Origin of the sequence: Desulfosarcina variabilis str. Montpellier (assembly GCF_048565275.1) — a bacterium.
In the GTDB taxonomy this organism is placed as follows: domain Bacteria; phylum Desulfobacterota; class Desulfobacteria; order Desulfobacterales; family Desulfosarcinaceae; genus Desulfosarcina; species Desulfosarcina variabilis.
The window spans coordinates 1,498,791-1,614,133 of the sequence record NZ_CP159846.1; the positions used below are offsets into that span (position 1 = coordinate 1,498,791).

At 51.7% G+C, this 115,343-nt stretch carries 100 protein-coding genes and 2 pseudogenes (1 of these 102 only partly in view); 57 read left to right on the top strand and 45 right to left on the bottom strand.

Going from position 1 to position 115,343, the window contains the following annotated elements; all coding sequences use genetic code 11:
* The 4 genes in view from Dvar_RS06610 to Dvar_RS06625 are tightly spaced (at most 32 nt apart) and all read right to left on the bottom strand, a layout consistent with a single transcriptional unit that may run on beyond the window.
* On the bottom strand, positions 1–450 hold the 5' portion of the coding sequence (locus tag Dvar_RS06610; protein WP_419660915.1) for a pyridoxamine 5'-phosphate oxidase family protein. 150 nt of this gene lie to the left of the window's left edge; only the first 450 of its 600 coding nucleotides appear in the window; the start codon lies at positions 448–450; its stop codon lies beyond the left edge, outside the window.
* A complete protein-coding gene (locus Dvar_RS06615; protein ID WP_419660916.1) occupies positions 447–2,189 on the bottom strand; it encodes an adenine deaminase C-terminal domain-containing protein in 1,743 nt (580 codons plus the stop codon). The genes Dvar_RS06610 and Dvar_RS06615 overlap by 4 nt, the downstream gene beginning before the upstream one ends.
* A gap of 32 nt (positions 2,190–2,221) precedes the next feature.
* The gene (locus tag Dvar_RS06620) at positions 2,222–3,064 is read right to left on the bottom strand and encodes a creatininase family protein (RefSeq protein ID WP_419660917.1); all 843 of its coding nucleotides are present in this window, start codon (positions 3,062–3,064) and stop codon (positions 2,222–2,224) included.
* Positions 3,061–3,843, bottom strand: coding sequence for a YkgJ family cysteine cluster protein (locus tag Dvar_RS06625; protein ID WP_419660918.1), 783 nt, complete (start codon positions 3,841–3,843; stop codon positions 3,061–3,063). The genes Dvar_RS06620 and Dvar_RS06625 overlap by 4 nt, the downstream gene beginning before the upstream one ends.
* A gap of 248 nt (positions 3,844–4,091) precedes the next feature.
* Between Dvar_RS06625 and Dvar_RS06630 the strand changes: the two genes are divergently transcribed.
* On the top strand, positions 4,092–4,460 hold the full coding sequence (locus Dvar_RS06630) for a DUF362 domain-containing protein (RefSeq protein ID WP_419660919.1): 369 nt from the start codon (positions 4,092–4,094) through the stop codon (positions 4,458–4,460).
* A gap of 262 nt (positions 4,461–4,722) precedes the next feature.
* On the opposite strand, the gene Dvar_RS06635 is transcribed toward Dvar_RS06630, so the two are convergent.
* Positions 4,723–4,983 (bottom strand): NAD(P)-dependent oxidoreductase, encoded by a 261-nt coding sequence (locus Dvar_RS06635; RefSeq protein WP_419660920.1) that lies wholly within the window; start codon positions 4,981–4,983, stop codon positions 4,723–4,725.
* A gap of 30 nt (positions 4,984–5,013) precedes the next feature.
* Positions 5,014–5,166 (bottom strand): NAD(P)H-binding protein, encoded by a 153-nt coding sequence (locus Dvar_RS06640; protein ID WP_419664075.1) that lies wholly within the window; start codon positions 5,164–5,166, stop codon positions 5,014–5,016.
* Between Dvar_RS06640 and Dvar_RS06645 the strand changes: the two genes are divergently transcribed.
* Positions 5,130–5,567: a cupin domain-containing protein gene (locus Dvar_RS06645; RefSeq protein ID WP_419664076.1), complete on the top strand. Its 438-nt coding sequence runs from the start codon at positions 5,130–5,132 to the stop codon at positions 5,565–5,567. The two genes, Dvar_RS06640 and Dvar_RS06645, sit on opposite strands and share 37 nt — an antisense overlap.
* Before the next feature lie 197 nt (positions 5,568–5,764).
* Here Dvar_RS06645 and Dvar_RS06650 read toward each other — a convergent pair whose 3' ends face one another.
* Together Dvar_RS06650 and Dvar_RS06655 are read right to left on the bottom strand one after the other, a co-directional pair.
* The gene (locus tag Dvar_RS06650) at positions 5,765–7,057 is read right to left on the bottom strand and encodes a thiamine pyrophosphate-dependent enzyme (RefSeq protein ID WP_419660921.1); all 1,293 of its coding nucleotides are present in this window, start codon (positions 7,055–7,057) and stop codon (positions 5,765–5,767) included.
* Positions 7,058–8,170, bottom strand: coding sequence for a pyruvate flavodoxin/ferredoxin oxidoreductase (locus Dvar_RS06655; RefSeq protein ID WP_419660922.1), 1,113 nt, complete (start codon positions 8,168–8,170; stop codon positions 7,058–7,060).
* A gap of 360 nt (positions 8,171–8,530) precedes the next feature.
* Between Dvar_RS06655 and Dvar_RS06660 the strand changes: the two genes are divergently transcribed.
* Positions 8,531–9,094, top strand: a complete 564-nt coding sequence (locus Dvar_RS06660) for a NapC/NirT family cytochrome c (protein ID WP_419660923.1) — start codon at positions 8,531–8,533, stop codon at positions 9,092–9,094.
* A gap of 66 nt (positions 9,095–9,160) precedes the next feature.
* Complete coding sequence (locus Dvar_RS06665; RefSeq protein ID WP_419660924.1) at positions 9,161–10,561, top strand: multiheme c-type cytochrome; 1,401 nt, start codon at positions 9,161–9,163, stop codon at positions 10,559–10,561.
* Between the two features lie 136 nt (positions 10,562–10,697).
* Here the strand turns inward: Dvar_RS06665 and Dvar_RS06670 are convergent, their stop codons facing one another.
* From Dvar_RS06670 to Dvar_RS06695, 6 genes are all read right to left on the bottom strand, one after another.
* Positions 10,698–12,137 carry a sigma-54-dependent transcriptional regulator gene (locus Dvar_RS06670; protein ID WP_419660925.1) on the bottom strand — a complete coding sequence of 480 codons (1,440 nt, stop codon included), beginning with the start codon at positions 12,135–12,137 and terminating at the stop codon, positions 10,698–10,700.
* A complete protein-coding gene (locus Dvar_RS06675; RefSeq protein WP_419660926.1) occupies positions 12,115–13,986 on the bottom strand; it encodes a cache domain-containing protein in 1,872 nt (623 codons plus the stop codon). The genes Dvar_RS06670 and Dvar_RS06675 overlap by 23 nt, the downstream gene beginning before the upstream one ends.
* A gap of 182 nt (positions 13,987–14,168) precedes the next feature.
* Entirely contained in the window at positions 14,169–16,757 is a 2,589-nt protein-coding gene (locus Dvar_RS06680; protein ID WP_419660927.1) for a PEP/pyruvate-binding domain-containing protein, read from the bottom strand.
* Positions 16,758–16,851: 94 nt separating this feature from the next.
* A complete protein-coding gene (gene gdhA, locus Dvar_RS06685) occupies positions 16,852–18,162 on the bottom strand; it encodes an NADP-specific glutamate dehydrogenase (protein ID WP_419664077.1) in 1,311 nt (436 codons plus the stop codon).
* 35 nt (positions 18,163–18,197) lie between these two features.
* Positions 18,198–18,770, bottom strand: a complete 573-nt coding sequence (locus Dvar_RS06690) for a hypothetical protein (protein ID WP_419660928.1) — start codon at positions 18,768–18,770, stop codon at positions 18,198–18,200.
* Positions 18,771–19,435: 665 nt separating this feature from the next.
* Positions 19,436–19,612, bottom strand: a complete 177-nt coding sequence (locus Dvar_RS06695; protein WP_419660929.1) for a hypothetical protein — start codon at positions 19,610–19,612, stop codon at positions 19,436–19,438.
* A 24-nt stretch (positions 19,613–19,636) separates the two neighbouring features.
* Between Dvar_RS06695 and Dvar_RS06700 the strand changes: the two genes are divergently transcribed.
* From Dvar_RS06700 to Dvar_RS06735, 8 genes are all read left to right on the top strand, one after another.
* Positions 19,637–21,082, top strand: a complete 1,446-nt coding sequence (locus Dvar_RS06700; RefSeq protein WP_419660930.1) for a sigma-54 interaction domain-containing protein — start codon at positions 19,637–19,639, stop codon at positions 21,080–21,082.
* A 257-nt stretch (positions 21,083–21,339) separates the two neighbouring features.
* The gene (locus tag Dvar_RS06705) at positions 21,340–21,555 is read left to right on the top strand and encodes a hypothetical protein (protein ID WP_419660931.1); all 216 of its coding nucleotides are present in this window, start codon (positions 21,340–21,342) and stop codon (positions 21,553–21,555) included.
* An 85-nt stretch (positions 21,556–21,640) separates the two neighbouring features.
* Positions 21,641–22,075 (top strand): hypothetical protein, encoded by a 435-nt coding sequence (locus tag Dvar_RS06710; RefSeq protein WP_419660932.1) that lies wholly within the window; start codon positions 21,641–21,643, stop codon positions 22,073–22,075.
* Positions 22,076–22,431: 356 nt separating this feature from the next.
* Complete coding sequence (locus Dvar_RS06715; protein ID WP_419660933.1) at positions 22,432–23,601, top strand: NAD(P) transhydrogenase subunit alpha; 1,170 nt, start codon at positions 22,432–22,434, stop codon at positions 23,599–23,601.
* A 115-nt stretch (positions 23,602–23,716) separates the two neighbouring features.
* Positions 23,717–23,989 carry an NAD(P) transhydrogenase subunit alpha gene (locus tag Dvar_RS06720; protein WP_419664078.1) on the top strand — a complete coding sequence of 91 codons (273 nt, stop codon included), beginning with the start codon at positions 23,717–23,719 and terminating at the stop codon, positions 23,987–23,989.
* A 22-nt stretch (positions 23,990–24,011) separates the two neighbouring features.
* Positions 24,012–25,412 (top strand): NAD(P)(+) transhydrogenase (Re/Si-specific) subunit beta, encoded by a 1,401-nt coding sequence (locus tag Dvar_RS06725; RefSeq protein WP_419660934.1) that lies wholly within the window; start codon positions 24,012–24,014, stop codon positions 25,410–25,412.
* A gap of 28 nt (positions 25,413–25,440) precedes the next feature.
* Positions 25,441–25,818 (top strand): hypothetical protein, encoded by a 378-nt coding sequence (locus Dvar_RS06730; protein WP_419660935.1) that lies wholly within the window; start codon positions 25,441–25,443, stop codon positions 25,816–25,818.
* Between the two features lie 322 nt (positions 25,819–26,140).
* Positions 26,141–26,380, top strand: coding sequence for a hypothetical protein (locus tag Dvar_RS06735; protein ID WP_419660936.1), 240 nt, complete (start codon positions 26,141–26,143; stop codon positions 26,378–26,380).
* 227 nt (positions 26,381–26,607) lie between these two features.
* Here Dvar_RS06735 and Dvar_RS06740 read toward each other — a convergent pair whose 3' ends face one another.
* Positions 26,608–27,246 carry a response regulator gene (locus Dvar_RS06740; protein WP_419660937.1) on the bottom strand — a complete coding sequence of 213 codons (639 nt, stop codon included), beginning with the start codon at positions 27,244–27,246 and terminating at the stop codon, positions 26,608–26,610.
* Positions 27,239–31,900, bottom strand: coding sequence for a PAS domain S-box protein (locus Dvar_RS06745; protein WP_419660938.1), 4,662 nt, complete (start codon positions 31,898–31,900; stop codon positions 27,239–27,241). The genes Dvar_RS06740 and Dvar_RS06745 overlap by 8 nt, the downstream gene beginning before the upstream one ends.
* A gap of 667 nt (positions 31,901–32,567) precedes the next feature.
* Between Dvar_RS06745 and Dvar_RS06750 the strand changes: the two genes are divergently transcribed.
* The 19 genes from Dvar_RS06750 to Dvar_RS06840 all read left to right on the top strand — a co-directional run bounded on the left by Dvar_RS06750 (position 32,568) and on the right by Dvar_RS06840 (position 57,888).
* Positions 32,568–34,532, top strand: a complete 1,965-nt coding sequence (locus tag Dvar_RS06750; RefSeq protein ID WP_419660939.1) for a sigma-54-dependent Fis family transcriptional regulator — start codon at positions 32,568–32,570, stop codon at positions 34,530–34,532.
* A gap of 432 nt (positions 34,533–34,964) precedes the next feature.
* Positions 34,965–37,622 carry a molybdopterin-dependent oxidoreductase gene (locus Dvar_RS06755; protein ID WP_419660940.1) on the top strand — a complete coding sequence of 886 codons (2,658 nt, stop codon included), beginning with the start codon at positions 34,965–34,967 and terminating at the stop codon, positions 37,620–37,622.
* A gap of 5 nt (positions 37,623–37,627) precedes the next feature.
* Positions 37,628–37,993, top strand: a complete 366-nt coding sequence (locus tag Dvar_RS06760; RefSeq protein ID WP_419660941.1) for a TusE/DsrC/DsvC family sulfur relay protein — start codon at positions 37,628–37,630, stop codon at positions 37,991–37,993.
* 3 nt (positions 37,994–37,996) lie between these two features.
* A complete protein-coding gene (locus Dvar_RS06765; RefSeq protein ID WP_419660942.1) occupies positions 37,997–39,148 on the top strand; it encodes an aminotransferase class V-fold PLP-dependent enzyme in 1,152 nt (383 codons plus the stop codon).
* Positions 39,149–39,359: 211 nt separating this feature from the next.
* Entirely contained in the window at positions 39,360–39,812 is a 453-nt protein-coding gene (locus tag Dvar_RS06770; protein ID WP_419664079.1) for a sigma 54-interacting transcriptional regulator, read from the top strand.
* Between the two features lie 341 nt (positions 39,813–40,153).
* Complete coding sequence (locus tag Dvar_RS06775) at positions 40,154–41,440, top strand: MFS transporter (RefSeq protein WP_419660943.1); 1,287 nt, start codon at positions 40,154–40,156, stop codon at positions 41,438–41,440.
* Between the two features lie 56 nt (positions 41,441–41,496).
* A complete protein-coding gene (locus tag Dvar_RS06780; RefSeq protein WP_419660944.1) occupies positions 41,497–42,639 on the top strand; it encodes an alcohol dehydrogenase catalytic domain-containing protein in 1,143 nt (380 codons plus the stop codon).
* 196 nt (positions 42,640–42,835) lie between these two features.
* Positions 42,836–42,976, top strand: coding sequence for a variant-type mycofactocin precursor (mftA, locus tag Dvar_RS06785; RefSeq protein WP_419660945.1), 141 nt, complete (start codon positions 42,836–42,838; stop codon positions 42,974–42,976).
* Positions 42,977–43,196: 220 nt separating this feature from the next.
* Entirely contained in the window at positions 43,197–43,460 is a 264-nt protein-coding gene (gene mftB, locus Dvar_RS06790) for a mycofactocin biosynthesis chaperone MftB (RefSeq protein WP_419660946.1), read from the top strand.
* Positions 43,450–44,490 carry a mycofactocin radical SAM maturase gene (mftC, locus tag Dvar_RS06795; RefSeq protein WP_419660947.1) on the top strand — a complete coding sequence of 347 codons (1,041 nt, stop codon included), beginning with the start codon at positions 43,450–43,452 and terminating at the stop codon, positions 44,488–44,490. Before mftB ends, mftC begins: the two co-directional genes overlap by 11 nt.
* A 12-nt stretch (positions 44,491–44,502) precedes the next feature.
* On the top strand, positions 44,503–46,446 hold the full coding sequence (locus Dvar_RS06800) for an FAD-dependent oxidoreductase (RefSeq protein ID WP_419660948.1): 1,944 nt from the start codon (positions 44,503–44,505) through the stop codon (positions 46,444–46,446).
* Complete coding sequence (locus tag Dvar_RS06805; RefSeq protein WP_419660949.1) at positions 46,443–48,416, top strand: mycofactocin system FadH/OYE family oxidoreductase 2; 1,974 nt, start codon at positions 46,443–46,445, stop codon at positions 48,414–48,416. Before Dvar_RS06800 ends, Dvar_RS06805 begins: the two co-directional genes overlap by 4 nt.
* Before the next feature lie 159 nt (positions 48,417–48,575).
* Positions 48,576–49,580 (top strand): electron transfer flavoprotein subunit alpha/FixB family protein, encoded by a 1,005-nt coding sequence (locus Dvar_RS06810; RefSeq protein ID WP_419660950.1) that lies wholly within the window; start codon positions 48,576–48,578, stop codon positions 49,578–49,580.
* A gap of 10 nt (positions 49,581–49,590) precedes the next feature.
* Positions 49,591–50,358: a hypothetical protein gene (locus tag Dvar_RS06815; RefSeq protein WP_419660951.1), complete on the top strand. Its 768-nt coding sequence runs from the start codon at positions 49,591–49,593 to the stop codon at positions 50,356–50,358.
* A gap of 10 nt (positions 50,359–50,368) precedes the next feature.
* The gene (locus Dvar_RS06820; RefSeq protein ID WP_419660952.1) at positions 50,369–52,270 is read left to right on the top strand and encodes a (Fe-S)-binding protein; all 1,902 of its coding nucleotides are present in this window, start codon (positions 50,369–50,371) and stop codon (positions 52,268–52,270) included.
* Positions 52,271–52,439: 169 nt separating this feature from the next.
* Positions 52,440–53,309, top strand: a complete 870-nt coding sequence (locus Dvar_RS06825; protein WP_419660953.1) for an electron transfer flavoprotein subunit beta/FixA family protein — start codon at positions 52,440–52,442, stop codon at positions 53,307–53,309.
* Positions 53,310–53,331: 22 nt separating this feature from the next.
* Complete coding sequence (mftF, locus tag Dvar_RS06830; RefSeq protein WP_419660954.1) at positions 53,332–54,789, top strand: mycofactocin biosynthesis glycosyltransferase MftF; 1,458 nt, start codon at positions 53,332–53,334, stop codon at positions 54,787–54,789.
* A gap of 290 nt (positions 54,790–55,079) precedes the next feature.
* Complete coding sequence (locus tag Dvar_RS06835) at positions 55,080–56,561, top strand: aldehyde dehydrogenase family protein (protein WP_419660955.1); 1,482 nt, start codon at positions 55,080–55,082, stop codon at positions 56,559–56,561.
* A gap of 109 nt (positions 56,562–56,670) precedes the next feature.
* Entirely contained in the window at positions 56,671–57,888 is a 1,218-nt protein-coding gene (locus Dvar_RS06840; protein ID WP_419660956.1) for an iron-containing alcohol dehydrogenase, read from the top strand.
* A gap of 91 nt (positions 57,889–57,979) precedes the next feature.
* Here the strand turns inward: Dvar_RS06840 and Dvar_RS06845 are convergent, their stop codons facing one another.
* The 5 genes from Dvar_RS06845 to Dvar_RS06865 all read right to left on the bottom strand — a co-directional run bounded on the left by Dvar_RS06845 (position 57,980) and on the right by Dvar_RS06865 (position 62,867).
* On the bottom strand, positions 57,980–58,651 hold the full coding sequence (locus Dvar_RS06845; RefSeq protein ID WP_419660957.1) for a class I SAM-dependent methyltransferase: 672 nt from the start codon (positions 58,649–58,651) through the stop codon (positions 57,980–57,982).
* Between the two features lie 126 nt (positions 58,652–58,777).
* Complete coding sequence (locus Dvar_RS06850) at positions 58,778–59,935, bottom strand: SPASM domain-containing protein (RefSeq protein WP_419660958.1); 1,158 nt, start codon at positions 59,933–59,935, stop codon at positions 58,778–58,780.
* A gap of 44 nt (positions 59,936–59,979) precedes the next feature.
* On the bottom strand, positions 59,980–61,113 hold the full coding sequence (locus Dvar_RS06855; RefSeq protein WP_419660959.1) for a radical SAM protein: 1,134 nt from the start codon (positions 61,111–61,113) through the stop codon (positions 59,980–59,982).
* 184 nt (positions 61,114–61,297) lie between these two features.
* Positions 61,298–62,128 (bottom strand): hypothetical protein, encoded by an 831-nt coding sequence (locus tag Dvar_RS06860; RefSeq protein ID WP_419660960.1) that lies wholly within the window; start codon positions 62,126–62,128, stop codon positions 61,298–61,300.
* Between the two features lie 94 nt (positions 62,129–62,222).
* The gene (locus Dvar_RS06865; protein WP_419660961.1) at positions 62,223–62,867 is read right to left on the bottom strand and encodes a methyltransferase family protein; all 645 of its coding nucleotides are present in this window, start codon (positions 62,865–62,867) and stop codon (positions 62,223–62,225) included.
* Between the two features lie 554 nt (positions 62,868–63,421).
* Between Dvar_RS06865 and Dvar_RS06870 the strand changes: the two genes are divergently transcribed.
* The 7 genes from Dvar_RS06870 to Dvar_RS06900 all read left to right on the top strand — a co-directional run bounded on the left by Dvar_RS06870 (position 63,422) and on the right by Dvar_RS06900 (position 72,605).
* Complete coding sequence (locus Dvar_RS06870) at positions 63,422–64,225, top strand: methyltetrahydrofolate cobalamin methyltransferase (RefSeq protein WP_419660962.1); 804 nt, start codon at positions 63,422–63,424, stop codon at positions 64,223–64,225.
* 37 nt (positions 64,226–64,262) lie between these two features.
* A complete protein-coding gene (locus Dvar_RS06875) occupies positions 64,263–64,898 on the top strand; it encodes a corrinoid protein (RefSeq protein WP_419660963.1) in 636 nt (211 codons plus the stop codon).
* Positions 64,899–64,919: 21 nt separating this feature from the next.
* Positions 64,920–65,897, top strand: a complete 978-nt coding sequence (locus tag Dvar_RS06880; protein WP_419660964.1) for a uroporphyrinogen decarboxylase family protein — start codon at positions 64,920–64,922, stop codon at positions 65,895–65,897.
* A gap of 239 nt (positions 65,898–66,136) precedes the next feature.
* Complete coding sequence (locus tag Dvar_RS06885; protein WP_419660965.1) at positions 66,137–67,165, top strand: TRAP transporter substrate-binding protein; 1,029 nt, start codon at positions 66,137–66,139, stop codon at positions 67,163–67,165.
* A gap of 294 nt (positions 67,166–67,459) precedes the next feature.
* Positions 67,460–67,960 (top strand): TRAP transporter small permease, encoded by a 501-nt coding sequence (locus Dvar_RS06890; protein ID WP_419660966.1) that lies wholly within the window; start codon positions 67,460–67,462, stop codon positions 67,958–67,960.
* Positions 67,960–69,258: a TRAP transporter large permease gene (locus tag Dvar_RS06895; protein ID WP_419660967.1), complete on the top strand. Its 1,299-nt coding sequence runs from the start codon at positions 67,960–67,962 to the stop codon at positions 69,256–69,258. Before Dvar_RS06890 ends, Dvar_RS06895 begins: the two co-directional genes overlap by 1 nt.
* Before the next feature lie 200 nt (positions 69,259–69,458).
* Positions 69,459–72,605, top strand: coding sequence for a sigma 54-interacting transcriptional regulator (locus tag Dvar_RS06900; RefSeq protein ID WP_419660968.1), 3,147 nt, complete (start codon positions 69,459–69,461; stop codon positions 72,603–72,605).
* 18 nt (positions 72,606–72,623) lie between these two features.
* Here Dvar_RS06900 and Dvar_RS06905 read toward each other — a convergent pair whose 3' ends face one another.
* On the bottom strand, positions 72,624–74,708 hold the full coding sequence (locus Dvar_RS06905) for a molybdopterin-containing oxidoreductase family protein (protein WP_419660969.1): 2,085 nt from the start codon (positions 74,706–74,708) through the stop codon (positions 72,624–72,626).
* A 135-nt stretch (positions 74,709–74,843) separates the two neighbouring features.
* On the opposite strand from Dvar_RS06905, the gene Dvar_RS06910 reads away from it, so the two are divergent.
* The gene (locus Dvar_RS06910) at positions 74,844–75,245 is read left to right on the top strand and encodes a hypothetical protein (protein WP_419660970.1); all 402 of its coding nucleotides are present in this window, start codon (positions 74,844–74,846) and stop codon (positions 75,243–75,245) included.
* A gap of 15 nt (positions 75,246–75,260) precedes the next feature.
* Here the strand turns inward: Dvar_RS06910 and Dvar_RS06915 are convergent, their stop codons facing one another.
* The 3 genes from Dvar_RS06915 to Dvar_RS06925 are packed head-to-tail and all read right to left on the bottom strand — an operon-like array spanning position 75,261 to position 77,257.
* Positions 75,261–76,004, bottom strand: coding sequence for an arsenic resistance protein (locus Dvar_RS06915; RefSeq protein ID WP_419660971.1), 744 nt, complete (start codon positions 76,002–76,004; stop codon positions 75,261–75,263).
* 51 nt (positions 76,005–76,055) lie between these two features.
* Entirely contained in the window at positions 76,056–76,478 is a 423-nt protein-coding gene (locus Dvar_RS06920; protein WP_419660972.1) for an arsenate reductase ArsC, read from the bottom strand.
* Entirely contained in the window at positions 76,475–77,257 is a 783-nt protein-coding gene (locus Dvar_RS06925; protein WP_419660973.1) for a metalloregulator ArsR/SmtB family transcription factor, read from the bottom strand. Before Dvar_RS06925 ends, Dvar_RS06920 begins: the two co-directional genes overlap by 4 nt.
* Before the next feature lie 170 nt (positions 77,258–77,427).
* Here Dvar_RS06925 and Dvar_RS06930 point away from each other — a divergent pair, with 170 nt between their 5' ends.
* Positions 77,428–77,880, top strand: a complete 453-nt coding sequence (locus Dvar_RS06930; RefSeq protein ID WP_419660974.1) for an arsenate reductase ArsC — start codon at positions 77,428–77,430, stop codon at positions 77,878–77,880.
* Positions 77,881–77,916: 36 nt separating this feature from the next.
* On the opposite strand, the gene Dvar_RS06935 is transcribed toward Dvar_RS06930, so the two are convergent.
* From Dvar_RS06935 to Dvar_RS06955, 5 genes are all read right to left on the bottom strand, one after another.
* Complete coding sequence (locus Dvar_RS06935; RefSeq protein WP_419660975.1) at positions 77,917–78,420, bottom strand: hypothetical protein; 504 nt, start codon at positions 78,418–78,420, stop codon at positions 77,917–77,919.
* Positions 78,420–79,154, bottom strand: a complete 735-nt coding sequence (locus Dvar_RS06940; RefSeq protein WP_419660976.1) for a DUF4198 domain-containing protein — start codon at positions 79,152–79,154, stop codon at positions 78,420–78,422. Before Dvar_RS06940 ends, Dvar_RS06935 begins: the two co-directional genes overlap by 1 nt.
* Before the next feature lie 32 nt (positions 79,155–79,186).
* Positions 79,187–80,002 (bottom strand): SAM-dependent methyltransferase, encoded by an 816-nt coding sequence (locus Dvar_RS06945; RefSeq protein ID WP_419660977.1) that lies wholly within the window; start codon positions 80,000–80,002, stop codon positions 79,187–79,189.
* A gap of 84 nt (positions 80,003–80,086) precedes the next feature.
* Complete coding sequence (locus Dvar_RS06950) at positions 80,087–80,404, bottom strand: TonB-dependent receptor domain-containing protein (protein WP_419664080.1); 318 nt, start codon at positions 80,402–80,404, stop codon at positions 80,087–80,089.
* Positions 80,374–81,204 (bottom strand): TonB-dependent receptor, encoded by an 831-nt coding sequence (locus tag Dvar_RS06955; protein WP_419660978.1) that lies wholly within the window; start codon positions 81,202–81,204, stop codon positions 80,374–80,376. The genes Dvar_RS06950 and Dvar_RS06955 overlap by 31 nt, the downstream gene beginning before the upstream one ends.
* Positions 81,205–81,316: 112 nt before the next feature.
* On the opposite strand from Dvar_RS06955, the gene istA reads away from it, so the two are divergent.
* Both istA and istB read left to right on the top strand, forming a co-directional pair.
* Positions 81,317–82,870 (top strand): IS21 family transposase, encoded by a 1,554-nt coding sequence (istA, locus tag Dvar_RS06960; protein ID WP_419660979.1) that lies wholly within the window; start codon positions 81,317–81,319, stop codon positions 82,868–82,870.
* Between the two features lie 2 nt (positions 82,871–82,872).
* Complete coding sequence (gene istB, locus Dvar_RS06965; protein ID WP_419659188.1) at positions 82,873–83,631, top strand: IS21-like element helper ATPase IstB; 759 nt, start codon at positions 82,873–82,875, stop codon at positions 83,629–83,631.
* 58 nt (positions 83,632–83,689) lie between these two features.
* On the opposite strand, the gene Dvar_RS06970 is transcribed toward istB, so the two are convergent.
* Positions 83,690–83,923 carry a hypothetical protein gene (locus Dvar_RS06970; protein ID WP_419660980.1) on the bottom strand — a complete coding sequence of 78 codons (234 nt, stop codon included), beginning with the start codon at positions 83,921–83,923 and terminating at the stop codon, positions 83,690–83,692.
* Positions 83,924–84,477: 554 nt separating this feature from the next.
* On the opposite strand from Dvar_RS06970, the gene Dvar_RS06975 reads away from it, so the two are divergent.
* Together Dvar_RS06975 and Dvar_RS06980 are read left to right on the top strand one after the other, a co-directional pair.
* Entirely contained in the window at positions 84,478–85,005 is a 528-nt protein-coding gene (locus Dvar_RS06975; RefSeq protein ID WP_419660981.1) for a rhodanese-like domain-containing protein, read from the top strand.
* Between the two features lie 23 nt (positions 85,006–85,028).
* The gene (locus Dvar_RS06980; protein WP_419660982.1) at positions 85,029–85,223 is read left to right on the top strand and encodes a hypothetical protein; all 195 of its coding nucleotides are present in this window, start codon (positions 85,029–85,031) and stop codon (positions 85,221–85,223) included.
* A 610-nt stretch (positions 85,224–85,833) separates the two neighbouring features.
* On the opposite strand, the gene Dvar_RS06985 is transcribed toward Dvar_RS06980, so the two are convergent.
* A complete protein-coding gene (locus tag Dvar_RS06985; protein WP_419660983.1) occupies positions 85,834–87,450 on the bottom strand; it encodes a hypothetical protein in 1,617 nt (538 codons plus the stop codon).
* 180 nt (positions 87,451–87,630) lie between these two features.
* On the opposite strand from Dvar_RS06985, the gene Dvar_RS06990 reads away from it, so the two are divergent.
* The 3 genes from Dvar_RS06990 to Dvar_RS07000 all read left to right on the top strand — a co-directional run bounded on the left by Dvar_RS06990 (position 87,631) and on the right by Dvar_RS07000 (position 91,373).
* On the top strand, positions 87,631–87,882 hold the full coding sequence (locus Dvar_RS06990; RefSeq protein ID WP_419660984.1) for a hypothetical protein: 252 nt from the start codon (positions 87,631–87,633) through the stop codon (positions 87,880–87,882).
* A gap of 17 nt (positions 87,883–87,899) precedes the next feature.
* Positions 87,900–90,335 carry an arylsulfatase gene (locus tag Dvar_RS06995; RefSeq protein ID WP_419660985.1) on the top strand — a complete coding sequence of 812 codons (2,436 nt, stop codon included), beginning with the start codon at positions 87,900–87,902 and terminating at the stop codon, positions 90,333–90,335.
* A gap of 228 nt (positions 90,336–90,563) precedes the next feature.
* Positions 90,564–91,373, top strand: a complete 810-nt coding sequence (locus Dvar_RS07000; protein ID WP_419660986.1) for a hypothetical protein — start codon at positions 90,564–90,566, stop codon at positions 91,371–91,373.
* 666 nt (positions 91,374–92,039) lie between these two features.
* Here Dvar_RS07000 and Dvar_RS07005 read toward each other — a convergent pair.
* Positions 92,040–92,804, bottom strand: a complete 765-nt coding sequence (locus Dvar_RS07005) for a transposase (protein ID WP_419664081.1) — start codon at positions 92,802–92,804, stop codon at positions 92,040–92,042.
* 522 nt (positions 92,805–93,326) lie between these two features.
* On the opposite strand from Dvar_RS07005, the gene Dvar_RS07010 reads away from it, so the two are divergent.
* Together Dvar_RS07010 and Dvar_RS07015 are read left to right on the top strand one after the other, a co-directional pair.
* A complete protein-coding gene (locus tag Dvar_RS07010; protein WP_419660987.1) occupies positions 93,327–93,461 on the top strand; it encodes a hypothetical protein in 135 nt (44 codons plus the stop codon).
* Positions 93,462–93,473: 12 nt separating this feature from the next.
* Entirely contained in the window at positions 93,474–94,673 is a 1,200-nt protein-coding gene (locus Dvar_RS07015; protein ID WP_419660988.1) for an FAD-dependent oxidoreductase, read from the top strand.
* 627 nt (positions 94,674–95,300) lie between these two features.
* Here Dvar_RS07015 and Dvar_RS07020 read toward each other — a convergent pair.
* The 7 genes from Dvar_RS07020 to Dvar_RS07050 all read right to left on the bottom strand — a co-directional run bounded on the left by Dvar_RS07020 (position 95,301) and on the right by Dvar_RS07050 (position 100,851).
* Complete coding sequence (locus Dvar_RS07020) at positions 95,301–96,590, bottom strand: pentapeptide repeat-containing protein (protein ID WP_419660989.1); 1,290 nt, start codon at positions 96,588–96,590, stop codon at positions 95,301–95,303.
* A gap of 20 nt (positions 96,591–96,610) precedes the next feature.
* Entirely contained in the window at positions 96,611–97,186 is a 576-nt protein-coding gene (locus Dvar_RS07025; protein ID WP_419660990.1) for a hypothetical protein, read from the bottom strand.
* The gene (locus Dvar_RS07030; protein ID WP_419660991.1) at positions 97,183–97,647 is read right to left on the bottom strand and encodes a hypothetical protein; all 465 of its coding nucleotides are present in this window, start codon (positions 97,645–97,647) and stop codon (positions 97,183–97,185) included. The genes Dvar_RS07025 and Dvar_RS07030 overlap by 4 nt, the downstream gene beginning before the upstream one ends.
* A 543-nt stretch (positions 97,648–98,190) precedes the next feature.
* Entirely contained in the window at positions 98,191–98,604 is a 414-nt protein-coding gene (locus Dvar_RS07035) for a thioredoxin family protein (RefSeq protein WP_419660992.1), read from the bottom strand.
* 17 nt (positions 98,605–98,621) lie between these two features.
* Positions 98,622–99,332 carry a cytochrome c biogenesis CcdA family protein gene (locus tag Dvar_RS07040; RefSeq protein ID WP_419660993.1) on the bottom strand — a complete coding sequence of 237 codons (711 nt, stop codon included), beginning with the start codon at positions 99,330–99,332 and terminating at the stop codon, positions 98,622–98,624.
* A gap of 53 nt (positions 99,333–99,385) precedes the next feature.
* On the bottom strand, positions 99,386–100,450 hold the full coding sequence (locus Dvar_RS07045; RefSeq protein ID WP_419660994.1) for a permease: 1,065 nt from the start codon (positions 100,448–100,450) through the stop codon (positions 99,386–99,388).
* Positions 100,451–100,695: 245 nt separating this feature from the next.
* Positions 100,696–100,851, bottom strand: coding sequence for an ArsR/SmtB family transcription factor (locus tag Dvar_RS07050; protein ID WP_419660995.1), 156 nt, complete (start codon positions 100,849–100,851; stop codon positions 100,696–100,698).
* Between the two features lie 125 nt (positions 100,852–100,976).
* On the opposite strand from Dvar_RS07050, the gene Dvar_RS07055 reads away from it, so the two are divergent.
* The gene (locus tag Dvar_RS07055) at positions 100,977–101,447 is read left to right on the top strand and encodes a rhodanese-like domain-containing protein (RefSeq protein WP_419660996.1); all 471 of its coding nucleotides are present in this window, start codon (positions 100,977–100,979) and stop codon (positions 101,445–101,447) included.
* Positions 101,448–101,537: 90 nt separating this feature from the next.
* Here the strand turns inward: Dvar_RS07055 and Dvar_RS07060 are convergent, their stop codons facing one another.
* Positions 101,538–102,452, bottom strand: coding sequence for a substrate-binding domain-containing protein (locus Dvar_RS07060; RefSeq protein ID WP_419660997.1), 915 nt, complete (start codon positions 102,450–102,452; stop codon positions 101,538–101,540).
* Positions 102,453–102,642: 190 nt separating this feature from the next.
* Here Dvar_RS07060 and Dvar_RS07065 point away from each other — a divergent pair, with 190 nt between their 5' ends.
* The 4 genes from Dvar_RS07065 to Dvar_RS07080 all read left to right on the top strand — a co-directional run bounded on the left by Dvar_RS07065 (position 102,643) and on the right by Dvar_RS07080 (position 106,617).
* Complete coding sequence (locus Dvar_RS07065; protein ID WP_419660998.1) at positions 102,643–103,602, top strand: sulfite exporter TauE/SafE family protein; 960 nt, start codon at positions 102,643–102,645, stop codon at positions 103,600–103,602.
* Between the two features lie 144 nt (positions 103,603–103,746).
* On the top strand, positions 103,747–104,790 hold the full coding sequence (locus tag Dvar_RS07070; protein ID WP_419660999.1) for an ABC transporter substrate-binding protein: 1,044 nt from the start codon (positions 103,747–103,749) through the stop codon (positions 104,788–104,790).
* Positions 104,791–104,969: 179 nt separating this feature from the next.
* Entirely contained in the window at positions 104,970–105,581 is a 612-nt protein-coding gene (locus Dvar_RS07075; RefSeq protein ID WP_419661000.1) for an ABC transporter permease, read from the top strand.
* Entirely contained in the window at positions 105,568–106,617 is a 1,050-nt protein-coding gene (locus tag Dvar_RS07080; RefSeq protein ID WP_419661001.1) for an ABC transporter ATP-binding protein, read from the top strand. Before Dvar_RS07075 ends, Dvar_RS07080 begins: the two co-directional genes overlap by 14 nt.
* Positions 106,618–106,727: 110 nt before the next feature.
* Here Dvar_RS07080 and Dvar_RS07085 read toward each other — a convergent pair whose 3' ends face one another.
* Complete coding sequence (locus Dvar_RS07085) at positions 106,728–107,675, bottom strand: substrate-binding domain-containing protein (RefSeq protein WP_419661002.1); 948 nt, start codon at positions 107,673–107,675, stop codon at positions 106,728–106,730.
* Positions 107,676–108,203: 528 nt separating this feature from the next.
* Here Dvar_RS07085 and fdhF point away from each other — a divergent pair.
* The 3 genes and pseudogenes from fdhF to Dvar_RS07100 all read left to right on the top strand — a co-directional run.
* The gene (gene fdhF / locus Dvar_RS07090; RefSeq protein WP_419661003.1) at positions 108,204–110,987 is read left to right on the top strand and encodes a formate dehydrogenase subunit alpha; all 2,784 of its coding nucleotides are present in this window, start codon (positions 108,204–108,206) and stop codon (positions 110,985–110,987) included.
* A gap of 69 nt (positions 110,988–111,056) precedes the next feature.
* Positions 111,057–111,821 (top strand): annotated as a pseudogene (locus Dvar_RS07095) (hydrogenase iron-sulfur subunit); the annotation flags it as partial.
* 87 nt (positions 111,822–111,908) lie between these two features.
* Positions 111,909–112,334 (top strand): annotated as a pseudogene (locus tag Dvar_RS07100) (NAD(P)H-dependent oxidoreductase subunit E); the annotation flags it as partial.
* A 167-nt stretch (positions 112,335–112,501) separates the two neighbouring features.
* Here Dvar_RS07100 and Dvar_RS07105 read toward each other — a convergent pair.
* Genes Dvar_RS07105 through Dvar_RS07115 form a run of 3 tightly spaced genes read right to left on the bottom strand, consistent with a single transcriptional unit; the run spans position 112,502 to position 115,190 of the window.
* Entirely contained in the window at positions 112,502–112,969 is a 468-nt protein-coding gene (locus Dvar_RS07105; RefSeq protein WP_419661004.1) for a Crp/Fnr family transcriptional regulator, read from the bottom strand.
* Between the two features lie 22 nt (positions 112,970–112,991).
* On the bottom strand, positions 112,992–113,351 hold the full coding sequence (locus tag Dvar_RS07110; protein WP_419661005.1) for a cyclic nucleotide-binding domain-containing protein: 360 nt from the start codon (positions 113,349–113,351) through the stop codon (positions 112,992–112,994).
* A 39-nt stretch (positions 113,352–113,390) separates the two neighbouring features.
* The gene (locus Dvar_RS07115; protein ID WP_419661006.1) at positions 113,391–115,190 is read right to left on the bottom strand and encodes an Ig-like domain-containing protein; all 1,800 of its coding nucleotides are present in this window, start codon (positions 115,188–115,190) and stop codon (positions 113,391–113,393) included.
* Positions 115,191–115,343 lie beyond the last annotated feature (153 nt).

Sequence of the window (115,343 nt, forward strand, 5' to 3'; positions counted from 1 at the left end):
CAGCTTGGGCAGGTCTTTGAGCAAACGCTGCGATATGCCTGAGGACGGCCGGGACAGCGGGGTGCCCGGCGCTTTTTCGGTGCAAAAGCTGAGCCGGGTGAATCCTCTGACCTTCGACCACCAGTGATCGGCGATGGCATCGGTTGCATGCACCGATGCCGTCCCATGAATTCTCACCTGGATCATCTTGCGGGGATGATAAAAAAGCCAGCCGGCACATCCGGTTTGTTCAATCTCACTGATTTTTGTGGAGCGGTCATCTGTGTAGCAGACCAATATACGCTCACTTTGATCGACATGACGCAAAATCACGGTGCGCAGGCCGCACCCATTGGATTTTCCGGTGGCCAGCACCGCTTGGTGAAACGGGTCGGTGGAACGGGTGACGCCCTTTTTGAGCATTGTCCAGGTTGATACAATTACATGGTCCAGTGTATCTTTACTGCTCATGATTGTAGCGCTTTTGTTTTCCCGTCTTTCAAATTCACCAATCCTTCTTCGCAAATTCGAAAATAAGGGATGGCCGCACCGGTCAAGGTGACGATGGTCAGCAGCGGGTCAGGGAAGGACACGCCGATATCTTTGGCCCCTTGTTTAATGATGTCGATCTTTTCATCTAATTGTTCAATGGACAGATCGGTCATCAATCCGAAGATGGGCAGGGGCAGTTCTGCCATGACCTCGCCATCCCGACAGACAACCGCACCACCGTTTAGATCACGGATGCGGTTGACACACAAGGCCATATCATTTTCATCTGCTCCCACAACGATGATGCAGGTCGTGTCCCAGGCCGCGCTGGAGGCAATGGCACCGGCGTGCATGCCGAACCCTTTGATCAGGCCGGTAAAGGTCTTCCCGGGAAATTTTGTCCGGTCCATGGCTGCCACCTTGATCAGGTCATTGTCGGTATCCAGTTTGATTTGTCTGTCTGAAACCGGAAGGTTCATTGTGACTTCGCGGGTCACCAGATCGGTGACCATTTCAATGACCCGTACACTGGCGGTTTGGCCTGTTCCGGTATAGGCAATGGAAAAATCCGATGCAAGGGCGGGTTTGTCGAGGTGGATGCTGTTCAGACTGGCCGAGGCAAAGACGTGGCGGCGGGGTGAGACATCCAGCTGCCCGTCCTGGGCAATAACGCGGCCATTGCTGACCACACAGCGGGCATCGATAGTCGTGGGATCGGGAATCAAAACCATGTCCGCCAATTTGCCCGGGGCGATGCCCCCGATGCGATCGTCCAGGCCGAAATGCTCGGCCACGTTCAAGGTGGCCATCTGGATGGCCACCACCGGATCAAAACCGCAGTCAATGGCTTTCTGAACCAGATACTCCATGTATCCCATTTCCATCAGATCCTTTGGTGTGATGCCGTCCGTCGTGAGAATCAGCCGCCGCGTATCGATGTTCATATCCTTGATTGCCGCGATCTGGGCCAGGTCGCGGCGGATGCTGCCCTCGCGGATCATCACGTAGATGCCCAGTCGCAAGCGCTCCAGCACTTCTTCGGCCTTGATCGGCTCATGGCAGGAGGAGATTTCGCAGCCGGCATAGGCCTGGAGCTTGCTGCCCCGGGCCCCGGCCGAATGCCCTTCAAGCACCTTGCCATGGGCCAGGGTTTTCTCGAAAATCGGCAGGTATATGTCCGGGTTCTGGATTACCGACTGCCAGTAAGACTCACCCAGGCCGATGATGTCGTCCTGACCGAGCAATGTCTCAAGATCGTCCGTGTCAATGCCGTTGGCTGCCTGGCTGACGGAGACCATGGGCGGGGCCGTGCCGAAGAACTTGATCGGCTGATTTTTGAACGATGCCATGAAGTCCAGCACCCCGGCCACCCCGGCCACCGGATAGACCTCGAGGGTTTCGGTAATGATGGTGGTGGTGCCTCCACGGGCCGCGTATTTTAGAAACGCATCGGCGGTAAACAGCCAGGCCAGGTGGGTGTGTCCGTCGATCAATCCGGGAATGAGCGTCGCGCCCTGGGCATCGATGACCTGGGTCGTCTCGCCAATGGCATGACCGACATCCTGGCCCATGCAGGCGATGTGCGCGTTGCAGGTGCACACCGATTGATTATCGAGAATTTCTCCGGTGTAGACATTGACCAGCCGGGCATTGACGATGGCCAGATCGGCAGGGGCGCGGCCCAGGGCCACATCGATGCGTCTTTTCTTCTCGTTCATGGCAGTCTCCTCAATTTATTTCATCTCCGATGCTAATCCAGATTGACAAATTTATCCAAAAACGCCCACATTTTTGGACTAATCGGTGGCAAGGACTCGCCACGAATCAGCTTCAGCGCCAGCTCGACGGCCTGGCGGGTGCACGCCTCGATGTGCAGGCGTCCGAAATCCGGATCGGATTGTGCGGGACTGCCGATGTAGCCCATCTCGGCGCCCATCTGTTTGAAGGTCGTATGGCCGGCCTGCATGCCTTTGCGGACGTCGATGCGCACCGGCTCGAGCGGGGCGGCATCGGGTTTGAACAGCACCGGCCGGCGATAGCGAATATAGGCGGCTTCCTTGGCGTCGGCGTGAATTTCAAAACGCATGTCCAGCCCCATGGCTCGGCCGTGGGTGGCGACCTCGTTTTCCAGCCCGGCATAAACCGACCGGCTCATGGTTTCGGCAATGTGCACCGTATGCTCGGCCTTGACTTCCTCGATCGCCCATAAAATTGCTTTCATGTGGATCGGGTCCAGATGGTGGTTGCAGAAAAGCAGATATTTGAATCCTTGTCCCACCCAGGCCAGGCAGATGTCGACCACCACATTTTTCAACGTAGAGCCCCGCAGTGAAATGGTGCCGGGAAAATCCGCAGTGATATTCGCGCAGCCCAAAGGCGTGGCTGGGCAAAGCACAATGGCATGCTCGGATGCCTTGTGTGCAAGCTGCATGGCCGCCTGCTCGGCGATATCGGCTGCGGCCATGACGTCGGTGCCGATGGGCAGGTGCGGGCCGTGCTCTTCCAAGGGGCTGATGGGAATCAGGATTAAGGTGCGTTCACGGTCGAGCTGGTCCAGTTCCATCCAGGTCATCTCGTCCAGCTTGTGTATCAATGGGTTTCCTCCGTTTCTTTCAACGCCCCTTCGCCGAACAAAAACCGTTCGATCCAGGCCAGTCCCAGCATGAGCAATTCCCGATCGTTGCTTTTTGCCGCTTCCAACTGCTCTGGCGCCACATCATAACGGGACAGGAAACTGCTTTCGAAAACGAAGCGACGGAAGGTATCCATGTTGTAGCTGGCCATGAAAGCCATCTTCATGGGCGGGCTGTCGATACCCTGCGGACCGAACGGGTTGGTCTGAAATCGTGCCGCGATGCGCGCCCACAGGCTGTTGGGTGCATGGTAATCGGTCATCTTTTGGTCAGCCATCCAGTCTTGTGCCGACCAGGTGCGATCCTCCTGGTGACCTTTACAATGGCTGTGGCGCATGACATAGTGCTGCACGCGTACACTGCCGTCTTCATCCCCGATCATGGCCGGCTCCAGGGGATAGGCCCGGCAGGAATAGGGCCGGTCCGCATAGATCGTACACCCTTTTTCCGTCAGGAAGGTGCAAGGCTTGCCCGGCTGGTCGCTCATTTTCAGCATCACGTTGGGAAAGGTGGGCATGTCGCGGATGGCCGTGGTGGTATGCGTGACCAAAAATTCTTCGGATGTCATGCCCAGGTGCGCTTTCATGCGCACAATGTCGTAAGGATAAAGATACATATCGGCATCATGGCAGCAGCGGGTAAAACAGCTTACCTTGCTGTGACAGGCGAATTGAAAAGTGCCGTTGCCCAGCAGGAAGCGGTTGCCGGTATTGCTGATGGGGGATTGAGGGGTTGTCATAGCGCTTTTCCAACGGTATAGGGTTTATACAATGTTTATCCCAAAATAGGTAAATTGATCATTTACCAATGGACTCCACTAATCGTCAACGGCTGGTTGTGTACTATACATTTTCATTTCACGCCATTTTTTTGTATCACCCGTAATAAATTCATAGATTACAGTAGGAATCAGTGCAGCGGTAAATGGGAACTCAACAAAGCTGAAGCGTTATTGATTACAGCTAGGAAGAAAGGAGATAAAGCAAAATGCCATGGATAGATAAAGAATTGTGTACGGGATGTCAAACATGCATAGATCAATGTTCGGTTGGGGCAATTTCCATGGAAGAAAACATTGCCATCATCAATGATGACGAGTGCATAAGATGTGCGGTGTGTCACGATGTCTGCCAGGAAAATGCGGTTCGTCATGACGGAGAACGAATCCCTGAAGAAGTGCAAGCAAATATTGATTGGGCCGAAAAATTGCTGACGCATGAATATTATGCAAATGATAAGAAAAAACAAAGACAGCTTATCGACCGTTTGCAACGTTTTTTTACTAAAGATAAAAAGGTGGCTGAAAAAACCATTGAGCAACTTGTGATTCTACAAAATGGAAAATACGCAGACTGAGGCAAGACAGGGAATTGAAGATCCGTCAGCACTTACTTACCCTCGTTCCCACCCTCTGCGTGGGAATGAGGGGTAAGTGGGCGAAGTTAGAACCAAGCCCGAAGATGGATTTGAGATTCAATTTCGCCTGAATCCCAAAAAAAGCGTGAAGCTGAGAATCCTTGGCCAAAAGAGACTTATTGCTGGTCCCTTCTATCACCCCAAGCAGGGCGCAAGATGAGCCACTCAACCCCAGGGTTGCAACCTGGGAGTAAACCCAAGCTCAATATGATAGGCCCGGCGTCTTGTGAAGATATGTATCATCCGTCAACTGCTTTAGCATATAATCAGCAACATCGGCACGGGAGATTTTGAGTTTTTTCGTATTGTCGGTACCAAGAAATCCGTAACAATATTGGCCGTTTCGCTTCCCCTCTGTAAAGGCTCCTGAGCGGACGATTGTCCAGTCCAGATGGCTTTGCTTGATGTGGCTCTCCTGCCTTACATGGTCGGCATACACTTTACGTAAGAGACCGTTAAACATAATATACTTCCAAAAAAAGCTTAAATTATCCTAACTATCACCTACCCCAAGGGTCGATAGACAAATAAAACGTCGGACACCTGTCTTTTCCATCGCACGGACAATATTTTTCGTTCCCTCAGAGCGAATCCTGCTTTTAAGAAGGCCTGCACCAAGTACCTCACGGGGAGGGGCATCGACTATTCAGTGAGCCCGGTGTGCCTGCGGCAAAACTCTTTGATCTCCCCCGGGAGCAGATTAGTGAGCGGTATGAACTTTTGCGGTATGGTCAGGGAGGAGCAACTACGAGCCTAATATGTGGTACTGTGCGGTTTGACCACCCAGCCGCCCACCAGCTTGTCCGGCTTTTGCCGAAGTTAATCTGCATTGAGGCGTGGCAGTCGCCTCAGATGGAATGGATTCAAAACACCTTACGTTTGATGGCTACCGAAGCCAGGGCAATGCGGCCCGGCGGTGAGACGATCATCACCCGCCTGGCTGACATTTTGGTGATCCAAGCCATTCGCTCTTGGTTGGCAGAAGACCCCTTGGCTCAGACGGGCTGGCTCGGTGCTCTGCAAGATAAGCAGGTTGGTTACGCTTAAGCGCTTTATTGGTATTTCACCAGGAGCGGCCCGGCAAAATGGTCGCATGGTGATATCTATCGGGAATCCGGAACGGCCCAAACCAACCATCTGAAATCAAATTGAAAAGGTTATAAGCGTAGGTCTATTTGGGGGCACTATCTATACTATTGTATCTGCCCGATGGATGAAATCGATCGGGTGATTCTTCCGCGTTTTCAGGCCGTCACTTTTTCAACCAATGATAGGGCTGATTCAAACACGGTTTTATTGAAACGCAATTCCAGTGCGGCCTTGAGCATTTCTAAAGAGATGATCCGCTCGTCTTTGGCCACGAGCGCCAGGCTGGCCAGGGCCCAGTCCTGGGATTTGATTTTTTGGGCCTTGAAGTCGATCTCCTTTACCGTGGCACCGGTTTCGGGCAGCTCGACCCCGGTCGCCTTGAGGATCAGCGTATCCTTGCCCAGTTTGGCCAGCAGTTTCTTGCGCCGGCCAACGCCCTCGTTGGCCAGGGCCACCACCACCGACGGCCGGTCGATGCCGGTGTAGTCCACCGGATCAGCGGACAGCACCATCTCGCTGACGCTATGGCCCCGCAATACGGTGATGGGATAGTCATTTTTTAGGGTGGCATGCATGCCGCCGGTCATGCCGGCCAGGCAGAAGATTTCTCCGGACGTGACGATGCGCTGGCCCGCGCTGCCTAATATGAGAACTTCCTGGCGGCCGCTGACCGGTGGTGTAAAACGGGTCTCGACCCTGGCCGGGCCGGCAGGTGTGGCCATCTGGCCGGTGATTTCGCGGTAGCCGCGGCTGTACTCCGGACGCTGGTTGGCCTCGACCGGCCCCAGGAAGGGGGGCAGCCCTTCCAGGCCGGCGGCGATCATCTTGGGCGTCAGCTTGTTGCGCTTGGTATAGCGCCCCGGACACAGGCCCCACATGTCGATCACGGAAAAACCCTCGAAAGCGATGGCATCTGCCATATTGTCCACCAGATCCGAGGCATAGGAAGAGGTGCGGGTCACATAGGGGGCGCCGGCCGCGGCCGCCACCTGACAGATGTCCACGGGTTTTTCCAGGCGGTTGAGAAAGCCGGACCCCACTACCGCCTCCTGAGGCGTGGTCGACGAGCACTGCCCGCCGGTCATGCCGTAGTTGAAGTTGTTGAGCACCAGAAGGGTCAGGTCGATGTTGCGGCGGCAGGTGGATAGCACATGGGCACCGCCGATGCCCAGTCCGCCGTCACCCATGGTCACGACCACGGTCAGATCGGGCCGGGCCATTTTCAGGCCCGTGGCATAGGTCAGGGCCCGGCCGTGCAGGCCATGAAAGGCGTGGGTGTTGAAAAACGTATCGAAAAGCCCCGAGCATCCGATGTCGCTGACGATCACCACCTGGTTGCCGGCAAGGCCCAGTTTGTCCAGGGCCTTGTCCAGGGCGCCGACGACGCGTTCATGGCTGCAGCCCGGACAGAACACTAGGGGGCGGCTGGCATTGATCAGACTGTTCATTTAGATCACCTCTCTGATCTGTTCCGGTTTTATTAGATTGCCGTTCATCTGGCCGAAAAAGTCGATGGTCTTGCCGGGCAGCAGGCGGTGGATTTCTCGCACGTACTGGCCGGTGTTCATCTCCACGACCACAACGCGTTTGCAGGGCGCGGCCGTCTCCTTGATCAGCCGTTCGGGCACCGGCCACAGGGTTTTGGGCGTCAACAGAGAAATCGGCTTGCCCGCGGCCCGGCACCTGGCCACGGCCACCCGTGCGGCCCGGGCCGTCACGCCGTAGGCCACCAGAAGGGTGTCGGCCGCCGGATCGATATCCTGGTCGAAAAAGGTGAATTCGTCCACATGGGCAGTCAGCTTCTTCTCTAGGCGCGTCTGGAAAGCGTTGATCTCATCGGGATCCACGGTGATGTAGCCGTTGACGCCGTGAGTGGAACTGGTCTGGCGCACCAGGGTCTGATCTCCGATGGGCAGAAAATCCGGGGCCGTATCATCGCTGTGGGTGGCAAAGGGCAGAAACGGTTTGGATCGGTCGGCCGCCTTGCGGGTGACGATCTCAGGCAGCTTGACAGCTTCCAGGTCCACGCTCTCACGGGTCATGGCGATCTCCTTGTTTGAGGCCACGAAAACCGGGCAGCGAAACGTTTCGGCCAGGTTGAAGGCATGGGCGGTCAGCCGGTAGCAGTCGGCCGTGTCCACCGGCGCCAGCACGATCACCGGCAGGCCCGAGCTGGATCCCCAGCGCATGAATTGTACATCGCCGTCAGCGCCCTTGGTGGCCGATCCTGTGGACGGGCCCAGGCGCTGGACGTTGACGATCACCAGTGGAATCTCGCTGCCGATGGCAAAGGAGATCTGCTCACTGTACAGGCTGATCCCCGGTCCCGAGGTAGCGGTGAGCACCTTGTGGCCCGCCATGGACGCGCCCAGGCAATAGCCGATGGACGCGATCTCGTCTTCGCCCTGCAGGCAGACGCCGCCTGCCGGGGGCAGGTACTTGAGCATGGCGTTGTAGATGGTGGTGGCCGGTGTGATCGGATAACCGGCGAAAAACCGGCATCCTGCGGCCATGGCGCCCAGCGCAACCGCTTCGTTGCCTTCTATGAAACAAAGACTCATGATGTTTCCTTTTCGTTCATGGGATTACTGCACAGTTGACACGCTTCTTCTGGCTTACAAAATGTGTCGAGCGCCGTCAACAGCGCAGACGCCAATGACGGTGCGTCCCCTATGATTCCCAGATCGGCAAAACATTGACATTTTAAAGCCTTTTCCAGTAGAATAGATCAATTGTGACAAGCGCACCACTATTGATTACCTGAATCTATATTTACCTATTATATGCGTGTGTGATTCAACAGGATTTGGACCCACTCGAAAAGCTGAACCGACTTTTACCCCTGCACGTTGAACTGATTTGCAGTCGAAATGCAATCCTTCGCATTAATAACATAACCAAAAGTAATTGATGGGGGCATCATGAGAAAGACCGTGATTGCAGCCGTCCTTGTCGGTATCGGAATTGTCATCGCCTTTCCGCTTTTCAGCATGACCTATTACACCATGGTGAGAACCTCAACTCCTGATTTTTGTGCGTCCTGCCATGAAATCAAGCCGGCAGTGGTGGCCTGGCGATCTTCAACCCATGTGAACAATCCTCAAGGGTTTGTGGCCGATTGCATGGATTGTCACCTGCCCGCACCTCACAAAACATTCGACTTCTTTTTTGCCAAGACCTTCCACGGCGCCAAGGATGTGCTCAAACATTTCACCATCGACGAATACGATCGCCAGAAAAACCGCGAAGCGGCCTACGCCTCCTTTGATAATGCCCAGTGCCAGAAATGCCATCGCAACCTGCTCGCCATGCCGGACAAACGCGGCGCTATGCTGGCCCATAAAACAGTCCTTTACCCGCGTCCGGGGTATGAAAAAAAATGTGTAGACTGTCACTATGACCTGGTTCACAACGATCAGGTGACCGTCATGTACAAGCAGTACCGGGAGGTGCCGTATCAGGCCAAGGGGCTGAGAAAGCTATGAATGCCAATCTGAAAGACCTATTTGCATAATCGTTCATCAGATCTTTCAATCGAAAGGAGGATCACCATGAGGCGACGCAAGTTGTCTGTTTTGGCAGGCACCATGATAGTCCTGTTGGTGCTGGCCGGTACATCATTACCCGCCCTGGCACAGCCCAATTACGCCAAGGCCAAGGAGTTTCGCATCGAGCGCAGCATGGCGCCCGAGGCCGTGGCCTGCATCGAGTGCCACAAGCAGACCAATCCCGGCCTGTTCGGCGACTGGGCCAACAGCCGCCATGCCAACGCCAACATCTCCTGTCTGGACTGCCACCTGGCCCAGCCCGGTGATCAGGACGTGGCCAAAGATCACGAAAAGTACTACGGCCGCAGCGACCTTCCCTATGGGGAGCAGAAATACAAGGTGCCCATCGCCACCGTGGTCACCCCCAAGGACTGCTCCCGCTGCCACCCGGACGAGGTGACCCAGTACAGCAAGAGCAAGCATGCCAACACAATCGAGATCATTTGGAAGCTCGACCCCTGGCTGAACAAGGGCATGAACTCGGACAACGAACGCAAAACCGGCTGTTACCACTGCCACGGTACCGTGCTGGCCATCGATGACAAAGGCAAGCTGGACCCTACCACCTGGCCCAATGTGGGCGTGGGGCGGCTGAACATGGACGGCAGTAAGGGCTCCTGTACCAGCTGTCACAGCCGGCACCGATTTGCGGTGTCCGAGGCACGCCGGCCCGAGGCCTGCGATTCCTGCCACCTGGGCCCGGATCATCCCCAGATCGAGATCTACGAAGAGTCCAAACACGGCACCATCTACAACGCCTTCGGGGATGAATTCAATTTCAAGGCCGCCGCCGGAACGTGGTCGCCGGGCACCGACTACCGGGCGCCCACCTGCGCCGCCTGCCACATGAGCGGCAGCGGCAAGGTCATGGGCACCCACGATGTTACCGAACGCATTTCCTGGGAAACCCAGGCACCGCTGACCGTTCGCCCGGCCGACTTCAAACCCTTTCCCGCCGACAACGACTGGCAGGTGGAACGCGACAAAATGAAAAACGTCTGCCGCGCCTGCCATGGGGATTCGTGGATCGATGACTTCTACCAGGGATTCGACAAGGCCGTGGAAGAATACAACAATGTCTACTTCAAGCCGGCCAAGGCCATGCTGGACGACCTGTACGCCAAGAACCTGCTGGACAAGACCAAGTTCTTCGATGAGCACCTGGAGCTTCAGTTCTACGAGCTGTGGCACCACGAGGGACGCCGGGCGCGTATGGGCGTCATGATGATGGCCCCGGACTACGCCTGGTGGCACGGCTTTTATGAATGCAAGGCCCGCTTCAACGAATTCATGGAAGAGGCGGACCACCTGATCGCCACGGGCAAAAAGGCCTATGTCTATCCCAAGTATCCCAACGCGACCGGGGATACACAAAAACCAGAAAAGATATTCGGTAAAAAATAAAAAAAAGAAAAACAAGAAAAAACAAACTGCGGGTCATCGGCCTTTACTGTTAGCCTAAGGAAACGCCGATGACCCGTAGTTGTTCAAAGCAGGCCGACTCTATTTGGGGGTATACGCTATGCCTCTTCCGACATTATCACTGGCGAAGATATTTTTTTATTCTGTGACGCAAGGTATTGCGGCTGATGCCGAGCAACCTGGCGGCCTTGACCTGGTTGTTGTCGCATTCCTCCAGGGCACTGACAATAATTGTCTCTTCCACGATTTCGATGATGTTGGCGTGAATCCCCCCCTCTTTGGAAAGCTTCAGGATCTCCGGCAGAACTGACTGCATGGTGTCTTTAAGATGTTTGACTAAACGCTCACGATCGGTGGCTTCGATTAGATCGGGCTCGTGGTTGTCCAGTAAATCGATATGCTCCTGGGTAATCACATCACCAGCGCAGAGAATCACGGCCCGCCGGACACAATTTTCAAGCTCGCGCACATTTCCCGGCCAGGCATAGGACCGAAACCGCTGCATGACATCCTCAGCCACATGGCGAATGGGTTTGGCATATTCCCTGCTGAATCGTGCCACGAAGCAGTCCACCAGTTCCGGGATGTCCTCGATCCGTTTCCTCAGGGGCGGCAGTTGGATCGTGATTACCTTCAGGCGCCAGTATAGATCCTCGCGGAACCGGCCGTTTTGCACTTCCAGGGCAAGATCCTTGTTGGTGGCGGCGATTATACGGGCATCGGCCTTGAGCGTCTCCTTCCCGCCGACCCGCTCGAATTCTCCCTCTTGCAGTACCCGCAGCAGTTTGGCCTGCAGGGCCATGGACATATCGCCGATTTCATCCAGAAAACAGGTGCCGCCATGGCAGCGCTCGATCTTGCCGAGTTTGGTCTGCTGCGCCCCGGTAAAGGCCCCGGGTTCGTAACCAAACAACTCGCTCTCGAACAATTGTTCGGGAATGGCGGCACAGTTGATGGCCATGAATGGGGCCTCGTTGCGTCGGCTATGGTGATAGATGGCCCGAGCGACCAGTTCCTTGCCCGTGCCGCTTTCCCCGCCGATCAAAACGGAAACATCCTTTTCGGCGATCTGGCCGATGATTTTATAGACCGCCTGCATGGTTTTGCTGCGACCGACAATTTTCAGTGACCCCTCGGGTGATCTGGCCCCATGCGGGGTCACCGGGTCAGGCAGATACACGACCTCTTTCATCTGACGATTGAGCACCAGTGCCTCGGCCGCGATACGGCTCAACGCTTCCCGCTGAAACGGTTTGTTCAAGTAATCATAGGCACCCCGTTTCATGGCTTCGATGGCGGTATCGGTATTGCCATAGGCGGTCATGATCACCACCGGTGTTTTCACCTGGGCGGTTTTGATCGCCTTCAATGTGTCCAGACCATTGATTCCCGGCATTTTATAGTCCAGCAGAATCAGGTCGAAGGATTCATCGGCAATGATTTCAAGGGCGGCCTCACCGGTAAGGCAGGTGGTTACCGCATACCCTTTTCGTTTGAAAAAGCGATTGAGGAAGTGATTCAGGCCGTCGTCGTCGTCAATGAGTAGTATTTTTTCCATAGGTTTCCGGCTCTGGGGATGGAATTGGCAAAAACAGTGAAAAAACGGTGCCGCCTGCCTGCCGGCGACGAACCTGGATTTCCCCGCCGTGGCGGTTGATGGTGTTGAGAACCATGGGCAGCCCCAGTCCCGTACCCGCCGCTTTGGTGGTGAAGAACGGATCGAAGATCAGATCGCTGTGTTCAGCGGCAATGCCCTGGCCCGTATCGGTAATATCGATGCGGATGCACGGGCCGATGGGGATGTCGGTATCCCCTTCGCCCCGTGTTGCCGATACCGTGATCTGGCCATGCACCGGCATCGCCTCCAGGGAATTGATCAGAAGATTGATCAGGGCTTCTTCGATCAGCTTCTTGTCGGCGTTGATGCGGGGCAGATCGTTTTGGATGTCCATGGCGATGGTGCACTCCTGCTTGTTGGCCAGCGGTTTGATGATCGATACCACATCGGTGACCAGGCGGTCGACATTCAACAGCGAAAAAAACAGATCCTTGGGTTTGGTAAATTCGAGCAGACGGTTGATTGCCGCCTCGATGCGCGCAATCTGCCCCATGGCAACGGTGAAATCTTCGGTGTATTCCGGAGAAATTTCGATTTCGTCCTCGACCGATTCCAAAAAAAGCTTGAGAGAGGTGAGTGGGGTGCGGATTTCGTGGGCCACGGCAGCGCCTAATCGCCCGAGCGCGGCAAATTTTTCCGAACGCTCGGCGATCAGCTGGAACTGTTTGAGGGTATGGTCGGTTTTTTTTAATTCGGCTTCCTTGAGATTGAATTGATGTTCCAAACGATGTTGGCGCTCCTGGATTTTGAGGGCCATATCCGCAAACGCCCGGCACAGGATGCCGATTTCGTCCTGGCGGCTTGCACGGTCCTCATGCGTAAAAGGGATTACGGCACCCGGCGTTGCCAGGGCTTGGGCCGAACGGCTGAGCAGGCGGATGGGGCGCACCACGTGATAGGAAATGACCCAGGTCAGCACCAGGGCACTGCTGGCGGCCAGCAGCAGGGTCAGGTAAACCAGGTTTTTGAGCTTCTGTACACTCTGAAAGGCTTCCTCGCGGTCCTGTTCCACCACGATGGTCCAGTCGGTGCCCCCCACTTTGCGTGAGGTTCCCAGCACTTCGATGTTGCGGTAGTCCAGATAGGTTTCGGTGCGGTCACGACTGCCGAAGATATTTTTAAAACTGGCGGATTGGGAAATGTTTTCGGACAGGATGCGATGCGGCTCCTTGTGGACCAGGAACCGGCCATCCTTGTCCACCAGATAGCATTCACCGGTGTTGCCCAGGGCGACACGCAAGATGGTGTTGATGATGCTGTTGGTGCTTACCGTCCCCACCACGGTTCCGATCCGTCGCGCTTCATCGCGAACTGGGGCGGCGATATGAAAAATGGACTCCTGCGCCTGGGCCAGGTAGGTGATTTTCGACAGGAAGAGTGCGTCCTGCGCGTCCAGATGCATCCGGCTGAAATCGACCGTTGAATGGATTCCGGACGTGCTCACGACCACCGCGTTGTCAGCCGAAACGACCGTCATGTGCTTGTACACCCCATAGTGTTTGCGGATGATGTCCAGGTAAGGGGCGATAACCGACGGGTCCATGGTTCTGAGAATCGAGGTGCCGGCAATCACCCGCAGGTCCTGTTTGCGTTCCTCCAGCCAGCGCTCCAGGATCGCGGACTTGTCGGCCGCCACACTTTCCAGCTGGCGCAGGACCAGGCTCTTGATCAGCGTTTCGGTGGATTCGATGGAAAAGGCGCCGATAACGATCAGCGGGCCGATGGCCAGGGTGAGAAACAGCAGCACCAATTTGGCTTTCAGCGTGAAGATGGTTTTGATGAATCTCAAGTCCCCGGGCCTCCTGTGGATGCGGACCGATGCCCTGGATTAAGGTCGCCGGATATCAGGTTAACGTTGACAGGCCAGGACCTTATCATGCTTGATGCAAAAATGAAAAGTGTCAGGGACTCAAGATTGATTTCAAGCCGATGCGGTTTCGGAAACCTGGGGATGTCCGGTTCGATCATCCGTCAAACCCGATAGCAAATCATCTGCTGCGTTTGGATATCGGATTGCAGGATCAGTTCGCCATCATCCAGGTGAATGACTTTGACCACAGGATCGAATCGCACTGCTTCGGGATCGATTCGGGACAGGGCATTGGGCTGTTGGGCAATCCATTCGGGATGGAACGTGACATCGCTTCGCTCAGGATAAACAGCCGCGTAAAAAATATTGGCCTCGGTCAGGTCATGAAAAAAGTGGGTGCCGAAGGAAAGGTCCGGAATCAGGCTGCCAGCCCGGTAGCTGATCTCGACCAGGGCGGTGATGTGATTGATTTCGGAAAACGTCACCGGAACGCCCATGGCGGGCGTCTGGGTCCCCCATCGGCCCGGCCCCATGAGCATGGTGGCCCGTGTCCGCCGGTCGGCCACCTTGCGGTTGAGTTTTCCGATCAACCGGGCCACGCTGTATTTATCGGATAGGGAAAGGTTTGCATACGGGGACGGATCGACCCAGATGATCGTGCCGACGGGCAGCGATACATTGCCTCCCATGAAATTTCCCTCGGTTTGGATGAAAATGTTTGCCGGGGGAATTTTTTCGGGGATGGCGACCTTCGTTTGCCCGCCAATGGTCTGGAAGGGACGGCACTGCAAGAGGTTGATCTGAATGTCCTGTGCCGCGTTGGTGTTGACGGTGAATTCCACCTCCACCGGTGTGGCGTAGGCCTGTTCCAGGCGCTTGAGCATACCGGCCATGATCCGGATAAAGGGGGTATGGGTGAAAAAGTGATCAAAGGTCAAGATCCACTGATCCTGGTCCGGCGGCACCCCTTCGCCGGCATAGTGCCGCGATTCGGTATCCCGGACGCCGATGGATTCCAGGTGGATGTCCAGTTGCTTGGCCACGAGATCGCGCAGGGCGGTGGTTTGCAGCTCGTTTTCCTCCAGGTTGAGATAATCCACATAGTGCTGGGAGTATTTTTTCAAGTCCCATAGGCCGCCCAGTGGTTTGACCGATGGCTCGTCCATGGCCACAATGCGCGGATAATCATTCTCGACCCGGTTGACCGCCCTTGTCCCCAGGCCCATGACGAGGCGCAGCATGCCTGCGGCAGGGTCCATGTTTTTCTTCCATACATAGGGGTTGTGTGAAAGACCAACACCGGCCAGCTCGGGAAAGAAGCAGTTTTTGTGGTAAGCTCCCGAAACGCGCTGGACAAGGATCGCCATTTGCTCGTCCATCTGATCGAGGCCGCGCTGCAACCGGTAGGCCAGGGCATCTTCGTTCAGCGTGCTGGCGAAAATTCGTTTAAGCGCCTCTTCAAAGTTCTCATAGCGCTTGTCGGGTGAGGCCTGGTTGACGCAGAAAAAGCTATCGTACTTGCCGGCGAAAGCACTGCCGAAAGCGTCTTCCAGGAGGCTGCTGGAGCGTACGATGATCGGAGACTGGCCAAAGTACTCGAGCATGAGCTGGAACCGCTCGCGGATGCTTTCGGGGAAGCGGCCTTCCAGAATGTTGGCCTTCAGCTCGGCCGCCTTGGTAAAAAAACCCTCCCGGGTTTTGTGAGCCATGAAAAGCTTCCACCAGCCGTTTTGAACGATATAGGAATAGAAAACATCCGAGCCGATATAAAACGAGTCATGGTGCTCGAGTATTTCCGCCCAGTCCAATGCCTGATCCTGCATCAGGATCTTGCGTGACAGGAGCATCCCCAACGCCTTACCGCCGATGAAGCCGGTACCGATCAGCCGCTCCTTGATCTGCAACAAATCCTCGAGAGACATGAAGCGCCGGATTATTTCCAGCACACGCTTATTGCGGCTCAGCACCAGGCGGCTGAGTTGTTCGACTTTGTCCTTCTTCTCGGCGGACGTGGCACCGGATTCCAACAGTTTTTGGGCCTGAATGAAAATACGGTCCCAATAATCCATGATGCGCTGGGCATTAACGGCTTTTTCCCTTAACAGATTGGAAAAGAGCTGGGTCGCTTCTACGCTGTTGATTACCGGCACGAGTTGGTCGCGCGCCTTGATGTGCGGGAAAAACATGGTGGGCGAATACCGGTCCTGGATTTTAATGGGGTGGACGCACAATTTGCGTTGATGGCTGTAAATATCGATGAGCACCTGGGTGGTTTCGCGGATGCGGGCGATGGCCTTGAACGAGTGACAGTTGCGCAAAATCGCGAAATAGGCGATGGTCCTCAATTCATATAGATAGGGGCAGGTTACGAAAAAAAAATTGACGATCATCAGATCGGTGGCCCATTCGTAGAGCAGGTCGGACAGGGAGTCGAAGACATAGAAGATATCCTTGCCTTCGCGGGTGATGATGCTGTGCACTTCAGAGGAAAAGGATTCGAAACCCGCCGCCACGTTAAGGGTGTAAATGCAAAGGTTGGGACGCGGTTCCAAAAGCGGTCCATGACGCCCGAAGCGCATGTAAACCACCCGTTCGTGGTTGGCGATGGCATGGTTGACAAAATTGGAGACCATCTTGCGATAAGAATCGATATTATCCACCTGCCATACCACATTGTCTCCTCGGCGCAGGTGATCGATGATGCAGTCCAGGCTGTTCCAGCCCGTGCTGACATGGGAGTAGTATGCCATGAGGTCAGGGTTCCTTCGTCAGGTGCAACGCCATGGTTCTCACATGATGGGCGACCCTCGAAATGGATCGCCCATCATTCGCTTTTGATGAAAATCAGACTAACCCATAGGCCATCATGGCCTTGGCTACCTTCATGAACCCGGCGGTATTGGCACCGACCACATAATCGCCTTTCCGGCCATAGGCCTCGGCAGCATCGAGGCAGGACTTATGAATGCTTTTCATGATGATCTGAAGGCGCTGGTCCACCTCTTCGCGGGTCCAGGACATCTTGAGGCTGTTCTGGCTCATCTCCAGACCGGACGTGGCCACGCCGCCGGCATTGGCCGCTTTTCCCGGCCCGTAAAGGATGTTGCTTTCCTGAAAGATTTTAATTGCCTCGGGTGTGGAGGGCATGTTGGCCCCCTCGGCCACGCAACGACAACCATTTTCCACCAGGGCAATGGCATTTTCACGGCTGATTTCATTCTGGGTCGCGCAGGGCAGGGCGATATCCACCTTGATTCCCTGCTTACGGATGACGTCCCATACATTCTCACCTTCGAAACAGGGCGTGTCATATTTTTCGGCGTACTCCTTGATGCGGCCGCGGCGGTTGTTTTTCAGGTCCATGAGAAAACAGCACTTCTCGCTGGAGATGCCCTGCTCGTCCACGACGGTCGCGCTGGAATCACATACCGTAACGGCCCGCGCCCCGAGTTGAGTCACTTTTTCCACGGCATACTGGGCCACATTGCCGGCCCCGCTGATGGCCACGACCTTGTCCTTGAAATCCAGCCCCCGGGTGGCCAGCATTTCGGCGGCGAAATAGGCAGTGCCGTACCCGGTGGCTTCGGGGCGAATCAGGCTGCCGCCATATTCGAGTCCCTTGCCGGTCAACACACCGGTATGCTCGTTGCGGATTTTTTTATAGTATCCATACAGATATCCGATTTCCCGGGCACCCACACCGATATCTCCGGCCGGTACGTCGGTCTCGGCGCCGATATGGCGGAACAACTCGCGCATGAAAGCCTGGCAGAAGCGCATGATTTCGTCATCGGACTTTCCCTTGGGATCGAAATCGGACCCGCCTTTGCCGCCCCCCATGGGCAGGGTCGTCAGGGCGTTTTTGAAGACCTGCTCGAAACCGAGAAACTTGATGATACTCAAATTCACGGACGGATGAAAACGCAATCCGCCCTTAAAGGGGCCAATGGCATTGTTGAACTGCACGCGATACCCCCGGTTGACATGCACCTGTCCATTGTCCTCCTTCCATGGCACCCGGAACATGACGGCCCGCTCGGGTTCGACAATTCTATCATAGATTCCCGCCTTGACAAACTCGGGATGACGTTGCGCCGTCGGTTCCAGGGTTTCCAGTACCTCTGTGACAGCCTGCTGAAACTCCTTCTGTTCCATATCCAATTGATTGATCCGTGCGATGGTATCCTGAATTACCGACACAGCCGCTCCTCCTTTTCATAGGTTGGTGATTGATATTCCCAAATAGAATAGTTCCCACTGTTATCAAGGGTGTATATTTTCGTGGGGGTTGTTTTGGCCGGCAGTGCCGGTTGTCGCATACGGTAGTAAAAAAAATCTTTCTCACCGACACCATCCGTACCCTGAAATTCTCGTTCCAATTCAGCCAAGCTGTCGAATCCACTGCCATATAAATCCAATTTGGAAAAATAGGGCTGGGGACTGTGCATATCGGTAACGACTGCAAAATGGGTGGGAAAGTCTGGGTCGCCGATAACCAGCAGATAATTGTCCGTAGACTTAAAAATACTGTAGTGCGGTGGGAAGTCTTGCCGCGCAATGGGCTCGAATTCCTCTTTTAAAATGGTTCCGGCTTCCACAAAATCCATGTCTCTTACCGACAACACGTCCGGGCCTGACAAATAGCCCAGCACATAAAGCGCAATGCTGAAGTTGCTGACCTGCTCATAAATGGGATTTTCCCGGTCGCAAATTTTGCTGACTTCATCGATACGCTCTGCAATGAAACGCCGCTTACGATCCATCGGTACCCCCTTGTTTTGGATTGGTGGGAAAGGCGATCCAGCGCCTTTTTTCTCACGAGCCGTTGGTAATTGATCCGGATCGAGAAATCGATTCATAAGCAAAAGCGATGCCGACTTTTGGACTTTTGCTATAAAATCAATTTGACATTTTGTTTCAGACGGTTACGCATGGCCTGACTTCAACTCAACAACCGTCGACGGTGCTTGCAATGGTGAAATATCAACAATAAAGAGATGACCGGAAAATACCTACACGAAGGCGGAGAGACCCTGATGCCGCGGTTGGAGGGGACCCGGGGTGGGCTGTTCAAAAGTTGATCACGGATGGTGAAATTGCAGCAGACGATCATCGGACCTGCCTGCGGCTCAACCAAAATAAGGCTTTCATTTGGGGTGTGGATTGGCATATAAAATAAAAATCGGTCCAAGGGCGATTGCCCTTATGGGAGCGCCTAATTTTTAAAATAACAGTTTCAGCGATGACAGTCCGTCACCCCAGACAAAAAACAGGCAGCACTCCAAAGCGAAGCAAAGCGGTCGCTGCAAAAGATGCATGCCGGTCGATAGTGATGTCCAGCGCACCGAATGCTTTAGCCGAACGAATCAAAGAGTTGAATTGCCTTTATGGTATTTCAAACCTTCTCGAAAACCAGGATGTGTCCTTATCATGGATCTTGCAACGTGCCGTCGAACTCATCCCGGCTGCTTGGCAGTTTCCGGAATACGCTTGTGCGTGCATCCGCATTGATCGCCAAGAATACATATCGAAAAATTTCAAAAAAACGCGCTTGCACCAGCGTGCGCCAATTATCCTGAACGGCAATGATGTCGGTGACGTTCATGTTTATTATGTTAAAAAACCACCCTTGGGCGACGGAAAAACGTTTCTTGAGGAAGAAGATCGCCTGTTGCGGGCCATCGGAGAACGACTAAGCAAGGTCCTTTGGCTAAAACGCTCCGAAGAGGCACTGAAGGAAAGCGAATCACGCTATCGCGCACTGACCGAACAGGTCGCTGAAGGCGTCGCCTTGGTTCAGGACCATCGCTTCCAGTATGTCAACCCAGCCTTTTGCAAGCTGTTTGACATTGCCTTGGCGGAAGAAATGATTGGTCAAGCGGTGCATCACCCGTCCATCGGAGATGCCGATGACATTGCAATGCTCTACGGATCCATCGGCAAGGTCGATATCGATGCAAAAATTGAGGATGTTCGCCAGATCAACCGGTCAGACAAACGACTGTGGATCCAAGTTTGTCATAGTCCCATCACTTTCCGGAGCAAGCCGGCACTATTGTCGACCTTCAAAGACATCACTGAAATAAAAGAGCAACAATTGGCTGCTCAACGCATGGCAGAGAAGTTGGATGGCGAGAACCGGGTATTGCGGTCCTCATTGAAGGAGCGGTTCCGGTTGGGGGATATACTTGGACGGTCTGCGGCCATGCAGGCGGTATACGAACTGATTTTAAAGGCTGCGGCCACGGATGCCAATGTCGCCATTTTTGGTGAATCCGGGTCTGGAAAAGAGCTGGTGGCCCGTGCCATTCATGATTACAGTGACCGTCAATCCGGGAAATTTGTTGCCGTGAATTGTGGGGCTATCCAGGAATCCCTCTTTGAACGAGAGTTTTTCGGCCATCTCAAGGGGGCTTTTTCCAGCGCTCACGCCGATGCACCCGGATATCTTGACCTGGCCGATGGGGGGACTTTGTTTCTTGATGAAGTCAGCGAATTGACAGTCAATATGCAAGCCACACTCTTGCGGGCCATTGAGGGTGGAGGATATCGTGCTGTCGGTGGGACACAGTCACACAAGGCCGATTTTCGGATCATATCGGCTTCCCAGACCGCACTGGATGACAATGTCAGAAAGGGACTGATGCGCAATGATTTTTACTACCGCATCCAGGTCATCCAAATTCAATTGCCCCCGCTGCGCAAACGCAAACAGGATCTGCCCTTGTTGGTGGAACACTTTCTACGCCAGATGAAAACACCCGCCGGGCTGACAAGAATCCCCGGCCATATCATGGATTTGCTGATTACCCATGACTGGCCGGGCAATGTTCGCGAACTTCGCAACGTCCTGCAACGGTATGTCACCCTTGGCCATCTTGATTTCCTGTCTCCCGATCAAACCGCCGAGTCATTGCCCGCAGATGATGAATTGAATTTGCGTAAAGCAACCCTTGAATTAGAACGTCGGCTCATTTCCAAAGCGCTGGCTCAGGCAGGCGGCAATCGGACCAAGGCTGCCACGTTGCTGGGTATATCGCGCAGAGCGCTCTTTCGGAAAACATCCCAAACTTAATTGAGCCAAAATCGCCCGATACGGGCGATAACGCTCGTTTGCAATATTTAAATATTTATCAAGCTGTTGTGCCAATTCTGTCTAAAATAAGCGGGCGCTTCGTTCCCATCGACAAAACTTGCTTTTCCACCCCACAAATTAAAATACCATTCAAATACAATGGGTTGATTGAATTTTAGCCTGTTGGCACCGCTGTTGCTCTACCATGCAGGCAGTAAAAGCGAAACTTCATAATACATCTGCAAGGAGTACAAGGGATGGAACTGGTCAGAAACAAGGCTTCCGGAAAAATCTTCGTGGTTTTAGATGATGGTGGGGAAAACGAATTCTTATTAGTCACTCCTGAAGGAAAGGTGAGAACTCTCGAAAAACACCTTTTTTCTGCGATTAAGGTTGATGCAAAGACGCCACTTCCAGACCGACGAGTCTCAGCAGCACAGAAGAAAGTTTATACGAGCTACTTCTATGACTGACAACGAGTATCAGCTTTGTCAATCAGGGACAACGCGGCCAATCGATGATCAACTTAACCTATTGATGTAAGGGAGGAGTTTTAAAATGCAACATGATCCATTTGGAAATCTTGTGGATTGGGGTGAGGCTCTGGATCGCTTCGAAGAGCTGGTAGACAGCGGTCGGTTGGCTGAATGTCAACCCGGTCTGATCCGTGTACTACGGTTTAAAGGCAATTGGCGGCTTCGTGAAGAAGTGCTCAAACACGCCGGTGAGATTCAAACACCAACGATAGCGCTGATATCCGAAGTCCTGTCTATCCTGGCTGACGACAATGTCTATTACGATGCCCGGGTCATGGCTGGTGATGCACTCATTGACCTGCTGAAAAATGTCCATGCCGAGAAAACGGATGAAATGGTGTGGGGAGTCAAAAAAGTCGTCGAGAAATTGATGCACACCATACACCCTCCTTTTTTCGACGACGCGTTGAGCCGTGTTCATGAGAAGATCCTCGCTCCCTATGCGCTTGAAAATTGAAACCTTGAAAGAAAAAATCCGGCCCGGAGGCGAATATGAAAAATACATTATCCAATGAAAGCATCAGTACAGAAGAGATCAGGGGACTGTGCATGAATTGCGGTGCCAGGCATCATTGCCGGTTCCCGGACTTTGGCAATAATGTGGTTCACTGTGAAGAATATTATTATTGCTGTCCAAACGAGCATGTAACCTATCGAGAATGTCTTTCATTCGGACAGACACCAAGCCTTGGGATAGACAATTGGATTTAAAGAATATCCGCCGATGGAACAGATAGCGCCATGATGGATCAGGGCAACATCTGATGAATTGTCCTGAAAAAAAATTCAAGCCAAAGGAGCATGAGGTGCCCTATGTTGATTGGAATCCCAAGGGAAATTTTACCCGAAGAGAAAAGAGTCGCCGCCACTCCGGATACAGTGCGCAAATATATCCAGCTGGGTTTTGATGTCGCCGTAGAGACATCCGCTGGAAATGGCATATCCGTGGGGGATGATGAATACGCGATGGCAGGGGCCAGGATCGTCTCCGATCCCGAACTGTTGTTCGCTGAATCCGACATCATCCTCAAAGTCAAACAACCGGTTTTCAACGAACGGATTGACAGGCATGAAGTCAACATGTTGCGTGATGAAAGTATGTTGATCACCTTCCTTCACCCAGCCGCACCAGAGAACCACGATATCGTCAAACGGCTTCGGGATAAAAATGTCACGGCTCTCACCATGGACGGCATCCCGCGCATTCCCCGTGCCCAGCCAATGGATGCCCTGAGTTCGATGAGCACGGTCACCGGTTATAAGTCGGTCATCATGGCGGCCAATCAATTGCAGACCTTCATCCCCATGATCGGAACGGCAATCGGTACGATCAAGCCAGCTCGATTCTTAATTGTTGGTACGGGTGTGGTGGGGCTTCAAGCCATCGCCACGGCCAAACGACTCGGCGGTATTGTTATGGCGATCGATATTCGTAAGGAAGCATGCGTTGAAGCGGAAAGTCTTGGCGCCAAAATCGTTGAGTTCGATATCCCCCAGGAATTGGCGGTTGGGCAGGGGGGATATGCCAGAGCCCTGGAAAACGAATGGCTTGAAATTGAGCAACGGGTCATTGCACCGCATTTTGAGGACGCCGATGTCGTTATCCTGAGCGCGCTGGTACCAGGGGAGATCGCGCCCATTCTGGTTACTGAAAAAATGGTGTCGGACATGAAACCCGGGTCCATAATCATGGACGTGTCCATTGATCAGGGAGGCAATTGTGAAATCACGGAAGCAGGAAAATTCAGCCAACGCATGGGGGTGCATATTTGCGGTATCCAGAATATTCCAGGGAGAATGGCGGTCCATGCAAGCTGGCTGTATGCCACCAATATATATCATTATGTCGAATGTTTATTTAAAAACGGGTTGGATGCGCCCAATCTGAGTGATGAAATCATTCAACGATCTATGGTTACCCACAAGTCAGCCATCCATCATGAAGGTACACTGAAAGCCATGAGTGAAAGTCTGCTGAACTGAGTGGTACCGTGCGCACACCCAAAGTGGTTCGCGCATTAATGAGAGCATTCAATACATGCTTTGATTTGGTCGGTTATACAAGATTAAAGGCAAACCCATGTCCAATTTGATTCTGATGGTAGGTGTGTTTTCAGCATCTTTTTTGATCGGGTATGTTCTCATATCGAGGGTCCCGTCACTTCTACATACACCGTTGATGTCGATGACCAATGCAGTTTCCGCAGTTACCATTTTGGGGGCGCTCTTGTTGTTCTCGGTACCAACCACACCACTGGAAACATGCTTTGGCGCAATCGCTATTCTTTGCGCCAGTTTCAATGTAATCGGCGGCTTTGCCATCACGGATAGAATGCTGAAATTGTTTAAAGCGAAAAGTAGGAATGAATAAAACCCCTTACGGTTAAGTTGTGATGATACCCGTTTTAGATTTTATAGTGATCCTCATCCTTTTCGCAGGGATATGGCTGTTTCGCAAACCTCACCAGGCAAAACTTGGCAACCTGGTGGCGGCGTTTGCATTGTTGGCGGCATTTGTGCTGGTGTTATTTCGGGATCGAATCATGGATACCGGCACCGTCTCCATATCGCTCCTGTGTGGAGCCATCGTTGGATATATCCTTGCCAAAAAAATTGACATGATCCAGATTCCCGCCATGGTGGCGCTCCAGAACGGTACTGGTGGCCTGGCCGCCTTGCTGGTATCGGTCGTAGAACTGATGCGCAGTGGCGTAACGGTTGACCCGATCAAGGGTACATCGGGTGTCATCGGCCTGGTCATCGGGGCGTTGACGTTCAGCGGCAGCATGGTCGCCAGCGCCAGACTGGCCAATAAGATCAGGCAGGCGCCACGCAGTCTGCCCGCAAATCATTTTCTTTCGGCAATAACGATCGGCGCCATGCTGGTTGTCGTTGTTGCATTGTTTTTGGTACCGGAACAGGCGGCCTGGTATCTGTATCTGGTCTTAATTACACTGGCGCTTATCATCGGCGTACTTATCTCGATACGCGTTGGCGGGGCTGATATGCCGGTGATGATTTCCTTCCTCAATTCCATGACCGGATTGGCAGCCGCCCTATGCGGAATGGTTTCAGGAAACCGGTTGTTGATTGTTTTCGGCGCCACGGTAGCGGCATCCGGTACGATCCTTACGTATCTGATGTGCAAAGCCATGAACCGGTATCTATTGAGCGTTTTATTTCCAGTGCCGGCAAAGGCAGACAACACGCTGGAGACCCATCCATCAACCGCATCCGCTTCTTTGTTCGCTTCAGCATCTGAAAATTCGCCGGCAAGCTCAATCAATCCATTTGATCGTGCCGTTCATCTGCTGGAAAATGCCCAAACAATCATCTTTGTGCCGGGCTATGGAATGGCCCTGGCCAAAGCGCAGACGGAAGTCGCAAAGTTAGCAGAACAGCTAATCGTCAAGGGCAAGAATGTCCGATATGCCATTCATCCGGTTGCCGGCAGAATGCCGGGACACATGAACGTCCTGTTGGCCGAAGCCGGTGTCGATTATGACATGCTGGTCGAAATGGACGAGATCAATTCCGAATTCAAAGATACGGATCTGGTTTTGGTTGTCGGGGCTTGTGATGTCGTCAATCCGGCCGCAATCGATGTCGAGGGCACTCCCATATCAGGGATGCCGGTTTTAATGGTGCACCAGTCAAAGCATGTAGTGTGCTGCAATTTTGATGAAAAGCCCGGCTATTCAGGAGTAAACAACCCCTTGTATGAGAGAAACAATACCCTGCTTCTTCCAGGAGACGCCAAATCAACGGTACACCAACTAGTCAGCGCTTTGTAAAAAATGAACAACTTTAAGGGATTCGGACATGGGAAAAGAAAAGACCAATTTAATCAAACGATTGGATATCAAAGAAGTTCACGCGTTGAATGAACGAACAAAGGAGCTGCAATGCGTGTATCGGGTATTCAAATTGTTCAGGGATGCAGACATCCCGCATGAAAGAATCCTTCAACAAGCCTTAGAGAATGAAAAAGCGAAACTTTTCCGCGATGTTCAACGCAAATACGAGAAAATCCTCAGCGGATTCATTCCAATTTGTGCGTCATGTAAGAAAATCAAGGATGAGCAAGGCATTTGGCACCCGCTTGAGATTTATGTGCAGAGTCGAACCGAAGCGACCTTCAGCCATGGGATCTGCCCGGATTGTGTTAAAAAACTATATCCACATTTTCAGAGAAAATGACAACCAGGACGCTTTCTATAAAAATTTAAGATGGATGGAATATAAATATGGCCAGAGACTTTCGTGTCAGGTCAAAGGAGATTGGCGAAAACAGGGCCTTAGCGAACACATAGCACCTTTCGATTTTGAAGACGGTGATCCGACTTTGCAAATCCAAACGGCTTCGGATTGACCTAAATCAATTCCTTGTCTATCATTGTTTGATAGGATGGCATATGATCAACACCAATCAATCGAGGTCGTGATGAATCGACCCCGAACATTCCGGGCCTTTTGTTGCCGGTATTCACAACTTGTATCAGCTTTCTAATAGGAGGCAACCATGAAAGAAAAAACGCAAAAAGACAAAACGGGCCTCTCAAAAACAAAATCTTCAATGAGCCTTCAAAATGAAGTCATCTGTGAGGACGAGGCATGCATCGGCAAGGATGCGGCTGCAGAAAACGCTTCTAACACCGATACGATGAAAACAAAGCATAAATCCAAAAAATCTCCAGGAACGAGTATGGCAATTGGTGGGAAGGTGATTTGTAATGATGATGCCTGCATTGGCGAGGACTGATTCGTCACGCCGCTATCCCGGGAATCTTTGCCGCAGGAGATAGTTGCGGGCCCCCATGGCAGGTGACCAAAGCGGTTGTCGCCGGCCTGAATGCCGCTGATTATGCCAAAAAGCGATAACTAGTTGTGTCATCAACTTCACTGACAAGGGCTGACACTCTTCATCCGGCGATTAAATCGGTGATACACCGTCATTCCGGCTTTCGCCGGAATGAAGAACAGTTGATGTCAAAACTTGCCTTTTTTCTTGCCTCTTTCGTACCAATCCTGCCCATGATAAAGCGACTCCATGCAATCCGGACATAAGCCATGGGTGACATTCGCATCGGTATGCTTTTTAAGATACGTTTCCAGCTGATTCCAGTACCCTTCATCATCCCTGACTTTTTGGCATTTGGCGCAAACCGGTAGCAGCCCGCTCAAGGTCTTCACCTGGGCAAGCGCATCTTTGAGCTCGATGATCAGCTGTTCCTTTTCCTGTTCTCTTTTACGCAGGCTAATATGGGTATTGATCCGTGCCAGCACTTCGACCCGTTGGAAGGGTTTGGTTATATAATCAACGCCGCCAACACCAAATCCGGCCAGCTTATCCTCTACGTCGTCAAGGGCCGTCATGAATATCAACGGGATAGCGGCCCAGTGTTCGTTATCCTTTATTCGTTTGCACGTTTCAAATCCATTCATACCGGGCATCATGACATCCAGCAGGATCAGGTCGGGTTCGATATTGTTAAGGGTAGATAACGCTCGCTCGCCGCTGTCAGCAATATAGATGTGGAACTGCTGTTCTCTGAGAAGATCGAGCAGGACCTTCAAGTTCCCGGGTTGATCATCGACAAGCAAAATGGACGTCTCGGTTTTAGTCATCTGCGTCCTCTCTTGAAGAAATAAGCGTTTCAATCTCTGAAAATTTAAAATCGTTTGCCAATCTGCTAAGTGTTTGGCTGAAATCCTGGTACTTGCCGTTTTCCAGCCCACCAATGGCCTCGGCCTGTTCAAGAATGCCTTCGATGTCACCTTTGGCCAGTGATGCTGAAAGTTTTTCCAGCGCATTGGAATGGGGGATGTCTATCTTGGAAAACGTGGGCGGTTCCTGTTCGTCTGTTTCCTGATAGATCAGCGTAATCGGTAGCAACTCAGCGATTGATTCGAGCAGGTCTGAGGTTACAAACGGTTTTAGAATAAAGGCTTTGAATCCACGCTGGATGCAGCGCTTTTTAAGCATGTCGGACTCAGCGGTCGAAGCGGTCACCGCCACGACCGGAATATCTTTTAAATCATCATGATGCTTAAGCTGGTTCATGGCGGAAAATCCGTCTATGTTTGGCATTCTCAGATCCATGAGGATCAAATCAGGATGGGTTTTCAGGCAGATTTGCGTTACCATACTTCCATCTTCGGCCTCTTGGGTTGCAAAACCCAGTGGCCTCAATGTGTCGCGCAATACTGCCCGATTGGACATTTTGTCGTCAACAATGAGGATTTTGACCGGTTGATTCGTTTGCCCGGTATGTTCATATCCGATGATTTTCCTGCCACTTGAAGGGGCTGTGGGGATTCCCGTCTCAACAACTTGTGCTTCAATCGAGAAGGAAAACCGGCTGCCGACACCCGCTCCATTGGCTGGTGAGGCGTTGACCGGGCTTGACACAGCAAGCTCTCCCCCCATCAGATGGACCAACTGCCTGGATATCGCCAGACCAAGCCCTGATCCCTCTTTGTACTGAAGGCGTTCGCCCACTTGCTTGAATGGATCGAAAACCTCATCCTGCTGCTCTTTTGGTATGCCAACCCCACTGTCTTCCACGGCGATTTTCAGCCGGCATCGGTTTTCTTGACCGCTTTTTGCCTCGACATGCAGCCGGCAGTAGCCTTTGGCGGTAAACTTGATGGCATTGGATAACAGGTTGAAAATCACCTGTCGCAGACGCAGCTCATCGGCAACAATCACAAAAGACAGGGTTTGATCGGTTTCGAATGTAACGCTAAGCCCCTTTTCCCGGGCCCGGTACTTGAAAAAATCGATGATGTTATCAAAAAACGGCCGCAGCTGAATTTTAGTGGGCACCAATTGCAGCATTCCCGCCTCGATTTTTGACATGTCAAGCACATCATTGATGATCATCAAAAGATGCTCACCCGCCTGATGAATCGTCTGGAGACCGCTTTGCTGTTTTTCGCCAAAACTTTTGTCCGCTGTTAAAATCTGGGTGTAGCCAAGGATGGCGTTCAGCGGCGTGCGCAGTTCATGGCTTATGTTGGAGAGAAAAATGGATTTCGCCCTGTTGGCGGATTCGGCTGTCTGTTTTGCCGACTGTAATGCTTCGTTGACCTGTATTAGTTCTTTATTGACCTTTGTGAGGGCCTCGTTCGCCTGGTATGTCTCGGTCATGTCGTGGCCTACGCCGGCAACCGCATAGACCGTTCCATCGTCGTCGAACATCGGGTAACGGATAATGTGGAAAAACCGCTTTGTCCCGTCCGGCCAATCGATCCACATTTTTTGGGAAACGGTTTCTCCCGCAAGGCATCGTTTGATTTGCGGTTTCATCCGCGAATAGTTATCGGAAACAGCGATTTGTGCCATGGATTGGCCAACAATCTCTTCCCGCTTTCTGCCCAGAATTCTGGCCAGCGCATCGTTGACCTGAAGAAAAATTCCATCCCGGTCTACCAGGTAGAGCAGGGTGTCTACTGTTGAAGCAATTTTTTCATAGTACCGAAGGCTTCTTTCAGCATTTTTTCTTTCGGTGATATCAACAAAAGTGGCGAGGAAATACTCCTCAAAGGTGCTGCCACTAATGAGCACGCTGCGGACATCACCGTTTTTGCAGGTGACCTGATATTCTTGGGCTTGTATGTTTGTTTGGTTTTTCATTGCCTGTTGCAAGGCGGCTTCCCAGGTATCGATCACCGATTTTCGATATTCCGGGTCGGGATACGCATTTTCCCGCCACTCGTCCAGGGTCGGGATATCGGCCCTGTCATAACCAAACGTCTCAATGAATTTGCTGTTGAGCGCCAAAATCACGCCATCGCGTCTTACATGGCAAAGGGGAATGGCCGCCACCTGAAAAAGTTGGCGGAATTTGGCCTCACTCTGCCGCAGCGCTTTCTCAATTTCCTTGCGCTCGCTGATGTCGCGACTGGATCCATACAGCAAGAGGCGACCATCCAGGACGATGCTTTTGGCGTTGATTTCGGCTTCAAAAACCGATCCGTCCTTGCGACGATGCTTGGTTTCAAAGGTGCTGGATGTTTTAAAAACGTCTTTGATTGTTGATGTTAGCTCATCACGGGGTATCTGTGCTTCCCAGTCGGCAACGTTTAGCCGGGCCGTTTCTTCAACGGTATATCCAAGCATGCGTGCAAAGGAGTCGCTGAACTCGACGATATTTCCCTGCTCATCCATAACGTGAATCCCATCGCTGGCCATGGCCAGAAGGGTTTTCAAACGCTGGGACATAATCTTGAGCTGGGTAATGTCGTAGAGAGTGACAAGCCTTGTTTTTTCAGCGAATCCACTGAGCAGGGTCGACGTTGCCAGCATGATGCGGGTGGAGCTGTCCTTGCCGCAGATGCGTACTTCCATGGGGGCAAACGGCGACAACTCTTTTTCGGATTGGATAACCCGTTGCCACCACTTTTGGATGACTTCCTCCCGATAGGCAGGATCTGGATATCCTTTGTGCCAAAAGTCATCTATGGTGGGGATGTCTTCCAATGTATACCCGAGCGTATCGACAAACGCCGGATTGGTGTAAAGAATCTTGCCATGATCGTTACTGATCGATAAAGGCATTGGCGAGGAATCAATGATTTCTCGGAAACGCCCTTCACTAACTTTGAGCGCCTCTTCCATCTCCTTTCGATCGGTGATGTCCTGCAAGGCGGCCAGGATGATCGGCGGGGTCTCATCAGAAAGCCGGGAGCAGGTCATCAGGGCATATTTTACGCTGCCGTCTTTATGGCGTACTCTGGCATCGATCGATACAAGATTGCTGGTTGCCAGGCCGGTATCCAGTTCATGTCCAATGCGTCGCCATTCCTCGTCATCAATATAAAAGCGGCGTGTTTCCTGACCGATTATTTCTGCGGTTTCGTATCCCAGCAATTGGGTCATACATGGATTGGCTTCAAGAACAATCCGGTCCTTGACGAGAAGGATGCCCACGGGTACCGTGTTGTAGATGGCCAACAAGTGCTGTGTGGTCTTCCGATGGTCTTTCTCAAGACGCTTGCGATCGGTAATGTCTTCGAACACGGTGACAAAGCTTTTGGGGCGGTGTGAATAAACCGACAGTTTGAAAATGATACCCATGGGGTCGAATTCAATTTCTTTTTCGAATCGTTCATTTCCCAAGGCCACCGCGGAGAATTCTCCGATATTGGGGGCGTCGGGAACACCGAACAGGTCGGTCGCCATTTGGCCGGGGGCGCTACCGGGCGCCAAGCCCAGAATCTTGTAGAAAGCGGGGTTTGCATTGGTAAAAACATAGTTCACCGGTTTTTGCTGCTCATCGAAAACAAGATCATGGACGGCGATGCCAAAGGAGGCATTTTCGAACAGAAGCCTGAACTGCTGCTCGCTGGCCGTGAGCTCGGCCGTGCGTTCCTGTACGCGTTTTTTAAGCGTTTTGTTGAATCGGAAGAGGGTGATGTGACGCATGACAAACATCCCCACGGCAAAAACCCCCAGTATCAGTCCTAAGGCATTGAATAGTCGCCCCACCGTCCAGTAGGCCTCTGGCGCTCCATACCAACGGACGTAAATGCGGCTATACGCTTCAGTGGCCACAAATCGCTTTACCGCTGCGTCCAGCCGGCCCAGCAAATCATCGCGCCCCTTTTGAACGGCAATCCCTCTGACGATTTCCTTCAATGGCTTGCCGACGACTTTCAGCTTGTTTTCAATGCCGGACTTGCGGGCCAGTTGATCGATAACGGGTTGGGGAAATACCAGGGCGTCCGCCTGGGCCGAAAGCAAAAACATGATCGCTTCAGACGGGTTATGGGCGATGACCAGCTGGATGTCAGGCCTGCCTTTTAAAAGGGCGTAGCCCACATTGACCTCAACGACCACGACCTTATGCCCGGGAAGGTCTTGCGCACCATTGATGCCGGATTCCGCCTGGCGGATAAAGATGGAAACCGGGAAGGTCTCCACCGGGGATGTGAAGTCCGCGAATGCTTGCCTGCGCTCGGTGATGCCCATATTGGGGACGATGTCCACCGCGCCTGAACGTAAGGCCTGCTGGGCGTCCGGCCAATTTTGAAAAACCACATAGTCAGGATCAAGATTGGCAAGGCGGGCCACCTGATTCATGACATCAACGGCAAAGCCGGTGGGCTTGCCATTGTCATCCAACGCATACTGAGGCGGGAAATTGGCAAGGACGGCGATTTTGACGCTGAGTCTGGGATCGTTCTCAGCCGGGGTGGCATGGGCGGAGCAAATCACGCACAAACTCGAAAAAAAAAGCCATAGCAAAATGAAGCCGGAGAGCCTTTTGCGTGCCATGATAGATCAACACCTCACGACAATAACGGTTGCTTTTTGAACATCGCGAATCACCTTTTTTTGGGGGCTGCGATAGCAATGGACGGTCAGCTCGCCAACCGGGTCTCGAATATTTCGAAAAAAGATAAGGATCGGAAATTTTATAAATTGATCAAAATTGCTTGTTCTTGCGCCCGTCTTCGGCGTTGCACCAACGGCCACATACTTCGAGTATGCAACCGTTGATGCGCCTTGAAGGCGAACACAAGCCCGGCGCAATTATGGTCAATTGATTTCATCTCCGATCCTAACTTGGCAATTTTGCGAGTTCCGGTGTCCATATCCGTGATGTGATTCATGCTCATCATTGTCGCTCTATTGACCCGGTTTTGGCTTGAATTGATAGAATTTATGTTTGCATAGATACTTGAATATTTCAAGCTGGGGATCGGTTCAACAGCAATGGCAATTTTGGAGGTGTTTAGCGTGAATTTCACCGATCGATAGTAAAAATGGTTGCAAGGTGACCTGAAATTTTCTCGATAGCGATACCCATAGCGATTTCGATTATCAAAACGATCCAAATGCAGTTACCCTGTGTATCGGCGGGTTCCGAATTGACAAACAAAAGCTAAAAATATATGTTGAACGCCGATCATAATATTTATCCCTAATAAAAAATAGCGCTATGCTGAATAAAGCTCACCGTACCAAGGCATACGATATCTGGAATGCGTTCATCAATGGGGGCAATGTGGCGGATTTGCCGCCTCACATCCGGCAATCCTGGCAACGTTGCCGGGATGCCAATGTGAATCCCCGGAAGGACCCCTTTTTAATTGGTATCGATCAAGAAACACGATCCAAACGAATTGAAGAGACGCTTGACCTGCATCAATTGATCGATTCCCACAATACCCATATCCAGCCCTATTTTGATTCATCACCCATTGGCATTTTATTTTGCGATAACAATGGCACTGTGCTCGCGGTAACCGGCCATGATAAGATTCTCAGGCAAATGGAAGATGACCTGCAAGCCGATATTGTCGGCAGCTGTCTAAAAGAGAGTATCGTCGGCACAACCGCCCCGGGAATTTGCCTTGAAGAGAAACGGTTTGCGAGTGTTTATGCCGAAGAACATTACGTACGCAGCCTGCATTGGTCCAGTTGCATCGCAACCCCCATCTTCGACGCTGAACAGAACCTGATGGGGTGCCTGGACTTTACGGTGACTGTCCGTGACGGAGAAAAACTACAGCATCTTATACCGCTCCTATTAAACACCGCCAATTGTCTTCAGTTCGAACTTTCACTGAAAAACAGGTTGGAGCAGCTGGAGCTTTTCCATTCCTATTACCGTTCTACCTTTGATTATTCCCGAAGCATTCTCATCCTTGTCAATATCCACGGTGTGGTGATCGATTTTAACCATGCCGCCCAAGAGATGATGCAGCTGTCCCCCGCAAAGATAAGAAGCAGGGATATCGGACGTATTTTTAAGGATAGAAACAAAATCTCCTCCATTTTGAATCCTTCCGGTGGAAAAATTTTTCTCAAGTTTCTTGATGGTCAGCGGTTTTCCATGGAATCCATACCGCTTGCCAACCGGGCCGGGTTGGACGTGGCCTTTTTGCTGAAACTGGAAAAGGAAAAAAAACAAAGCACAGCAACCGCTAAAACCGATCATGTCGCCCGTTATGCATTCTCGAATATCATCGGCATGCATCCCAGATTGATCCAGATTGTGGACCGGGCGAGAAAAGCCGCCCACACGCGATCCACGATTTTGCTTGAAGGCGAAACCGGAACCGGCAAGGAGTTGTTCGCCCATGCGATCCACCAGGCGAGTCCTTTCCAAGCCGGACCGTTTGTGGCGGTAAACTGTTCTGCCTTTCCCCGTGAGTTGATTGAAAGCGAGCTGTTTGGGTATGAGAAAGGGGCATATACCGGCGCCCTGCGTGACGGCAGCCCCGGCAAATTCGAACTGGCCGATGGGGGTACCCTATTTCTGGATGAAATTCATACCATGGATAAGGCCACCCAGATGAAGATACTGCGTGTCATTGAAGATCGCCAAGTGACCCGGATTGGCGGGCGGCGTGCTGTCCCGCTTGATCTGCGTATTATTGCCGCCAGTTCTGAAAATCTCGAAGATGAAATGACCCATGGGAACTTTATCGCTCCGCTTTACTTTCGGCTCAACGTGGTCAAATTGAAGATTCCCAGCCTCAGACAGCGAGCGGCGGATATCCCCCTTCTGGTCGACCACTTCATCGAGAAGATGAATCGCCGCTTTGGCCGGTCGATCCAAGCTGTTGAGACTTCAGCGCTTGATACAATGGTTCGTTATGATTGGCCGGGAAACGTTCGTGAACTGAGAAACTGCATGGAAAGAGCGTTCATTTTTTGCAGTGGCCATACCATTGAATGCGATGATCTTTTTGATGAACGGCCTGCTGAAGCGAAACAGAAACCCGCGGCAGAAGCAACGCTGGATGACATGACGCGCAAGTCCATGATCGAGGCCTTGGAAAAACATGGCAATGTCAAGCACGCCGCCCTGGCATTGGATATTCCCCTGACGACGTTTTATCGCAAGATGAAAATTTACGGCATCCGTCGCAATACCAAGGGGTGCGGCAAAAAATAATACGGTGTCCCGCAACGCTCAAGGTTGAGATGAGAAGCGCTTTCCAAGGTTGGTCGTTAAAGTGTAAAGTAGTTGCTCATTTATAAATCGATAGGATACATTCCCATCACCCATCACCCATCACCCATCACCCATCACCCATCACCCATCACACCTATCCACCTATCCACCTATCCACGTCAGTCCATTTTGAAAAACCAACATTGCCAAATTGAGAACAATGTTTTCATTATGACATAATGCATGGAAAAAAACATCTTCCGGCATGGGTCAAAGTGCCCCTCGAATTGTTTCCAAGATCCTTTAAATAAGAAGGTTATGCCGTCTTGGGGGATTGCACTGAAATAATGGTCCCCATTTTGCTAAAAAGATATACCTCAACGCTATGCAACATCCATGTTCCATTAACCACCAGATCTCAAGGAGAGGCAAATGAAAAAAGTGCAGGTGTCCATCAACGGCGCCGAAAAACAGTTTGTGGTGGATAAGGACAAGGTGCTGCTTGACCTTTTACGTGAGGATCTACGTCTCACGGGGGCCAAGCAGTCCTGCGACCGGAAAGGGCAGTGCGGCGCTTGTACCGTCATCGTGGACGGTAAAGCCAAACGTTCCTGCCTGGTAAAGGTGGCCGACCTTGACGGTGCCCAAGTGATTTCCGTGGAAGGGCTGGGCACGCCTGACAATCCCCATCTGATTCAGGAGGCCTTTGTACTGGCCGGGGCGATACAGTGCGGGTTTTGTACGCCCGGTATGATCATGACCGCCAAGGCGTTGCTCGATCAGAACAACAATCCGAGTGTCGAGGAGATCAAGAAAGCCTTTGCCCGCAACCTGTGCCGCTGCACCGGGTATGCGAAAATCATCGACGCCGTCGTGCTGGCCGGCCGGTTCCTGCGCGGCGAAACCACGCCTGACGCGGTTCGCCCTGATCCCAACGGACCCAAGATCGGCGTGTCCCACCCGAGACCCTCGGCCATGCTCAAGGCTTGCGGTCTGGCCCAGTTTGCCGCCGACATCCCATTGCATAATCCTCTTGAAATCGCCATGGTGCTCAGCACCGAGCCGCATGCCACGCTCAAATCCATCGATCCGGCGACTGCCGAGAAAATGCCCGGGGTGGCCGGGGTGATGACCGCCAAGGATATCAAGGGCACCAACCGGATCAAGTTTGTCTTTGACGACGAACCGGTTCTGTGTGACACCAAGGTGCGGCGTCTGGGTGATCCCATTGCCATTGTGGCCGCCGAAACCAAGGCCCAGGCCCTGGCCGCGGCCCAGGCCGTCACGGTGGATTACGATCCGCTGCCCGTGATGATGACGCCGGAAGAAGCCCTGGCCGAGGGCGCGGTTCCGGTGCATGACGAGTATCCCAACCTGTGCTGGCAGCAACCGCAGATCAAAGGCGATGCGGAAAAAGCCCTGGCCGAGGCAGCCGCCGTGGTCGAGGCCGCTTTCTCCACCCAGATGAACCATCAGGCGCCCCTGGAGCCCGAAGTCAGCATCGCCTATCTTGAAGGGGAAGGGGAGGATGCCCAACTGGTGGTGATGGGCAGAAGCATCATGATCCACACCCACATGGCCATGCTGCAAGGGGCCCTGGGGTGGGAGAACATGCGCTACGAGGAGCCTTTTGTGGGCGGGCAGTTCGGTATCAAGGCCGCCATTGTCACCGAGGCCATCGTCGGTGCGGCGGCCCTGCATTTCAAACGGCCGGTTCGCTATGTGCCCAGCCTCGAGGAGTCCATGCTGCTCAGCAACAAACGCCATCCGTTTGCCATGAAGGTCAAGCTGGCCGCAGACAAAGACGGCAAGCTGACCGCGTATGTCAATGACTTTGTTATCGATAATGGCGCCTACCAGATCCTGGGCATTGTGGTGGGCATCCGGGCCCTGCAGATGCTCTCGGGGTCCTACGATATTCCCAACGTCAAATCACTGGCCAAGCTGGTTTATACCAACAATGCTCCCGGTGGGGCGGCCCGTGGTGCCGGTCCCCCCCAGGTGGCGTTTGCCCTGGAGTCGGCCATGGACATGCTGGCCGACAAACTGGGGATCGATCCCTTGGACATCCGTATTAAAAACTCACTGGCGCCAGGCGGCACCACCTCTGTCGGGGCAACCGTTGATCAGTGGCCCTTTGTCCAGTTGTGCGAAGATCTCAGGCCCTACTATGAGAAAGCCAAAGTTGCCGCCGCCGCTCACCAGGACGGCTCCATCAAGCGCGGCGTGGGCCTGGCCTGCAACGCCTTCGGCGTGGGTGAGCCCGGCGACAACGCCATGGTGGCCGTGGAACTGGATCCTGACGACGGCATCACCATCTATGCGGCCGCCGCCGATCCGGGCGAAGGCAATGATTCCATGCTGACCCAGATCGGGGCCAACCTGATGAATCTATCGCTGGATAAAGTGCGCATCGTGACCCGCAGCACCGATCAGACCACTGAAACCGGTCCTGCGGCCGGCAGCCGGATTACCTTTATGGTCGGCGGGGCACTGGTCGATGCCATCGAGAAATTGAAGGCCGCTATGGCGGACGCCGGTGTCTCGGATTATAATGGCCTTGTCAAGGCGGACAAGCCCTTACGCTACATCGGCAAGAAAAACGTTCCCGACCTACAGCTGGATCCGGAAACCGGTCAGGGCGGGAATTTCGATAGCCAGATCCACAACATCCAGATGGCCGAAGTGGAGGTCAACACGGATACTGGTGAGGCGCGGGTACTCAAGATCACCACGGCCGTCGATCCAGGCGTTATCATCCATCCCCAGAACCTGGAGATGCAGCTTGACGGTGGTATCGATCAAGGGGTAGGTTACGCCCTGCGTGAACAGTACGTGCATGGCAAAACCAAGGATTGGCTCACGTTTAAATTCCCGACCATGAAAACGACCTTCGATATTGAGGTGCTGACGCCTCGGGAAACGCCGCGCAGTCGCGGTCCCTTGGGTGCAACGGGAATCGGTGAGATGACCATGGTCTCCACGGCACCGGCGGTGGTCAACGCCATTGCCAATGCCTGCGGTGCCAGAGTTTACCATCTGCCGGCCACGCCGGAAAAGGTCAAGGCGGCCCTGGAACAGAGAAAATAATATTTATGACGGATGCCGGTCCATCTCGGCCCATGTCGGGCCACCCCAATCGAAAGGTCCGCGAGATCGACGGACGCCGTATCGTCTTTGACGGTAAGGGGTTCATGCGCCATCCCGAGGACTGGTCCGAGGCGGTGGCCCGCCATCTGGCCGAGGAGAGCGGTCTGCCTGAACTGAATCAGACCCACTGGCAGGTGATTCAGTTCATGCGCGATTACTACTTTTACCACGGCCGTGCGCCGATGAATCGGGATTTGAAATCAGGCTTGAACATGACCCTGATGGCATTGGAGGCGCTGTTTCCCGGTGGCATCCGGGAAGGCGCCCGGCGCGTGGCCGGCCTGCCCAATCCAAAATCCTGTGCGGGGTGATTGATGACCCAGCTGATCTACCTGGACAATGCGGCAACCACCTTTCCCAAGCCCCGGTCGGTGATCGAGGCCATGTGCGAAACATACCAACGGGTGGGCGTTTCACCGGGGCGGGGCAGCTATGATCTGTCCAGCGAAGCGCAATCGCTGGTTGAGCAGACGCGGGAAAAAATCGCCCGCTTTTTCGGTGCGCCGGATCCCGAGCGGGTGGTATTTGCCGCCAATGCCACCGATGCCCTCAACCTATCCATCCAGGGTATCGTACAGCCGGGGGATCATGTGGTCTCCACCACCCTTGAACACAATTCCGTACTGCGGCCGCTTGCCCACCTGCAGGCGGCGGGCGTCATCGGGTACGATCTCGTTCCTTTTGATGACAGCGGATTTATCGACCCCGATAACATCGAAAACGCCATCCGGCCCAACACCCGCTTGGTGGTCGTGACCCAGGCGTCCAACGTGATGGGAACGATTCAGCCGATTGAGGCGATCGGACGCCGATGCGCCGAAAAGGGGGTTTGCCTGCTGGTGGACACCGCCCAGAGCGCCGGCCTGGTCCCCTTGGATATGACCGCCTGGCACGTCGGTGCCGTGGCCTTTACCGGCCATAAAGCCCTTTGCGGTCCGACAGGAATTGGCGGCCTGGTGGTTCATCCGGATGTCGACATCCAGCCCACGCGGTTTGGCGGCACCGGCGTTGATTCGAAAAGCCTGGTGCACACCGGCACCTATCCCCATCGCCTGGAAGCCGGCACCCTGAACCTGATGGGCATCATCGGGCTTTCCCATGGGCTGGACCATATTGGGGCAGAGGGCGTTGGATCGATTTTAGCCCGGGAAGCCGGTCTGGCCGGACAGCTTTGCCGTGGTCTGCGGGCGATTGATAGCATACGGATTTTCGGTGAACCGGAGGCAGCCGATCATGTGGGGCTGGTCACTGTTACGATGAAGGACAAACATCCCCAGGACCTGGCTGATATTCTGGACGGCGATTTCGGTATTGCCGTTCGTGCCGGGTTGCACTGCGCCCCCCTGGTCCACATCGCCATGGGAAGTTATCCCGACGGCGGAGTGCGATTCAGTCCGGGCCCTTTTTCCACCGCCGGTGACATTGATGCGGCAATTGCTGCCATGGCTGCCATTGCCCGGTTTTAGCAGTTCAGACCAATCAAATTTTCCCGATATAAAAATGTTTCCCAAATCTGCATTGTGCCTCGTTGCCTCCTCTTGGTTTTTTCCTGCCGGCGCCATATAACCAAAATAACATGCCTTTTAGGTTGGGTTGAGGAACGAAACCCAACAACGCCATAAACGGTTGCCCGGCCTGGCCGGTGGCGGGACCATTTTTCTGGATGAGATCCATACTATGGATAAGGCCACGCAGATGAAGATCTTGCGGGTGATCGAAGACCGGCAGGTAACCCGGATCGGTGGTAAATCTCCAATCCCACTCGATATCCGAATCATTGCCGCCAGCTCTGAAAAAATGGATGCTGAGATGGCGGCCGGCAATTTTCTCGCCCCACTTTACTATCGGCTCAATGTCGTCAAATTGGCGATCCCAAGCCTCAGGCAGCGCAAAGCCGACATCCCCATTTTGGTTGCGTACTTCATCGAAAAAATGAATGCCAGGTTCGACCGATCGATAAAAAAAGTCAGCCCCGAGGCGATGAACGTTATGGCTGCCTATGGGTGGCCGGGCAATGTGCGTGAGCTGAAAAATTGTCTGGAAAGAGCTTTCAACGAACATCCCGCTGGCCACATTTTATCGGAAATTGAAAAAATACGGCATTTCCTCGAGGAAAGAGCGTGGCCGTAACGGTTCTTGATTTTTTTGATCATTAATTCTCGTTGCCGCATCCGCATCACCGCTTCTTGTCCTTGCCTTTTGGTTTCATTCACGCCCGATCCAATCATTTCGCCTTTATCTCTACCCCATGCCCCCCCGCTGATCTTCCAAATTGGAAAACCGATTCGCAATTTGGAAAATGAATCTCATTCCATTCTCTTGTCGTTCTTCATGATTTTCTGAATGGTTAACAATTCCGGGAAGATAAAAGAGTTTATGAGAATTTCCTTTTTGGCACTTGTTTTGCTCAAATATCGATATGCAGCATTACGGCAGATTCATTCATTTTTGTTACTTGGAAGGAGTGGATTATGGGAGAAAAGGCTGGGTATTCATCGTATCGTTGGGCGATGTTGGTTTCGGCGTGTCTGGCAATCATGTCGGTGTATGTCGATATGATCGCCATCTCTCCAATTTTGGGTGACGTCGCAACAGATCTCAAGGTGGAAATGGGTGCCGCAACCAATCTGATGATGGGGTTTGTGTTGGCAACGGCGTGTGTGCTGATCTGGGGCGGTGTGGTTGCCGATAAATTCGGCGTGACTGTTGCGACCGTCCTTGGATTACTCTGCGCCACCGTTCCGGCCTCATTGATGCCGATGATCGGACACGATTATGGCATTGTCATGGCTGCCCGGTTGGTTCAAGGGGCCTCGGTCGGATTTGTCTTTGCCGTCATCGGTCCGACGGTGGTGTTGTGGTTTCCTCCCCAGGAGCATGGTCTTGCCGGTGGAATTATCATCGCCTGCATTCCTCTCGGTTCAGCATTGGGCGGTTTGATCTCACCCATGATTCTGGCTGCCGGGTCTTCCTGGCAAGGCGTGGTTGCCCTTCTTTCTTTGCTTGGGTGGGGGGCTATTCTGGCTGCAATCGTTATTACCCGGCGGCCGCCGTCACCTGCAGTGCTTGAAGGGTTGATGCAGGCCATGCAACCCGCCGCCGGCGAAATCACCTTCAAAAAAGCCTTTCGTTTACCAATGACCTGGATCGGAGCACTTGTCGTCTTTTTTAACACCTGGAACCTTTATTGTTTTCTCAACCTTATCCCACCCTATCTGGCGGCGCCGTCTCCCATGGGCGTTGGCTTGGGCCCTTTAATGGCCGGCAAACTCGCATTGGCCGGAACGATTGTCGGCATCGTGGCAACCATCGCCGGCGGTGCATTTTTTGACAAAATTGCCAAAGGCAATCAAAAACTGGCTGTTCTGATCGGATTTATACTTACCGCTCTGTTTGCCTTTCCGATGGCTTTGCCGTCCGTATACGGCAATCTACTCTTATTGATTGTATGCATGATGCTTGTGGGATGGGGATTGAATTTTATGGGTGCCTCCATCAATGGGTTCATCGCCATGAATTATCCGCCAAGCATTGTGGGTCGGATGGTCGGCTGGTGGTTTGGTTTTGGGACCTTTGGCGGAGCATTGGGCCTTTACGTTGGAGGGAAAACCATCGGCGCCACAGGGAGTTTTAAAACCGCAATTGCCTTATTGTCGGTTGCTGCTGTTATTGGAGTGCTTCTCGACCTTTTTTTAAAACCTCAACAAGAATCAACAAAGGAGCCCTCGGCAGAAGGGATGGAAAGTCTTCCAACATAAAAAAATTGTTGATCTGAAAAAGCAAACCCAACAGAAGGAAAAGAAAGGACGATGTCATGAAAATGAAAGCCGCTGTGTTGAGAGAATACAAACAGCCGTTGACTATCGAAGAGGTTGAACTTGACCCGCCGCAGGCCAACGAAGTCCTGGTTAAAACCGCCTACACGGGTTTTTGTCATACCGATCTTTCCTTTATGGAAGGTGGGGTGCCGTTTCCGGTTCCGGCGGTGATCGGCCACGAGGCTGCCGGCGTCGTTCAGGAAGTGGGACCGGGCGTTACCACGCTCAAGAAAGGGGACCATGTTGTGGCCACCTGGATGGTGCCATGCGGAAACTGCCCGGAATGTGCCAGCGGCCGGGGCTATACCTGCCGCACAGGCCACGGGACCTATATCCATGGGAAACTGCCCGGCATGACATCCAGGCTGAAGGACGCCGACGGCAATGAACTCAGCCACCATATTTTTGTTTCCGGGTTTGCGGAGTATATGGTGCTGCCCGAAAAAGGGGCCATCAAGATCAACAAGGACATCCCTTTGAAAGAAGCCTGTATTATCGGTTGCGCCATGCCTACCGGATTCGGTGCCGTGTATAACGTAGCCAACGTCAAGCCGGGGGACTCCGTGGCCATATGGGGATTGGGCGGTGTGGGCCTGCATGTCGTCAGCGGCGCAAGGCTCAGGGGGGCATATCCCATTATCGGTGTGGATATCGAAGGCAGTAAGGAGGAAATCGCCAGACAGTTCGGCGTGACCCATTTTATCGACAGCAGCAAGGAGGATCCGGTCCCGGCTGTCCAGTTATTGACTGGTGGAGAAAGGATGCCCGACGGAACGATCATGGGCGGTGGTGCCGATTTCGTTTTCGAGGTCAGCGGCAATAACGGTGCTCAGGCACAGGCTTACTGGGCCATCGGGCTTGCCGGCAAAATGGTGCTGGTGGGAATCTCGGAGGCAGACAGCACCACCGAACTCGGGCTCACCTGGCTGCCCCCCCAGTGCAAAACCATTGAGGGCACCCTCTACGGTAATGTTCAGATCCAGAAAGAGCTTCCCATCCTGGCCGATCTTGTTCTCAGAGGGGACCACCAGATGGATAAGCTGATCACCAAGACCTTTAAACTCGAGGAAATCAATGACGTGGCCGACGCCATGCGCAAGCACCAGATTGTCGGACGATGGGTTTGTGAGTGGGATTGATGCCCAATGATTGACCCAAATGCGGGTACCCAGCGCCGATACGCATCCTTTGGGTGGCAATTTTACTGCTAACGTGATACGCAAACAGGTCGGTATTGATCATGCCGACAATCCAAGGCCGTATCGGCGGGGATGGTCTCTCCATCTCCATTCGACAATTTTAACATCAGTTTAGCTGCAAAAGGAGTCCGTTCCAATGGAAAAGAACAGGCAAAACGAAGCCGTGGAAGCAAAGGTAGACGGTCCCGAAGAAAATGATCCCAAAGAAGACATTTTCAGTGTTGAGGAAATCAAGATCGAGGAGATGGCCATCGACGGGATCTGCGGGGTTTACTAACCGCTGTCCGGCAATAATTATTGCCCATCCAAAATCCTGGCGAGCGTTTGGGATAGTGATGAGCACCTGAATCATCGTTGTCGTAGTCGATTACGATAGCGATTACGACAACGATAACGACTAAAAACTTAACACTTTTTCAAATCAACCTTGTCGGGAGATTTTCATCTCCAACTTGAGTTTAATGGAGATCCGAAAAAGAGATATCGAGACAATTCCCATGGCAATGAAATACAAGCTGGCAAACGGAACCCAGGTGCGTGAGGAGAATTTTGGGCTTCTGTTTTACACCCAGGCCGGACCGCGGCTCTATTTTTTACCCTCCGGTCGACTGCTGCCGCCCACATTTTTCGATGGGGCCGAGACATTGGACCAGTGGCTGGAAAAAAGTAATGGCAGGGTCGGTGCATCGACCGGGCGGATCCGTTCTCTGGAAACGGCGCTTGCCAATCTTTGCGAAAAAGGAGTGATCATTGAGTTCTGACCTGGCCCGGCGCGGCCTTCGCGCCCCGGTAAACGTGACCTGGGAGATAACCTTGAAGTGCAACCTGGCCTGCCGGCACTGCCTGTCCGATGCCGGTCAGACCATGGCTGACGAGCTTAGCACCGACGAGTGCCGCCGGCTGATCCGGCAACTGGCCGCCATGAAGGTGTTTCAGGTAAACATCGGCGGCGGCGAGCCCTTTATCCGCGACGATTTTCTGGACCTTTTGGATGACGCCCATCAGAACCAGGTCGTGACCTGCGTGAGCACCAACGGCATCCGGGTTGACGATGCCCTGGCCTGCCACCTGGCGCGCCTTGACATGCTCTACCTGCAGGTCAGCCTGGACGGGGCCACGGCCGAGGTCAACGACGCCATCCGGGGCCGGGGCACCTTTGATCGAATCCTTCAGGCGGCCGATACCCTGGCCCGGCACGGCGTCCACTTCAGCCTCAACACTGTCCTGACCCGGCTGAACTACCCCCAGTTGGAAGATCTTCGGCGGCTTGCCGCCGGCTACGGGGCCGAGTTGCGCGTTTCGCGGTTCCGTCCGTCGGGCCGCGGCAAATCGAGCAAGGCCGACCTGGGGCCGGACACGGATCAACTGGAGTCGTTTGCTGCCTGGCTGGAGGGACATGAGCTGGTGCGCACCGGAGATTCGTTTTTCTGTTTGACCTCGGAGAACCGGCGGCGCAAGGGACTGGATATGTGCGGGGCGGCCAAGATGACCTGCTGCATCTCACCCAACGGCAATGTCTACCCGTGTGCGTTCCTTCAGGAACCGGAATTTCTGGTCGGCAATGTGCGCCATGACGATTTCAAGACCCTGTGGGATAACTCACCGGTGTTCAACCATTTGCGCAGCCTCAGGGTCGACACCTGCGTCACCTGCAGCCGGTTCGAGCAGTGTCGGGGGGGATGCCCGGCCATGGCCTTTCATACCTATCACGATCTGTCCATGCCCGACCCTGAGTGTATCGCCGCCATCCGGCCACAAATGAGAAACCCTCAAATGAAAAAAAGTGCATAGGAGCCCACCGGTTTGAATGCCTTGTACGACACACTGCCCATCGGAAAGATCGATCTTCCCAACCGTATCTGTTTTCTGGCCCACCGGACCAATTTTGGCCGTCAGGGGCGATTGACCGAGCGCCACATTGCCTATTACGAGCGACGGGCCAAAGGCGGCGCCGGCCTGATCATCGTTGGGGAAATGAGTATTACCACCGATGACCGGCCCTGGGCGTCGATGATCGAGCTCTACCATCCGGACGCCCCGGCTGATCTGAAGCGGCTGACCGGGGCGATTCACCAGTATGATACCCGGGTGTTTGCCCTGCTTGGCCATCACGGTTTTCAAAGTTCCGGCCACATTACCCGCCAGGCGGTCTGGGCGCCATCGGCCATGGCCGACATCGCCTTTGGCGAAACCGGCAAGGCCATGGAAGAGACGGACATGGACGCCCTGGTCGATGGCTTTGCCCGTGCGGCCGGCTTGGTAAAAGACGCCGGATTCGACGGCATCCAGATCGACATGGGGGCCGAGTCGCTGTTGCGGCAGTTTTTATCGCCCATCAGCAACCAGCGCCAGGACGCCTATGGCGGCAGCGTCGAGAATCGCCTGCGCCTGCCGCTGCGCATCGTGGATGCCGTGCGCCATGCGGTGGGGGCGGCATACCCTGTGGGTCTCAAACTGTGCGTGGATGAGAAGTTCTGGGGAGGCATCGATGCGACAGAGGCGGTCCAGTTTGCCCAGGTCTTCGAGCAGACCGGACAGGTGGATTTCATCCAGACGGATCTGTCCACCTACTACAATCTCTACCTGGTCATGGCCAGCATGCACACGCCGGCTGGTTTCACCCTCGATCTGGCCGAAGCGATCAAACAAAGCGTCTCCATTCCCGTGATCGCCGCCTACCAGATCGATTTCCCGAGCATGGCCGAGGAGGCCATTGCCGGCGGCAAGGCCGATGCCGTGGGATTCGTGCGGGCCTTGATTGCCGATCCGGACATGGCCGTCAAGCACCGTGAGGGCAAAACAGACACGATCCGCTGGTGTGCCCGGGACAATCTGGGGTGTGTGGGCCGGGTCAACCAGTCCAAGCCCATCGCCTGCGTGCAGAATCCGCGGGTGGGTAATGAAGCCACACCGTGGCTGGCATCCCAAAAGGCCGCAACTCCCAAACAGGTGGTCGTTATCGGCGCCGGGCCGGCCGGCATGGCCGCCGCGGTGAGCGCCGCCAGAAAAGGGCACCGGGTGAACGTCTATGAAAAGAGCGACGTCACCGGCGGCCAGGTGAATTTTTCTAAACAGGGGGCCGGCCGCAGCGGCATGGCCAACCTGACCCACTATCTCGAGAAAAACCTGGCGCGGCTCGAGGTCCCGGTCCATCTGGGGGCTGTGCTGGATGCCGACCAAGTCATCGGCATGAAGGCCGATGCCGTGGTCGTGGCCACGGGCGGCGAGCCGGTGGCCCATCCGTATCCGGGGAATTACGGCCCGCCGGATGTGATCACCGTGTGGGACGTCTACCAGGGCAATCATCCGCTGGGAGAGAAGATTCTGCTCATTGACGAAATCGGCAGTCACGTCACCCTGGCCAGTGCCGAACATCTGGCCGATCAGGGCAAAAAGGTTCATATCGTGACATCTGAGCTTTTCGTGGGTGTGGGCGTCGCTACCCTGGGGGATCTTTACTTTACCCGGCAGCGCCTGCTGCAAAAAGGGGCGACGTTTCAGACCGATACAGCGGTGGAGAAAATCGAGGGCCGCCGGGTGGTGGCCAGAAATGTGTTTACCAACCAGACGGTTGTTTTCGAGGATTACGATACCGTCATTGTTGCTGCGGCGTTTGCTGCGGTTGACGGGCTTTATTACAAGCTTAAGGGACGGGTCGGCGAGCTATACCAGGCCGGCGACTGTGTGGCGCCGCGGGGGATCGAAATGGCGATTTATGAAGGTGAGAAGGTAGGAGGGCAGCTATGAGTGAATACCGATACCTGTTCGCCCCGCTGAAGATAGGCAGTGTGGTGGTGCCCAACCGGATAAACTTTGCCGCTCACCTGACCAACCTGTCCGTGGACCATCAGATCAGTGATGCGCACATTGCCTATTATGCGGAACGGGCCAAGGGGGGCTGCGGGCTGATCACCACCGAGGAGTTGAGCGTGCATCCCAGCGATCTGGCCTACGCCGGACTGGTGGATGCCTTCAAACCCGAGGTGATCCCGGGGTTTCAGCGGCTGACCCGGACGATCCACCAATACGAAACCAAAATCTTTGCACAGCTCAACCACAACGGCATGCAGGCCGACGGCAAGCTTTCCCGGCTGCCCGTGTGGGGGCCGTCTGCCGGGCGGGACCCGCTTTTCCGCGAAACCGCCAAGGCCATGGAAATTGAGGAAATCAAGGAGTGTGTCGAGTACTTCGCCCTCAGCGCCGTCCATGCGGCATCCGGTGGGTTTGACGGGATCGAGCTGCAGTTGGGGCACAGCTCGCTGATCCGGCAGTTTCTTTCTCCGCTTACCAACCACCGGCAGGACGACTACGGCGGCAGTTTTGACAACTGCCTGCGGTTTGCCCTTGAAGTCATCGCTGCGGTGCGTGCTGCGGTGGGACCGGATTTCACCCTGGGGGTGCGGCTCAATGCCGACGAGATGCACCCCAAGGGCGGGATCACCCATGCGGATGCCAAACAGATCGCCAAGGCTTTGGAAGCCGACGGCCGGATTGATTTTTTCGACATCAGCCTGGGAACCTTCTACAACCTTTTTCTCGTGGAAGGCTCCATGCATACGCCCCTGGCCTACACCACGCCCCTGTCGGCGGGCATCCGTTCGGTGGTGGATCTTCCCGTTTACGCCACCAACCGGATCAATGATCCGCACCTGGCGGAGAATATTCTTGCGGACGGCCACGGCGACATGGTCAACATGGTGCGCGGCCTGATCGCCGATCCCGAGCTGCCCAACAAGGCCCGCGAGGGCCGCGACGATGATATCCGGCATTGCATCGCCTGCAATCAGGGCTGCATCGGCCGCATGGGCATCGGCTATACCATCGGCTGTATTCAGAACCCGGCCGCCGGCAATGAAGCCACGCTGGGGGCCGGCACCCTCAAGCCTTGCGAAACGCCCAAAACCGTTGTCGTGGTGGGCGCCGGCCCGGCGGGTCTGGAAGCCGCTCGCACCCTGGCGCTGCGGCGGCACCGGGTGATCGTCTTCGAGGCCAAGGATGAGGTGGGCGGTCAGAACCTGATGGCGGCCAAGGTGGCCGGGCGCCAGGAGATTCAGGGCATTACCCGCTGGCTGGTAAGTCAGGTGAACAAACTGCCCATCACGTGGCGCATGAATACCCCGGCCACGGTGGACCTGATTCTGGCCGAAAACCCGGATGCGGTGGTGGTGGCCACCGGATCAACGCCCAAGGAGAAGCCCTTTCCCGGCGACTATGCAAGTCCGCAGGTGGTCAACACCCAGCAGATACTGGGCGGCGCGGTCGAGGCGGGAGAAAACGTCCTGTTTATCGATCTCAACGGCCATCACCAGGGAACCGGCACGGCCGAGCTGTTGGCCGACCAGGGAAAGAACGTGCATGTCCTGACCCCGGCCCTGTTCCAGGGATCGGCCCTGGGACCGCTGCAGGATCTTTATCTTTCCCGGCAGCGGCTGGCCGGGAAAGGGGTGACCTGCACGCCGGACATTGCTGTTCTGGAAATCCAGGGCACTCTGGCCAAGGGCCTGAATGTTTACTCCAATGAGATGTTTGATTTTGATGGCTACGACACCATCGTGATGGCGGCCGGCAATGTGGCCGACGACGGGCTTTACTTCGATCTCAAGGCGCGGCTTGGCGAAAAAAGCCATATCGCGCTCTACCGCATTGGTGACTGTGTGGCGCCGCGGTGGACGGATATGGCAATTGTTGAAGGACACCGCATTGGCCGCATAATATAACGGTTTCGTAAAATACTCGTTATTGATTAGTGTAAAGTGTTAAGTGTTAAGTTTTAAGTGAAGGTATCCTATCGTTTTATATAGATCGATCCGATCGACCACTTAACACTTTTAAGAAGCAATCTTCAGTTTGAGCGTTGTGGGAAACAGGATCAAAACATGAACAATGAATTCTGGACATGGCTGACCGTCATCGGTGACAGCATCGACGAGGCGGATTTCGGTCTGGTGGCCGAGGCCCGGCGCCTGGCCGATGAAGCCGGCGGGGGAGGGGTTACGGTGATCGCCGTTTGCCACGGGGACAAGACGCTACTCCACCGGCTGGGCGACTATGGGGCCGACCGGGTCATTCTGCTCTCATCTTCCCATCTGGATGCATATCATGGCGATGTTTATGCAGAGGCGATCATGGGCTGGATGGAGACCGACATACCGGCAGCCCTGCTCTTAACCCACAATGCCCAGACTGCCGATCTGGCCGGTCGCCTGGGTGCGCACTTGGCGTCGGCGGTGATCACCCGCGCCGTGGATGCCCATGTGAGTGATGCGGGCGGCATCCGGGCCGAGCGGCCCGTGGCCAACGGGTATCTGTTTGAAACCATCGACGCCATGGGCGAGGGGCCGGTGATTCTGACCTTTCTGCCGGCTGTGCTGGCCGATGTTCAGCCCATGCGCGAGAAATCCGTCGATATCGTCGAGGCCACGTTGGATCTTCATCCCGGAACGGCCGGCTTTCAAACCGTGGAGACGATCGATGCCGACCCACAAACCCTGGACATCGAAGATGCGGATATCGTGGTAGCCGGTGGCCGGGGGGTGGGCAAGGACGGCGCCTTCGATATCATTCATCGTCTGGCCCGGGTGCTGGGCGGTTCGGTGGCCGGTACGCGGCCGGTCATCGACTGGCAGACGCTCCCTTTCAAGCGGCAGGTCGGACAGACCGGCAAGAGCGTCAGCCCTCGCCTGATCATCAACTGCGGCATCTCCGGCGCCAATGAATACACGGCCGGCATTGAGAAATCAAAAACCGTGGTGGCCATCAACACGGATCCCCGGGCGCGTATTTTCCGTTTTGCCGATCTTGGGATCGTGGGCGATCTGCATGCGGTGCTGCCCCTGCTGGTTCAGCGCCTGGAGGAGATGGCCGAAGGGGAGGGCAGGTAAGATGCATTCCATGAAACTGAGAACAATGCTGTCTGGATTGCTGGTGCTGGTTGCCGTCTGCCTCCCCGCCACGGGGCTGGCCGATGATATGGCCGCCTGCATCGACTGCCATGATCTGTCCGCCACCGGGAGCCGGCTGACCATTGATATGGCGGCATTCGAACGCTCGGTACACGGCGAGGCCGCCGAATGCACGGATTGCCACACCGGGATCATCGATGAAAGCCATACGGAAACGGCCGGATCTGGTGCGGTGGACTGCAGCGGGTGTCACGAAACCGAGAACCAGCACGGCCTTGGCGGCCTGCGCGACAACCGGCCGGACTGCCACCATTGCCACACCCGTCACACCATTCGGGTCATGGATGATCCGGCGTCTTCCATCCATCCGGATCGCCTGGAACAAACCTGCGTGGCGTGTCACCCCGCCCAGAGCGGGCAGGTCGGCTATTTCTCATGGCTGCCGTCGCTGAAGATCGCCACGCATCCCAAGGCGGATCTTTCCAGCCGTTTCGATATGGGTAACTGTCTCGGGTGCCACCAGGGGCGGGCATCCCATGGTGGCACAGAGCCGGTCAGCGATGATAACTGCGATCGATGCCATTTGACTGCCGACGGTCAGAACCCCATGCTGGGGGTGATGCATCCTGAAGCCGATCCGACTACCCAGGCCGGCATTTTTACCGTGGCCGTCTTATATCAGATCGTCATCGGTATGCTGGTGGTTGGCGGCATGATCTTTTTTGTGCGGAGATTTTCCGGAACCAAAGACGGTTAAGGAGAGAATTTTGTTCAACGCTCTGGAATTACTGATGGTTGGGTTGGCATTGGGCGTATTGGTCGCAGGACTGGCCCGTCGCTGGCAACTGGCTGCCGCGAAACAACGCGCCGCGACACCTGCGAACTGGACCTTTCTGCTTGGCACGCTGTACGGTGGGAAACGATTGCTGGACCGCCCCCTGGTGGGGTTCGCCCACCTATGTCTGGTGTGGGGGGGCTCGCTTTTTGTGCTGGTTGTTCTGATGGCTCAGACCCCGCTGCGATTGCCGGCCCTGGCGGCCTGGAGTGTCTCATTTTTGTTGGACATGGCCGGCCTTTGCATGGTGGCCGCCACCCTGTTTTTTCTCGTTCGCCGCCTTGTGCGCAACCGAACGCAGGCGGATTCAAGGCCGCCTAAACAGGTGCTGTTGCCCCTTTTGTTGCTGCTGGTCATCCTGATCAGCGGATTTCTGGCCGAGGCCGTCCGGCTCAGGCTGACCGGATCACAGCCCGTTCACGCAGCACCAGTGGGATGGTTTCTCTCCATGGTTGTGCCCGGCACGCCGCTAATTATGCAGATTATGCTAAGGGTGCATGTGGTGGGCGTGATTCTTTTTCTCTTGGCGGTTCCGTTTACTTTTATGCGGCATCTGGGCAGTACATCGGTTCATTTGCTCCGCAGGCCGCAATCAGCTGCCCCGCTGCCGTCCCCCCTTGATTTGGAAAAAGGCCCTTTTGGCGTCGGCACAGTGATCGATTTTTCTGCCTTGCAGCTTCGCGAGGCCGAGGCCTGTGTGAGCTGCGGACGCTGTGATGAACAGTGCCCGGCGCTGATATCCGGCAAGCCGTTGTCGCCCCGAGGCATTGTGGGGGCCATCGTCGATCAGATGGAAGCTTGCACGGGTGAGAGAACTTCCGGTAACGGCATGCCTCACCTGCTTGATACCATCACCGCCGATGCGGTCTGGGCTTGTACCACCTGTATGGCCTGCGTGACCTTTTGTCCGGCCGATATCCGGCCCCTGGACAAAATTCTGGAACTGCGCCGCCATCAGACCCTGGCCAAGGGCGCCCTGCCGGCAGAGGCCGCGCCCATGATCCGCAATCTTGAACTTTTCGGTGACGTGAACGGCAAAGGGGCGGCCCACAAGGCCGATTGGGCCCTGAACCGCGAAGTCCCGCAGGTTGCCGCAACCAAGGCGGCACCCGACGTGCTGGTGTGGGTCGGGTGCAGCGGTGCGTTCCATCCGACCTATCAGCAGACCACGCGCGATCTGGTGCGCGTGCTGCGGGCCGCGGGGGTCGACTTTGCCATCCTGGCCGGAGAGGAATGGTGCTGCGGTGACCCGGCCCGCAAGCTGGGCGACGAGGCCCTGTTCCGCAAGCTGGCCCGGCATAACATGGCCCGGTTCGAGCAATACGGAATCAAGAAAATTGTTGCCTGCTGTCCCCATTGCTTTACCACCCTCGGCCGGGAATATGCGTCCCTGGGGTGTGATGTGGACGTGGTGCCGGCCGTTTCCATGGTGGCGCAACTGATTGCCGAGAAGCGGATCCAGCTCAAGTATCCGCTGGGTGGATCACTGGCCATTCATGATCCGTGCTACCTGGGCCGCTACCACGGTATTGTCGAACCACTGCGGACAGTATGCCGGTCGGTGCCGGGGGCTTCTCTTGCTGCTGTGCCGCGCAGCAGAGAAAATGGATTCTGTTGCGGTGGGGGGGGCGGCCGTATGTGGCTTCACGAAAGCCTTGGAGAGAACATCAACGTGGTCCGGGCCCGGGAGTTGGTTAACGCGGGTGCAGATAGCGTGGTCACGGCCTGCCCCTATTGCCTGAGCATGATGGAAGACGGCGTCAAGACCGTTAAGGAGGAAAACCCGCCTCGGGTGGTGGATGTTATCAGTCTGGTGGCGGAAGCATTGGGGTAAATGCGATGATTTTTTTCGCGTAATCGTTGTCGTTGTCGTGGTCGTAGTCGTAATTGGATTAAAGATGAAGAACGGTCAGAAGGCCGGCCAATAGATAGACGGTGCTTTGGTTTTTCGATTACGATTACGACAACGACAACGATTGCGGCAACGATGATATAGGAAAAACATGAACATCTGTGTCTGCGTCAAACAGGTAGAAGAAACTTACGCCCGTACCGGCAGAGATCCGGAGCAGCATTTCATCGACCCAAAGGATCGCATCGTTCGCATCAATCCTTTTGATGAAGCCGCCATGGCCCTGGCTGTCAGCGCTGCCAGAGGAATTACCGATGCCAGGATCATCGTCTTGACCCTGGGGCCGATCCTGGCGGAAGAAGAACTCTACCGCATCTTGGCCATGGGCGGAGAAGAACTGTATCATCTTGACCCGGGGCCTGTGCCGGGCGGGGTGGCGGCCCTGGATTCCTGGAGCAAGGCGCAGCTGCTGGCCAAGGCCATGCGCTCCCTGGAGGCGGATCTGATCCTTTGCGGCAGTGCTTCCATTGATCGTCAGAACGGGTTGGTGCCTGCCTACCTGGCCCACCAGTTGAATCTGCCCTTTGTCTCTTCCATCGTGGATCTGACGTTTCCCGATGGGACGGGGCGGGCACGGACCACCAAAAGCGCCGGCAAGGGGAGGCGGGAGATTATCGACTGTCAGGTGCCTGCGGTGTTGAGTGTGGATCTGAACTCGGCTGCGCCGCCAACACCGTCATTTGCTGCAAGGCAACAGGCGCGCCGTCAGGGGATGACGCGGATGCTTGTCGATGCCGCCCTGCTGAAACCTAAAACGCGGCTTGTGCAAACCCGGCCCGCGCGACCCAGGCCCATCGCCGCGGCTGCACCGGACAGCAGCCTGCCCGCATTCGACCGGGTTCGCCAACTGCTTGCCGGCAGCAAGATCCAAAAAACGGGTAAATTGGTCACCGGATCACCCGAATCCCAGGTGGAAGAGATTTTGAACCTTTTAGCGGAACTTGAAGTCTTGAACCCTTAACTTCCACCACGATGGTCGATCCATGCTACCGCCCTTATCCTATTCACTCGCTAAAGGCACCCATCTGGACTCTCACGATGACGCCCTGCGACTGCTTCTTCGCTATCCATTAAAGACCATCTGCATCCATACGGCCTGGCGGCCTGTCTTTGAGCGGCTGGACAGCGCCGATCCGTTGCCCTTCAGGGATCTTGCCGGACTGATGCCTGATGTGCCGTCGCAAAAGATCGCCCAATTTTTCGACCAATTGGTCCACAAGGGCTTTCTGGAACGATCGGGTGTGGACTTTCCCCAAGCCTGGCGGACCGTGTCCATCGTTATTCCGGTTCGCAACCGGCCGGGTGAGATAGCTGACTGTCTCGATTCCCTGCAGCTACTCGACTATCCGGACGACAAGATCGAAATCATCGTGGTTGACGACGCTTCGGACGATGCCACACCCGATGTGGTGGAACAATACCTGGTACAGCTGATCCGGCTTGACCAGCATCGGCAGGCATCCTACTGCCGCAATCTGGGGGCCCGTCACGCCACCGGAGACATCCTGGCCTTTATCGATTCCGATTGCCAGGCTAACCCCATGTGGTTGAAACTGCTGCTGCCGGCGTTTGAAGATCCATCCCTGGCGGCCGTGGGCGGACGGGTGGATGGGGTTTTTGAAGAGAAATCGCTGGACCGTTATGAGAAGGCCAAATCCTCTCTGATGGTCAGCAGCCGGGCCAAGCGATCCCAGCCGGATGATCCCTTCTTTTATGTGCCGGCGTGCAATTTTCTGGTCCGGCGAGAGGTATTTCTCGAACTTGGCGGGTTTAACACCCGTCTGGTCGTGGGTGAGGATGTGGATCTGTGCTGGCGGCTTCAGAAATCCGGCCATGGTCTTGAGTTCCGGCCTGACGGCAAGGTTTATCATAAACACCGCAACGATCTTTACTCTTTTTGCCGCCGGCGATTCGATTACGGCACATCGGAACCGCTGCTGCAAAAGCGCCATCCGGACAAGATCAAGCAGTTTGTGGTACCCCCGGCAGCAGCAGGCTTCTGGGGCTGTATCCTCCTATGGGCCATCGTCGGGTTGCCGTTTTTCGGGATGGCGGCGGCCCTGGTCCTGGCGGCCGACGGTTTTTTGAAATGGTTCCGATTCAGGCGCCAGGCCATGAGTATGGGACTGGTTTTCAGCGCCACGCTCAGAAGCACGGCAGCCTTTTTTTATCATCTGTGCGCCTTTGTGTCGCGCTACTACCTGATGGCGGGCCTGTTGGCAGGGGTGGTTGCACCGGTGCTAACCCTGGCTGTCGTTGGCATGCACCTTCTCGTCGCGGTGGCGGAGCATCGCTTGAAAAAGGCCGCTTTGGGGCTGCCTGGCTTTGTGCTGCTATTTACTTTTGAACAACTTGCCTACCAGGCGGGGGTGTGGTGGGGGTGCTTGCGCCACCGGATTGTATCGCCCCTGGTCCCGCGATTCTCTATTCTTTCATCCTGAGCGTTTTAATTGACACCCACTTGCCCATTCGATATAGTCGCAAAAATTGAACAAACTCCTGTCTTTTTTGTTATTTCGTGTCCGTCCAGAAATAGGCAAATTGGGTCGAGATCAAGGCGCACAAAAAATTTAACCACAGGCATATAATTGATATTCCGAGGATTAAATTTTTCGTGCAACACCGATATCGGGTAAATTGGTCATTTCTGGATGGGCACGACTTCGATAAGCCCCAGATAATTGGCCCGGCATTGCTGTAAACTTAACCTGAAATCAGTAGGAGAGGTGTGATGACCCAAGTGTTTCAAGCGTTTATTGACGGTCAAGGGACCGATTCGGTTAGCGGCGAGACGCTATCCATAACTAACCCGGCCACCGGACAGGTGGTGGCGCAGGCGGCCAAATGCGGTCAGCCGGATCTGGAGAAAGCCGTTGCCGCCGCCGAAAAAGCCGGACCGGCATGGGCCGCCACACCCGTTGGCGAACGATCCAAGGTGCTGCTCAAAGCCGCTTCGCTGATCATGGCCAATCAGCAAGAACTGGCCGAACTGGAGACCATGGAGCACGGCTCACCCATCCGTAAAACGATGAATTTTGATGTTCCCCTGTGTGCCGAGCAATTGGAGTACTTCGCCGGAGTGGCCCGGGCCATGACCGGTGAGACCCTTCCCGTGGGACCCTGGTGCCTGTCCACCACGGTGCGTGAACCCTTGGGGATCGTGGGGCTGATCACGCCCTGGAACTTTCCGGCACTGATGGTGGTCTGGAAATTGGGGGCCGCCCTGGTCACCGGCAACACCTGCATTGTCAAGCCGCCTTCCATCGCGCCGCTGACGACCCTGAAGCTGGCCGAAATACTCACCGAGGCGGGAGCACCGGCCGGTACGGTCAACGTGGTTACCGGACCCGGTGAGAAGATCGGTGAAGCGATGGTCAGGCATCCCAAAATCGCCAAGATCGGTTTTACCGGCGATACGGCCACCGGCAAGCGTATCATGCAGGTGGCCAGCGACCACGTGAAGCCGGTCGGGTTGGAACTGGGCGGCAAGAACGCCTTCATCGTTCTGGATGACGCCGATGTGGACGCGGCAGTGCAGGGCGCCGTGTTTGGCGCGTTTTTCAACTCCGGCCAGGTGTGTGCGGCGGCCAGTCGGTTCTACATCCATGATTCCATCTATGACGACTTTGCCGCCAAATTTGTCGAGGCCGCCAAAGCCCTTCGCTTCGGTGATCCCATGGACATGGCCACGGTCATCGGGCCGGTGGCCTATGCGGCCCACCGGGACAAGATCGAAGCCTATATCGCGGATGCGAAACAAAGTGGGGCGACCCTGCTGCTGGGTGGCGAACGCCCGCAGACCGAGGAAACCAAAGACGGCTATTTCGTGCCCCCCACGATTTTCGGTGATTGCGACCAGAACGCACGGTTCATGCGCGAGGAAATCTTCGGTCCCGTGGTGGGGCTCTGCCGCTTCAGCGATACGGATGAGGCCATCGGTCTGGCCAACGATACCCCCTTTGGCCTGTCGGCATCCCTGTGGACCCGGGATACCGCCAAGGGTATTGCCCTGGCCGGACAGATCAAGGCGGGCACGGTATGGATCAACGAACACCTGATTATTTTCTGCGACACCCCCTGGGGCGGGTGCAAGGAATCGGGATGGGGCAAGGACCTTTCCAAGATGGTGCTTGAAGAATACACATTGACCAAACACATCTATGTGGATCTGACCGGACAACCTGAAAAACCGTGGTACGGCATTCTCAAATAGTCTCCGTCCAGAAATAGACAAATTTGTTCGAGCAAAAAAATATCGAGCAAATCGGATGTTTCTGGATGTGCATGGAGTAGACGTTCACCCGAACAAAAGGAGCGCATCAATGAGTATCAACGTCGAGAGAAAACAATTCCCGTTGCTTTACGTCCACCAGCATTCCCGTGGGGTTATCGGTTGGGGGGCCCACAAGATGGTCGGCCAGGAGTGCCAGATGTACGGCATCAAGCATGCCCTTCTGGTAACCACCGGTTTGAAGGGGACTGGAATCGTAGAGGAGATCGAAAGCATTCTCAAAGCCCACGACATCGCGGTAACGATTTTTGACGGGGTTACGTCCAACCCAAAAGATTTCGAATGCAAGGCCGGAACCGAAGTTTACCTGCAGGCCGGTTGCGATGGTGTGGTGACGGTGGGGGGCGGCAGTGCCCATGATGCCGGCAAGGGTATCCGGATCATGGTCGAAAACGACGGCGTCGATACCAGCCTGCGTGATTTCTGCGCTTTTCTCGATCCTCACTATACCACCCGCATTCCTACCTACAAGGTGGTCACCATTCCTCAGGTATCGGTCAATACCACCACGGGAACCGGTGCCGAAGGAACGGCTTTTGCCATCGTCAATGACGAGGAGTGGCGCTATAAACTGATCCTGGTGGTGCCTGGCGTGGCCCCGTCGGTGGGCCTCAACGACCCGGCCCTGATGCGCTTGCAGCCGCCGCACCTGATTGCCTGGGCCGGCATGGATGCCTTCTGCCATGCCATGGAGCCGTTTATCGGCCGCTTCAACATGCCAGTGGTGCATGGCGTGGCCCTGCGCGCCATCAAACTGCTCAGTGAGAACCTGCGCCAAGCCCACGGCAATCCATATAACGATACGGCCATGGAGAACATGGCCTGGGCACAGTACATCGCCTCCATGGCCTACAATGTAGGCGGCGGCATGGGCATGGTGCACGGTCTGGCCCATATGGTGTCCGTGCTCAAGGATTTGCACCACGGTTACACCAATGCCATCATGATGCTGCCCGTGGAGCGCTTCAATTCCATCGCCGTACCGGAAAAGTTCAAGGAGATCGGCGAGGCCATGGGGCTCGACATCCACCACATGAATCCGGTCCAGGCCACGGACAAGACCCTGGAAGCCATCGAGCGGCTGCGCAACGATGTGGGCATTCCCCAGGTGCCCCTCAAGGAATTTGACTTCACGGACGATGATATCGAGCATTCGGTGAAATGGTCCCTCAACGATCTCTCACGGGAAGCCAATCCGCGACAGGTCAACGCCGATCAGGTTCGCACTATTATGCGGTCTTGCCTGTAAGAGCCTGTTTGTTAACCTGCCAGAAACCAAAACGGGCCGATGGAATTTTTTTCCATCGGCCCGATGCATTTTTTCAATCGAGTCGTCCGATCTAGTTGATAACCGCACAGCCCGAATCGTTAGCAAACTCCTGCGCTGTCGGGCGCGAATAGATATACACGGTCGCCGGCGGCAGATTGCAGAATACGAATTTTCCACGTTGGATGGTAAGCCCCAGCTCTTCAACCAAGTGTTTTTTTACCGGAGCCTTCAGCCCATAGGTGAACTGGACGAAAACACCTTCCGTTTTTAAACATTCGAATGCGGCAGAAAGAATCGCTTGCTGGGTGGGCGAATCCATCGACAGCAAACCGAGTCCGGAAACGATTGCGTCGATTTCACCCCCGTCAAGGTAACCACAACGATCGGCACATTGGAGCAGATGGCCGGCGTCTGCCTGCAACACCGGCAAGTCGGGAAATCGTCGTCGTAAGTGGTTGTAGAGTCTTTGATTCAACTCCAACACAAGCAGGTCCTCTTTGGCGATACCATGGTCCAGAAGCGCCTGAGTAAATACGCCGGTGCCGGCGCCCAGTTCGACCACGCGCCGTGATTTTTCAGGTAGCCCGGCCAGCATGGCACTGGCCAGCTCCGAGCTGGACGGTGCGATAGCGGCGGTACTGATCGGGTGTCGAAGCCACTGGCAGAAGAACTGCCATAAGGTACATCCTTTTGCCTTGAACTCATGTAGGAACAAACCTGCATCAATGGTCGATGTGCGCATGGAACACTTTCGGAACGGTTATCGGTTGCTGATTTTAGCGTTTCCACATTCAGATTCAGAGAGGGCCTATAGATAAAATTACCGCTGTGGTCAAATTATTTTTTGGTCATATTAGATGCTCCCCGTTTATACGTCATAATAATGGTTCAATCCCATATGGGCATGAAACTGCTCAAACCGGTGGCCGCCCATGCGCAAGAGAATTCCCAGATAGGTCCATCCTTCATGGATCAGGGCATAACGCTCTAACCCGGGTTCAGTGCACCGGCGGCATGCCGGGCTGCGACCGATATGTCCGCGCAAGTCCCGTGCGGCGGCTGAGCGCCACACCTTGGAAAATCGATCCTGGGCAATGGATCCCACCGATTGCGGCAACAACGGGCATAAATGCACGGCGCCCGTACTGCGGATAAACGCATAGTTGAATCCGCAACTGCAGCGCCTGCGGGTCACTCCCGATTGCAGGTAATCCTTGATCGCTTTTGCATGATGACGCCACTGCAGGTCATCGCGACTGAAAAAGCGTATCATTTGACCAATCTGATGCGGGGTGAATGCCAGATCGGCCTGGCGATCCTGATTGAGATAGCGGCCGCCGGTGATGATGCAGGGCGAGATGATACTGAACAGGCCATGCCTGCGGGCGAATGCGTCGATTTGTGGCAACTGGTCGACATTGGCCGGCAGGATGGTGGTCTTGATCCCCAGAATCAGGTTCGGATGGGCCTCGCGCAGCGCCATCAGTCCGGCAAGCGTGGTCTGCATCTTTTCAAACGCACCGGTGTAGCCGCGGATCCGGTCATGTCGGTCGTCAACGGCATCCATGGCGCAGGCCAGTACCAGCTGGATGCCCGTGCCGTCAAGCGTAGCCAGGATCGCCTTTGTGGTCTCAAGCACCTGTTGGGTGAGAATGGCGTTGGTGGTAATGGCGATGGATTTCAAGCGTGGCAGGTGGGTACGCCCAAGCGCGCTGATGGTTTCAAACAGGCAGGCCAAATCTGTTTTGAGAAACGGCTCTCCCCCGGTGATATCCAGCTCCACCAGCGATTTAAAAGACGGATCGGTCAAAAGGTCCGCCCAGGCCGACATGGGACGTTCCTCGACCTGATGCGGAATTTTCCAGATATTGCACATGATGCAGTGGCAGATGCAGCGGTGGGTGACCTCCAGGCTGAGCGCCTGAATGGTGCCGGGCCGGCGCAGGACCTTGCGCAGTCGATAGCGCACCCCGTTGGCAAAGAGATGTACGGCGAATCGGAACCGTCCGGCGGCAGTGGTCAACATTGATTCTCTCCTAAATAGTGTCCATCCACGAATAGGCAAATTGGTCATTCGTGGATGGTCACTGAATAGCGGTAGACCGCTTTTCTCAACGCGCAGCGGTCTTCCGGCAGGTTGCAGCCGGATTCCACATCCATGGCCCGGCCCAGGCATCCGCCACCGCAATGCTCGCCGCCTATGCAGGATCGGCAGGACGGTATTTCACGGCGCTTTCGATAGACATCCGGAAGGTCTCGCCAGCGCATCAACAGCTCGTCAATGACCTCGCCAAAGGGTCGGTTGAAAATGTCGGCGATGCGCCAGCGCTTTACCGGCAGCATGTTACATGGGTAAAGATCACCGGTGGCTGTTACATACGGCATGCACATGCATTGGCATTGGTTGCCCAATGCGTAGGCCTTGCCGTTGACCCATTCGATGGCGGAGAAATTCGCCAACCGGTGGTATTGTTCCCGAAACGCTTGATCGTGGTGATACCGGGTCAACAGGGCGTCGTACTGGTCTGGCCGGGGGAGCTTTAAGTCGGTATCATTCCCGGCTCGGCCTTTTTTAACCAGGCAGCCACTGACCACCTGGCCGACGCCCAGCTCATCGGCCAGGTTTAACAGATCCGGAAGATCGTCCATGCTCGACGCGGTCTCGGTGAATGCCAGCCTGATGTTCGGTCCCCATCCTATCCGGGTCAGGCGGCGCACCCCGTCCATTGTCTGTTTAAACCGGCCGGCGCCGCGAAGGCGATCATGGGTGGCCGGATGCGCGCCATCCAGGCTGACCTGAACGTGAATTTTGTCGCGTGACAGGGTGTTGAGTTGCGCCACGCAGTCAGGGGTGAGCAGGGTGCCATTGGTCTGCAGCCAGACTTGATTAATGCCCGCTTGGCCAGCCGTATGGGCCAGCATGGATAGGCAATCCGGGTGGGTTAACGGCTCTCCACCGGTAAGGGTAAGGGTATGAATACCCAGGCCGGTGAAATTCTCCAATAGCGATTGAAAGTCGGTCAGGCATATGGAAACCGCCTCCGCCACATGCTTTGCCCGGGGCCAGCAGTGACGGCATGTCAGATTGCAGCCGTCGGTGATCATGAGATACAGCTCGGCGGGTAAAATCAGGCCGATGCGCGTGATCGCCTTTTTATCGTCATTGTGACGGATGCTGGTTGTATGATGGATTAACCGCTTCATGTTTGCGCCACGCAGTATGGCAAATCGGCCATCGCGGGTCAACAGCAACAGGCTATGAAACCAGGGCAATCGTAAGTAACGTAGGTCGGGTTGAGCATAGCGAAATCCGACAATCGATTGTTGGGTTTCGTACCTTAACCCAACCTACAGTGCTTGGATGTTTATCCGCAAACCGGGTAGCCGTCTACAAAACCTCATGTAGTTTTTGAGTTTCCGACTGTATGCCAAGTTTTTCGATCATGGATGTTATCAGTATCTTCTCATCATTAGGCGGCAGCTCCACCAACTGGAAAAGTTTTTCTAATGTCAAGCCAAGCTTCTCAACACTGTCCTTACACTCCTTTAGTTTTTCAATGAATCCATCAACCCGCCATGATTTTTGTTCTTCGTTTTCAAGTGTCATTCCTTGTTCTTGGCCCAAGCCGCTGAGTTCGTCAAAGCAGTATTGAAGCCATAATCGGTGAAGTGTCTCGGGCGGGATCACCTCTATTGGCTCATCGACTCCCTCTGGCAGCGTGAGGTCTCGACCATATGTTTCAAGGCTCTCCACTATCCTCAGCCAATCCTCATGATACATTTCGTCATGGATTTCATAGGTTTTGAACGGCTCAAGGATCAGTTCAGGGACAAGTTTGCATAACGTTTCATGCCATGGCTCTTTAGGCCGGGGAAGGCCATCAATATAAAGCGTAGGACTGTTATAATCATCGTCCGAAAAACTGATAAGATCATCCAAAATTTCTTTTTGCTTGCTGGATAACGGCAATCCCTGTTCTTCGCGGACAATAGCCTCCCAGGTCGCAAAATATCCGTCCTCGAAACTTAGGATCACATTTTCAATGCATTCGCCAGGGTCCCAGGCTGAAGTACCTGCATGGTGGTCCTCGAAAAAATCATACACTGGAATATCTGGATTCATGGACGATTCGGCAAGAGAAACCTGTGCGTTTTTCGGCTTAATGGCATTACCGGATTTCTTGTTTTTCTTTGATTTTTTCTTCATTCTTTTTCCCATATTTAACTCCCTTGCTTGTTTTATTAAGTAATTTCTTATCAGTGTCCACTCTTAAAGGCACCTGAAACCGGTGGCAACGGACCCGATACCGGCGTTAATAAATTGACCAGAAAGCAGAAAGTAGACCGATTTCCCTCAATCCCTCGATCAACTCGAGTACGCCTACCAGCCAAACGAACCATAATGCGCTAAAAATATGTTTTCGGTATACAGATGGTTTTACAAGGTAGTTTTTAGGTTCAGAAAAAGTTGAAAACCGTGGGAAAAAGGCCGGAACGCTTTCCGTGTAATTTTCAAAAGAAACCCCGAAAAGTTGTTTGAGTCGTTTTTCCTCACTTTTAATAACGAATGGATAATAGACTGCGAACAGAAGGATGAACAAAATTGGAAAAGTAAGGGTCTCTGTGGCGCACCCAATCCCCAGTAGCCCTATCATGCTAAAAAAATACAGTGGATTGCGACAAATGGAGTAAGGCCCCTCGGTAACCAATTTGTCATCCTTGTACCCGGCAATATAGAGCGAACACCACATTCTACCCAATGAAGCAATACCGACAAGAATCATACCGATAAAAAACAAAAAGAAGGTTAGGACTTCGTTTTTTGTTTCCCAGAGACTCTGTGTTGTAAAAAGGAAGAATAGAACAACGACAGCCGCCATCCGAGACAAAATTATCCGATATTTTTCAATTTTTGAATGCATTTTTTGTGGTACCTCTTTAGCGATTGACTTTTTCACGCTTAGCGTTTTTCTCCGATGATCGAAAATCGATCCAGGGGCAGTTATCGTTTGCAATACCTATTCTGCGCCTATGTCTGGTTTAAGATTAATTCGCGCTGGCGGAGCCTGTCAAATGTTGTGATCGATTGTATTCATTGGCGTTAAGGAAACCAGCGCTGACTTTGCAGGCAGGCTGCGAATAGGCGGATAGATTGGCAGATGCGGCATTAACAACCCCAGGTTATCAACATTAATAATCTGTTAGCCTAATTAAATGAATGGATTAATAAGCCGTGAATGCCTGCATTAAAAAAAATTGAATTTTACGATTTAAAGCAAAATTACGATATTCAGACAGTTATTTTTTTTAAACCGACCCGCCTAATAAACCTTAAACAATTGATATATAAAATTATTTTTTAATATCTGCACAATGGCACAGGGCTTGCTTTTATTCAGCACCGTTGGCCCGGAAATCTTTTACCAATCATTATTACGACCGATGGCCATGTATTTACCCCAGCGTTGCAACCTGGGGGGGGGGGAATTCAACCAAAAAGGATCAAATAAAAATGATTATTATCGGTGAAAAAATAAACGGCGCCATTCCATCGGTGGGGGAAGCGATCGAAAAAAAGGATGCGGCATTCATCCGGGAACTTGCCAGGACTCAGGCCCAGGCAGGGGCGGATTTCATCGATGTATGCGCCTCCACGGATGTTGCGGTGGAACTGGAAACCATGAAGTGGCTGATCGACCTCGTCCAAGCGGAGACCCATACGCCCATTGCCGTGGACAGTCCCAGTGCCGAAATCTGTGCCGCAGCCATTGCGTTTTGTAATAAGCCCGGCTTGGTCAATTCGGTCTCCATGGAAGGCGGCAAAACAGATGTGGTGTTTCCAGTGATCGCTGATACCGATTGGCACTGCGCGGCCCTTTTATGTGACGATACGGGCATTCCCAAAAGTGGACAGCAGCGTTTGGACATATTCGCGGCCATCATGGAAAAGGCCAAGCAATATAATATCGATCCGGCCAGGCTGCACATCGATCCCCTGGTCGAGATGCTGTGCACCGCCGAAGATGGTATCAACGTGATTCTGGATGTGATACGAAAAATAAAGCAGCAGTATCCGACCATCCATGTGACCGGCGGGGCCAGCAATATCTCATTCAATCTGCCGGCGCGCAAGTTCGTCAATCAGGCATTTCTCGTGCTTGCCATGGGGGCGGGGATGGACAGCGCTATCATCAATCCCCTGCATAAACACATGATGGGATTGATTTACGCCACCGAAGCCCTGAAGGGTACGGATGAGTACTGCATTGAATATATCAATGCATACCGTGAAGGACTTTTTGGTCCTTTAAGATAAATAGTGTCCCACCAACTATTGAGAGAGGATCGTCACAATGTCTAAGGTTGAAGAAGTAAAAGCACATGTGGAAAAAGGCAAGACCAAGCTTATTTCCGGACTGGTCCAGGCAGCTCTGGATGAAGGCGATGCAGCCATGGATATTCTCCAGGCCATGGTCGATGCGATGAGCGTCGTGGGCGAGAAATTCTCTGCCGGTGAAATTTTCGTACCCGAGATGCTGATTGCGGCCAAGGCCATGTCAAATGGTGTGGACGTTTTGAAACCCCTTCTGGCAGGCGGCCCCTCCAAGTCTTTAGGTACCTGCGTGATCGGCACGGTACAGGGAGATCTGCACGACATCGGCAAAAACCTGGTCGCCATGATGGTTGAAAGTACCGGATTCGACATCGTTGATCTCGGGGTTGACGTACCGGCCGATAAATTTATCGATGCCGTCAAGACCAATGAAAATGTCAAGCTGGTGGCATGCTCTGGTCTGCTCACCACGACGATGCCGGCCATGAAGGATACCGTGGCGGCGCTCAAGTCCAGTGGCTTGACCGGCTTTAAAGTCATTGTCGGCGGTGCGCCGGTGACGGAGGCGTTCGCCACCGAGATCGGTGCGGATGCTTACGCCCCCGATGCGGGCAGTGCGGCGGTAAAGGCCAAAGAACTGGTAACGGCAGCATAAGCCAGGAGGAGACCAATAGCGATGTTGACCAAAAGACAAAATCTGATGGAAACGATCAAGGGCGGTAATCCCGACCGGTTTGTCAATCAGTATGAATTCCTGGAGATCATTTTAGAAGCCCCTTTGCGAACACGACCTCAGCGCGGCCAGACCATCACCAATGAATGGGGCATCACGCTTTCCTGGCCCGAAGCGCAACTGGGCCCCTTTCCCGTTCATGATGAGGCGCACATCGCAATCAAGGATATCACCAAATGGAGAGAGGTGATCCAATGTCCAACGGTTGAATTTTCCGATGAGCGATGGGCGCCGGCAATCGACCATGCAAATTCGGTCGATCGCGAGGACCAGTTTGTTACCGTCTTTTTTGCATCAGGTACGTTTGAAATGATTCACTTCCTGCAGGGCATGGAAAATGGCTTGATGAACCTGTACGAAGAACCCGACTATACGCATGAGCTGATTGAGTTCCTGACCGATTACGAAATCCGCTATGCTCAGCAGATCATCAAGCGGATCAAACCCGATGCCCTGTTTCATCATGATGACTGGGGATCTCAGATCGCATCATTGATATCGCCTCAGATGTTCGAGGAATTTTTTCTGGAACCCTACAAAAAAGCCTACGGATTCTGGAAAGACAACGGTGTGGAACTGATCGTCCATCACAGCGACTCCTACGCTGCCAACCTGGTTCCTTACATGATCGATATGGGCATTGATATCTGGCAGGGAGTCATGACGACCAACAACACCCCCGAGCTCATCAAACAATACGGCGGGCAGATTTCCTTCATGGGAGAACTCGACTCCGGCCCCCTGGACGTCAAGGATTGGGATGTCAAGATGATCGAAGAACATGTGGAAAAGGCGTGCCGGACTTGCGGAAAGCACTATTTCATCCCCTGCCTGACCCAGGGATTGAATTTCAGTTCCTTCCCTGGCGTATACGAGGCGACCAGTGAGGCCATTGAGCGAATGAGTAAAAAAATGTTTTGAAGAAGACAACTGATCAATCTTGATGAATTGGTAAAAAGTCGAATTTCAGACGGATCTGTAAAAGGCCCGAGATCAAGGTTTGCGAATCCTGAGGAATGAGGCGTACATAGAGTACTTCGCAGTGACGAAGGATGAAGCGTAACGCCGATATCGGGCTTTTTACGGATCCGTCAATCTTGAATTTTCACACTAACTGTGCATTTGCCTGCGGGCAAACTACTGGACGAGGAGAAGTGGTTATGATCAGGAAAAAGTTGAATTGGTATTCCATCTGTCTGTTGGTTGTAAGTTTGCTGCTTGTTGCCGGACCGAATCTATCTTTGGCCAAAACCATTACCCTGAAGTTCGCCCACCCCTATCCGGCCATGCATGCCCAGCATAAGGGTGTGCTTGTCCCCTGGGCCAAAAAAGTCGAGGAGGCCTGTGGTGGCGACCTTAAAATCAAATTCCTTCCCGGCGGCGCCTTGGGAAAACCCGGCCAGGCATACGCCATGGTGGAAAAAAATATCGCTGATATCGGCTGGGATATTGCCGATTACAGCCCCGGCCGCTTCCCGCTGACCACGGTCATTGAACTGCCCTTTATGGTCAGCTCCGCAGAAAAAGCGTCTGTGGCACTTTGGAAAACCTATGAACAGTTCCCCGAATTTCAGAAGGAATATGCCGATACCAAGCTTTTGATGCTGAGCTGCCACGGCCCGGGTGTGTTTGCCACGGTGAAAAAACCGATTAAGAGTCTGGCAGACCTCAAGGGCATGAAAATCAAAACCGCCAGCAGTTTCACCACCAGTGCGCTTCAGTTGTTTGGCTCGGTCCCCGTCACCCAGCCGGTAACTGAAACCTACACCTCCCTGGAAAGAGGCGTACTGGATGGTGTTGTCATGCCGTACGACGGTATGGTGATTTTCAAGGTCAATGAACTGCTTAAGTATTACACCCCGTCGGATTTCTACTCCATGGTCTTCTGGGTGGCCATAAATAAAAAGAAATTCGAATCCTTGCCCGCCAACATCAAGAACGTCATCGAGGAAAACAGCGGCCTGCCTTTTTCCAAGGCCCACGGAAAGTCCTTTGACGAGTCCTACGCGTCGATGAAGAAAATATGCATCAAAACCGGCATGCAGGAAGTCAACTTTTCAGATGTCGAAATGCAGAAGCTGGTGGACCTGACGACCCCGCTGAAAGAAAAATGGGTCAAAGAAATGGAAGCCAAAGGTCTGCCCGGTGGCGCCATTCTGGAAACCGTTAAACGCTATCTCAACGAATAGAACGGCACCGGTCTTTTTCCGCATAGCCTGAGTTGCGCAGCCTTCACATCTGAGAGCCTGTTTGAGAAGTCTGGATCAGGCCCGATAACAAGGCGGAAAGTGGCTCAAAAGCGGAGCATATATATAATATGTGAGCATTTTGAGACACCTTCCAACGCCGTTAGCGGGCCTTAGACGGATTTATCAAACAGGCTCTCAAGGAAAGGTTGATCGAAAATTCCTTGACACGGGGCATCTCAGGCTTTTGCACTGATAAAGGGACCGCCTGTCTGGAACGGCAAAAGGACTACCACCATGACAACACCTTCCACACAAAAAAAGAAAAGGTCGCTTAGCACCTATCTGTCCTATATTGGCAACATCGCCCTGGCGTTGATGATGCTGCTGACCACCGCGGATGTACTTGGGCGTTACTTTTTCAATGCGCCTGTGCTGGGCGCGTATGAAATCACCGAATATCTCATGCTGATTATGGTTTTTTCGTTTCTCGCGCTTGCGCAGTCCCAGAAAGCCCACATTAATGTGGACATTGTTTTCAATCGTCTGCCGGCATGGCTGCAGCAGATATGTGAACGATTCAACCATATCGTCTGCCTGCTGGTGATGATTCTGGTCACCTGGAAAAGCGCCCAGCGCATCGCTGAGCTCAAAACCACCGGCGAAGCATCACTGCTGCTCAAAATTCCGGATTATCCATTTGCGATTTTTCTGGTCATCGGCTGTCTGGTGTTTTGTATTGAATTTTTCAAAGATGTGTTCAGATCGCAGCAAAAAGATGCGGAGCAGGAGAAATAATGAGTTCGGAACTAATCGGTTTGATCGGGATTTTGTCTTTGTTCGCGCTGCTTGCCATGCGCATGTATATCGGTATGGCGATGATGGTGGTGGGATTGGTCGGCACCATGTTCATCACCGGCGTTGAGCCGGCCGTCGACCTGTTGGGCCTGTTGCCCATGAACGAAAGCAAGTCATACGGCTTGAGCGTCATTCCTTTGTTTATTTTGATGGGGCAATTTGCGTTTATTTCCGGCATCAGCACGGATATCTATAAAACGGTCTACCACTGGATGGGGCACCTGCGCGGTGGACTGTCCATGGCCACGGTGCTAGCCTGTGCGTTTTTCGCTGCTGTCAGCGGCTCGTCCCTGGCCACGGGCGCAACCATGGGGATGGTGGCCATCCCGGAAATGCTCAAATACAAATACGACCCGCGCCTGGCCACCGGTTGTGTGGCCGCCGGCGGCACCCTGGGGATCCTGATCCCGCCCAGCATCGGTTTCGTGATCTACGGCATCCTGACCGAACAATCCATCGGCAAGCTGTTGATGGCCGGCTTATTGCCAGGGGTTCTGCTCAGCAGTCTGTTCATTCTGGCCATCCTAGCCCTTTGCTTTATCAAACCGGACATGGGGCCGCACGGGCCGGCGGCCAGCTGGTCGGTAAAAATCAAATCCCTGTCCGGCACTTGGGGCATGCTGCTGTTGTTCGCCATTGTCATCGGCGGGATTTATACCGGTGTCTTTACGCCCACGGAAGCGGCCGGGATCGGTGCCTTTGGCGCATTGTGTATTTCGTTGATCAAGCGCAAACTGACCTTGTCGTCCTTCACGCTGTGTCTGTCGGAGACCGGCAAAATGACGGCCTTTATTTTTTTGATCATCATCGGCGCCAGCGTGTTTTCCTATTTCCTGGCTCTGACCGGACTGCCCACCACGCTGAGTGAATTCATGACCGGACTGCCCCTGCCCCGGGGACTGATCCTTTTCGCCATCATCATCGCCTACCTGCTGTTGGGATGTGTGATGGAGGTGTATTCGATCATGATCCTGACCCTGCCGATCATCTTTCCGATCATCCAGGCCCTGGAATTCGATCCGATCTGGTTCGGCGTGCTCATGGTGATTGTTCTGGAGGTCGGGTTGATTACGCCCCCCATCGGGCTCAATGTGTTCATTTTGAAGGGCGCCGCCCCGGGGATCGAGGTGGAGACCATATTCAAGGGGATCTGGCCGTTTCTGTTGGCCGCAGTGGTCGCCATGGCGCTCATCGCCATGTTCCCTCAGATTGCGCTCTTTATCCCCTCGCATATGTAATGAAGAAAAAATGCCAAAGACCAAAATCCAAATGCGGCTGCCCTGATTGGACAGCCGCTAACCATTTACTTTCAAAGGAGCCACTGATATAGAAGTCAACTGGTAAAAAATAGCTTTGAATGACGGCGCTACCGTGAAATGTGGTAACGCTTGGTAATACGGATAGGGACGTGTTAAGATCCCGGGAACCTTGAACGGCTATGAAATCGGTTGATGGTTTTTTACCGGAAAAAGAAGAACATCTGGATATTTACACCTTCGTGTCGCTATTGCCGCCTCCGATTTCATTGGATATTCTTTGCGCCATTTCAGGTCAGCCGCCGGTAAAAATTTTACAGCTCGTAGAGAAACTCGTCAATTCCGGCTATTTGCTGCGTTACATGGAGAAAGGGGCCGGATATTACTATCTGAGCGATATTCACACCGCCAATGCCTTCCTTGAAAAAATACCAAGGCCGATTTTGGCCAATCTGGCCGAACGGGCCATCCAGGGAATCTGCGAATATTTGCCGGACAATACCAAAAGATGGCTCCACCTGGCCCATATTTATCAGCTTTCCGGATTGCCTGTGGGGCATTTCAGGGAAATTGTCAACGCGGGCCACTATTGCCTTGGCCTGAACTTGTCAATAGACGCTGCCGCCTACTACTGCATGGCCTTGGAGACCATGCAGACAGCAACGCTTGACCCACAAGACAGGGCGCACTTCATTGATGCCACCATCGGCCTTTGCACCTGCAGGGACACGGCCCTTTCCAAAGATATCCAGAGAAACTATCTGAAACAGTCATTGCGTTTTTGTACCGCTGACAGTGATCCTGTGCGCTGGGTGAAACTACAGGTTCTGATTGCCAAGACGTTCATCAAAGCCATCCGGTCCGATGTCGCCGCCAAGCATTTGGAGCAGGCCTGGAAAATGCTGGCCAAACATGACTTTCCCCGTGACGTTCGTCTTCAAGTGGCCTTGGCCAATTGCGAACTTTATTTCTGGCAGGGATTTCTTAATAAAGCCATTGAACGCTACGAATCGGTGATCGGCAATCATGAAAAACTGCCCACTGACGTCGAAACCCTGAAAAGCTGTGTCCGGCTGGGATGGACATACGGCAATGCTGGAGAAACGGCAAGGGGGGTTGGGTTGATCCGGGCGGTTCGCAGGAAGGCAAAAGAACTTGGCGCTTCGGACCTGGAACGTCACGCGAACCTGATTTTGATGCTTATTCTTACCGACGCTGGAAGAATCAAAGAAGGAGAAGCCTTCCTCGAGGAGATCTTTAAAACCCCGGCGGATTTTCTTGATCATTACATCCTATGGCCGGGCAACGGGAAAAGAGCCTATTTCGCCTACTGTCGTGGCGAGTATGAAAAAGCTTTCGACTATCAGAAGCAAGCCTATCAACATGCATTGGCTTTGGGAACGCCCCATCACCGGGGACCGGATAATCTGGAAGTCATGCTCGGCCTTGAAGCGCGGGGGATGGTCCATCCGGAATGGAATTTTGAGTCGGACATCGAGCGTTTGCTTGCATGGCCGGATATCTACATGCAGGGGGTGGCGCTACGGTTCCGGGCGCTCAAGGCATTCAAGGAAAAGCGCTCGCCGGACCGGATAAAAGCGGATTTAAAGCAAAGCATGGAACTGCTTACCCGTTCAGGGGCAAAGATCGAATTGGCCCACGCGCAGATCCTGATGGCGCGACTGCAGATCCGTGAAGAACATTTTACCGTTGCCGAAAAACTGCTCAAGAGCGCCTGGGACGTCTTCTCAAGAGTCAACCTCGATCTCTTTCCCAAGGATCTCAAGCCTTATCTCGATCGGAGGTCCAAGAATGCGCTTTGGGTGGATTCGTTGGTCAGCGTCGGCAACGCTCTCAGCTCCATTCGCAATCGGGATACACTTCTGGCTCAGATCATCAAACAGGCCATGCGCATTGCCGGTGCGGAGCGGGGCGCCATTTTTCTCAAGCAGGATAATAAACTGGAAATGGTCGCCAGCCGCAACATCGAAAGCGCCGAGTTCGAATCACCGGCGTTTGCCGATCAAATGGATATCATTGAAAAGGTTTTTGAATCAAGCACTGAGATGGTCAGCAATACCGCCATTGGCAAAAAGGAAAAACCGTTTAATCTCGATACGATGGGATGGACAGCATGCTTTCCCATCCAGCTCAAAGCCAGAGTCATGGGCGTCATTTTTATGGGCTGCGAGCTTGCCCGGCTGCAGCTGCCGGAAGACGAAATCTCATTGCTTCACATCATCAGCAACCAGGCTGCTGTCGCTCTTGAAAATATGAAAGCCTATGAAGAGATCATTGATCTGAACAGCTCCCTGGAGGCGGAGACCCATTTTTACCGGGAAGCCTTTGAAACCAGTCTACCCCATCCCCATATGATCGGACGGACAGAGCCGTTCAAGGAGATGCTGAATCTGATTCACCAAGTCGCCAAGTCCGACACCACCGTCATGATTACCGGAGAAACCGGGGTCGGCAAGGATCTTGTGGCCCAGGCCATCCATCAAAACAGCAATCGTGCGTCGGGACCGTTTATCGCGATTAACGTGGTTTCCTTGAGCCCGGAGTTGATCGCCAGCGAGCTTTTTGGCCATGAAAAAGGCGCGTATACGGGGGCTTCCGAGACCCGCAAGGGCCGCTTCGAGCTTGCCGGTGAAGGGACCCTTTTCCTGGATGATATAGACGCCTTTTCCCTGGATATCCAGGCCAAGTTGCTCCGTGTGCTGGAAACCAAAGCCTTCGAACGGGTAGGGGGAACCCGGACCCTGAAAACCCGTTTCCGGTTGGTGGCGGCCAGCAACAGAAACATCGAGACGCTTGTGGAACAAGGCCTTTTCCGGTCGGATTTCTACTACCGACTCAATGTGTTTCCCATCCATATCCCCCCATTGCGTGAACGCAGTGGGGATATTCCCGTCCTGGCTCGGTATTTCATGACTCGGTTCGGAAAAAAATTCGGCAAACACTTTGATCGAATAGCCAAAAGGGATCTGCAGATGCTGATCGATTACCCTTGGCCGGGCAATATTCGGGAACTGCGCCATATGATCGAGCGGGCAGTGCTGCTCAGCAACAATGGTCGCCTGATCATTCCGCCGTTGGATACATCTTTGTCCAGGACCTGCCCCGATGATAAGAAAATTCTATCTTTGAAGGATATGGAGGCAAAACATATCATCAGTGCCTTGTCCCGGTGCCGGGGAAAGGTCAGCGGCCCCGGCGGCGCAGCGGTGCTGCTTGAGGTCAAGCCGACAACCCTTTATTCGAAAATGAAGCGTCTCGGAATTGAACGGGATGCGTACCGGATCAAGACTGGTAGCGATCCAGCGTAAACTAAGAAATATTTTTTGTTACGCTTTTTCCACCGAAACAAAATGTTCCTGGAAAGCGACGCCACCACCGGCGATGTCGTAAATCTCGTAGCCATGGGGCATTAATTTATTATCGGCCAGTCCATGTCCGAAGGCACGGCTTTCGACGGGCAATTGGTGTCCAAAGCCGTGGACCACAAAGACGGCTTCCGGATGGATATTTTCGGTGACTTTGGCCCGGATCTGCCCGGTATAGCCATCGTTGGAGACATTCACCAGATCATTGTCCTTGATGCCCAGTTTGCCGGCCTCCACGTCGTTGATCCACAGAACGTTTTCGGGCATCTGTTCGAAGAGGATGGGGTTGTTGACGGTGTGGCCCTGGGTGTGGACCGCACAGCGACCAAACGTCAAACGGAACCGGCCCGCTTTGGGGGCGGCCGGCGATTCGTACGGTTTCAGGGATGGAATCCCTTGGCCTTCCAACGTTTCATTGATCATTTCGATTTTGCCCGAAGGGGTTTTGAATTCGAGCTGAGTTACATCCCGGTATTTGGGCTTGTCACCCAATGGCACAAACCCGGTTTTGTCGAAATCCGACAGGCTGACCCCGGTTCCTTCGAGCTGGAAATTCCACAAGTCCTCCGCATTATCAAAAACGAGCTTGTCGAGCCCCATCCGTTTGGACAACTGGGAAAAGATCTCCCAGTCGCATTTGGTATCGTAGGAGGGCGGCAGTGCCTGACGCCGGATAAAAAAGTAGGGCAGTAAATCGTTTTTGGCGGCAATAACGGTCCGCCGTTCCAGGTAGGGCGACAGCGGCAGCACCACGTCGGAATACCAGGCCGTATCAGACCAGGAAAAGGTAATGGACACCATGAGGTCCAGCTTGTCGAAAACCTTCTTCAGGCGCTCGGGGTCCGGAAACCCCATGAGGGGGTCGTGCCGGTAGGCGATGTAAGCTTTGAGTGGATAGGGATCCTCGGTTTCAATGGCCTTGAACGCCAGATGCGTGATGCCCGGCCCGGACTCGAAGTGGGGATATTTCCAGCCGGCGCCGTCGGCACGCTTTTCGGTGGGCTTCTCGTAAAGATCCATGAGTTTGTTGAGCCCCTTGTGGTCGTAGTCGCCGGGTTTGTTGACCAGCGGCAGGCCGCCTTTGGCGCCGACTGACCCCAGAAGGGCGTTAATGATATAGATGCTGCGGGACATGTAAAAAGAGTTCTTGTACCTGGCGTTCATCCATCCCGGATGCCACAACACCGCCGGCTTGTCATTTACCAGTTCCCGGACGAAATTGACCAACCGGTCAGCCGGAATGCCGGTCTCTTCTGCGGCCCACTGTGGGGTATAGGGTTGGACAAATTTTACCAGTTCGTTAAAATCCTTGAAATATCGTTTTACGTAGTCTGAGTCGTAGTATTTGCGGGTGATCAGTTCGTTGATCACAGCCAGATTGAAGGCATAGTCCGTACCCGGTCGAATCTGAAAGAAATTGTGAGCCTTGGCCGCGCTGATGGTTGACCGGATGTCGATTACCGTCAGCTTGCAGCCTTTCTCCAGGGCCTCGATCAGCTCATTGACTTCACGGACGTTGATGGCCTCGAAGAGGTTGCGCGTCTGGAGCACCACATGTCGGGCGTTGCTCAGATCGTAGACTACTCCCTTGCGGCCGAAGCCAAACACAGACAGTGCGGCGTGCTGAACGTTTCGGGCGCAGGAGCCGTCGTGATTGCAATAGTTGGGCGTGCCGACTCCACGGAGAAAGGCGCGGTGGAAATCCCGGAAAGGGCCGCCCCTGTCGGTTAAAAGCAGACTCCTGGCGCCGTATTGCTTAAAGATTTCCTTGAGCCGGTCGGCCACATAATCGAGCGCTTCGTCCCAGGTCACCTTGCGCCAATTCCCGCTGCCCCGTTCTCCGATGCGTATCATGGGATATTGGGGCCGTTCGTGATCATCGATCAGGGCGGTTCCCGCCGCACCACGACCGCAGATGGCGCCTTCGATGCCCTTCAAATGGGGATTGCCTTGAATGAATTTCACCTTGCCGTTTTCGGTGGTTACTTGGATGGGGCAACGCACCGTACACATGCCGCAGACACTGTAAACGGATTCTTCACTCATTGGTATGTCTCCTGCTGAAAGGTTTATTGGTCAAGTTGCAGGGAGTCTCATGGTGCTCGACAACAACGGGACGTCGGTACTGAAGATTTTTTTCAAACGGAATATGTTACGGCCCCGTTGCCGGAAATAGTTTCCTTGAAAGCAACACCGGTGGACAAGAATGAACCCTATGGCTGCAACGTTCAGGTGTTCCTGCGCGTCTCGTTCGTGACTGATTGGAGGGGTGTCTGTTTAGCCCCTCCATTGGAATTACTTTTCCATTTTTCGCTGAAGTGCTTTTTATGTGGCCCTTTACGACAAGAAAAAGAGAACTGCAATCTTTCTATGGTATATCGCTGGTATAAGGCTACTAATAACAATCAAGAAAGTCAATACAACATACCTAATTGTATGAATTATAATGATTTTTTGCTTGCGCCCTATCACCTGAACACATGCGCCGCCCTCAACACGGAAAGTGCCTGTCCGGATCAACTGAAAAAGCCGGTTGCGGATGGAGATGATGTCTATATCACCGTCATGCTGGCCGGAGGATAAGACGCGCAATCAGGTTCAATTGGCTTCATGATGGAACCACGATTGCGTATTCAGACAAATTTTAACGAGCATGAGCATGACCGGAACTTCGATGAGGACGCCTACAACCGTCGCCAGAGCTGCTCCGGAACTCAACCCAAAGAGCATGGTCGATGTGGCAATGGCAACTTCGAAGTGGTTCGACGCACCGATCATGGCTGCTGGAGCCGCGTCCTCGTATCGCAGTTTGAGGAATTTTGCCAACGCATATCCCAGGCAGAAAATAAGCACTGTCTGAATGAACAGCGGTACGGCGATCCAGAGGATGGTCAGCGGATTGCCCAGAATGACCTCTCCTTTGAAAGAGAAGAGCAGCACGAGTGTGATCAGAAGGGCAATGATAGTTATGGGGGTAAGCACGTGCAGGAAGCGCGCTTTAAACCACGCTTCTCCTTTGGCAGAAATAATCCAGCGGCGCGAAAGATAACCGGCAAACAATGGAAGGGCGACGTAGATGCCGATGGAAAGAAGCAGTGCCTGCCAGGGGACGGGAAGCCTTCCGACACCAAGAAGAAAACCGCCCAGCACGCCGTAGAGCAGCAGCATGGTCAGCGAATTGATGGCTACCATCACCAGGGTGAGGCCGTCGTTGCCCCGTGACAGGTATCCCCACACCAGCACCATAGCCGTGCAAGGCGCGATCCCCAGAAGAATACACCCGGCAAGATAGCTGCGCCACAATGGGACTGCAAGCATCTTGATGCCGTCGATCAGGACCACGGTTCCGGCCCCATGGGTTGCACCCACCGACAAATCCAGCCCGAATATTGGTTAATTTAGCAAGGATTCCGGTAAGGATTCCACAAATGCACGGATTTCATCGCGCACCCGGCGGTAGTGAACCATGGCCGTTTCCTCGGTGGATTCGTTTTTGGCCAGTGCCGGGGGATCGTCAAATCCCACATGTACGATCTTGGCTCTTCCTGGGAACATCGGACAGGTTTCATGAGCATGGCCGCAAACGGTGACGACATAATCCCATTGTTCATCGAGAAGATCATCGACGAGCTTGGATTTGTGCTTAGAAATGTCTACCCCCGCTTCGGCCATGGCTTTGACCGCCATGGGATTGAGTCCGTGGCGTTCGATGCCCGCCGATTGGCATTTGATTACGTCACCCTTTAGGTGATTCGTCCACCCTTCGGCCATTTGGCTGCGGCATGAATTTCCGGTGCATAAAAATAGGATTTTCATTTTGATTTGATCCAATCTACAATTCTTTTTTCCAGAGAATTTCTAACCATACGGAACATTTCTCTTTGTTCGTCAAGACTCCCTTGGAATACCGAAGGATCTTCTTCAGGCCAATGCAGTCTCTCGGTGACGCCTGGGAACACTGGTGTGTGTTTTTCAGCCATGGGGCAAACGGTAATGAGGTGGTCAAAATATGTATTTCCGATAAATTTCAATACGCTTTTCGACCGTTGGTGGCTAATGTCAATTCCGGCTTCGCTCATGACCTCGCGGGTGAGTGGCGGTACCTTTCGGGGTTCAATTCCGGCGCTATAAACCTCGAATCGATCGCCGCCATGATGCCTTAATAGCGCCTCGGCCATCTGACTGCGGCAAGAATTGTGTGTGCAAAGAAAAATAACCCTGGACCTGGTACCTTTAGGCGGAGGCGCTTGACTATTTTGAACGGCGACGGTTCGCCGTGCCATGTCTGTGGTCAAAACGGGATCGGAATTTGCTTTGTTAATCCAGAGCAGTGCCTTCTTAACCGCATCATCAACAGGAGATTGCGGCCAACTGTAATAACGCCACCGTCCTTCTCTTTTGGAAACCAGCAGTCCTGAATTTTCTAAAATTTTTAGATGTTTGGATAATGTTGAGGGTGCGAGATCATAAATCTCAACCAATTGTTGCAAATTCATGGCGCCATTTTTGGTGATCAGTAGAACTCGAACCCGAATGGCCTCTGATAGCGCTTTTGCTATTTCGACACATCGATCAATTGAATCCTTTTTTTTCATTTCTTGTAGTTCCCACCAGCCAAATATTTTAGGCGTCTATTGATTATTCAATTGCCATTACTATATTTCGCGAAACTACGAAGTCAAATTATTTCCGTGTTAGTTATCTGTTGGGATTAACAGGTTGGCAGGCACCATGTGCTGTTCATGAATAAATTAAGGGGGTTGGTATGGAAAAGAAACAAAGCGTACTTTTTATTTGTCAACACAACAGCGGTCGCAGCCAAATCGCTGAGTCCTATCTGAAGATGTTGGCTGGGGAACGATTTTCAGTTGAAAGTGCAGGCTTGGAACCTGCCGACGCGGTTAATCCGTTGGTAGTTGAGGTGATGAAGGAAGAAGGTGTCGACCTCTCGGCAAACCAGCCGCAAAGTGTTTTCGAGTTGTTTAAAAAGGGGAATCTCTATGGCCATGTTATTACCGTTTGCAGTGATTCTGAGTCAAAATGTCCGGTCTTTCCTGGGATTTCTAAGCGTTGGTACATGCCATTTCCAGATCCTGCCAATGTAGAAGGTTCCGAAAAAGAAAAACTTTCCAAAGTTCGGGAAATTCGTGACGCTATCAAGCGTTGGTTGTTAGAAAATCTGGGAGAGGATTCAATATCTTTTAAGGCTCCGATGTGAATCCGGATCGACTTGTTCCATATAATAGGTTTTAGGTTAAATCCTTGGTTTTGCAAACAGTCGCCGCTTAACGAAATAAAAGACAACATACGCATTGAGAATGAGGCTCAATCCGGCCACCGCCTTGATCCCCGTTTCCATGGTACCTGGACCACCGGCGGTGGCGGCAGGAACTGACGGGGCTGCGGTCGGCCCGGAAGCTGCCTCCGGCTTTACCATGACGGTCGCTTGTTCAGCATGCCCCATGCCGTCACTGACCTTGACCACCCACTGACCCGCTGCGTCGGGGCAAAAAACAAACTTGCCGTGTTGATCGGTGCGTGCATATTGGTGCTCCACCTCCGCGTCCCTGGGGCTGAACACCAATGCCTCGGCATAGCGCATGGGGGTTTGATCGGAATAGTAAAATTCCAATGCCACCATGCGTTCACCGGTTAAGACCCGGTGGCCGGTGCCGTGGGCATGGGCCTGTGCAGGCAGTCCCAGGGCAGTAATCAACAGAAGAGCAAGACCTCCGAAAAATAAAATAACCGCTTTCATCACTTTGCCTCGAATATGAAAAAAGTCATGAACTTCAGGTGGTCGATCTCGGCATTATCCTTGACCGGCACGATGTGCTTGGCAGCGATCAGCTGCCGGCCCGATTGGTTCACGGTAAACCTGGCAATGCCCTGGTCATCCGTTTCGGTCCGGGTTTGATCGTTCAGGGAGACCACGGCGTGTTTGAGTGGCGCCCCATGAAAAAGCAACTTCACCGCCAGTGGCTCATCCGGACCGAGCCGGTAGGGGCTCTTGAGCGGCACCACCTCGAAGAACAGTCCCAATGGGTTGCTGATGGCACTCGTTTCCGCGAACATCGTCTTCGATGTCTGTGTGGATGTGAAGGCCTTGAGGACCTTGAACCCCTGCTTTTCGGCTTCTTGCCGGGTCATCAGTTTTTTGCCCCGGGTGGTTTCGACCCGGCCACCCCACTCGCAGCGAACGGCCGCCAGGCACGGCGAACGTTCCGCCCGAAATAAAGCCTTTTCTTTTTCCGCAATCCGCGTAATCGGGATCTCACCGCCGTTTCGGTCTACTGCTTTGATCATCTTCACAGCTGTCGGATCATAGGCATCCAAACGATCCGGCAGCGCGCCACGGGCCACCATATATCCATCGCCATCCTGGATAATCCAGAGGTGATGTCCGAAAACAACGCTGGCTGAAATCAGAATACTGAGCATGGAAATACCTGCAACTACAAGTCGAGTAACGCTGGTTGACTGGAACGGCATGGATCGTTCTCCTTTATTTTTTTTCTGCACCCTTAGCGGATACATTCGCCAATGACCACAAGTCCGAGCCATGCTTCATCTATTTTTTTTATGTCTGTGGCGATTGTGGCCAGGGTGCTGCGCAATACGTGTTCTTTATCTGCGTAGCCGGCATAGTAAACAACGGCCACCGGAAGATCGGAAGGGAAGTGGGGACTCATGTTTGCAGTCAACTCCTTAAGATTTCGCAAGGACATGTAAAACACCATCGTCGACTTGTACTTGGACAGATCCTTGAGAATGTCATCGCTTGAACCATGTTCCTTCCCGAACAGCGATCGGGGGGAAGTGAGCAAAACGAATTGTGATCCCTCGCATGTCACCGATCGTTTCAGGGCCGCTGCAGCGGCATTGAATGCACCCATGCCGGGAATGACTTCATAGTAGCGATCATCCAGCCCAACAAGCAGACGGCCCAATGTGGGGCCGTACACGCAGGCATCTCCCCCGTCAATCATGGCAACGGTTTTTCCCTGCTTGATCTTTTCCAGAACGAAATTCTGAACTTTTTTTCTTTGCGCTTCGCGAGCGGACACACGAGATTTCGGGTCCTTATTCTTGGCGTCATTGTCAAAGACGTTCTCCCAGGGATTGAAAGCTACTTTTGAAGGGTCGATATATTCTTTAAATTTATTGAAACGCTCTGGTAAGCGCGGAGAACAAAGCAAAAAATCCGCTTTTTTGATTATTGTCAGCGCTCTTGGGGCGCTTAAATCGGGTCCCGCCGGTCCGATGCCGACCACGTACAGCTTGCCCAACGCTTCGGCTCCCGCTGGCAGCGCAAATCCAATGGTGAAAAGCAAACCCATCCAAACAATCATCAGTGGTCGGTGGTAAAATTTTTCGGGCAACGCTGATATCGGGCAAATTGGCCATTTCTGGATGGGCACTAGTTAAAAATCGATCTGGACCGACCCGTAATAAAATGTCCCATCCTCGATATACTCGTCTTCATCCGTAACGTTTTCCACATTCAGGCGCAGGGTAAGCCTGTCAAAGAAGGTTCTCCAGACGGACAGGTCAAGGGGCATGTAGTCGGGGACCGTTTCAGTGTTTTCGGAATCCGCATATTCATCGACATTGTATCTGAACGCAATCGATGCGTTGATCAAGTCGGAATTTCGATACGTCAGACCGGCCCTGTATTTATGCTGAGGCTCTCCCGAAAGGTATTTTCCTTCTAATTCCGGATTTTCCTCGTCCTTGGCGATTTCGGATTGGTCAGCCCGATGCGATACTGATCCATTTGCAGATCGTCATAAAAATACTCACGCCCCTTGCCCATTTCATGTTGATAGTAAAGCGCGCTTAACGACAGATCGGTACGATCGCCCAAGGCATAGGTCATTTTGCCCAGCCCTTTGCCGACCTCCCGGTAGCGCCTTACGGTGTATTCTTCAATTTGCTCGGGGTCCACCATGTAGAACCCATCGCTTTCTTCATAACCGCCAGATAAGAGATATCCGAAACGGGATATGGTTTGGGAGTGAATAGCCGTACCGCCATAGGTATCTTCGGATCCTGCAGTCAATTTGAGACTGGTTTCCCGCTTCTGCGCTGGCTTTTTGGTAATGATGTGGACGACGCCACCCAAGGCCTCCGAGCCATAGGCGGCCGATGTCGGTCCACGCACGATTTCGATTCGTGCGATACTCTCTTTGGGGATCAGGCCCCACGCCACCCATGCAATCGAATTGCTGAAATTATCATTAAGCGGAACGCCATCAAGCAACATCAGCGTGCGGTTACGGCCAACCCCTCTCAGTGAAAAGTGACTGGATACGCCACCAGTCTGTGTCCCGTAATGACTGAAGTTCTGGAATCCAACGGTATACCTGAGGATATCTTCGATTCTTTCAAATGGCGAATCCATGATTTCCTCTTCCGAAACCACGGTAACGCTGCGTATTCCGCCGCAAAGTGACCACTCATTCCGCTGGAAACTGTCCAGCCATTCCGCTCCATTGTGACCACCCATTCCGGAGCAAACTGTCCACCGATTCCGGAACATAGTGACCACCCATTCCGCTGGATTGTGACCACTTTTTCCGGGAGCGATTCGACGCTGGATCAATTGGCCTTTTAACGATAATCCTCCTCATTTTTATCCGTGAGGGGGATTGATGGCAAAGGATCGATTATCCATGCGAAAATTCAAAGAGGTATTACGGCTCAAATTCGAACACGGGCTGACCAACCGTAAAATTGCCAAAAGCTGTGCCATGTCCCATGTCACTGTGGGAAAGTATCTGACACTTGCCGAAAATGCCGATATCACCTGGCCACTGCCTGATGATATCGATGATAGCCAATTAGAGCAGCGTCTTTACCAAAAGGTCCCGCGGCCGGATTCCCAGAAACCGGTCATGCCGCAAATGGAATACCTGTTTAAGGAGCTCAAAAGGAAATACGTCACCTTGCAGCTACTGTGGTACGAATACAAACAGGACAATCCAGAGGGCTACCAATACAGTTATTTTTGCGAACTATACCAAAAATGGCGCAAGGGCCTCGATATCAGTATGCGCCAGGAACACCTGGCCGGCGAGAAACTGTTTATCGATTATGCCGGACAGACGGTGTCCATCATCAATCCCGAAACGGGAAAGGTTGAGCTGGAGGCCCAAATCTTTATCGCCACTTTAGGCGCCAGCAACTTCAGCTACACCGAGGCCACCGCATCCCAGACATTGCCGGACTGGATAAAGTCACACATCCGCGCCCTGGAGTTCTTCGGCGGCGTCCCACAGATTTTGGTGCCCGACAATCTGAAAAGCGGTGTTACCCATCCCTGCCGCTACGAACCGGATGTCAACCCGACCTACACGGATTTGGCCAACCACTATGGCACCACGGTCATTCCCACCAGGCCCGGAAAACCCAAAGACAAAGCCAAGGTAGAGTCATCTGTTTTGATCGTCGAGCGCTGGATATTGGCGGCGTTAAGAAACCATCGATTCTTCTCGTTGGCTGAACTGAACAAGGCCATCTATGAGAAGTTGATGATATTCAATCAGCGTCCACTACAAAAGATGAAAGCCTCTCGTCAGCACCTTTTTGAAACCATCGACAAACCGGCGCTGGCCCCTTTGCCTGCCCATCGATACGAGTTTGCCCAATGGAAAAAGGCGACCGTAAATATCGATTACCATGTCGAAGTGGATCATCACTATTACAGCGTTCCTTATCAACTCAGGGGAAAGAAACTCGATGTAAGCAGCACCGCCACTACGGTTACGGTCTTTCATAAAAACCGGCGTGTGGCCAGCCATCTGAAAAGTCACCGGAAATACCATTATTCGACGTTACCGGAGCACATGCCCAAAACCCACCAGAAATACCTGGAATGGACACCTTCCCGAATCATCAACTGGGCGGGTAAGACCGGACCGTGTACACAACACCTGGTCACGGAAATCATGCAGCGCAAAAAGCATCCGGAACAAGGCTTCAGGTCTTGTCTTGGCGTGATGCGTCTGGGCAAACGCTATAGTCCCCAGCGACTGGAAAAGGCCTGTGAACGAGCGGTGGCCATCGGTGCCTACACATTTAAGAATGTCGAATCCATCCTCAAAAACGGGCTCGACCAGACACCGCTGATTCAACAGACCAAAAGCCGTAGCATCTCTCATCCCAATATCAGAGGCTCACGCTATTACAACAAAAAGGAGAATTAATCATGATGACTCAGCAAACACTGGATAAATTATACGATATGAAACTGACCGCCATGGCCGAAGCCTTTTCTCAGCAGATGGCGCAACCGGATTTGGGGGACCTGAGCTTTGAAGACCGGTTTGCCATGCTGGTGGATCGACAGTGGACCTTCAAAGAAGACCGCCGAATGACACGACTGCTGAGGACCGCTAAACTCAAAGACGGCGCCTGTATCGAGAACATCGATTTTAAGACACCCCGGGCTTTGGATAAATCGTTGGTTTTGAGACTGACCGGCAGCGATTGGATCAAAAATGCCCAGAACGTCATCATCCTCGGTCCTACCGGGGTCGGCAAAACCTACCTGGCGTGTGCCATTGCCAACAGCGCCTGTCGTAGCGGTTATCCAGCTATGTTCAAACGGGCTCCACGATTATACCAGGAAATCGCCATTGCCAGAGCCGACGGATCTTATCCGAAGCTGATGAACAAATTGTTAAAGATCAAAGTGTTGATCATCGATGACTTTTGCATCGCATCAATGAGTGACCCGGAACGACGGGATCTGCTGGAGGTGTTGGAAGACCGCCAAGGCATATCTTCCACAATAATTGCCACCCAGGTCCCCGTCGAGAACTGGATCGAAAACATCGGCGATCCAACCCTGGCCGATGCGATTTTGGATCGTCTGGTTCACAACGCCCACAGAATAAATTTGAAAGGAGAATCCATGCGAAAAATCCGCTCGTCCTTGACGAAATCAACCAAGTCTGAAAGGTAGGAAAAAACCAGCGTCGCTTCGCTCCGATCAAGTGGTCACAATGCAGCGGAACAAGTGGTCACTTTGGAGCGGAATGCGTGGTCACTATCCTCCGGAATGACTGGTCAGTTTGAGCGGAATACGCAGTAACGCTCTGGGGCGCATCATAAACCGAGGTTTCCGAACGTGTGGCCGAGATGACAACTTCGTCGAGCTTGTAGTAACCGGGTGTCTCTTCAGCACGAATCCCCGTGACGGGGTTGATGAGCTGGACAATCATCCCAATCCATACAAAAAACATCCAACGCTTCATCTGACGCCTCCTTATCCGCAACATTTGGAATGTGTGGTTTCAGCACTTATTCGCGGGTTAGACCTTGCCATGGAAAATAAAAAACCACGAAGCTATTTCTCCCACAGGGGAGAACAAACCTTCGTGGTCCTTTATCTCCGGCAATTTTTGTATATCCTAGCCTACAAGGCAGAATATTTGATTCGCTTCAGTTGATTTTTCTTTAAGTTATGGTGGGCAGCTTCGGCTGCAAATTGGAAGAACTTCTTATCGAGTTTTTGCTCATAAGTCAAGGTGTTTCTATTATCGCCAATAAATATATTAAGCAAACAATAACAATAGGTTGTCTCTATGAAGTCCTTCTTTATTCACGGCAATTGGTCTTGGGCAGGCATTTTAATATCTGGATCTATTGGGGCCGTGGCATACCTTCGTATCGCGGTGTGATATCATCGCGGCTATCCCAAACCCGGTTGATCTCACGCTTCATCTTCAGCCGCAGCTATATTGGCCTGGGTCACCCAGTCGTTGATAACGTCATTTGTATTTGTCTGTAAGTCTTTAAGCCGACATGCATGCTCAAGTCCACTTACATCATTGACTTTGGGGAAACCTGCTGTTTTAAAAGCCATTTGTCTGGAAGCATTCGGATTAGAATGATATGGAGAGGGTGGTTATTCGCGAAAATCAGACAAGAATTGGAGAAAAACATGGAACAAGTGCTCAGAAAGCTCACATTGGATTTTTTTGGTAAAGGGAAGCACAAAATATCACCCAATAAATTTTTCGAAATGGAAAATGGTTTTTTGCTGGATGTTCGATCCAAAGAAGAAGCTGATTCTATTTCAATCGCCATGAAATCGCACCCCAACATAGAATCCAAAAATATACCGGTCCATGAGATCCCGGATAGGCTTAACGAAGTCCCGAACGATAAACCGGTCGGCGTATTTTGTCCGGCAAACGTCAGATCGGCTATTGTCTATGCTTATTTGCTTTCAAAGGGATTGTCGGACGTTCGCATTATCGATGGTGGATATGCCGATCTGACGGAGGCGTTGAAGCCTGGGCCGGTGCTGAAGGCGCTTCAAGGTAAAAAATGATCGAGGATTCGAGGAATTCTTAAATGACCAATTTGATTATCACCGGTTCCCTCATCTTCATTGTCGCTGATGCCATGACCATGGTCGGCAAGGGGGGCGGTAATTTTTATGTCGTGATTCTGGCGATCGCCGGTGTTCCCATGCATGAGGCGGCGACAACCGGCCAGTTTATGCTTTTTTCGGCATCTGTCGCTGCGATGATCATTTTTCAGACATGAGCTATTTCCTTGGCGATTATTACCATTGTTGGGGGAATCCTTGGTGGAAAGCTGGCATTGAGCACAAAACCGAAACACCTCAAAAAGCTTTTTGCATACACGAACTGGCTTGCCGCTCTATTTATGATTTTGAATGCGCTCCATACAAAGGGGATAATATAATCAGCCGAGAGAATCAAAAAATAGTCAGTTTAAGGATGGTTATAGGGTATTTTTCGTTTCAGGGGCGCTAAAAAACTGTGTTATTAGATAACTACAAATTTGTCAGTTTGTAAGCATAGATAGATCGTATCTGCAAAGGCCCTCCGATGGCAATTTGGTATTGCTATCAAAAGAATCGGTTTGGCTGAAAAACGGGTGATATATCGACCTAATCACCACTTATTATAGAGAAAGGCCAACCACAAGATGTTGGGGTTGGCCTCTTTCGTTCTGATGTTCACCTTAATAGCAGTAAACACAAGATTAACAATCATTGTTGTATGTCGAGTCTACCCCATTTGCGGGTGGGCATCAGATATGAGGCCTGAAAGAAAGGAAAGGCTCTCAATTATAACCGATCGGTATGAGGGAATAGCTCCCTTAACTTTGCACCGATGCACATGGCCAATCAAGCAACATCAATTCCGACTTCTTTCAGCCCCTGAATAACCTTAGCAACAATCTCATCGAATTTGATGTAGTGCTGAATCAACACGCGGCCACGTGTTGAAAAGTCGGGTTTGCATCGCAGTAGATCTTTCCCCGCCTTCACCCCCTCCTCGATTTTCCCCGACAAACCCAAGATTGCCGCCTTCAGCAACGGATCCCAAAACAGCAAGGGTTTGTTGAAGTGCAGGGTTTCCTCGTAGGCCTGTTCGTATTTTTCCTGTCGGATCCAGTCAACCCACAGGGCATAGTGAACGGTGATGTTATAGTACGGGTTTTGTTCGATGGCTTGGTTGATGAGCGCCGGACCCCGCTGCCAGTCACCGAAAAGAGTCATCAGATAACCAAGATTCTCTAGAACAACCAATGCGTTGGGATTCAATTGCAGGGCACGCTCGACCTCGGCCAGCCCTGCAGCCAATTCATTTTTGAATAAGAGGATGAAGGCCATGATCATCCTGACCCGTTGGTTGGCGGGGTCGAGCTTTACGCCTCGTTCGGCAAATGTTGCGGCTTTTTCGATGGGGGTTTCCAGGTCGAACAATTCCAGGCTGTAATTGAGGGAATAAAGGCGGGCCAGCATGCTCCACGCCAGTCCGCACTCCGGCTCATTGGTACACGCCTGCTGGAGTGCCTGAAACGTGCTGACAAAGGTCTCTGGGGAGAAATCGTTCAAAAACCGATAAAAACGCAGGATCGCCTGGTGGGTGGTGAGTTCCGCAGGGGCAACCCTTTTGGATTCAGAGGACAGGGCCTTGGCAATAATCCCATCCTCGCATGAGATCTTGCTGACAACCGTACTGGCAATTCGTTCCTCGAACGCAATCAACTCGGCGGGATCGAGATCCGTTCGATAAGAATCCCCCCAGATGTGCATCCCCGTCAGGCCATCGATCAGGTTGACGATCACTTTCAGACCATTCACATCCGTTTTTATGCTTCCGCAGAGCACGAAGCGGGCACCGATATCCGAGGCGCGCCGACGGTTTTCCCCGGGTGTTTGCCTCAATACGCGGATTTCCTGGTAGCGGGTGATTTCCAGGGCGATTTCGGTTGCGATGCCGATCCCCATATATTCCAAGTCCCCGTTGCCGGTCAGGTTCTCGAACGACTGAATCACGATCGTCGGCCACGTATGGGTACGGGCTATATCGGTCTTGCGTCTTTCTTGGAATGGCCGCTCTTCATCAAGGTGGCGTGTTTCTCGAAATAGCGGCACGTAGGTGCCTTTGGGGATCTCGATGCGGATGGGATCGTTTTGCCCGGCCACCAGGTAATACCGTTCAAGAGCCCGCCGAAGCTTGTTGGCTTGAATGCTCACGATGGGATCGGTTGCCTGGTTGAATTCCTCGCCCCTTCCGAAGACCTGGGTGGCGATGGTATAGCCCTTTATTTCGTGGGAACGACCGGACAACGCCGTCTTCACAACGAACGTCAAAAAGGATCGCTGGGCTTCGGTGGCTTTGAACTCGGGGCTGGTCAGTATGCGGTTGAGCTGTTGGCGGATGGATTCGGCGGGAGGGACGGCTTCTGGATCGGAGGTGGTCGCCCTTGAAGTTTTATTGTCCGTAGTCGTCATGAGCTTATTGCCATGGGTGGGTGGCAAAAATATGTATAAATAACAAATAATTATAATCTACGCCTGTGTATAGCATATCCTAAATTAGTACACAAAGGGTTTTTCCTGTTTTACAGGAAATGAACGAATATCCATCGCAAGCTTCCTGTGATTCGATTGACGCTTCGAGGGCGGGCTGACGTGACCATTATCAAAAGCAGTGTTTTCCACGTTCTGGAAAAATTTCCTGACCGCGCTGGGGAAATTAAACGGCTATATAGAAAAAACCAGGACTTTCAGACCATATGTGAAGATTACCGCCAGTGCGCCGAGGCACTGCATCACTGGAGCCAATCGAATGAAAAAGAGGCGCCGATCCGGAGGCAGGAATATGAGCAATTGTTCCAGGAATTGATGGATGAAATTTGTCTGTACCTCAACGAAGCGGTTTAACAATAATGGAGGCATAGATGAAATCATTTAAGAGCGTCATTTCATTAGTAGGCGTCCTCTCTTTTGTGTTCTTCAGTCAAGTTGCCGTCGCGCAAAAGAATGGCGACGGCAACGCCATTCCCTATCCATTGGAGAAATGGAAAGGGGGCCAGGGAAAGACCCTGGCGGACTCGAAACCCGATTTTATCGGACAACCAAAGGCGCCCGACGGTGCTCCCAATGTCCTGGTCATCATGCTCGATGACGGCGGCTACTCGAGTGCGACATCCTATGGGGGCGTCATGAAGACACCCACGTTCGACCGTCTGGGGGATGAAGGCATTCGCTACACGCACATGTCCCTGGCCGCGGTGTGTTCCCCCACCCGCGGCTCGCTTTTGACCGGTTATAACATTCACCAGATCGGAACCGGCATCATATCGGAGTTTGCCACCGGTTATCCGGGGTACAATTCCCAAATCGACTACAGTACGCCGTCCATTGCCAAGATCTTGACCGACAATGGCTATGCCACGGCGGCCTTCGGCAAATGGCACAACACCCCCATGGAAGAAGCCTCCCCGGCCGGTCCGTTCGAGAGCTGGCCCACGGGTATCTGGGGGTTTGAATATTTCTGGGGATTTCTGGGCGGTGAAACCAACCAGTTTCATCCCTTATTGTACGAAAACACCACGGCCATTGAAACCCCTAAAACCAATGCTGATGGATCGGAATTCCATTTATCCCAGGGCATGGCCGACCAAGCCATAAAATGGCTGGAAAACTGGAAAGGCCTGCGGGATGCGCCTTTCTTCATCTACTACACGCCGGGTGCCGTGCATGCCCCCATCCAGGTCCCCAAAGAGGTGCGGGACAAATACAAAGGACAGTTCGATGACGGCTGGCATGCCTACCGGGCGCAACTGCTGGAGCGCCAGAAAAAACTGGGCCTGGTGCCCAAAGACGCCAAGATGGTGGACTGGCCGGAAGTCCTGCCCAAATGGGATTCCTTCAGCAAGGAGGGGAAACGGTATTTATCACGGCAGATGGAGGTCAATGCCGCCTTTCTGGAACATGTGGATTATCATATCGGCCGGGTCATCGACCACATCGAGGAAATGGGCGAGCTGGACAATACCCTGGTGATTTATCTGACCGCCGACAATGGCTGTACGGCGGAAGGAACACCCACCGGGACATTTTCCGAGCTGTTGATGCAGAACGGGTTCCCGCCGCTGACCATGGAACAGCAGCTGGAAAAACTCGAAGAATTCGGAGGGCTGGATGCCTGGGGCGGGCCGCACCTGGCTAACCATTATTCCGTGGCATGGGCGTATGCCTCGTCCACCCCGTTTCAGTGGACCAAACAGATGGCGTCCCATTTCGGCGGAACCATGTCCGCTACAGCCATAAGATACCCCAAAGCCATCAAGGCCAGGGGCGAATGGCGAAGACAATTTCAAAACGTTATTGATTTAGTTCCCACGATCCTGGAGGTGACCGGTGTTCCGGCGCCCGACTATGTGAACGGCCAGAAACGAAAGCCGTATCCGGGAAAATCGCTCACCTATGCATGGAACAATCCCGATGCCAAAACAAACCATCCCACCCAGTATTTTGAAATGACAGGATTTGTCGGCTTGTATCACGATGGCTGGACCATCAGCGGAAAACCGTATCGGATTCCCTGGTCGTTAGATCCCTCGGTAATGGCAAATTTTAACCCCCTGAATGTAACCTGGGAATTGTATAACATTAATGAAGACCCGATACAGCAGGTGAATGTGGCGGACAAGTACCCGAAAAAAGTCAAAGAACTGGAAAAACTATTCTGGGAGGAAGCCGATAAGTACGATGTCTATCCTATCGGCGGTTCTCTGGGCAAGGCACTGCAGCCGGAATCCAATCCGCAGCGGGCTGGAAAAAGACATTGGGAACTGACACCCAATGTGTACCGGGTGCCCGAACTGGCCGGACCTGAGATCAAATCCACCAACTACGAGGTGAATGCCTATATAACGGCTGATGATACGACCGAGGGGGTGATTTATGCGGTTGGCGAACATATTGGCGGACAGGCGCTGTTTATCAAAGACGGAAAGCTGAGATACAGCTATTCCACCCTTGGCCTGTACTGGCATGATTTTGACGGGAATGTGAAAATACCGCACGGTGATATTAAAATCACATTGAAGCATGCCATGAAAGAACCCCGGTTGAACGGCCCCTCCTTCGTTGAATTCTTCATCAACGATAAAAAAGTGGGTGAAATGGACATTACTGCGACTGTATATGGTTCTTATACAGCTCATGAAACATTCGATATCGGCCGTGATGAAGGCATGCCGGTGAATGAGGAATATGCAGACAAAGGTAAATTTGAATTTACCCCGGGGCAATTGCACAAGGTCGTGTTCGATATCAAGAATCCCGAAGAGAAAGTGGAAGCCTCCGAGTACAGCATTATTGACTAGGTTGATAATTCATCTAAAAAAAGCCGCAAGGTCTTTGGCCACGATCCGGTGGCCTCACCCTTGCGGGCCTCATCCCCGTTGCACTGGCCGGCGTATACCACCAGGCGGCGACGGGCAGGACATATGAGGTGTTATGCGGCATTCGACGCCGTTGTACTTGATGGACGTCGAGACGCCCGTGATCGGCGGTGGCAGAGCAAACGTCGACGAATTCAAAGGAGACAGATTATGAGAACGATGAATGTGGCCTTGCTGGCGATCTTCCTATCAGGGGCCTTGTTGTTGTCCTGCGCACGACAAGCCCCTGCACCACCCGCCACCCCTGCGCAACCCGCGGTTCTTGGCGACGGCGCCGGTGCCAAGTACGATCGTGTTGACAATGTGCACCAGGTGCGATTCATCGAAATCTTCCTTGTCGGCCGCGAGGCAAGTACGGGGAACGTAGTCGCGGCCGTCTACAACACCATGTACACCCCCCAGGGCATCCCGGCGTCGAAAGACACTGCCCCGCAAGCGCTGCTCGAGGGCCTCAACTTCGACCACATTAAGAAGGAATACGGCGTCCTCGGTGCGTCCTTGAACGGCCCGAAACTCTGCCTGCCCGATTGGGTTGAAATCGATGTCGGGGTCGAAAGAGATTTCAACGGTCTTGCAGCCGTGTGGGTCGCCCAACTGAACATGGGCAACAACACCAGCGTCGGTGAAATCGCGCCCTACAAGCCCGTGACTATCGCCCGGCACAGTGGGTTGGGTTGGAACAAGGGCAGGACCGTGATTCTCCTTGACGATGCTGAAGGCAACACCTGGATCATGAAAGGGTTCGAGTTGGGCCTCAAACCGCAACATACTTACGATGAATTTCTTGCCGCCTTGCCAAGCGTTTACCAGAAGCTCCCGGAGGGCTGGAAGGTGCGGGTCAAGACGCTGGAGGAGGATCTGATCGAGAAGCCGGAAGGCGGAGTCGCCACCATCATGTCGGACGAGTTCTTCAATGTCTATGACAAGACCGGGCCAGGCATGACCAACTACAAGCCCTAGTCATCCGACATTGGGTCGACCTGACCACTCAGTCGTGGGTTGGCGCTCATCTCCTCCGTGATCGCTCTATTTCCGGACGTGCGGTCGTCGGAGGTGCGATTGACTCCTTGGGGTCGGAAGTGGGCAAGGCATTGGCTGCGTCAACTAAAACGCCGCATAACATCTATATGGCCTCCCCTTGTCAAGAAAAAACTTCACCCGCGGATCGGAAGGGTAAAAAAATCTAATGCTACTTGTTCCGTCTCTTAATTCAGATTTCTCAACAAGCAACTCGCTGGTTCAAACTTGCGTCTTCGATCGCCGGCGTCATAGCGTTTTGATAACGCGTCTGCACCAAACATCTATCGGGATTGACTGATCTGCCAAATAGGTTCTTTGACAATCAGCGTGCCATTTTAGGATGGCTTCAGAATATATTTCGGGCCCTTATTCCGGCGCAGTCAAAAGAATCGGCTCGTCATTATAAACGTCCAGTTAGGCCCAAAATAAGCGAGTATTGGCTGAAAAGAATAGCAAACACGACGACCACCTTACAACGACATAAAGTAGCACATTAAATGGCTTTGGGGTCGCCCAAATTAACCAATTGTAATTAAATGAAAAAGGCTGATTTGCATACCCGTTATTATTGCTTAGGTGGCCTGTTTTGACCGCAAAAACACCATTTTAAGGTCCTGGCTGGAAAATCCACCGGAAAGTATTGTCCCAAGACATTTTCAACTCGTCCATCTTCTGCGGATAGCCATCCTCATTTCCGTAGTTTTCTATGGTTTCCCGTAGATGGTATTCATCCCTTCGTAATTGACGTTTCTTTTTGCCTAAAGCATTAATCCCCAGAATTGTCTGTAGTTTACTGATAAATGGTTCGCCACCAACAGCAATACTTTCCACGAAATGTTTTTGACGCTCCGGTTGTTCTTTCAGTTGGCTGGATATCCATCCAGAGTGGGATGTGGCCAAGGCTTCATTTGAATCCACATTTAGAAACCTTTGTAATGCATTGTGATCGATCAGTCGGTAACGGTCCTTAGGATGTTGGATTTCATGATATCCACTCCATTTCCATTCTGACGGGTGGTTCACCACTCCAGCGCGAACCATGTTCAAATCGACATATACCAGGCACCGCCACAGATGTTCTCCGGACTCGATGGCGGTTGCATGATAACGGTCTTGCCAAAAGGCACCTTTTCGTTTTTTGCATCGATTGTATTCCTGCGCGGTCCTGCCGGCTATAAGCTGCATGGCTTTGGGAATGGCCTGGGTATTTTCACTTGAAGAAAGAATGAGATGGGTATGATTGGATGTAACGATAAAATTGAGGATGGACAGCCGAAACTTAATTTTTGCTTCGAAAAGGAGTTCGATCCAACGGTTACGATCTTTTGCAAATTTTAAAAGGAAATCTCTCTTATGGCATCGGTGGGTGATATGTCAAATATATCCCGGCATAAAATGTCGATAAGCGCGTGCCATCGCTCATATTCGCTTAGAATAGGGTTTTTACCCCCAAAAGTGGTCGCCTAAGGTGCTTTCGGAGATCATCTTTTCACCTTTTATCTATTTATGTCAATTGGTTAATTTTGGCGACCCTTTTCATATCTGTAATTGTAATCGCAGCAGAATGGTGATTAGTTGGGGCTACCAAACCAGATGGAAGTACCGTTAGGTAACGTTACCCAGCCAAGGGTTTCGTCCTAACGGTAACGTGTATATCCTCCCTGGAACGGTTGCCCTAAAAATCATACACTCTATTCTGATATCGGCCAAGTCCCTGTACAGATTCCGGAAATAGTGAATTTTCTCCATTGCGACCAGTTCCTTCCAATGCAAACACAGAAGACTCTTGTCCTGTTTAGAATAAAAAATTGCTGTGGCACGTCAATTGCTCTACACGAAAAAATGACAAAATCATTTCATTACTATCCAAAATCAATCATTCAGGAGGGAATAATGGAAAAAGGTGAAAAACTGGTAGTCGTCGGATGTAGCGGTGCCGGCGGACCGGCGGTAATGATGGCGAAAAAGCTCATGCCGGAGATCGATGTTACGGTGATCAGAAAAGAACCCCATTTCATTGTCCGCTGAGCGCTGCCTCACGTGGTGGCCGGTCTGGCCGCTGACTCGTCCATTATCGTTCCGGATGCAAAATTGGAAGGCATGGGAATCAAGGTTATCGTCGGTGAAGTCACCAATGTGAACGCTGCCGATAAAAAAGTAACGCTGAGAGATAATAGCACCTTGGAATACAACAAACTGATTCTTACAACCGGTGCGCGTTCCTTTGTTCCTCCCATTGAAGGGCACGATCTTGACCATGTGGTTTGCCTGCGGGGCTCCCTGGATGCTCAACAAATTCGATCCATTTTAACAAAGAGCAATCCGCGCCGGATGGTTTTCGTGGGTGCTGGGTTTATCACCATGGAGATCGCTTCTCTGCTTTTGGCTGCCGACGACCAGCTGGAGATCACTGTGGTAGAGTTGCTCGATCGCCCCCTGCCCGTCATGCTCGATAAAGACATGGCCGACAAAGTGTCTGATTATGTGTCGAAAAAGGGAATCAATTTGCTTACCGGGAAAAAAGTGGAAAGGCTTCTCGGTGAAAGTGGCAAGGTAAAAGCGGTTGAGCTGGAATCTGGCGAAATCCTGAAGGCGGATGTGGTTTTTATCCATGTCGGTGTGCGCCCGAATCTGGAATTAGCGGAAAAAGCCGGTCTGGAATTGGGCCGGTTCGGGATCAAGGTCAATGAATTTCAGGAAACATCGGACCCGGATATTCTTGCCGGCGGAGATTGCGTGGAAAAGGTCAATTTCATCACCGGTAAACCAGATGCCGGAAATTTAAGAGGCCCGGCAGTCATGCAGGGCCGGCTGGCGGCAAAACGGCTGGCCGGATATTCGATTCCTTTTCATGGCGTTCTGAATGCAGGCGGCTGTCAGATGTTCGATATGGTGGTTACGGCAACCGGTCTGACCGAGGAGAGCGCTAAGACCAACGGCTATGAAACGGTGACCGCCATTGTGGAGTCCAGAAGCAAACACGGCATGATCCCGGGAATGCAGCTTTGGTGGATCAAGCTGGTGTTCGACAAAGCGACCAAAAAACTCATCGGTGGGCAGATCGTCAGCAACGGTGTGGGGCCTGCCAGGGAAATCGACGCGGTTAGCGCTTTTATTATGGGAGGTAAAACAATCGAAGACCTGACCGTTTTCACATCGGCCTGCAACCCGGACATCTCTTCCGAACCGAGCATGGAGCCGATCACGATTGCCGCGGAACAGGCGCTGCAAAAAATTTAATTCATTTACATAACTTGGGTTTAACCTAAATATTGACAAGGCGGTGTTTGGTTTCAATAGACCGATGGGTGGGGAAGGGGTGCGGCATGAGAACATAGGTTAGCCGGTGATCAGTTTGGACGAAATCGAATTCATGTTTGCCTTTTAGAAACCTTGTACAGAGACACCAAAATACCCAAACTTTAGTGAAATTAATGCAAACACATTTCTTTGGCTCTTTTTTATGCATTGCCGCTGTGCCGTTTAAACGGAAATGGTTTGATATGCTGGTGCGCTACCATTAACTTCGTTGTGTTGGCTGCAAGGAGTGGTAAAGACCCAAAGGGCGCATCGTACGGCTGGAACAGGTCTGAAAGAATAGCCGATGGCGATTTGGTAATCTTTACCGGGGCTCGGGAAGATTTGGGACAACCAGAGTGCATCTATCTGTAATCAGTGCTGGCTTGGAATAGATTGGAGATATTAATATTTTCAGCGATCTAAAAATGAAGACAAATCGATCTTATTAGAACTCTGTATGATATTTATTTTTTATTACAAAAGATAAGAACTATCGGGAATCAGTTTGTTAACTAAACAGATTTTATAGCAAAAATTTTGAAATAATAATATCAAAAAACTCAAATGTTAAATAGAAATTATATAATTGAACATGTATGCAATACAAACTAAACCACTTAAATAAATAGCAAAGATATATGCAACTCCAAATGGACGCGAAAAATTGAAATTATCGATATTCAAATTAAGACCGAAAAATATTAAACTTGTATAATAAAATACGGCTGGTAACATTTTAACTTTAAATTTTGTAATTATATATTTTTTGCGATTTTTTTCAATAGCCTCTTTGAGATTATTAACCACATAAACATGATTGACAAAATATTCAAATCCAATGTAGTTAATAATAAAAAACAAACTAAACATCCACAAAGCATGCAAAAATATTCGTTCTTTATTGTAGCCAAAGTTCCACCATATTTTATTAATCCAGTATAGATATTTTTTTTCAATGCCCTTAAAATAATAAATTTTTTGATAATCTAGGTCCAGCAACTCATAGCTCTTAGTAAATCCATCATTCTTTTGTTTCTTTAGTAACATATAGTAAATATTGCTGATTTGATCAAAACTTAATTTGGGTTCAAATTGAAGTTTGATTTGTTGATAATTAAGCCTAATTTTATCAATTGTTGTACCGTATAGGTTTATCAAGCACTTATCATCTTCGACATGATTACCAATGGATGTAAAATCAATTTCTTTTTCAATAGAGACCCCATCGAAATTGATTTCATTTGGCATTTTTGTCTTATAAAATATAATAGAATTATAAAACATTGAAGAAGAAAAATCAACTGATCTACTTAAGAAAGTGGAATATGAAAAGTCAACTTTTCCAAGAAAACTTGCCAAAGAAAAGTTAGTTTTATTTTTAAAAGTAGTTTCACTAAAATTTGCATCAGTTTTGAAAATCGATTCTCGAAAAGTAACTTCATTATTAAAATGGGATCTTAAAAAACTTACACCTCCATTAAATGTCGCACCAATAAAATATACGTTTCCGAAGAATTCGCAATCATAGAAAATAGCTTCCTTTTGAAAATTTGAACCAATAAAATAGATATCTTTTGAAAATTTAGTTCCTTGTATAAGTACGTTATTTTCAAATGTTACACCTTCAAATGATATTAAGGTATTCGCTGATGTATTATTTAAGTATAATTCGCCTTTGATAATGTTATTATTTGGCTGAACAATAGTTTCATTTTCAGCAGTTTTCGATACTGAGAATAAATTTTTAGATAATCCCATCCTTTCCATCTCATTGTCAATACTCTCTTGTCCATGTGCAAGTTTAGCTAATATTAATAATGTAAACAATAAGAAAATATAATTTTTTGTATTATTCATTTAAATTCGGACCAATATTCTTATTTATATTTAACGTTGATCTCTATTTCATCCTTCGAAACAATTGATGGAGGAACTAATTTTGTTTTAATACCTTGTAACTTATCCATCAAATGAGATTTCAATTTATTATGCTGAACTTCATCTACAACTACGACCATAATTATCAATGGCTTAGTATTGAGGCTATTTATCGTTTGTTGACTATCTTGATTTTCAACCAAACTAGCATCATTTTGCTGCTCTATTTTATCAAGCAAAACAGTATATTCCCAGGTTGTTTTTATCGGATCAACTTTCACTTCGGTTATATATATCATTCGTCTATGACTATTTTCGATTTGCTTCACGATTAGCCAGAGGTGTTCTTTATTTCTAAGATCAGCGGTTCCTTTTATTTGAACATTTTCCCCTGATATGAAAATACCACCCTTGGGGCTTGTTATCTTAACTTTAAAATTTGGATCAGTGTCTTGAGGCTGTCCTGCTTGAGGAAAAATGCATTGAATAAGAAATAGGACGAATAAGATTATTAATAGTTTATTTTCTTTATTCTCTGCCCAAAAAGGCTTTTCTAATGGTATAAATATACTCATCTTTTATTTACCATTCTATACGTAGGTGGAAATGAAAACATCGGACTTCTAATTGGTCTTGGGCCATAATCTCCTTTACCTCCTAACTGCCGCATATATTGCTCCAAATTTTGATGCTCATTTTCATTTACAGGACCAACCGCGATGTAAAAAATGCCTGAATCTCTGGACCCTCCGATAGGCACAGATATGTTCCAGGAACGTCTCTGTTGATCAATTCTTACTTCAGAAATAGGCCACCAAAGATTTCTATTGCTTCCGTAACTAACAAATACCCATAGATGAAAACCAAATGGAATTATTGCTGTGCCTGATAGTGATACATAGCTGCTTACGACCAATCCGTCCTGTGGAGGATTTAAAATCCTTACATCGAATGGTTGGCAGTATATTGATCCTACTAACATCGTCCAAATAATTGCAGATAAAAATAACGTTTTAAAAGAATACAAATTGTTCATTATTTAGAATCCTTTTAGCATAAAATTTGAACTTAAAATTGTTTTAATAATTACCAGTAATTGAAAAATCAGTAAAAAGGATGGCACTGATTAATTGAGAAAATTACGTTCTCATTTATCAAAACGCTAATAATTTAGCAGTCAAAGACTAATATAAGCTGAATAAGAATATATTATCAATCAAAGGGTTAGGCTACGATCGCACAGATTCTTTGCAAAAGGTGTGGAAAATTTACAAGTGCCTATTTTTATTATTAGGATGAAATAATTCTTAGGTCAAGAACATATTCAGAATCGGAAAAATGAAAATTTTGAGTATTGTAAATACTGTATATTGTGGCTGGGCAATAACTGTACTAGGATGATGATGATGACACTTTTATCTAACCATTTATTATCTGGATCAATTGGGGCCGTGGCATGCATTTGTTGTTGAAAATTTCAATTCGATAGGCTTGGAGCAGCATTTTAGACCTCCCGCCCCTGGTAAGGTGTCCATCTAAATTGCTGTGAATTTGCAGGCGTCGCAATGCGTTCGTCAATTTATGGTTCAACCCCCAATTTTTTCAGCATGCTGACAATATCTTTTTCCGCCATAAACCCCTCATGCCGAAAAACCTCCTTGCCGGAGGCATCATAAAAAATCTGGGTTGGAATGGCGCGGATACCGAAACGCCCGGCTTGTTCGTGATGTTCCCACACATCAATGAACACAATTGCCGCTTTGTCTTTGTATTTATGTTCCATTTTTTCCATGATGGGCGCCATCATCTTACAGGGGATGCATTTCTTGGCCCCTAAATCGATCATGGTGACCATGCCTGGTACCGGTAATTTGGATGGGGGAGCCGATGTTGAATCGGATGCCCCAACGGGACCCGCTCCAAGGCAAAGCAACAATAAGCCCAAAAATAATCGCAAATTTAATTTGGTCATCAACCTTCCTTTCAGCATCATTTATTTATTCGATGGAATCAAATGCCGCTGACAAACGGCCCGCTTATGAAATAAACGCCCAACAACGCGATCACCACGCCCGCACCGCGTCGAAACCACTGCCCCGCACCCTGCCAGGCAACGCTTTCCGTCAACCGACGCACCATGGCCGTGGAACTACCAGCCACGGCGATAGGCAGGCAGTGCCCCACGGCAAAGAGAATCATCATCACCGAGCCGGCCACGATCTTCTGCTGCACGGTGACAATGGCCAGGATCGGCGCGATAAACCCGAATGTGCAGGACCCGGAAAGAATGCCGTAGGCCAACCCCAGTCCGAAGGCGCCGTGAATACCGCGCAGGTTGAGCCGGTAGAGCAGTGAACCGGACATGGAGCAGGCCTGCACGCCGAGCATGCCAAGGGACACCCAGATTAGCACGATGCCCACCAGTACCTGCCACCAGGTGCCCACGTCTCCGAGCATGCGGCCCAGCAGGGTGCACACGACGCCCACCACGGCGATGGTGATGAAGAGCCCCACCGAAAAAGCGATGGCATACCAGGCTGCACGGCGTGGGTTGACAGTGGTCTGCTGACCGCCCACGTAGGCCACAATCAATGGAATCGAGGCCAGGTGGCAGGGCGAAAACAGCACGCTGACCATGCCCCAGGCAAAGGCTCCGACAAAGGCGATTGCCGATCCGGCAGTCATCCATTGATTCACCGCAAGGAAAAATTGATCTAACATCTCGTCTTCAGGTCCTTACTAATTCCTAACTGTTCCTTTTAATTTTAAGCCTCTTATAAAATTGTATTAAACAAGTATCCCACGAACAGAATACCGCAGGCGACGACGCCGACAAACACACCAATCAGTCTGGGTTTTAATACTTTTCTCAGAATCACCATTTCCGGCAGGGACAGTGCGATCACGCTCATCATAAACGCCAGGACAGAACCTAACGCGGCTCCCTTGCCCAGAAGCGCTTCAACCACAGGAATAATGCCGGCAGCATTGGAATACATGGGAACCCCAATAACCACTGACAGGGGAACAGACCACCATGTGCCCTTGCCCATGATGGACGCCATCATGCCTTCCGGGACAAATCCGTGGATTCCGGCCCCCACGGCAATGCCAAGTATGACATAGATCCAGACCCGGCCGATAATCTCTTTGACGGCCTCCCAGCCGTAAATAAACCGATCATTCCAGGTCAGTTTTTCCTCTTCTATTTCAGCCGCAGCTATATTGGCCTGGGTTACCCAGTCCTCAATGTGGTTTTCAAGTTTTAACCGGCCGATCACCCAGCCGGCGACTATGGCAATGGAAAGGCCGGTGCCCATGTATATGGCCGCCACTTTCCACCCCAGAAGACCGTATAAAAGGCCAACGGCGATTTCGTTGACCATGGGGGCGGCAATTAAAAAGGAGAACGTGACCCCGAGGGGAACCCCTGCGGTTACAAAGCCAATGAAAAGCGGAACCGCGGAACAAGAGCAAAAAGGGGTAACGATTCCCAGAAGGGCTGCAAAAATATTTCCTGCAAATTCACTTTTCCCGGAAAGAAAAGCGCGGGTTTTCTCCGGGGTGAAAAAACTACGGATGACGCCCACGCCAAATACCACTAAAAAGAGCAGCATCATGACTTTCGGGGTGTCATAAAGAAAAAATTCTATGGATGCCCCCAGGTGTGAGTCCTGGCTGATTTGCATCAGGCTGTATGTCAACCATTTGGATACACCGGGCAACTGCTGGTATACCAGCCACCACACAACAACACCTGCGGCTCCCATGAACAGATTCAGCATTAATGCCGGCTTGTTTTCCCAGTTTAAGCGGGTATTGGATGGATTTGAACTCACAATTACCTCCTTGTTATATATGGTCATATAACGATGTATTCACTTAATTTTTTTACTCTTTACCAACAATAGCATTCCGGTCAATTCCCGGAAGAATCTTCATCAATGCTGAAATTTCGGCTTCATCATTCAGCCAGTGGCGCAAATTTCCTAAAATAGATGCAGCATAAGCGCTCTGTCGGCCGTCTGTTAAGGTATAATTGGTTCCACAATCCATCCTTGTGAAAGGTCGTCAATCCAGCATCTTAGAGGACCTTAAGGTGCTTGCTGGTGGTGGACTGAGCGCTCCCCAAAGCGGTCTGCAACTCACAAACGCACATGGGTCGTCGTTCCAATATCTTAAGTATTTTTACGCGGGTGGGGTCGGAAAGCGCCTTCATGACTTTGATAAATTCTTTCATTATATCCTTTATATCGCTATATTGGAATATATAGATGGGAGTGATCAATGTCAATCACTAATTTTCGTCGTTAACTTAGGAATCGTTCGAAGGCCTTTGGGGAAACCTGCTGTTTTAAAAGCCATTTGTCTGGAAGCATTCGTATTAGAATGATATGGAGAGGGTGGTTATTCGCGAAAATCAGACAAGAATTGGAGAAAAACATGGAACAAGTGCTCAGAAAGCTCACATTGGATTTTTTTGGTAAAGGGAAGCACAAAATATCACCCAATAAATTTTTCGAAATGGAAAATGGTTTTTTGCTGGATGTTCGATCCAAAGAAGAAGCTGATTCTATTTCAATCGCCATGAAATCGCACCCCAACATAGAATCCAAAAATATACCGGTCCATGAGATCCCGGATAGGCTTAACGAAGTCCCGAACGATAAACCGGTCGGCGTATTTTGTCCGGCAAACGTCAGATCGGCTATTGTCTATGCTTATTTGCTTTCAAAGGGATTGTCGGACGTTCGCATTATCGATGGTGGATATGCCGATCTGACGGAGGCGTTGAAGCCTGGGCCGGTGCTGAAGGCGCTTCAAGGTAAAAAATGATCGAGGATTCGAGGAATTCTTAAATGACCAATTTGATTATCACCGGTTCCCTTTCCCTATCAAGGACATGTTGACTGATGTTGGACAATATCAAAATTCGATCACAACCTTTCCCATATCTTTCGTGTCGTAACCACCGATTTGAGAAAATTCCTCCTGGAATGCTTGCGAACGAATAATGTTCAGTAAGGATTGTATTTCGTACCGATCCGCATCTTCACGCCTGAATACAACATCGTATCGCTCTTTTTTTATGGGTACAAAATCAATCCCTTCCACTTGCTTTGCTATTTTTTCGGTTCCTATGGCGACATCCGCTTTTCCGGAGGCCACTATGCTCGCAACCGTAAGGTGTGATTGAATTTCGTGATCATATCCAGCGATATCTTTCCCGAATACGCCCATCAATCGAAGGTTTTCATCAAGCAACACCCGTGAGCCAGCCCCTTGTTCGCGGTTCACCATTGTAATGTCATCTCGCCCAAAATCTTCCCAGCCCTTAATCCCTTTCGGATTCCCTTTGGCAACATAAAAGCCCTGTATACGACAAGTCAAATGAACAACCACAGCAGGGATTCCAGGTAATAATCGCCGAACATAAGGGACGTTATAGGTATTTGTATCGCTGTCCCACAGATGAGCAGAAGCAACATTTACCTGCTTGCGGTAAAGCGCAATCAAACTGTCATAGCTTCCAATATATGCCCGCAGTGCAGGCACGCCGCGTTGACGCATATAATTCGAGAGTATGTCTAAAATGATATCCTGGCCACATAACACAAATCCCTCATTACGGATTGGGGGCAACGTTTCGTGGGTTTTAACAAGATTACCTTTTTTCGAGTTTTGAATGTATGACCTTACGTCCTCTTCCGAGAAGCGAACCTTGCGGCCGACTTTGTAAGATTGCAGTTCACCGGCTTTTATCATGCTGTAAATTTTACTTTTGCTGACTTTAAGGATGCCGGCAACTTCTGGAACGGAAAGTTCATCTTTTGTTTTCACAAACATTCTCCTATCGGCGGTCGAGCCTTGACTAAATACACCAAATTATATAGTTTAACACTTTAAATTTATTTTATATATATATTAGTATTATTTCGTATCAAATAAAACATGAAAATGAAATATTAATCACGAAATAACACGAAACGAAGTTATATAGTAGCATTAAATGAGATAAAGAGATGGAGAAATGATATTCCCAATCTCAGGCGTGGAAATTCACCCGCTGATTCCTTTTTTCGTAGCGTTCATTGTATCATTTTTCACCTCGATGGGCGGCGTTTCAGGCGCTTTTCTTCTTCTGCCATTTCAAATGTCCTTTCTCGGTTACACAGCGCCTTCAGTAAGCGCTACCAATCAACTTTTTAATGTCGTAGCCATTCCAAGCGGCGTATACCGGTATTGTAAAGAAGGCCGTATGGTTTGGCCGCTGACGTGGACCGTGATTTTTGGCACGCTTCCCGGTGTTTTTATTGGCGCCATTGTACGAATAAATTATTTGCCGGACCCTAAAAACTTCAAATTGTTTGCAGCACTTATTCTTTTGTACATCGGATTGCGAATGGTTAAGGATTTGATTCGTAAACCCATTGCCGGCAATGACAAGATTTCGAGTGAGGAACGATTCCAGGAACTTGTGCGTAAATACAGACGCAAATCAGAAGATTCCAAAGAAAAAGGAGAGGGGGGCCTCCCAGCGGTCAGGATTATTAATTTTAGCCTGAAACAAATTGCATATGCGTTTTATGGTGAACAATTTGTAATACCAGTCTTGGGGATTTTTTCCCTTAGCTTCATTGTCGGTATTTTGGGGGGCATTTACGGAATTGGAGGTGGTGCGATAATCGCCCCGTTCTTTGTGTCATTTTTTGGCTTGCCGGTCTATACCGTGGCCGGGGCAGCGCTGATGGGAACGTTTGTCACTTCGATTGCCGGCGTTGCCTTTTACCAGGCAATCGCACCGTTTTACCCGGAGATGTCGGTTGCGCCGGATTGGCTTCTGGGGTCGTTGTTCGGTCTGGGAGGAATCGCAGGGATGTACCTTGGTGCTCGGTTGCAGAAATTTGTTCCGGCGAAACTCATTAAGTCGATGCTCTGTGTCATATTAATTTTCACCGCCTTTAAATACATTTCGAACTTTTTTGGATAAGCGGTTATTTCAACGACTTCATTAGCTTCCCATATTGAATACGCCAAATGTCTAAAGGATGGTACCGGCAAAAGTGGATAGAACGTGGAAAAAACAGAAACAGAAAAGACCTAAGAAGGTTTTAAGAGGAAAATAAAAAAAACAATGCAACAGATCCAGTTGAACCGGAGAAATTTTCTCGTCAAGTCCGCGGCAGGAGTGGCCTCCCTGGTCACAGCGCCCTATTTGACCTTGAATGCCTGGGCGGCTGATAAAAGTGCCCCTATCAGAATGGCCGTTGAATTCAATAGCCATGCCGTACCGGCCTATGTTGCCCTTGAAAAGCGAATGTATGAAGCAGAAGGACTGAATTTCAGTGCTTATAAAAGCTATTCGACCGGCGCATCCCTGGCCGCTGCACTGACCAAGGGAGACATCGACGCCGCCTACATCTGCCTTATCCCGGCTATCAACGCATTTTCAAATGCCGGCGTACCCGTCAAGGTCGTATGCGGCACCCATTTATTTGGTTATGGTCTGGCTGCAAACCCGAATAAAGTTGCTTCAGTCGAGGATCTGCAGAAAGCGAACATTCAACTCGGTTGTTTACGGGAAGGAACATCCGTCGACACGATCATGCACAAGACCATGGAGCAGTTCAATCTGAACAAGACAACTATTCTATCGAAAGTCAGACGGATGAGTCCGACAAAAGCCCTCTTTGCGGTAAAAACCGGACAACTGGACGCTGTGTTTTTACCAGAGCACTGGCTGACCATGACAGAGCGTTATGGATTTAGCGTGATGCTCACCGCCAAGGATCTGTGGCCGGATATGCTGGGAAGTGTACTTGTCGTCAAACGTTCGCTTGTACACGAAAATCCGGAGGCCGTGAACAAACTGGTAAGAGTCACGAAGACCGCCACCGACTTTATGCGCAGGCACCCTGATAAAAGCGCCGGAATAGCCGCCCGGTATCTTTCCTTTGAAAGTGAAAAAGCCCCGCTTGCAGATGTTCTGGAAAACAAGAACGAGCTTAACGTGTCCGCTAACCTCGTTGCACGTTCCATGAAGAATCTCGACTACCTCAATTCCATCGATAAAAAAGGAATGCAGACAACCATCGACTATTCCGCCCGTTTAGGCAACATCCGGCAATCTTTTTCAGCCAGTGCGATGTTGGACCTCCGATTTTTACAACAAGCTTGAAAACGATGCGCAATCTTCCAGAATTCGCGTTCCGCAATATCTCGAGAAGCGTTCCGCTTATTCTTTTTCTGGTTCTCTGGGAGCTCGCGGCACGCTTTGGCCCGTTTTCGACGTCCGCTGTTTTTCCACCCTTTAGTGCTGTCATCATGGAAATGGGCGCTCTGATCAAGAGCGGCGTAATGACGAAAAACCTTGCCAGTACCGTGGGAAGAGTCCTTATCGGGTTGCTTATGGGAACGTTATCGGGAATTCTGGTAGGGATCGCCATGGGCTGGCGGGATGCGGTCGGCCGATCTTTGTCACCCGTCATCAGCATTCTCTATCCCATTCCTGCCCTTGGATGGTTGCCACTGATGATGCTTTGGATCGGCATCAATGAGATGTTGCCCGTCGCAATCATTACCGTCGGCGCGTTTTTCCCAACCTGTTACAATACGGCCGCAGGCATCCGCAACGTGGACCGGGGGATGATCAAAGCCGCCCATATCCTTGGCGCATCCGAAAAACGGATATTATTTGAGGTGATTTTGCCCAACGCCGCGCCGCATTTGTTCTCCGGATTGAGGCTCTCATCCGGAATGGCCTGGCGCACGGTCCTGGCTGCGGAAATGGTGGCCATACCCACAGGCATTGGCGCCCTCATCATGAAGGCTGAAAGCCTGGTAAGAGTGGACATTATCATGTCCTGTCTTGTCGTTCTCTCCTTTTTATGTCTAATTTTTGAAAAAATTCTGAATTTAATGGAGAGGCGATGGACGGGCAAATGGAGTAACGGCATTGCCCGAGATTGAACTGGTAAATGTAAGCAGATATAACTGCCGGGGGCTGAATCTTACCATCAGAGATGGGGAGTATTTTGTAATTGTAGGTCCAACCGGTGCCGGAAAAACGACTTTGCTGAATATGATTTCAGGCGTCACGGAATACAATGGAACGGTATTGATTGATCAGGTCGATGTCAATGCGTTTCCCCCCTTTAAGAGAGGCGTTGGTTACATGTTTCAGGAGTTGGCGCTTTTCCCCCATCTTTCCGTGGCGGCGAATATCGCCTTTGGACTGAGGGCGCAAGGGTATGAAACAGTTGTCGTGAAAGAACGGATTTCATTTTTATTGAAAATGATGCGCATCGATCACCTGTCCGGACGTTATCCACACATGCTCTCCGGAGGTGAGAAAAAAAGAGTCGCTTTGGCACGCTCACTGGCACCCTCACCCAGCATTCTTCTTCTTGACGAACCGACCTCAAACCTGGACCAGCAGACAGCAGAATACTTGCGTGTTGAACTGAACGGTCTTCTGAAAAAGCTGGGCGTCACCACCGTGCATGTTACCCACGACCTCCGAGAAGCGGAAGCGGTGGCCAACCGGATCGCCTTCATCGCCAACGGCGTCATTGAGCAGGTGGCGACTCCTTCGGACCTTTTTTTCGATCCGGCAAACACCCGCGTTGCCGAGTTTATCAGGATGCCCAATATTCTTGAGTGCAGACAAACGCGACCACTTACCTCGGGCCTGGTCGAAACCTTGTCGGATGAACTGAAAATTATTCTGCCTTACGATGGTAAATGCATTCGAAAGATTGCCATCCCCCCCGATGGAATTTCTCTCTTTGCTACGCGGCCGCCTGGACCGGCACTGAATAGTTTTATTGGGACGGTGGAAAAAATTAGCCGCTATAATGGCATCGTTAAAGTGAAGGTAGCGATTGGCAAAACCAAGCTATTCACCGAATTGCCCGCGAGCACCTTCAAGACCTTGCCCTTTGAAGATGGAATGATGGTGCATGGCGTGATTAAAACGGATCGGTTGCGCTATATTGGCTCATAGTGAAAAATAGCAAATGGATAGCTTTTGACAGTAGACTGTGGTGGTTTTTAATACAGCAGGCATTGAAGTTGCGCCATGGATTCCACCGATTGTGGGTTCGCAGCTCTGTCCTAAACGGCTTTAATGGACTTGCCACCTGCCTCGGGCTCCAGTTCATGGGGAAAAAACATTTTTCCACTCTGGGATATATCATAGCCGGCCATCCCTTTGGCCGCTTCGATAAATATCTGTTCATGCAGCATACTGAGAAAATTCTGTGTATCCTGATCGAAGAACCGTTCGTGGGTAATGAGCAGGTCGTAACGCTCCTGGCGTAACGGTAAAAAGTCGAGTCCCAGTAGAAAAGACACCGGCCGAATCCCTGGGCCAGCGTCGGCGCGACCACTCAACACCTCGATTCCAACGTCCATGTGACGATTGACCTCGTGGCGGTAACCACTGATATGCTTGCCGGCCAGCCCTGCTTTTTTAAGCTCGCGATCAAAAAGAAGCCGAGTCCCTGTTGACAATGAACGATTGACGATACGCAGGCCAGGTCTTGCCAAATCAGAGATCCTTTTGATATGCAGAGGATTCCCTTTTTGTAACAAAATACCCTGATCGCGTTTGCAAAAATTGACTACCACAGGCACATGAATAAATTGACGCTTTAGAAAATCAAAATTATAGTCCTTACCGTTATCGTGAATCAAATGGCTGGTGGCCAGATGACACAGGTTGTTGCGCAGGGCATTAATTCCCCCTAATGAGCCCAGGTTGCCGAAAACGGCCATGTGGCCCGAATAACGACTGTTGAAGATTGACAACATCTTTTCAAACAAAATGTCATCGCTACCGGCAATGACCAGCAACCCAGAGTCGGATGGCAGCTTCCTTTCATTATAGTGATCATTGATCTTGTTGCTCAACATCCATCGCTCAACAATATGGCGGGAAAACATCCATCTACCCGTCACCTTGCATGCGGGCAATCCCTTCTCATATATCAGCGAGTAAACTATTTTTTCATTTACTCCCAAAAACCTGGCTACAGCTTTAGTCGATAACATCTGCTTCATGGTCCCCTCTTGCCAAAAAAATAGATGTGGTACCTTTTATGTGGGAGAGTAATCGTTTAATATTTCATTCATCGCCTCCGTGATAGAAGAGACGCAAAATTCAACAATTGCAGGAATAGTTGGGTACGCCTGAACCCCTGATACGGGAAAAAGCATTGTTTTTTTTCTTGGGGCAAAGTGGTTGTCATTAATTGTAAGATTTGGTAGATATTTAAACCGATATGCCATAAAAGTCAATTCATGTATGAGTTGATTATTATGGAACATATTGTTTTTAATACTATTTTAGAATTTCAAATTAACCGACAAATAGAATCATCATGCCATCAACGATCCGTCGAACGGGGTTTACATGAGGTGCCTGGCATTAACATGTCCGGGTGGACAGGTACGCTTGTAATTCCCTGGTGACGGAATCTCCTCTTTTTTTCACGGTTCCCCGCCAGTATTCATCCAAACGCCGATTTTAAACTTTTAGCACCTCCGTGCCAAGAGTGCGGAGAACTGCGTGCAAAAGGAGTCCTAAAAATGAGCCAGACCATCTTCATTAACGGCAATGAACTTCTATTTACAGTTGGTGAGACGATTTTGGATGTCGCCAAACGCAACCACATCGACATCCCCACGTTGTGCCATTTGAAGGGTGCCACCCCTACCGGTGCCTGCCGGATCTGTGTGGTGGAAGTGGCAGGATCAAAAACCTTGCTGACCGCGTGTACAACCCCGGCAACAGATGGCATGGCAGTAAAGACGGAGTCCCCTGCAGTCGTGGCCGCACGGCGTCAGATCATCGAGCTCATGCTCAGCTCGGGCAACCACAACTGCGCCATTCGAACAGGCAATGATGCCGAGTGGTCGGAACTGCAGGTCAAGGTGGCCCATGAAGACATGAGTGGTGAGTTGTGCCCGGTATGGGGAGATTGCCGCTTGCAGGATCTGGCCTATCGATACCAGGTGAGCACGGAATATGTTGATTCTCAATCGACGCGGTATCCCATGGAAACCGTCAATCCGTTTATTGTCCGGGATTTTTCACGGTGCATCCAATGCGGTCGCTGTGTCCAGGCCTGTAACGACATTCAGGTCAACAATGCCATCCATTTCGGTTATCGCGGCAAGGACGCCAAAATCGTTACTGCCGGCGATCGGGCGCTCAAGGATTCGGATTGTGTTTTCTGTGGTGAATGCGTTCAGGCCTGTCCGGTCGGCGCATTGGTTGAAAAGGATGTCCGTTACACCGTGCGCCCCTGGGAAATCCAAAAGGTGCGCACCACCTGCAGTTACTGTGGCGTCGGTTGCCAGCTTTACCTGCACGTCAAGGAAAACCGGGTCGTCAAAGTCAGCGGTGTGGATGCCGCCCCCAACCATGGCAGCCTGTGCGTCAAGGGGCGTTTTGGTTACCATTTTATTGGGTCGCCAAACCGCCTGACCCAACCGCTGATCAAAGAAAACGGCAGTTTTCGGGAAGCGTCATGGGATGAGGCGCTGGGGTATGTCGCCCAACGGTTGTCGGCGATCCGTGATTCCAGTGGCCCGGACAGCATCGGTGTGCTCACGTCAGCCCGCATGTCCAATGAAGATAATTACGTGGCTCAAAAATTTGCCCGCAGCGTGCTGAAGACCAACAATGTGGACCATTGCGCAAGGCTTTGCCATGCTTCCACTGTGGCGGGGCTGGCGGCCAGCTTTGGTAGCGGGGCCATGACCAATCCTATCGGTGATTTAAGTAAAGCCGATGTGATTCTAGTCACCGGATCGAACACCACCGAAACCCATCCCGTGACGTCCACGTATATTAAACGTGCCGTGCGCTTCGGAAAAGCGCAGTTGATTGTGGTCGACCCGCGCGATATCCCGCTGTCCAGGCATGCCGTTTTGAAGCTGACCCAGAAGCCGGGCACCGATGTGGCCTGGATCAATGGTCTCATGCATGTGATCCTAAATGAGAACTTGCATGATGAGCAATTCATCAAGACCCGAACGGAAGGCTTCGACGCATTCAAAAAGGCCCTTGAGCCCTATACACCGGATGCCGTGTCTCAAATCACGGGGATTCCCGCCGATCAGATCGTGAAGGCGGCCAGGCTCTATGGCCAGGCAGGGGTTGGCAACATTGTTTACTGCATGGGGATCACCCAGCACAGCACCGGTACGGATAATGTGAAAGCCCTTGCCAACCTGGCCATGCTTTGCGGTAACCTCGGAATTGACGGGGGTGGTGTCAATCCGCTGCGCGGCCAGAACAATGTCCAGGGCGCCTGTGACATGGGCTGCCTGCCCAATGTATACAGCGGGTATCAGCCGGTGACGGATTCTGCCGTGGCCCAAAAAATGGCGGCGGCATGGAATACCACCCAACTGTCCGAGAAAATGGGATTGAAGGCCACTGAGATGATTCCCATGGCCCAGAGCGGCGACATCAAAGCCCTTTACATTATCGGCGAGAATCCCATGGTTTCGGATCCAGATCTGAACCATGTGCAGAAAAGCCTTGAAAACCTCGACTTTTTTGTGGTTCAGGACATTTTCCTGACTGAAACGGCCCAATTGGCGGATGTTGTTTTGCCCGCCACCTGTTTTGCCGAGAAAGCGGGAACCTTCACCAACACGGAGCGTAAAGTCCAGCGCATTCGTCCGGCTGTCCCGCCGCCGGGTGAAGCCCGTGATGACTGGGCGATCACCTCAGCCCTGGCAACCCGTATGGGGGTGCCCATGCAATACGCCGATGCCGAGGCGGTGTTTGGCGAAATCAGCCAAGTGACGCCGTCCTATGGGGGCATTTCCTATCCCCGCATCGATGACGACGGACTGGTCTGGCCATGTCCAACGAGCGACCATCCAGGAACGCCTGTGCTGCACATCGGAAAGTTCACTTGCGGACTGGGGAAATTTCATGCGGTCGAATTCATTCCCCCGGCCGAAACCCTGGATGATCATTTCCCGTTTACCCTGACCACGGGCCGCCTGCTTTACCACTATCATACCGGCACCATGACCATGAAAAGTGACGATCTGAACGAGCGGGCGCCGGAATGCCGGATCGAAATCGCCGATTCGGATGCTTCACGCCTGGGTATTGCCGATGGGCAAATGCTGAGCATTCGTTCGCGCCGGGGGACGATCCAGGCACGGGCCACATTGACGCCTGCCATTATGCCTGGAACCGTGTTCATCCCCTTTCATTTTGCATCGGCGGCGGCCAACCGTCTGACTAATGCCGCACTGGATCCCGTGTGTGCCATACCCGAGCTGAAAGTCTGTGCTGTTGCGTTATCACCAGCAAAGATGGATGTGGCTGCAGTGAACGAATAAGACTTCTCAAACACCCTCTTAAAAACCAGACTGTTTTGAAACCATATGCGAAAAAGGAGTATTGCGGAAATGAAAAAGGATTACGAGTTCAGGCCAAAAATATTGGGTTTTTTGTGTAATTGGTGTTGTTATGCAGGGGCTGACCTATGCGGGATCTCCCGTTATCAGTACCCGCCCAACATGAAAGTAATTCGTTTAATGTGCTCGGGCAGGATTGATCCGCAGTTTATTTTTAAGTCATTTCTAAACGGCATGGATGGAGTGTTTATCGGCGGATGCTGGCCGGGCGAGTGCCATTATATTACCGAGGGGAACTACCTGGCGATTAGTATGATTCAGGTCTGCAAAAAGCTCATGGCCCTGATCGGGCTCAACCCTGAGCGGTTGAGACTCGAATGGGTTTCCGCTTCTGAAGGGGTTCGGTATGCCGAGGTGATCACGGATCTGGACGACACCCTGAAAGGTCTGGGACCGCTCGGTAAAGGAGAAGACATCGATCCTGAAACGCTGAAATTCAGGATCGAAACCGTCATGTCCCTCTTGCCCTACATCAAGCTGGTGGAAAGAGAACGGATGCGGGTTCCCCTGGAAACAGAAGCGGCGTACCATGAGTATTTTGCCAGCAGCGAATTTGAGCAGATGTTTCAGGAACTGATTGCAGATAAACTGGCCGTTTGTCAGATCATGGCCCTGATCCGGGAAAAGCCGCGCTCAAGCGCGGAGCTGTCCAATCTGCTGGGTCTGCCTTCTTCCGAAATCTCTCGCCACGTCAACATTGCCGCCCGGCAGGGGATGTGCCGCTTTGACGAAAGTAAAAACCTGATTGCTGCGGCATATCATCAGGATGCGGATGAGTCCGTCGCCGAGGCTGCAGCCGAAGTCAAACCGGCGGCACTGGGAAATAAAAAAATTGATCAAATTATTGACACGTACAAGGGCAATCCCGGGGCCCTGATCCACGTGCTCATGGAGGTGCAGAGCGAAAATCAATGGCTGCCCAAAGAGATCTTGACGTTGATCAGCGAAAAACTCGACGTGCCCTTGGGACGGGTCATGCAGATCGCTTCCTTCTACAAGACCTTTCGCCTGACGCCCAAGGGGCGTTACGAAATCCACGTCTGCAATGGAACCTCATGTCATCTCAGGGGATCGGAACGCCTGATCGCGTCTGTTCAGGAAATGATCGGCATCCGGCCCGGTGAAATGGACGCGGATTCCAAATTCAGTCTGGAAACCGGCAACTGTCTGGGGTGCTGTACGCTGGGACCGGAGATGATCATCGATGGAGCGCATCACGGTAGAATTTCGCCAGACAAAGCGCAAGCGTTGCTTAAAAACTGCGCCTAAGGAATGGCATCGGATTGAAAACGGTTTTTAAAGGAAATTGGGGCTTGCATTCGATTGCGAGCCTCTTTTTTTATAATTTTTTCCAAATAAAGATTCCGTGATCGGATGTAGCAACCGTTTTTTGTAAACGGAAAATATCTCAAAAAAGGGAGTCGCTATCCCAACTATCAGATTTTTTCCATTGCACCATAGGCGGCCAGGATGTGCTCACGCAACAGAAAACTGAGCCGTTCGAGCAGGAAAAAGCCAAACTGGGTATCTTCCTGCATGAATTTTCGCAGCTGACGCCCCTTGAGCCGGATCACCATCGAATCTTTCTGACAGTTGGCCGAGGATATGAGTACAAGTGGCTCCCCCAGAAGGGTTGACCAGCAGCCCAGCGTGCGTCCTTTTCCGAGGGCATCAATCACGACCGATCTTTTGTGGCTGCCAATGTCCATGATGTGCTCGAGGAAAACGTAGCCATCGGCGATAATGAACAGGTCATCACCCAAATCGCCCTGTCTGAAGATGTAGTCGCCGGCCGCGTATTGATCGATGTTGCAATATGCTGAAATCGTCTCCAGATGTTCGGGCGAAATGTTTTTGAGGAAGCCGCAAGATTGCAAGGTGTCCCGGATATTTGAATTTTGCATAGTTACCTTTCATGGCTCGGCATCAGCTGATTGGGTGCATGTGCTGGCACGCCTGGACCAGACGGCATCCCAAGGCACAGGACAGATGCTTGAAAAAAAGGTAGCCGCTTTCCATGTCGCTGTCGAACAGCTTGAGCAGCCGTTCTCGATCGATCCGCAGGACCACCACCGGCGTTTCACAGACGGCACTGCCGCCATAGGTGTCGCAATCGATGAGGCAGCCCCAGCCGAACACTTCGCCGACCCGGTTACCGGTATAAACACACTTGCCGGATTCGTCCATGGCAATCTTTACTTCCCCCTGGGCAAGGATGTAAAGATATCGGGCGGGATCACCGTGACGAAAAAGCACATCGCCGGGATCGAACACCTGAAGTTGCATTTCAAGCCGCGCCTTTAATTCTTTGAGGTCTGATATTTCTTATTTCATCATCGTGTTGATAAAGCAGCTGCCAGATCCACCGGAATCACTATCATTTTCATTTTCTGAGTTGGACGTGTCGGTATCTGAAATTGTAGTAAAGGACCATGAATATTCAGATGTAATTGCATTTCCTAAAACATCTTTGACGTCCGTAGTTATGGTTGCGGTGTATATGGTACCTGCGGCAAGGCTATCCGATGGCGTAAACGTGGCTGTCTTGCTGTCTGAATCATAGCTCACACTTCCCAATATATAGTCGTTCAAATAGAATGAATCGGAATTAATTGTTGCGGCATCCATATCTTTGGAAAAGGTTACAAAGACAGCCGAATTAAGAGGAATTTCATTAGAATTATTAGAGGGGCTGGTATCTTCGACCTCTGGGGCGGTATTATCTGATGCGGAAGCAGTTGTAAATGACCAGGAAAATGCTTCTTGTAGTGGGTTTCCTGCTAAATCCAGTATATCAGTTGTTAAGGTCACAGTGTAATTTGTTTCAAAACTTAGATTGTTTGAAGGTGTAAAGGTTGCCACCTTTGTCGATGGGTCGTAATTGACAGTACCAGAAACACCATTGTTTAAGGACATTGAATTATCATCTAAGGTGGAAGGATCAATATCTTCTGAAAAGGTCACAAAAATTGAAGAATTAACTGGGACGTCAACACTGTCGTTTATTGGATTTGTATACTCTATTGCCGGCGGAGTTGTATCTGGAGCAGATGCAGTTGTAAAAGACCAAGAAAAGTCAGCCTGAAGTGGATTCAATGCCAGATCTTCCACTCCGGTTGTAATTGTCGCTGTATATGTTGTGCTGTAGGATAGGTTTGTTGCCGGGGTAAAGGTTGCCGTTATTGTTCCAACATCGTAGCTTATCGTCCCAGTGACTCCATTATTCACGATAAATGTGTTTGAATCGATAGTTGAGGGATCAATTTCTTCGGAGAAGATTACCGAAAGTGTAGTATCAGTGGGGATATTAGTAGCATTGTTTAAAGGACTATTGGAACTGACTATGGGGGGAGTGACATCAGGTGCCGATATAGGCGTGTTTGATAACTCTAAGCCTTGCTGTTGAGTAACAACCGTTATTCCTTGATTTTCCACCCAGGTGGCCAGTGCGTCAAGTTTGGATTCAGCCCAGGGCGCATACCCGCATGTTTCGCTTTCACAAATGTTGTGGAACATCAAGATTAACCATTCATCATTATTAACGGCATTATTGATCCAGGCAATAATATCGCTTACACTATAACTAGAACCGACACATCTGCGTTTTATCGCCCATCGATTAGCCAAGGGCAATGTGTTTGCGGATTCTCCCCCTGTTGCTGCACTATTGTAATACCTGGCTGCAATGGCAGCCAAGTCATTATTCCATCGACTACCTGGAACAACGAAGTTTTGCACGTTCAATCCCAATTCATTGAAACCGATTTTTGACATTTCCAACTCTCGTTCAGCAGAGTTAGAAGATTCCGAAGTTTCATCTTCATAAGTTAACGGTAGGTATTCCATATTTACATGAATGACACTATGAGAGCAAATTTCCCAACCTGCTGCTTGAAGATCAAGCAACTGCTGAACATTCATCGAGGAATAAGTGCCTGAAAGAACACGATTTAGCACTGGATTCACAGTTCCAATTTGTCCATGGGCGGCGAGGATAGGATAGGCTACATTGTATGTGTTTGTATCGCCGTCATCAAAAGAGTAAGTAATAAATCCTGAAGCGCCGACATTAGCGACAGAATACAAAAAACTGCAGATCGTCGTAATTAATATTGTTTTTTTCATCCATTTCACCTGTGAATATTTTGGATTTGCAGATCTTGTTTTTGCTATTACTTCAGAAAATTAACTTTTAATTAGCCATGACCGGAAGATGTAACTGAATGGTTCATCCTAAACGGGGCGATTCAAATTCTGGTATACATGAAAATGGGTAAG

Bases quoted from the DNA above. Each gene is read 5' to 3' on its own strand.
- Dvar_RS06615 (WP_419660916.1), bottom strand. From the start codon at position 2,189: ATGAACGAGAAGAAAAGACGCATCGATGTGGCCCTGGGCCGCGCCCCT.
- Dvar_RS06625 (WP_419660918.1), bottom strand. From the start codon at position 3,843: ATGACAACCCCTCAATCCCCCATCAGCAATACCGGCAACCGCTTCCTG.
- Dvar_RS06630 (WP_419660919.1), top strand. From the start codon at position 4,092: ATGCCATGGATAGATAAAGAATTGTGTACGGGATGTCAAACATGCATA.
- Dvar_RS06635 (WP_419660920.1), bottom strand. From the start codon at position 4,983: ATGTTTAACGGTCTCTTACGTAAAGTGTATGCCGACCATGTAAGGCAG.
- Dvar_RS06650 (WP_419660921.1), bottom strand. From the start codon at position 7,057: ATGAACAGTCTGATCAATGCCAGCCGCCCCCTAGTGTTCTGTCCGGGC.
- Dvar_RS06655 (WP_419660922.1), bottom strand. From the start codon at position 8,170: ATGAGTCTTTGTTTCATAGAAGGCAACGAAGCGGTTGCGCTGGGCGCC.
- Dvar_RS06660 (WP_419660923.1), top strand. From the start codon at position 8,531: ATGAGAAAGACCGTGATTGCAGCCGTCCTTGTCGGTATCGGAATTGTC.
- Dvar_RS06665 (WP_419660924.1), top strand. From the start codon at position 9,161: ATGAGGCGACGCAAGTTGTCTGTTTTGGCAGGCACCATGATAGTCCTG.
- Dvar_RS06670 (WP_419660925.1), bottom strand. From the start codon at position 12,137: ATGGAAAAAATACTACTCATTGACGACGACGACGGCCTGAATCACTTC.
- Dvar_RS06680 (WP_419660927.1), bottom strand. From the start codon at position 16,757: ATGGCATACTACTCCCATGTCAGCACGGGCTGGAACAGCCTGGACTGC.
- gdhA (WP_419664077.1), bottom strand. From the start codon at position 18,162: ATGGAACAGAAGGAGTTTCAGCAGGCTGTCACAGAGGTACTGGAAACC.
- Dvar_RS06690 (WP_419660928.1), bottom strand. From the start codon at position 18,770: ATGGATCGTAAGCGGCGTTTCATTGCAGAGCGTATCGATGAAGTCAGC.
- Dvar_RS06695 (WP_419660929.1), bottom strand. From the start codon at position 19,612: ATGAACGTCACCGACATCATTGCCGTTCAGGATAATTGGCGCACGCTG.
- Dvar_RS06705 (WP_419660931.1), top strand. From the start codon at position 21,340: ATGGAACTGGTCAGAAACAAGGCTTCCGGAAAAATCTTCGTGGTTTTA.
- Dvar_RS06710 (WP_419660932.1), top strand. From the start codon at position 21,641: ATGCAACATGATCCATTTGGAAATCTTGTGGATTGGGGTGAGGCTCTG.
- Dvar_RS06715 (WP_419660933.1), top strand. From the start codon at position 22,432: ATGTTGATTGGAATCCCAAGGGAAATTTTACCCGAAGAGAAAAGAGTC.
- Dvar_RS06720 (WP_419664078.1), top strand. From the start codon at position 23,717: ATGGTAGGTGTGTTTTCAGCATCTTTTTTGATCGGGTATGTTCTCATA.
- Dvar_RS06725 (WP_419660934.1), top strand. From the start codon at position 24,012: ATGATACCCGTTTTAGATTTTATAGTGATCCTCATCCTTTTCGCAGGG.
- Dvar_RS06730 (WP_419660935.1), top strand. From the start codon at position 25,441: ATGGGAAAAGAAAAGACCAATTTAATCAAACGATTGGATATCAAAGAA.
- Dvar_RS06735 (WP_419660936.1), top strand. From the start codon at position 26,141: ATGAAAGAAAAAACGCAAAAAGACAAAACGGGCCTCTCAAAAACAAAA.
- Dvar_RS06740 (WP_419660937.1), bottom strand. From the start codon at position 27,246: ATGACTAAAACCGAGACGTCCATTTTGCTTGTCGATGATCAACCCGGG.
- Dvar_RS06745 (WP_419660938.1), bottom strand. From the start codon at position 31,900: ATGGCACGCAAAAGGCTCTCCGGCTTCATTTTGCTATGGCTTTTTTTT.
- Dvar_RS06750 (WP_419660939.1), top strand. From the start codon at position 32,568: ATGCTGAATAAAGCTCACCGTACCAAGGCATACGATATCTGGAATGCG.
- Dvar_RS06755 (WP_419660940.1), top strand. From the start codon at position 34,965: ATGAAAAAAGTGCAGGTGTCCATCAACGGCGCCGAAAAACAGTTTGTG.
- Dvar_RS06760 (WP_419660941.1), top strand. From the start codon at position 37,628: ATGACGGATGCCGGTCCATCTCGGCCCATGTCGGGCCACCCCAATCGA.
- Dvar_RS06765 (WP_419660942.1), top strand. From the start codon at position 37,997: ATGACCCAGCTGATCTACCTGGACAATGCGGCAACCACCTTTCCCAAG.
- Dvar_RS06770 (WP_419664079.1), top strand. From the start codon at position 39,360: ATGGATAAGGCCACGCAGATGAAGATCTTGCGGGTGATCGAAGACCGG.
- Dvar_RS06775 (WP_419660943.1), top strand. From the start codon at position 40,154: ATGGGAGAAAAGGCTGGGTATTCATCGTATCGTTGGGCGATGTTGGTT.
- Dvar_RS06780 (WP_419660944.1), top strand. From the start codon at position 41,497: ATGAAAATGAAAGCCGCTGTGTTGAGAGAATACAAACAGCCGTTGACT.
- mftA (WP_419660945.1), top strand. From the start codon at position 42,836: ATGGAAAAGAACAGGCAAAACGAAGCCGTGGAAGCAAAGGTAGACGGT.
- mftB (WP_419660946.1), top strand. From the start codon at position 43,197: ATGGCAATGAAATACAAGCTGGCAAACGGAACCCAGGTGCGTGAGGAG.
- Dvar_RS06805 (WP_419660949.1), top strand. From the start codon at position 46,443: ATGAGTGAATACCGATACCTGTTCGCCCCGCTGAAGATAGGCAGTGTG.
- Dvar_RS06810 (WP_419660950.1), top strand. From the start codon at position 48,576: ATGAACAATGAATTCTGGACATGGCTGACCGTCATCGGTGACAGCATC.
- Dvar_RS06815 (WP_419660951.1), top strand. From the start codon at position 49,591: ATGAAACTGAGAACAATGCTGTCTGGATTGCTGGTGCTGGTTGCCGTC.
- Dvar_RS06825 (WP_419660953.1), top strand. From the start codon at position 52,440: ATGAACATCTGTGTCTGCGTCAAACAGGTAGAAGAAACTTACGCCCGT.
- mftF (WP_419660954.1), top strand. From the start codon at position 53,332: ATGCTACCGCCCTTATCCTATTCACTCGCTAAAGGCACCCATCTGGAC.
- Dvar_RS06835 (WP_419660955.1), top strand. From the start codon at position 55,080: ATGACCCAAGTGTTTCAAGCGTTTATTGACGGTCAAGGGACCGATTCG.
- Dvar_RS06840 (WP_419660956.1), top strand. From the start codon at position 56,671: ATGAGTATCAACGTCGAGAGAAAACAATTCCCGTTGCTTTACGTCCAC.
- Dvar_RS06845 (WP_419660957.1), bottom strand. From the start codon at position 58,651: ATGCGCACATCGACCATTGATGCAGGTTTGTTCCTACATGAGTTCAAG.
- Dvar_RS06850 (WP_419660958.1), bottom strand. From the start codon at position 59,935: ATGTTGACCACTGCCGCCGGACGGTTCCGATTCGCCGTACATCTCTTT.
- Dvar_RS06855 (WP_419660959.1), bottom strand. From the start codon at position 61,113: ATGAAGCGGTTAATCCATCATACAACCAGCATCCGTCACAATGACGAT.
- Dvar_RS06860 (WP_419660960.1), bottom strand. From the start codon at position 62,128: ATGGGAAAAAGAATGAAGAAAAAATCAAAGAAAAACAAGAAATCCGGT.
- Dvar_RS06870 (WP_419660962.1), top strand. From the start codon at position 63,422: ATGATTATTATCGGTGAAAAAATAAACGGCGCCATTCCATCGGTGGGG.
- Dvar_RS06875 (WP_419660963.1), top strand. From the start codon at position 64,263: ATGTCTAAGGTTGAAGAAGTAAAAGCACATGTGGAAAAAGGCAAGACC.
- Dvar_RS06880 (WP_419660964.1), top strand. From the start codon at position 64,920: ATGTTGACCAAAAGACAAAATCTGATGGAAACGATCAAGGGCGGTAAT.
- Dvar_RS06885 (WP_419660965.1), top strand. From the start codon at position 66,137: ATGATCAGGAAAAAGTTGAATTGGTATTCCATCTGTCTGTTGGTTGTA.
- Dvar_RS06890 (WP_419660966.1), top strand. From the start codon at position 67,460: ATGACAACACCTTCCACACAAAAAAAGAAAAGGTCGCTTAGCACCTAT.
- Dvar_RS06895 (WP_419660967.1), top strand. From the start codon at position 67,960: ATGAGTTCGGAACTAATCGGTTTGATCGGGATTTTGTCTTTGTTCGCG.
- Dvar_RS06900 (WP_419660968.1), top strand. From the start codon at position 69,459: ATGAAATCGGTTGATGGTTTTTTACCGGAAAAAGAAGAACATCTGGAT.
- Dvar_RS06905 (WP_419660969.1), bottom strand. From the start codon at position 74,708: ATGAGTGAAGAATCCGTTTACAGTGTCTGCGGCATGTGTACGGTGCGT.
- Dvar_RS06920 (WP_419660972.1), bottom strand. From the start codon at position 76,478: ATGAAAATCCTATTTTTATGCACCGGAAATTCATGCCGCAGCCAAATG.
- Dvar_RS06925 (WP_419660973.1), bottom strand. From the start codon at position 77,257: ATGAAAAAAAAGGATTCAATTGATCGATGTGTCGAAATAGCAAAAGCG.
- Dvar_RS06930 (WP_419660974.1), top strand. From the start codon at position 77,428: ATGGAAAAGAAACAAAGCGTACTTTTTATTTGTCAACACAACAGCGGT.
- Dvar_RS06935 (WP_419660975.1), bottom strand. From the start codon at position 78,420: ATGAAAGCGGTTATTTTATTTTTCGGAGGTCTTGCTCTTCTGTTGATT.
- Dvar_RS06940 (WP_419660976.1), bottom strand. From the start codon at position 79,154: ATGCCGTTCCAGTCAACCAGCGTTACTCGACTTGTAGTTGCAGGTATT.
- Dvar_RS06945 (WP_419660977.1), bottom strand. From the start codon at position 80,002: ATGGGTTTGCTTTTCACCATTGGATTTGCGCTGCCAGCGGGAGCCGAA.
- Dvar_RS06955 (WP_419660978.1), bottom strand. From the start codon at position 81,204: ATGTTCCGGAATCGGTGGACAGTTTGCTCCGGAATGGGTGGTCACAAT.
- istA (WP_419660979.1), top strand. From the start codon at position 81,317: ATGGCAAAGGATCGATTATCCATGCGAAAATTCAAAGAGGTATTACGG.
- istB (WP_419659188.1), top strand. From the start codon at position 82,873: ATGATGACTCAGCAAACACTGGATAAATTATACGATATGAAACTGACC.
- Dvar_RS06970 (WP_419660980.1), bottom strand. From the start codon at position 83,923: ATGAAGCGTTGGATGTTTTTTGTATGGATTGGGATGATTGTCCAGCTC.
- Dvar_RS06975 (WP_419660981.1), top strand. From the start codon at position 84,478: ATGCTCAAGTCCACTTACATCATTGACTTTGGGGAAACCTGCTGTTTT.
- Dvar_RS06980 (WP_419660982.1), top strand. From the start codon at position 85,029: ATGACCAATTTGATTATCACCGGTTCCCTCATCTTCATTGTCGCTGAT.
- Dvar_RS06985 (WP_419660983.1), bottom strand. From the start codon at position 87,450: ATGACGACTACGGACAATAAAACTTCAAGGGCGACCACCTCCGATCCA.
- Dvar_RS06995 (WP_419660985.1), top strand. From the start codon at position 87,900: ATGAAATCATTTAAGAGCGTCATTTCATTAGTAGGCGTCCTCTCTTTT.
- Dvar_RS07000 (WP_419660986.1), top strand. From the start codon at position 90,564: ATGAGAACGATGAATGTGGCCTTGCTGGCGATCTTCCTATCAGGGGCC.
- Dvar_RS07010 (WP_419660987.1), top strand. From the start codon at position 93,327: ATGGAAAAAGGTGAAAAACTGGTAGTCGTCGGATGTAGCGGTGCCGGC.
- Dvar_RS07020 (WP_419660989.1), bottom strand. From the start codon at position 96,590: ATGAATAATACAAAAAATTATATTTTCTTATTGTTTACATTATTAATA.
- Dvar_RS07025 (WP_419660990.1), bottom strand. From the start codon at position 97,186: ATGAGTATATTTATACCATTAGAAAAGCCTTTTTGGGCAGAGAATAAA.
- Dvar_RS07030 (WP_419660991.1), bottom strand. From the start codon at position 97,647: ATGAACAATTTGTATTCTTTTAAAACGTTATTTTTATCTGCAATTATT.
- Dvar_RS07035 (WP_419660992.1), bottom strand. From the start codon at position 98,604: ATGATGCTGAAAGGAAGGTTGATGACCAAATTAAATTTGCGATTATTT.
- Dvar_RS07040 (WP_419660993.1), bottom strand. From the start codon at position 99,332: ATGTTAGATCAATTTTTCCTTGCGGTGAATCAATGGATGACTGCCGGA.
- Dvar_RS07050 (WP_419660995.1), bottom strand. From the start codon at position 100,851: ATGAAAGAATTTATCAAAGTCATGAAGGCGCTTTCCGACCCCACCCGC.
- Dvar_RS07065 (WP_419660998.1), top strand. From the start codon at position 102,643: ATGATATTCCCAATCTCAGGCGTGGAAATTCACCCGCTGATTCCTTTT.
- Dvar_RS07070 (WP_419660999.1), top strand. From the start codon at position 103,747: ATGCAACAGATCCAGTTGAACCGGAGAAATTTTCTCGTCAAGTCCGCG.
- Dvar_RS07075 (WP_419661000.1), top strand. From the start codon at position 104,970: ATGACGAAAAACCTTGCCAGTACCGTGGGAAGAGTCCTTATCGGGTTG.
- Dvar_RS07085 (WP_419661002.1), bottom strand. From the start codon at position 107,675: ATGAAGCAGATGTTATCGACTAAAGCTGTAGCCAGGTTTTTGGGAGTA.
- fdhF (WP_419661003.1), top strand. From the start codon at position 108,204: ATGAGCCAGACCATCTTCATTAACGGCAATGAACTTCTATTTACAGTT.
- Dvar_RS07105 (WP_419661004.1), bottom strand. From the start codon at position 112,969: ATGCAAAATTCAAATATCCGGGACACCTTGCAATCTTGCGGCTTCCTC.
- Dvar_RS07110 (WP_419661005.1), bottom strand. From the start codon at position 113,351: ATGCAACTTCAGGTGTTCGATCCCGGCGATGTGCTTTTTCGTCACGGT.
- Dvar_RS07115 (WP_419661006.1), bottom strand. From the start codon at position 115,190: ATGAAAAAAACAATATTAATTACGACGATCTGCAGTTTTTTGTATTCT.